The sequence below is a fragment of the candidate division KSB1 bacterium genome (genome assembly GCA_034506255.1).
GTDB classification, from domain to species: domain Bacteria; phylum Zhuqueibacterota; class Zhuqueibacteria; order Zhuqueibacterales; family Zhuqueibacteraceae; genus Coneutiohabitans; species Coneutiohabitans thermophilus.
In genome coordinates this window covers 1-115,343 of the sequence record JAPDPX010000010.1, presented here as the reverse complement: position 1 = coordinate 115,343, position 115,343 = coordinate 1, and the positions used below count along the sequence as shown (strand labels likewise).

Genomic DNA, 115,343 nt, shown 5'->3' with positions numbered 1-115,343 from the left:
CCCGCTGTGCGAGATAAGCCGTGAGCGCGGCGACATTGGGATAATTGAAAGTCAGCGTGCTGGGCAGCGTTTCGCCCAGGCTGCGTTCCAGGCGGCGGCGCAATTCCACCGAAGTGAGCGAATCCATGCCCATTTCGAAAAAGCCGCGCGCCGGGTCGACATTTTGCGCGGCGGCAATTCCCAACACGGCGGCAGCCTGGCTTTGCACGAAATGCAGCAGGACCTCATGGCGATCTTGCGGCGGCGTTTGTTGCAGTTGGGTGCGAATATCGATCCTGCCTTTGGCCGGCTTGCTCTCCGGCGCTGGTGCCGGGTCCGTCACGTCCTGGAGGACGGGCCGGCGCCGTCTGGCCTCATAAATCGACTTGAGTGTGCTCCAGTCGACATCGGCAATCGCGATTTGTGCCAGGGGGAGCGCCAGCACGTGTTCGAGGGTTGCCAGTGCCTGCCCGGCCGGCATGGGCCGCAGGCCGGAGCGCGCCACCCTTTCCTGCTCGGCGGTTGAGAACAGGCGCATTTTCTCCCAGGTGCCCCAATTCACACTGAGCGCGGGCAGGCCCAAACTGCGGCGATAATGTGCGAAGGCATCGAGGAACTGGTTGGCGGCGGCGTAATCCGCCATGGCGCCCGCACCCAGCAGCGCAGTGGTCGAGGAAAACAGCACGAAGAAATCCAGCGGCAGCGCCTGGCTGAGATGATGCAACACCCAGGTGCCGTATAGTTTCGGCCGCAGCGCCGACTGCAAATTTTCGAGACTGGTTTCGCGCAACGGATGCCGATGAATCACGGCAGCCGCGTGCAGAATCCCGCGCAACGGCGGCGCCGCCGTGCCAAAGCGCGCAAACAGGGCGGACATTTGCGCCAGATCGCTGACATCCGCAGCAAGCGGCGTGATCTGCGCACCCAGCGCCTCCAGCTCGCGAATTGCCGCCACCGGTTGCCAGAATTCGCTGTCCTCGCTCAAACCCGGCCAGCTCTCGCGCGGCGGCAGGCCGCGCCGGCCAAGCAGAAACACCTGCCGGCCGCCCTGCTCGACCAGCCATTTCGCCAGCAGCAGACCGAGCCCGCCGAAACCACCGGTGATGAGATAACTGCCGTCACCGCGAATCGGCAGCCCCTCCCGGCCGTTGCCGGCCGCGCCGCGGGAAGGCTCTGCGATCTGCCGGCGGGTGAGACGCGCCACGTAACGCTGCTCGCCGCGCCAGGCAATCTGATCTTCCTCTGATGCCGCTGCCATCTCCTGCCACAGCTTCGGCACCAGCGCAGCGGGATCGGCCTGCGGGTCCACGTCGATCACGCCACCCCAAAATTCGGGATGTTCGAGCGCAATCACCCGGCTCATTCCCCACAACGGCGCCTGCTGGACAGCGAGGCCGGCGCTGCGCTCTCCCGCCGGCTGCGCGCCGGCGGTGATCACCCAGAGCTTCGCCGCGGCCGGCGGTTGTTCCTCCGCCAGCGCCTGCACGAGATGCAGCAGGCCGCCAGTGCTCATGGTTTGCCCGGCCTCCGCCTGTTCGAGCGCGGTCGCAACGAGCGGTGGGGTATTCATCCCCCAGAGATAAACCAGCCGCCGCTGTGCTGCCGGTGCAGCGCGCAGCAGTTGTTGAAAGTCGGCAGGGTTCGCGGGATTGACGCGGAAGCCCGCTCCGCCCGGCGCTTCGAAGGTCGCGCCGGCGGTCACCAGGTGCGCGGCTTGATTGCGGGCGGCGCAATATTCAGCGAGCTGCCGGCCGAGGCCGCTGCTGTCCGCGAAGATCAACCAGTTGGTCTGCGCCTGAACCCGCGGACCACGCGCCAGCAACAGCGCCTGCTTGTGCAAGCCATCGACTTCTGCAAGTGCAACAGGCTCTTCGAAGCCGGCCTGCGCCAGCACCTCCTGCCACTGGAATTCTGAAAGCAGGGGATGCGCCGGTCGCAGATCATGATCGCGGAAACGCCACCAGCCCTCGGTCATCCCGAAAATGAGATCGATCCAGCGCTGCTGCACCGTGCCTTCGAGCAGGAGCAGGAGGCCCTGCGACGCCAGCAGCGTTTTGACATGTTGCAAAGTCCGGCGCAGGTCTGCCGTGGCGTGCAGCACATTGGCCGCGAGGATGATGTCGAACTGCTGTCCGTCAAACCCTTGCGCCACGGGATCCTTTTCGATGTCCAGCAACCGGTAGTGCAGACCGGTGCGGTTGCGGAACTTTTCCGCGGCCGTGCTGAGAAAGAGTGGGGAGACGTCGGTAAACACATACTCCAGACGCTCTGCCGGCAGCGCCTCCAGCACAAAAGCGGTGGTGCCGCCGGTGCCTGCGCCGATCTCCAGCACGCGAATTTTGCGGTCTGCTGGCCATTGCGCCACCACCGCTGCCAGCGTCTGATAGGCCAGCACATTGGCGGTTCTGGCAAAAGCAGAATCACGATAGAGTTTTTCCGCGGAGACTTCCCCGGCTGCGGGAAACAACAGCGTCAACGGATCACACCGGCCGCACAGCACTTCCGCGAGCCGGTCGCCGCACTGGCCCAGCAGCTTCAGTTCCGTGGCGCAGACGGGGCTCTCCTTCAGCAATTCCTGCAGATGCCACTGCGGATCGATGGCCGTGATGGTGGCGGCCGCCTGATACCGGCCGCCGCCCGCCGGCGTGAGCAGGCCGTCTTCGACCAGCATATCCAGCATGCGCTTCGCCAGAGGGTGCTGCGCCGGCACGATTCCCAGTTTCTCGAAAAGGGCAGGTGCCGTGAATTCCTCGCCGGCCCTGCAATCCCAGCCCAACTGATGAAAGGCATGCAGCACATACATCAAGCTCAGGCTTTCGAGATGCGGTGCGAGATCGGCGAACTGCGCCAGGCCGTGTTGCGCCGCCGTTTCCCTTAGCGCCGGCCGCAGCGAAGCCAGGATTTCCGCGGGCGCGATCACCGGCGCCGGAGTCTCCCCGGCGGGCACCGGCGGGGGTGGCGGCGCCGGTTGCCAGCTCATCTCATAGAGCCATTCGGTTTTGCCAGCCGGTGTTTCGCGCTGTAGCAGACCGCGTGGCAGGCGCTTCAGCAGCAGGTTTTCCGCGCTGGCGATCAGCTCACCGGTTTCGTTGTAGAGATGAACGTCGCCGTGAAAAACAGCGGCGGCGTGCCCGCTCTCCGGCTGCAGCCGCGCATGGCTCCACAGCACAGTGCCGGGAGGCCGGTGCATCTGAAAGCGGCCGAGATTGACCATCAACACCGGTTCGGCGTGCGGGCCGGTGTCGGGCAGCAAAGCCGCGAGCATTTGCAAGCCGGCATCCAACAACGCCGGATGAATGAAATAGTCTCCGGTTTCCGATGACAGCGCCTCCGGCACCTCGATGCGGCCCAGCGCCTCCTCTTTTCCCAGCCAAAGCTGGCGCACACCGCGAAAACGCGGGCCGAATTGAAAACCCAGCGCCCCGAGTCTTTCATAAAAGGCATCGCCACTGAGGGTCGCTGCCAGCCGTGCTTGCAGATCGGCCGGGACCAGCGGGGCGGTGCCGGCAGTGGTCGCTTCCGTCACCGGCGCGAGACTGCCCGTCGCATGCAGTTGCCATGCAACCCGCTCCGCTTCCCCGGCAAGACTGAAAATTTGAAAGGCATGCGTCTCTGCCGATTGCGGTGTGAGAATGAGCTGCAGCGTGACCTCGCCGGACGCCGGCACTGCCAGCGCCGCGTGAATGTTCATGTCGGTTATCACATGAGGGCGGTTGCCGAAAATCTCCGCAGCCGCCGCCCGCAGCATTTCCAAATAAACCGCGGCGGGCACAAGACCGGCGTCTGTCACGCGGTGGTCTTCGAGAAAAGGCAGGGTGGTGAAACCGACCGGCACTTCAAAAATGGGAACCGCGGCGAATACACGCTCTGCCAGAAGCGGATGGCCGGGCTGCGCCAGCGGCAACCGGCTGTCGCTCCCCCGCACGGTCTGGCGACGACCGGATGAGCGGCGCGCTTCCAGCCAGTAACGCCGGTGTTGCCAGGGATAGCCGGGCAGGGCCACGACCCTGCCGCCCGCAGGATGCAGCGCCGGCCACTTCACTTCGTAACCGTGTACGTAAAGCGTGCCGAGCGCGGTCAGCAGCATGGCGCGATCATCCTGGCCGCGGCGCAGCGAGCTGACCACGACGGTTTCCTTTTGCTGCTGCTGGGCACATTGGGTGATCGCGCCGGCAATGACCGGATGCGGACTGATTTCCACGAAAGCGCGGAAATCCTCCTGCAGCAGACGGGCAATGCCTTCCGCAAAACGCACCGTGGCGCGCACGTTGCGGCCCCAATAGCCGGCATCAAGATGATCGCCCGCGATGGCTTCGCCGGTCACGGTTGAAATCATCGGCAGCATTGTCGGCCGCGGTTGCAAGCCCTGCAGCAGCCTGGTCAATTCGAAACGGCAGGGCTCCATCTGCGGGCTGTGGGAAGCGAACTTGACGGTGAGCTGGCGGCAGGAGATTTCGCGCTGCTGCAGCAGGTGCGCCACCTCCTCCAGTGCCCCGGCATCGCCGGAAATGACCACGGCGTTGGGACTGTTGATCGAGGCAAGGGCCAGGCGGTCGGCGTAGCCGGCGAGTATTTTCTGCATTTCCTCCGGCGACAACTCCACCGCCGCCATTTTGCCGCGACCGGTTTCGCGCTGCAGCAGCCGGCCGCGATGATACACCACCGTCATCGCTTCTGCGAGGGTGAGGGCGCCGGCCACGTGCGCGGCAGCGATCTCGCCGACGCTGTGACCGATCACCGCTTCAGGAACAATGCCCCAGGATTGCCACAATGCCGCCAGACTGATCTGCATCGCGCAAAAGGCGGGCTGGGCAATCTCCGCCTCCTCGAGCCGGGAATCCGCCTCCGCGCGCTGCAATTCCTCCAGCAGGGACCAGCCGGCGAGCTGGCGCAACAGGGCATCGCAAGCTTCCATACTGGCGCGAAAGACCGGTTCGTGCGCGAGCAATTGCCGGCCCACGCCAAACCAGTTCGGCCCCTGTCCGGAAAACACAAAGGCCAGCGGCGGTTGCCGGTCGCCGGGCTTGCGGCGCGCGGCCAGCACGCCGGTGTCTTCCTCCCCGGCGGCAAAGGCTGCGAGCTTCTGTGCCATTTCGGGCAGGGAACGGCCGACGATCGCCAAACGGTGTTCATGATGCGTGCGCCGCACGCCGGCAGTATAGGCCAAATCAGCGGGCGTGCAGCTTGCCCCGGGTAAAAAGCGGCAATACGATTCCACCACCTGCCGCAAAGCCTCCGGGCTGCGCGCCGACAGCGGCAGCAACTGGCTCACTGCGGCATCGTCCGCGGCCTTTTCATTCTCCGCCTCCGGCTGGCCGCGCCAGGCTTCCAGCACAAGATGGGCATTGGTGCCGCCGAAGCCAAAGGAACTGACGCCTGCGAATCTTCTCTCCGCAGCGGGCCAGGCACAGCCCGCGGGGTGGATTTCGAAGGGCGTGCCGCTCAGCGTGATGTGCGGGTTGAGCTGCTTGAAATGAAGCTGGGGCGGGATTTCGCCGTGCTGCAAACACAGCACGGTTTTGATGAGACCCGCAATGCCGGCGGCGCCTTCGAGATGACCGAGGTTGGCTTTCACCGAGCCGAGCACGCACGGCAGTTGCCCGGGCCGCGGCTGGCCGAGCACCGCGGTGAGCGCTTCCACTTCGATGGGATCGCCGAGAATGGTGCCGGTGCCGTGTGTTTCCACGTAGCTGATTTCCTGCGGCGCCACGCCGGCATTCTGCAAGGCGGCACGAATCACCTCCTGTTGCGACAGGGCATTGGGCGCGGTGATGCCGTTGGTGCTGCCGTCCTGGTTGACCGCACTGCCGCGAATCAACGCCAAAATCGGATCGCCGTCGGCAAGGGCATCGGAAAGCCGTTTGAGCACCACCACGCCGCAGCCTTCGCCGCGCACAAAACCATCGGCGCTGGCATCGAACGTTTTGCAGCGGCCGTCGGCCGCCATCATGTTCATCTGCGACAGCGCGATGGTGAATTCGGGGGCGAGAATCAAATTCACGCCGCCGGCCAGGGCCATGCGGCACTCATGCTGGCGCAAACTCTGGCAGGCGAGATGGGCGGCCACCAGCGAGGAGGAGCAGGCGGTGTCCAGCGCCAGGCTGGGGCCGCGCAAATCGAACCAGTAGGAGATGCGGTTCGCCATCACGCTGTGCGCCGTGCCGGTGCTGGTGTAGGTGCCGGCCGACGCAGGGTCGGCGAGCTGCATCATGGCATATTCACTGCTGTGGCTGTGAATGCCGATGAACACACCGGTGGCGCTGCCGCGCAGGGCTGCCAGCGTTTGGCCGGCTTGCTCCAGCGCCTCCCAGGCCACTTCCAGCAGCAGGCGTTGCTGCGGGTCCATCTGCGCGGCTTCGCGCGGCGAGATGCCGAAGAAGTCGGCGTCGAATTGATCGACCCCGTCGATGAAGCCGCCCCAGCGGGTGTTCATCCTGCCGGGGGTGGCGGGGGTGGGATCGTAGTAGGCCGACACCGGCCAGCGGTCTTGCGGCACCTCCCGAATGGCATCGACACCGTTTTTCAGAAGCTGCCAGAAGGCCGCGCTGCCATTGGCGCCACCGGGAAAACGGCAGCTCATGCCGATCACGGCCAGCGGCTCGGGCGCCGGCGGTTCCTTCCTATCGGACTTTTCCTTCAAGCGCTTTTCCAGCAGGGCGCGTTTTTCGGGCGTCAGGTTGGCAATGCGTGTGGAGAGGTCTTCCATCAACTCGTCCCGTTGCAGTTGTGATGTGGGGGTCGGGCGGTGACCGCGTGCCGGGAGGCCGCCGCCCGGCCGGGCAAGGGTGAATCCCTCAGAGTTCCAAAGAGGTGCCCCGGTCACTTCGTCAAGATTTTGCGGGCTTCTTCTTCCGAGAGCTGTTCCAGCTCGTCCAGAATTCTGCCGATGTCCTGCGTGTCTTCAAACGAAAGCCGGCCAGCGTCGGGGGTGGGAGGCTTGCTGCCGTTTTCCTGCGACAGCAGGTCGGTCTCCAGTGAAATTTCCATTTTCTCCGCAAGATGTTTGGTCAGGGCCGCCAGCGTCGGATAATTGAAAAACGTGGTGGCAGGCAGGGTGAGGCCGAGGCTGCGCTCCAGGCGATTGCGCAGCTCGAGCGCCATCAGCGAATCCATGCCCAGCGTGCGCAGCGGTTTGTTCAAGGTCACCACCGCGGGTTTGAGCTTGAGTACCTGCGCAATTTGCTCCTGCAGATGCGCTTCCAGCAGGGTGCGGCGCTTGCGCCCGGATTCGAGCGCACACAATTGTTCTTTGAGAGCCACCGGCTTGACGCTGGCGCTTGTGGAGGCTGGCGCGGCGGACGGCGCCGGCGCGAACTCTGCCAGGAGAGAGGCATGCTCGGCAGCCGGATGAAACTGCCGCCACAGGGTAAAATCGAACGGCATCACCGCTGCTTGTGCCGGATTCGCGCTGAGCAGGGCCGCCAGGGCTGCCAGTCCCTGCGCCGGTGTGAGGCTGCCAAGGCCACGGCTCTCCAGGCGCTCGCCACGATTCGTTTGCGCCGCGGCCAGGCCAACCTGCGACCACGGCCCCCAGTTGATGCTGAGCGCCGGCAGACCGAGGCGGCGGCGATAATGTGCCAGACTGTCCAGGAAGGCATTGGCCGCGGCGTAGTTGGCCTGCCCGGTGGTGCCCAACAGCGCTGCCACCGAGGAGAACAGCACGAAGTGATCGAGCTTGTCTTCCCTCGTCAAAAGATGCAGATGCCAGGCGCCCTGCACCTTGGGCCGCAGAGCCTGCACAAAACGTTCGGCCGTCATCTGTGCCAGTGTGCTGTCGGCCAGCAGGCCCGCCGCATGAAACACGCCCTTAAGCGGCGGCAGGCTGTGCCGGATCTGCGCGAGCACGCGCTCGACCTCTTCCGCCTGGCTGACATCGGCCTGTGCCACCTGCACGCGCGCGCCGGCCGCCTGCAATGCGGCCAGTGCCGTTTGGGCGGCGGCGGTGGGCGCGCTTCTTCCCACCAGCACCAGCGTGCGGGCGCCCTGTTCCACCAGCCATTGCGCCAGCGTCAGGCCCAGCCCGCCCAGACCGCCGGTGATGAGATAGGTGGCCTGTTCTTCGAACCGGCGCGGCGGGGCGGCGGCCGGCGCAACCGGCACGTTTTGCTCCTCGAATGACAAAACGAGTTTGCCGATGTGCCGGCCCTGTGCCAGCGTGCGAAAGGCAGTGGCGACAGCGCTGATCGGAAAGACCTGCACCGGCAGTGGCTGCAAATCACCGCTCTCGAATTTCCGTCCCAACTCCGCAAGCAGCGTTGCGATCAGCCCGGGCCGGTCGCTGATCACGGCGGCGAGATCGATGGCAAAGTAGGCAAGATTCTTCTTGAACGGCTCGAGTCCAATCCGGCTGTTCTGATAGATGTCACGTTTGCCGATTTCCAAAAAGCGGCCGTAGGCGCGCAGCAGCTCCAGGCTTTTGGGAATGGCGGCGCCAGTGAGCGAGTTCAACACCAGATCGACGCCACTACCGCCCTCCTGCGCCGCCGTGATCTGTTTGATCTCGCCGGCGAAGTCGAGGGTGCGGGAGTCGAACACGTGGTGGACACCGCGACTTTTCAGAAAGGCGCGCTTCTCCGGCGTGCCGGCAGTCGCAAAAATTTCGCAGCCAGCCGCCTGCGCAAGTTGCACAGCCGCCAACCCCACGCCGCCGGCCGCAGAATGAATCAACACGCGCTCGCCGGCGTTCATGCGGCCGAGATGATGCAGGGCGTAATACGCCGTCAGAAAAACTGCCGGCACCGCCGCCGCTTCGGCGAAACGCAACGGCCGCGGCTTCGGCACGGCGAGACGCGCCGGCACCGTCACAAAGGATGCCAGCAGGGAAGTATGATTGAAGGACGGTGTAATCGCCATCACTTCATCGCCGATTGCGAAATTTTCGACACCTTCGCCCACCGCACAGACTATGCCCGCGCATTCACCGCCCAGCGCCACCGGCGCGTTCGCCTCCAGCCCGGGATAGACTCCCAGGGCCTTCATCACATCGAGAAAATTGAGACCGGCGGCCCGCACTTGAATTTCGATTTCACCGGGGCCGGGCGCACGGCGGGGCGCAGCTCGCAGCAGCAGATGATCCAAAATACCGGGCCGGGAGATTTCGACGCGAAAACCCTGATTAGGTTGTGCCGGCACCTTTTCGATTTCTGAAACAGGGTCACTGGCTGAATCCGGCCCGGTTGCCAAATCCCATTTCACCAGCCGCACGGCGTACCGCCTGCCGTTGCGAAATGCGACTTGATCTTCGACCGCCCCGGCGAGCAATTCCTGCAACAGCGGGGTGAGGGCTGTGGCCGAATCAGCAGCCGGAGCCGCCTCGAGATCGAGGCGTGTGCATTTGAATTCCGGATGCTCGTTGGCGATCACCGCGCCCATTCCCCACAGCGGCGATTGTGCAAGGGCTGGTGGCGGATCCGCTTCCGCGACCGCCTGCGCGCCAGCCGTGACCAGCCACAGGCGCGGCGGCTGCTTCAGGCCTGCTTCGCCCAGTGCCTGCACCAAATACATCACACTCAGGCATCCTTTTTCCGGCGCCGCGTTGAGTGCTGCCATTGGCCCGGGTGCTGCCGCGGCATCCAGGCTCCACAGATGCACGATGCCATGCCACTCTGCTGCTTCACCGAGCAGACGCCGATAGTCTTCCTGCGTTTGCAGATCGATTTCGAAGTGATCCGTTTTTCTGCGGCGAAATGCCGTCCCGGCCGTGACCAGCGTGACCGCGGCGCCGTGTTCGCGCAGCCTCTCTGCCAGCCCTTGCGCGACACCGGATTGATCTGCAAAGAGCAGCCAGTGCAAACCCGCAGGCCTGCCGTTGCCGGCGGGCGTCACCGGCGGCGGGAGTTCACGCCAAACCAGGCGGTGGAACCAATCGCGCGGCACGATTTGCGTTTCCCTCTGCAATGCCTGCAAGCGCAGGCCGCGTGCTGCGAGCAAAACGGTGCCGGCTTCATCCAGCAGCAGGACATCACCGGAAATCTCGCCGGCTGTGCCCTCCGACGTGAGAAAGGCATGCGCCCAGAGCGCTTGCGTGCTCTGCGGCGCACGCTGCCAGCACAAACTCGCGAGCTGCACCGGCAGATAGGTTTGGGCCTCATCCCCGGCGGCGGCCAGCAACGTCTGAAAGCAGGCATCCAGCAGCGCGGGATGAATGCGGTATGCCGCCCTCTCCGCGGCTAAATCGGCGGGCAGTTGCAGCCGGCCCAGCGCTTCCCCCGTTGTCCGCCACAATTCACCGAGACCCTGAAAGGAAACGCCGTACTGCAAGCCACGCCGCGCCTGCGTCGCAAAATGCGCGGCGGCGCTCAGGCTTTCGGCCAGGCGGCGGCGTCTGGTTGCGGGCGGCTCCGGTGCAGCGGGCCAAGCCTCCGCATGCAGACTGAGAGTGGCGCTGGCATGCAGCTTCCACGCAGCTTTTTCATGCGCCGCGCGGCTCAACACTTGAACCGAAGCCAGCCCCGGCATGAGGGGTGAGAGAATCGTTTGCACACGCAACGGCGGCGCCTCGGGGACGAACAGCGCCTCGTGAAAGGTGATTTTTTCGAGCACGGCCGGGCTGTCGCCGAAGACGGCGCGCGCCGCCGCGAGCGCCATTTCGACAAAGGCCGCGGCCGGCAGCACCGCCGTGCCGTGCACGCGATGCTCCGCGAGATAGGGCAAATGCTGGGTGCTGATCTCATTCTCCCAAAAGCTGGTGCCGTCCTGTGCCGACTCGAACCGGCGGCCGAGCAGGGGATGCTCGCCGGCAGGTCGTGCCGTGTGGTGGCCGTTCACGGCAGGCTGCTCGTCGAACCAGTGGCGCTCACGCTGCCAGGGATAATTCGGAAAACGCACCACCCGCCGGCCGTGCGGATGCAGGTGGCGCCAGGCAACGGGATGACCGGCCACATAAAGTCCGCCGAGCGATTCCAGCATGACAAGCTGCTCGTCTTCATCGCGCCGCATCGAAGGCAGGGTGAGGGCGCTGGTGTCGAGCGACTGCAGTTCCTGTTGAATGGCGGGCAGCAGCAACGGATGCGCGCTGATTTCGATGAAGGTGTCGTGGCCGCTGGCGCGCAGCCGGCGCACCGCGGCGGAGAACAACACCGGCTGGCGCAGATTGTTGACCCAGTATTGCCGGTCAAGGCGCTCACCGGCGATGAAGTCGCCGGTGACCGTCGAGCAGATGGGAAGGTCGGCGGGCCGCGGCTGCAAACCATGAATGGCCTGCAGCAGCTCCTCGCGCAGCGGATCCATCTGCGGGCTGTGCGAGGCCACGTCCACTTTGATGCGGCGGCAGAAAATTTCGCGCCGTTCCAGTTGTGCGATCACTTCATCGAGTGCGGCGGGATCGCCGGAGAGCACGGTCGAGCGCGAGCTGTTGCTGACCGCGATGGCAAGCCGGTCTTCATAACCGGCGATGGCCTTTTCCGCCTCGGCGATGGTCAATTCCACCACCGCCATCGCGCCCTTGCCGCTGGTGCGGCGCAACAACTGGCTGCGGCGGCAAATGATGCGGCTGGCCTCCTCCAGGGTCAATGCGCCCGCCACATGGGTGGCCGCCACTTCGCCCATGCTGTGTCCCACCACCGCGGCCGGCGTGATGCCCCAGGCACGCCACAGCGCCGCGAGCGAAACCTGAATCGAAAACAGCACGGGTTGAATCACGTCGATTTGATTGAGACGATAGCCGCTGTCGCTCTCCGCCAATTGCAGTTGCTCCAACAGGGACCACTCGACGTACTGCCGCAACGCCGCTTCACAGCGCTGCATGCTGTCACGGAAAGCCGGTTCCTTTTCCAACAGGCGGCGCGCCATGCCCGGCCATTGCGAGCCCTGGCCGGGAAAAACGAAAACGATCCTGCGCTGTTCTTCCGACTCTTTGCCGCCGCTCACCAGCCCCGGCCGTTTTTCCCCCTGCAGAAAGCTTTGCAGCTTGTCGCTCATTGCGTCTTTGCTGTCCGCCACCACCGCGAGACGCTGCTCGAGATGAGCCCGCCGCAGGCAGGCGGTGCTGCAAATCTCCGGCAGCGCGTCCGCGGTGGTCTCGAGATATCTTTTGCAGGCGCGCACCAAATCGGCGAGCGCTTCCGGTGTTTTCGCGGAGAGCGGCAGTAAATAATTGCTGCCTGCCGCTGCGGCACCGTTGCCCGCGCCGGCACTCGAGAACACCACGGTTTTTTGCTGTTCGCCGGGCACGGCGCCCTGCCATTCCTGCAGCACGACATGCGCATTTGTTCCCGAAATGCCAAAAGCGCTGACACCGCCGTAGAGCGGCCCCTCAACCCCGGACAAGTCCTGCACGGTGGTGGGAATGGCGACATTCAGCCGGTCCCAGGGAATGTTGGGATTCGGTTTCTCGAAATGGAGGGAGGGGGGAATGAGACGGTGCTTCAGGCTGAGCGCGACTTTGATCAAGCCCGCCACCCCGGCGGCACCTTCGGTGTGACCGATGTTGGTCTTGACCGATCCCACAAAAACCGGATGGCCGGCGGGACGATCGGCACCCAACACCCTGCCGATGGCTTCCAGCTCCACCGGATCACCGGCGCGCGTGCCGGTGCCGTGGGCTTCGAGGTAATGCACCCGGCCGGGCGCAATGCCGGCGCGGCGATAAGCCTGGCGCAGCATGTCTTCCTGGCCAGCCACGCCCGGCGTGCCGAGCGAGCCGCTGCTGCGGCCATCATTGTTCACCACGCTGCCCACGATCAGTGCAATGATGGGATCATGGTCCGCCAGTGCCTGCGACAAACGTTTGAGCACAACCAGGCCCGCGCCTTCACTGCGCACATAACCATTGGCACGCGCATCGCCAAATTTACAGCGACCGTCGGGGGCAAGCATTTGCGACTGCGAATATGCGATGCTGATGTGCGGCCGCAGAATCGCATTGGCGCCGCCGGCAAGCGCCACCTGACATTCGCCGCTGCGCAGGCTTTGACAGGCGAGATGCACCGCCACCAGCGAAGACGAGCAGGCGGTATCCAGCGTCACGCTCGGGCCGCGCAAACCGAGCAGGTAAGACAACCGCCCGGAAGCGGTGTACCGCCCGCTGCCGGTGGTCATGTAGAAATCGATCTTGTCGGGATCGGCAAAGAGGCGATCCTCGAAATCATTGATCCACATGCCAATGAACACACCGGAGGCGCTTTCCGCCAAATGCTCGGGTGTTTGCCCGGCATTTTCCAAAGCTTCCCAGGCCACTTCCAGCAGCAAACGCTGCTGCGGGTCGAGGCGCTCGGCTTCGCGCGGCGAGATGCCGAAGAAAGTGGCGTCGAACTTGTCCAGGTCCGGCAGAAAACCGCCCCACTTGCTGATGACTTTGCCGGGCGTGGCGGGCCGGCTGTCGTAGAAGCGCGCGATGTCGAAGCGATCGGGCGGGATCTCGGTGATGGCATCCTTGCCGTCCCGGATGAGCTGCCAAAATGTTTCCGGCGAATGGGCGCCACCGGGAAAGCGGCAACCGATGCCGATGAGGGCGATCGCTTCGTCGGCATAGGCGGGCGACAGCGATGCCGCTTCGGCGACAAGGGTGGCACACGACGGCATGTCAATGCGGGTTTTGGTCATGATCATTCTCGCTGCAAACGGCCTCGGTTCCTGACGGGAAAATTGGGTGCGCCCCGCTGCCGGCCGGGCGCAAGGGGCAACCTCACGGGTGATTTTCGCGAATGGGCATGGCGGTATCCATCTGCCGGCGCAGACTGAGCGGCCGCATGTCCTGCCACACCTGCTCGATGTATGCCAGACACTCGGCCTTGCTGCCGGTGCACCCGGCATCGCGCCAGCCCAGGGCATTCTCACGGTCCGCCGGCCAGATGGAATATTGTTCTTCGTGATTGATGACGACTTTATAAAGCATCTCCGCTTCGGAGGAATTGGCGTTCATTCAACACTCCACAGTTCAACGCGGGTTCAGTCCGTTTCATTTTCCTCTTCAGTCTTGGCCTTGGTGCGGCGCAGCGCCAGATTCAAATTCTCGATCAACTCCGAGGCGACCACCAGCACCTGCCTGGGTTCGAAGCCGGCCTTGCGCAAATCGCGATAGAAGGAACGCGCCACAATCACGGCCACTTTTTCCGGATTTTTGACCGCTGCAAGAATGTGCGAGCTGAGCGGCTCCTGGCTGGCGGAATCCTCGCTGCTCCGGCTGAGGGCGAGCATGGTGTACTGTGACGCCAGCATGTGCCGTGTTTTTTGCGCCTCCAGGGCGCGGCCGATTTGTGCGCCCAGAGCCAGAAATGCTTCGCGCTGGCGCGCGGCCTCCCGCGCATTGAGTCTGGCTGCCGGCCAGCCGTCCATCCGGCCGATGATCTCGCCATTGACTTTCAACTCACTGGTCCATGGCAGGTTGTCATCGCCGGTCTCCTCCGGCATGTTCTGGATGCGCACGCCGGGATTCAAGTTTTGCGGAACGCTGCCGGCCGGGCGGCGCAGCAGATGGCTGCCATTGCGACTGACGCTGCCGCGGGTCCCGAGGGTGACATTGTCCCCGGCGAACAACGCGATGCGGCAATGTTCCAGCGGCAGCAGCTCGACCGCGATTTGTGCCGCCTGCTGCAGCAGCGCCTCGACGGTCTCGTGATGCGCGAACAGACGATGCAAGAGGGTGAGCACCCTGGTGAGCGGAACCTCCCCGGCCGCCGTTGCCGGCAGTTTCCCCACGATCATGACTGTTTCTCCTCAAGGGACAACGGTGAGTTGCTTGTGGGAGTGCACGTGAATATTGCTGTCGCAGCGGCTTCGGCCTGCTCAATCAATGCCACAACATTCAGTCGGTCTCCGGCGCAGAAATACATTGCCACCCTGCCCGGCGGCGCATGGCATGAAAGCAAAAGGCAACGCCCTGAAAAACGATCGAGCGCAACCTCTCGCCGCGCCGGCGGGACGGGATTATTCATTCCCTGCCCGGGCGCCATGAAATTACCTTCCCCTCAGGCGGTGTTTGCCGGATTTCATTCCTTCCCGCGATGCCCCCGGCGGGCTGTTGCCTGCGCGCCGCGGGATCACTTCAGCCCTTCTGGAAAAGACGGTGTGAACGCAACGTTGCAGCAAACCAAGCCGGGCTGCCGGCGGGACGCCACCGCGGGGTGCGGGCATCGCTGCCGGAGATTATCTCCCATTCAACCAGGGCTGGAGCTCCTGCACGATCGCGGCGAGCAGGGCACTGCGGATGACATCATCCTGCCAGTAGAAATGGCCGCCGTCAAACAGCCGCAGCGTGCAGGAAGAGCGCGTGTGTTCGCGCCAGCCGGCGAGATGCTCCTGCGTCACGCGTTGATCGGCGCGGCCGCCGAACACCGAAATCGGACACGCCAGCGGCTCCGCCGGCTCATAGACATAGCTTTCGAACACGGCGAAATCCGCGCGCATCACCGGCAGCAGGAGTTGCAGCAACTCGGGACTGTCGTGCACCGCCCGGGGAATGCCGTTGTAACGATTACCCACCTCCGCGACAAATGCGGATGCCGGCAGATGATGAATGGGCGGATCGTTTTCCGGCAGGTGCGGCGCGCGTCGTGAGGAAACAAACAAGTGCAGCGGCTCACAACCGTGCCGGCGCAAAAGCCGCACGACTTCGAACGCCAGCAGGCCGCCGAGGCTGTGGCCAAAGAACGCAAAAGGTTTGTCGAGAAACGGACGCAGCCCCGCCGCCGCAGCTTGCACCAAGGGTGTCAGTTGCTGAAACGGGCTTTCCCGCAAACGCGCGCCCCGTCCCGGCAATTCCACCGCACAAATCTCCACGCCTGCCGGCAAATGTTTGAGCCAGGGGCGGTAGACCGCCGCGCTGCCGCCGGCATAGGGGAAACAAAACAACCGCAGCCGCGCCTGCGGCCGGGCACCAAAAGTATTGATCCAGGAATTTGCAATCGTCGTCATCAATCCAGTGAGATGGTTCACCACACACGCAATCACACCGGCGCGACCATGCCGCCGGCGGGATTCCTTCTCTGCGGCATGCGTTTCGTTGTTCTCCAATCGGAACCTTCCCGCGCCGGCGCTCCCGGGCAGCAATCCATCCGGCTTGTGCCTCTGTGCGAATGAAGCAGGCAGGGTGAAAGTCGATCAACATGCCCGGGGAAACTCACAAAGCCCACGGCGATCCGTTGCCCAGCCCCAACCGTTGCACGATGATTCTTCTATAAAAACAACTTGCCCCAACTGCGGGAATTGTGTGCGCGTTTAAATCCAACCCGCGGGGCGGGGGGCTTGCGTTTTGCCGACTCGATTGCCACGAAAATGCCGTCGCGCTGGTGGCGCAGTCTGCAGGCAGACAGGAGGTCTGCGCTGCGGTATCCGCGTGCTTGGTTGGCAAGCGCACACGACAACTTCGCAGTGTGATCCCGAATAACATCCAGGGGAAGTCCTGGCGAAAGATTCGCCATCACGCTGAAATCTTGACGGCTTCTTGTAGAATGCGGGGATCCTGGCGAGTAAAGTGCCGGTTTGATCGCAATGGGTGAGCGGGAGGACACGGCCACCAATCAGGGGAACAACTCTCACCAGGGGCCTCGCCAGGAAGGGTTGTGCGGGATGCCCGCTGGGTGCCATTGCCAACAGGAGAGTTGCACCTCACCGCCCTCGAGGGCGAGTGCCGCCACGTAACCTTCGTCAACGGCCAGATGGTACAATGACCAGCGCCCTGCTTCGGCGGGGTCCGGACGGGTGGCGAGCAGGGCGGCGGGTTGATCCGGCGCCAGCGAAACATCAAACTGCGCGAGCGGATGCGACAGACCTTCTCCGACGGCCTTGATATAGGCTTCCTTGCGCGTCCAGCAGGTGAAGAAGGCAAGTGGCCTTTGTGCTGCGGGCAAGCAAAACAGCGCCGCGGCCTCGTTGGCGGAGAAAAAGCGCCGGGCGATTTGTTCGAAATCTTGCACCGGCCGCAGGAATTCGATATCGACACCGATGCGGCGGTTCCGCGTGAGGGCGAGCAGTGCCAGGCCGTTGGAATGGGAGAGGTTGAATTGCAGATCACTATGATGCCGGCGTGCCAGCGCGGGCTTGCCGAACTCGCTGTATTCGAAGTGAATGTCACCGGCGGCGGTGTGCAGATAGCGGCTGAGAATGTCGCGCAGCGCCGCCCGCGCCACCAGGAAACGGTGGCAGTCTTTTAAGAAGACGAAACGACCGGCGCGTTCCTGCTCATCCGCGGCAAGCGACTGCTGCAGACCGTCGCGCACGGTTTCCGGCTGATCGAGCGGGATGCGCCAGACATGGAGAGCTTCGGGGCGCAACACCCGCGGCTCAGGCTGAGACCAGCCTGTCGGCAGAGCAGGGGAGCTGACGCTTTCTTGGTTTCGACTCATCGCCGGATTATTACCGGCAAGTCACAATGAGTGGGGAAGGCAATCGCGGCAGGCGTGTAAAAGAACGGCAAAGAAGACCGGCTCAATTGCCGTCGCTTGCCTGCGACACGAGAGCAGCACGCAGGTTGTCGCAATGAACCGCGAAAACTTTATCCGTTCAGAACAAAACAGGCTTGCGTTTGTCATCCGAAGAAACTATAGAATGCGCGTCATCTTGAAAAAGGATTCATCGCAGAAATCACAGAAACCAGACTGAAAAACTTTACAGTTTCTTTGCATCCTTGCTGGTTGGTGTAAATCTCTTTCTCCCGAATTTTGCTCGTCTGGCTCATAAAATTTTACAGAAAAATCATCGTGCTTGGTTTGCGCAAAGACACTTTTAAGGTGTAATTTTAGGCGCATTCAAGTTTCGAATTACTTTGACTACAAGCTGAGTGCTGTATTGGCCGCATGCCAAACAAGCTCTGCACCGCACCAACAGGCGTGACAAAAAATTCGCCAGCGCACGACAACTTCAACTCATCCGCAGGACCACATTGCTGTCTTTCTCCCTTGCCATTCTGCAGTCGCGGCGAGGGACTCAGAAGCAAGTAAATCGTGGTTTTTTGTTTTCATCTCGATTGCGTCACAATGGGCGGCCAACCGCAGGGTGAAAACGATATGACCTCAACTGACACAATCACGGAGATCGCAGAGCCGCCATCTTTACCTGGTGTCTCTGTTTCTCGCAATCAACAAGGTTTTGCCAAGGAGGGCTTCTTAGCAAAGGAATGCCCTCCAGCCGTTAGGAAAGGGCGCTAAAATGTCAGGTGCAGCAGGATCAAAGTATGGTGTCATCTATGATGGCATCCCATTGAAAAAAGGCAAGGACGCCGGCAGCGAGAGCAGGGATGAACTACAGTCGGAACTCAAAGATCTTCGGCCGTTGATCAAGAGCCGCGCGCAACACAAAGCGACCGGCCAGCCGGTGGCTTGGTGAGAACACATGGCAATCTCGACTTTTGCAGTCTGGGATGCGATGCTGGCGCCGGATTCCGCACTGGTGTCGGCGCAGGGCGTTGGGGCACTCCATCGCTTGCTGGTGGAAAACGCACAGTTGACGTGGTTCGACATCGACCTGCACAAAGCGTGCAATCTCACCTGCAATCATTGCTTCTACCACGACAATTATCCCAGGAGCAGCCGGCCGCCGTTGTCTGTCGAATTGCTCGAAGAAGCCATCCGCCAGGCGATGCGCATGCAGGTCCGCGTGTTGACCTTTAGCGGCATGGAACCAACGCTGTCGAAAAACTTCGACTTCGCGGTTGCCACGGCCCATGCCCGCCGCGCCAGTTTCGCTCCCCAAGCCAAAATTGGTTTCATTACCAACGGTCTCACGCTGCCGCATCATCTCGACCGGCTCGTGCAAACGCCGGTTGACTTCATCGACATTTCGATCGACGGCTGGGATGCCCACAACTTCATCCGCTCCGGCACGCGCGATCGTGTCGTCGCCAATTTCAGGCTCGCCAAAGAGCGACTGCCTGCTACCCGGGTCGGCAGCTCGACGGTGCTGCGTAATGACAACATTTTCGACGTGCTCGTGATGATCGAGCATCTCTCCGCGTTCTCGAACTATTTTTACTTCGAGCCGGTCATTGCGGCAGTCGACAAGAATGTCCCTTCGCTGCTGCCGGGCAGTCTCCTGGCCTTCGTCACGCAACTGCGCCGGCTGGCCGAAAAATTCACCGACCGCCAGAAGCGCTTTTCGATCCTGCTCAACGGCGACCAGACCCTGCCTCTCTTCTATGCCGGCATTCTGGAGCCGGAGCAAATCGAAGAGGATGAGTTGCATTCGCTCTACATTCGCCAGTGCTTCGGCAAGACTGAAATCGACTTCATTCTGCGCATCGTGCCGGAATACTACTGGCGCAGCGCGCGCTTGAGCTACGACGGCTACTGGCTCGGCACTTGCGATCTGTTGCAGGCGCCCGATTATCGCGAACTGGCGGGCGGCAGCTTTGTCGAGACCCCCGATCTGCCGCAGCTCATGCAACGCTCGCTCGGCCGCGATTCGCTTTTCCATCAAATGCTCGGGGAACTGCACCAGCATCCCTGCAGCCACACGCCCCGTGAGCAGCAATACTGCCTGGGCTGCTTCAGCAGGCGCTGGGTCGATATGGTGCACCGCCGCTATGGCTGCAAATGGGCAAGAGTGCCGGTTGCCGCCTGAGTTGGCTGTGACCATTACGGCAGACTATTTGTTCCATCCAACATGACAACCATCTCTTCTCCGCAGCCTGCGGGGAAGGCGGGCCTCCCGGGCAACTTCACAGGACCTCTACTGGATTACGCCAGAGATCAAGCATTTTTTACGAGTTTTACCAGACGACCGCGTACCATTGGCCGGCCCTCTGCTCTGCCGCTCTTCCCGCCCCGCCGGCCGGTTGGCAATTCTCCCTGATCATGCCCGATTCTTCCTGCACTGAGGCGCAACACTTGCGCGAGTTCTACGACGCCTTTGCGCCGTTCTACAACGATTTCTATGATCTGATCGACTACCCGGCATGGGCCAGCCTGATTCAGGAGGTACTCGACGAACTGTTGCCGCCGCCGCGTCGCGTGTTGGAGGCAGGCTGCGGCACCGGTGCCATGCTGGCGGAAATCGCCCTCGCGCCGCACCAAACCTGTGTGGGCGTGGACCAGAGCCGGCCAATGCTTGACATTTGCGCAAAAAAATGCTTTGTTAATGCGCGGCCTGCCCTGGTGCAGGGCAATCTTCTGGGCCTCGGTTTTCGTGACGAAAGCTTCGATGCGGTGCTCGGTGTTTTCAGCCTGCTCAATCTCTATGGTGCCGCCGGTCGCCGCGCGCTGCTTGCTGAAGTCCGGCGCGTGCTCAGACCCAACGGCATTTTTCTGACGGATTTTGCCACTATCGGGCGTTATTTTCAGTTGCGCGAGGCCGCCAGCCGCGGCCGGGAAACCTCGCATTGGGAATCAGCGTTCGAAATTCAGCAATCCTTCCCGGCTCAGGCAGTATTGTCTGAAACCGGGGAATGCGTGATTGACCGAATCCTGCGCACCGGCAGCCAGACGGTTCAGCATCGCATGTATTTCTTCGAGACCACCGCACTGCTGGCTGAACTGGCCGCAGCCGGTCTGGAAGCAATAAGAACCGGTCCCCTCGTGCCCGACAGCTCCGCAGCCACAGCCAATCGTCTCATGCTGATTGGACGGAAGCCATGCAACGCTTCTATGCGGACATCATCGACGAATGCATCGAGAAGTTCCGCCTCGACGAGGGCTTGAGCTTCAATTTTTCCCTGCTCGATTTCCGTGACGAAGTTTTCCACAACTACGGCCTCAAACCGCCACTGCCGGAATACGAATTGCGTCAAATTCTGCGCCATGCACAAAAGTATGTCAATGAACAGGGCCGGCACAATCCCGCCTTTGCCCGGCTGAAAAACTTCCTGTGGGATGATTTGCACAACAGCGCTGAGGGGGAAATCAAAGCTTTGTTCGAAGTCATCCTGGAAAACAAACCGGTTTCATCCGTCCCACATGTCGCTTCCAAGCATTTCTCCCGTCTGGTCAGTTATTTACCTACCAAACACTATTGGGATATTTCCGGGCGGCTTTACCGTCGTGTCTGCGAAGAGGCGAGCAGTTTTTCGAAAATCTATCTGAATCATTATCGCTACGATGAGCAGCATCGCCGGCCCGAGGAAGTGTTGTGCCGCGAGATCGACATTCCCAGCAATGCCATTGATTTTTACCGCCTGCGGGACCGGTTCGCAGCCCTGAATCAAAAGCCCTTCAAGCGCAATGACGAGTACTTCGAGTTACAGCCCGGAGACCGCAATCTCTACGAACTCTATGGCCAGCTTTATGACCTGCTGAACTGGGGCACTTCCAATCCCGCGCCCGTCATCAGTTACCTCGACGCCCGCGCTCAAGTTTTAGAATTCTACAACTGCGTCTTTCCCATCGTATTCCACGGTGTCTACTACGGCATCGCCTACTTCGCTTTGCCTGCCGATTATTTCCACCGCACGCGCCAGGTCGCCGAAAAGCTCAGCCGGGTATTGACCAAGGGCTGGACCTACGTCAACCACTATTTCCCAGCGATGATCTTCGATGCCTACAACAGCCGGCTCATCAGCCGCTTCACCCGTGATCATGTCGAATCGGTGGTGGACGTCATCCGTTTGATCAACAGCAAGCTGCCCCTGCATTTTTGCTATGACAGCAAGACCGGAGCCTTCTACACTTTTAAAATTCCAGCAGGTGAAATTGCCAGACAGCTCGAGGTGCAGCAACTGGCACCCGGGCTGGATCCGCTCTCGCCGGCATTTCGCCAGCAGGTGGTGCGGATCGACCCGCAGCTCCATGGCGAAACCATCCACACCATTCCGCAAAGCATCCTCAACCACTCCCTGGTCTTCGGTTTCGACTGGTCGAAATTGCCCGGTCGTGAAAAATGTCTGCCGGTTTTGGAGAGCCATCTCGGCCAGGCAGTGATCGTGTTGGAGACGCTCGAAGAGCAGGCGCGACACAAGCGCGAGGAAGAACAGGCCCGCATGCTCGACATGCTGGCGCATGATGCCAAAGTGACACGCGAAGTGCTGATTGAGGACATGCGGGAGGGGTTGGAGTCGGAGGTGGCGGTGCAGCAATTGATCGAGCAGAACAACAAGGAAAAAATCATCCGCGAGATGCTGTTGCGCCACAGCGGGAGAGCCGCCGGGGAGATGCCGGAACGGCAGCGGAAATCATTGCTGCTGCCGCAGTTTTTCAGTGAAATCTTCTTCAACAACTGGCGCGCCTGGCTGAAGAGCCGGCGTTTCACCGCGAGCTACCGCCGCAATCACCATCCCTCCCTGTGCCTGAACGCCGGCTCATCCCGGCTGGAGGTGATGGACTGGTGGCAGGCTCATGTGCAAGCGCATCCCGGCCGGCCGGAAGCCGCCTGTCTGGCCATCTTGCGTGAGAGCTTTTCCGCTCTCTCGCCGGCCGCCGAAATCACGGTGCAGGCGCCGCCGCTGCTCATGCTCGAAGATGGCCAGCTGCGTCTGGAGGCGATTCTCAACAATTTGCTGAGCAATTTCTTCAACCATGTCGCTGTTTCGCCGCTCACCGGACGCCAGGAGTGTGTCATCCGACTGACGGCGGCGCCGCGGAACGCGGGCGTGTATTTCGTCTTCGACTTCAGCAACAGCAGCGAAATCCGCGAACGCTTTCCCGACGAGGTGAAGGCCTTGCTGCGTTATGGTGCCGAGAACCGGGGCCTGCAAATCCTGCGTTACCTCATCTACTCGAACACGGCGGAGGCACCGGATTTCCGAATCGTTCAGCAGGACTATCTGTGGCACATTTATCTGGGGAGGTTATGCCGTGCGTGCTGCGAAAAGCAACTGGTCTTTTCTGGTCGTTGAAGACAATGCCAGCCTGCGCGAGCTGATCAAAGGCAATTTCGCCGCCCTGCTGGGCGGACAGGTCCGGGTGGACTTTGCGGCGAGCATTTGCCATGCCATCGCCCGGACGAAATGGCAGATGCTACGCGGGGATCCCTATGATGTTTTCTGGATCGATCTTTACCTGGATTATTTTTCCTACGACGACACCCGCGGTGAAATCATCTCCGCCGGCTCGCTCTCGCAGATCATCGACACCAACGCCTTCCTGAAACATTACGGCCTGCGCGAGCTGCGGCTGCCGGCACTCATCGGCCTTCTGCAAATCCCCGTCACCCCTCCTCACAAAAGCGGCACCCACTACACCGATTGGGAAAAATTTCTTGTGCTTCAGAAATTCGCCCCTCATTGTTTGCCAAATGCCCGCGAGAGCTTCCTCGCGCTGCTCGAGCTGGCCGAATTTTATCTCTCCCGCCAGCAAAAAAAGGAAACGGTGCCAGTCGAAAATGTCTATGTGCATCATGCGCTCGACTTCATCTTCCAGCGCCTGCTGCAATGGATGAACAGTTCCAAAGAGCGGGAGGTTGCCATTCGCGAAGCCGAGCTGGACGACTGGCCGCCCCCCAACCAGTGGGATTTTTTACCGGATGCCAAAGCGAAGAGTGACCAGAGCTGGACCCTGTTGCGGGGGTGGATCGAGCATTTTTACCATGCCGTGGCGCTGGGGGCGACGGGATACGAGAAATACCAACAGAGCCATAAACGGCTGCATGCCTTGCAACAACATCGGCCCAGCGGGTATCCGCTTTTTCTGGTGAACACCGCCTATCCCAGCCGCCGGGAAAACCTGTTGCAAACGGCATCTGTGTGGGCGGAAGAAAACCTCCTCATCGCCCCCTCCGATTTCAAAGGCAGCCGGCGCGATCGCGAATTGGTGGAATATCTTGCAGATCTTCTCCAACTATGCCGCCGGCCCTATTTCTTTCTCCGCCGCCATCACCGCAGCGGCGGGATGTTTGTCATCGCTGATGAGATCGCGCCCGCCGCCGCGCTGCTGGCGCAGGGTCAGCACCAACCCGCGGTGAAAATCTCCGATCCTGAGCTCGGCATCGACTTCCAACTGCCGGCTTTTTTCCCGGACCTGGTCGCCGCCTGGGACCAGGTCGAGGGCGCAACGGAAGACTGGCAGAGGAATTTGCGTGAGACCGCGCTGCGTGAGGTTGAGGACAGTTTGCAACAACGCCGGCCCGGCATGATTCATCACTTTCACCTGTATATTCCCCACCATTTCTTCGAGGCCGATTCAAAACACGGGCAATTCCTCCTGCGACTACCGGTTGCCGGCAGCCCGCCGGAACACGTGCCCCTGAGCTTCGACGAGGGCCGCTGGCTGCTGCTGGAGCTGGTCTGCCGGCGCTGGTTCCCCAAGTGTTTCTTCATGCACAGCAGTTGGACCATCCTGCACCATCGTGCCAACCGGTCGGTTTACTTTTATTCCACTACCGAATTGCTCGAACGGGCCCTGAAGCGCGCGGCGCTCGATCAGCCCGACCTCTTTCCGCCGGCGGCGCAGAGCAGGCAACTGGCGTCCTCGCTGCAACCCACAAAAGCATTTTATCAGCCCCACAGCCCGTATGCCGACGCCTTCAATTGGCAGGAACTGGACGAACAAATTCAGCTCACCGCGCGGCCTGCAAGCGCACATCCTCCCGCCCTGGTACGGGCACGGCAGCGACTCACGCTGACGCAGTATCTGTTGCAGGAATTACACATCCGTGCGATCGCGAGCCAACTGCTCAAAACCAGGCCGATCACGGTTACCGCTCTTCCAGACCTGCTGATGAACAGCGCATTTCCACGACTCGAGGAAGAATTGGGCAAATACCAACGCCTGCTTGCGCCCGGCAACGAAAATTCCCGCCGAGTGGCCGGAGAGCTGCTCCCCAAACTCGACAATTTGCTCTCCGTGCTGCTCTGTTTCTACTCCATCCCGGATGCCGATCTGCAGCGCTTTTACCATTTCTGGGAAAGCAAACTGGTTCCCGATGCCAGCACCAGTCCGCGACCCACGGAAAAATTTTCCAACATCAGCCGCAAGCTGCAAAATGCGCAATTCACCCGCAGCGTTCCCCTGCCGGCAAAGGCGGCAGGCAAAAACAAGTATCTCTTCGTCACCGCCACCTTCGAAAGCGGGGAATCACGGCTGCTGCTCACCAATCCGCCGACCGGTCACCATTCCCACCAGCCACCATTTATTGACCTCACTGCCCTCAATTTTCCGGAGCTGCTGCATCACCTTCCGGCGCCGGTATTGTGACAACAGCAAATCCTTGTGACGATTCCCGCCTCACGCCGCCCGGCCAGGCAAGAACTTCAACCCTCCCTCGTACGGTTTAAAGAAGTGAAAAGCCGGTCGCGTGCGACGACAGTTTTTCCCTGATCGGGCCTTGCTGCCACGACCGGCTGCTCATCGGTGCAGCGGTCACAAGCCTTCACTGCACTGCGGGATTTTGCTCATGACCGTTGTCGCAACAACCATCCCGCACGATCCCTTGCTTTCTCCAGACCGCCTCGTTCATTCACACTATTGTTGTGCACAAATTACCGCCAAGGAGGTGCAAAATGCGGGCATCAGACCTGGTGTTGCTGCTCTCACTTCTCGATGGAAGTGAGTCGCCCTCCCTTGACGCCATTGGCAGACGCAGTCCACTCAAGGGGATGTGGCGACTGGTCAAATTCTTTGTGTTCCTCTTCCTGCTGCTCTGGTTTCTCTTCAGCCAGGACTTCTTCACGGTGGAAGTCAAACCGGTTGAGAAGACCAGAAGCAGTGCCGTGCAAACCGCGCACTGAGCCGCGCCGGCTCACCGCACAAACCAATCGCCCAAGGAGAACAACATGTTTCTCGACTTGTTCCCCTCGCACCACAAGCATGAAGTGGTGCCGCTGTTGACCCTTCATGCCGGACTGTATGACGGATCCGAAATCACGGCGCTGGCGGAAAACCGGATGCTGACGTTCGCAACGGCCATGGGCCCCACCAGGATTGGGCTGCGACAGATCGCCTCCATGAAAAACATCTCACACGTCGTGGCGCTGCGGCGGTATCTCTGGGCCAACAAATTCGAGATCGAATTCCGCGACGGCTGCCGCTTGATCGGCACTCCCAGGCACCCGCGCGCGCTGCCACTTTACGACAACGGAGCACCTCATGCGCGCGGCAGGCTGCAACTATGGGAAATCGACTGGCTGCGCATTGAGACCGACGGCGCGCTCGCCTGAGTGATCCCGGAACGCGCCCGTGGCCGGACGACTCCGCACCAGCCGGGCCGGGCTCGGGCAGGATTGGTGAGCTTGCCTCCCGGGTCTCTCACGGCTCGACTCCGCAGGCTCCCGCCGTGGTTCGACGGCGCGGTGCGGTTTTCCAACAAACCCGACTTCGCGACCACCTCATGGATGGCTGCGAATCTCCCATGCCAGGCCGGTGTGGGAGTTCGCGGTTCACTTCTCTCCGCCTTGCGCAAGGCCGGGCAGGCGCTGCTGCAGGTGCAAAACTTGATAGCGCTGCAACAGTGCGAGTGTTTCCGCTATTGGCAGTGCCTCCAGCTTGTGTCCGCCTCTGCCCGCGACGGTTGTCGCCTTGAACAAGGAATTATAGACGGCCTCTTCCGTGGCCTCCACGACCGCGAGAAAAAGCGGCGTCATGGCCTCATTCGCCAGCTCGTTCGCGGGCTGCAGGCGGTCCGGCGGCAGTTGCTGCGCAATGCGATACGCGGTCGAGAACGCGATCACGTAATCGCCGCTGCCGTTGGCCATGAAGCTGCCGGCGCGGGCCAGGCCGAACAACGCCCGCCTGGCGAGACGTTCGAGATTGCGCGGGGAGAGCGGCGCATCCGTGGCAACCACCATCATGCACGAGCCGCCCTCCTGCGCTTTTTGCACCTGCTCGCTCAGATAAAATTTGCCCAACTCCCGTCCCACCGGCGCCCCATTGATGGTGAGAATACCGCCAAAATTCGTTTGCACCAGCACGCCGACGGTGTAGCAGCCCAACCCCGGCGGCAGCCGCCGCGAAGAAGTGCCGATCCCACCCTTGAAGCCCAGACAATGCGTGCCGGTGCCCGCGCCCACACTGCCTTCTTCCACGGCACCGCTTGTGGCAGCCTGCAGCGCCTGCCACACATGTTCCTCCTGCACGTGCATCCCGCGGATGTCATTCAACCAGCCGTCGTTGGTTTCTCCCACCACCGCATTCACCGAAGTCACCATTTCATTGCCGGGCTGCTGCAAAGTGTATTTCACCAGTGCTTGCACCGCCACCGGTACGCTCAGCGTGTTGGTCAGCGCGATCGGCGTTTCGAGCGTGCCCAACTCCACCACCTGCGTGGAACCCGCCAGTTTGCCGAACGCATTGCCGCAGTGAACCGCGGCCGGTACTTTTTCCTGAAAAATGTTGCCGGCGTGCGGCAGAATCACGGTCACCCCGGTGCGCACCGAATCCCCGCGCCACACGGTGCAATGGCCGACTTTAACGCCACGGACATCGGTGATCGCATTCCACGGACCGGGGGGCAGAATGCCGACTTCCACGCCGGCTTCACGGGCGCGCGGCCGGCCCGTGCCGGCTTCCGCCACGGTCGCCCATCCGCCCAGTGCCATGAGCAGCACGATCATCACCAAACCACCTTCGCCCATTTGTGTCATGCTTCATCTCCTTGCTTGTTTGGAATTCCAACTTGCAGGTTGCCCGGCTTTTTCGCATCTTGTCAGCAACAACAAGTGAGAAGGTGACGGCAAAATGATTTATCGCACTCGTCCGGCCTGGCGGCGGCAATGGGGTCTGATGTTTCTGGCGCTCTTTTTCGTGGCCGGCATGCTTGCGGTGCTGTACGAGTCATATGTGACGCCTGACAGCCGCAATCCGGCCGCTTCGCTCTCCCTGTTTGCCGTACCGCTGTTGCTGCTCTGTTTGATCATGGTGTTCCGTCACTACGCCTGGCGCTTCACGGTCGAAGACGGCACCATTGAAAGCCGGCATGGCTACATCGCGCGCGAGATCAAGTCGGTGCGCGTGGAGGACGTGCGCAACATCAACGTGACGCAAACTTTCATCCAGCGGCTGCTCGGCATCGGCAACATCGAATTCAGCAGCTCGGGAACCTCCGGCATCGAAGTGATTTTCGAGAATGTCGCCGATCCCGTCAGTGTCAAAAACAAAATCATGAAAATGATGTGAGGCCACACCCGGCACGGGCGGACATTCCGCGCCGCCGGATGGCAGGGCGACGGTTGAGCGGAAAAACGCGATGAGATACTTTCTCACCGGCGCGACCGGTTTCATCGGCGGCCGTCTGGCAAGGGCGCTGCGTGCGGCCGGCCACGAGGTGGTGGCGCTGGTGCGCAATCCCGGGCGGGCGGCTTCTCTCGCAGAGGCGGGCGTCACACTCGCATCTGGTGACCTCACCGACAAGGCGGGCATGCGGCCGGCCATGGCCGGCGCCGACCGTGTCTTTCATCTGGCGGCGTGGTACAAGATCGGCGCCAAAGATAGCACAATGGCGGAAAGAATCAATGTCGCGGGCACACGCCATGTGCTGGAACTGGTGCGCGAGCTGGGCATCCCCAAGGCCGTGTACACCAGCACACTCGCTGTCTTTTCGGACACGCACGGCCGCATGGTGGATGAACATTATCGCCACGACGGACCGCATCTGAGTGAATATGATCGCACCAAATGGCTCGCCCACCATCAAGTCGCAGTGCCCATGGCCGCCGCCGGGCTGCCCCTGGTGATCGTGCAGCCCGGCTTGGTTTACGGCCCCGGTGATACCAGCGCCGTGGCGCAGACCTTCAAACAGTACTTGCAGCGCCGACTGCCACTGCTGCCCGAGCGCACCGCTTTCTGTTGGGCGCATGTCGATGACGTGGTGCGCGGCCATCTCCTGGCGATGGAAAAAGGCCGGCCCGGTGAAAGCTACATCCTGGCCGGGCCGCCACACACCCTGATCGAGGCCTTTGCCATCGCCGAACGCATCACCGGCATCAAAGCGCCGCGGCTGCGCGCCAAGCCGGGGTTGCTGCGCTTCCTGGCGGCACTCAGCGCTTTCTTCGGCACCTTCCTGACAATCCCGGAAACCTACGCAGCGGAAACCCTGCGTGTCTCGGCGGGTGTGACTTATCTCGGAGACAATGCCAAAGCGAAGCGTGAGTTGGGATACATGGTGCGGCCGCTGGAGCAGGGATTGCGCGAAACCCTGCTGCAAATGATGACGGATTTGGGCCTGCCGACAACCATCACCATCACCCCGCGGACTTCTTAAGGACGGCGCGCCGGCATTTTTCACCGCCTGCTCGAACCACTGCACCAAGCTGCTTGTGATTTATGTCCTTCAAAACTCTCGGCGATTTTGCCCGCCACCTCGAATCTCTCGGCGAATTACATCGCGTCAAAGTCGAAGTCGATCCCGAACTGGAGATCACTGAGATCGCGGTGCGCGCCCTGCGGGAAGAGCGGCCGGCGCTGCTCTTTGAAAACGTCAAAGGTGCGCGCTTCCCGCTTGCCATCAATCTGCTCGCCAGTGCCCGCCGCATCGAGCTGGCACTCGGCAAGCCTCCCGATCAACTCGGTGAAGAGCTGATTCATTTCGTCGAAGCGGCCATGCCTCCCAAGCCCCGGCTGGTCCTGGACCACTGGCCGGTGGTCAAGCGCCTGCTTGCAGCGCGGCCCGGGCGCTGCCGCCACGCGCTCTCCCAACAAGTCGTCAGCGAGCCCAACCTCTCGCACCTGCCGGTGCAAAAATGCTGGCCGGAGGACGGCGGCCGCTTCATCACCCTGGGCCAGGTCTTCACCCACGATCCGCGCGATGGCAGGCGCAATGTCGGCATGTATCGCATGCAGGTTTATGATGATCGCACCACCGGCATGCACTGGCAGATTCAAAAGGGTGGCGGTTTTCATTATTACCAGGCACAAAAGCTCAGCCGGGAATTCGAAATCGCGGTGGCGCTGGGCACCCATCCCGCCCTGCTGCTGGCGACAATTGCCGCCCTGCCCGAGGGCATCGATGAGGTGATGTTGGCGGGCTTTCTGCGGGGCGCGCCCATGCCCATGGTCTGGGGCAAATCCATCGCCCTGCCGGTGCCCGCCGAGGCGGAGTTCATTTTGGAGGGCCGGGTGCCGCTTGCCGAAACCCGGCGCGAGGGCCCGTTCGGCGATCATTTTGGCCATTATTCACACGCGGCTGATTTTCCCGTCTTTCATCTCAGCAAGATCACGCATCGCCGCGGCGCAATTTATCCCTGCACCGTGGTCGGCAAGCCGCCGATGGAAGACAAGTTCCTCGGCGATGCCACGCAGCAGATCCTCGGGCCGCTCGCCCGCCTGCTTCACAAGGAGATCAAAAGCATATGGGCTTATTATGAAGCCGGCTTTCACAACCTGCTCGTGGTGTCTGTGGAGCAGCGCTATCAAAAGGAAGCGATGAAATCCGCGCTGGGGTTGATGGGCACGGATCAGCTTGCGCTCACCAAATGTATCGTGCTGGTGTCCGATCACGTCAACGTGCGCGACTGGCAGGCGGTGCTGGCCGCCCTCCGGGAAAACTTCGATCCGCATTATGATTTCGTGATGATTCCCAAAGTGCCGCTCGACACGCTGGATTTCACCTCCTTCAAAATGAATCTTGGCAGCAAGATGATTTTGGATGCCACGATGAAGCCGGAGCGGCCGGGCAAAGAGACGGGGCCGGCAGCCGGGGAAGAGAGGGCGAGAATGTCAAACGTGATCGCGCGCCTGCCGCAGGATTTCCCCGGCGTGCTGGAGGCCTGCCTTCATGAAGAGGTGCTGCTGCTGGTGAAAACTGCGGGCGAAGGCCGCAGGATCATCGAACCTCTGGTCAAACTCCCGGAACTGCGCCCGCTAAAAATTATTGCTGCAGTGAGTGCGGATGTTGATTTGCATTCCCGGGAAAGCTACATTTGGGGCGTCTTTACGCGCTTCGATGCCGAGCGCGATGTCATCTTCAGCGAGCAGTCGCTGCACGGCATCAGCCCGATTTACCGCGGGGTGATGGGCATCGACGCCACCTGGAAGCCGGGCTATCCCGGGCCGCTGGTGATGACGGAGGAGATCCGGGAGAGGGTGGCGCGGAGATGGGAAGAGTATTGGCGATGACGTTTGGTCGGTTTTACTGCAAACAGAAAAATATTGCATCCAGATAACGAAGGAAGAATCAACCATGGCATTCATGTCTGCAATCCAATTCCACGACCCCAAACTCCTCCCCATTTGGGAAAAAGTCCGGGCGGGCGAACGGCTCGGGCTGGAAGACGGTGTGACCATGCTGCAAACCGACGATCTGCTCGGTCTCGGCAAAATGGCGCATGCGGTGCAGCGCGAAAAAAGCGGCGACGCGGTGTACTTCGTTGTGAACCGCCAGGTCAACCCCACCAACATCTGCGTGCTGTCATGCAAATTCTGCGACTTCGCAGTGAAAGCCGGTGACCCGCGCGCCTACGCCATGACCATCGAGCAAATTCTCGGCAAGCTCAATCACGAGCTGCAGGAGGTGCACATTGTCGGCGGGCTGCACCCGGAGTGGCCGTGGGAATTTTATCTCGACATGATGCGGCAAATCAAGTCGCATTTCCCCCAAATCGACATCAAGGCCTGGACCGCGGTGGAAATCGACTTTTTCTCCAAAAAATTCAAGCTGCCGATTCACGAGGTATTGCGCCAGCTCAAAGAGGCGGGGTTGAGCACGATGCCGGGCGGGGGCGCCGAGGTTTTCTCCGAACGCGTGCGGCGGCGGCTGTTCAACCAGAAAATCGGGGAAAAGCGCTGGCGCGAGGTGCATCGTGCCGCGCACGAACTGGGGATACCCACCAACGCGACCATGCTCTACGGCCACCTCGAGACGCTGGAGGAACGGGTGCAGCACCTGATCAAACTGCGCGAGCAGCAGGAGGAATCACGCGGCTTTCTGACGTTCATCCCACTGGCCTACCAGCCCGGCAACAACGGCGTGGTCGATCGCTACACCTCCGCGGTCGATGATCTCAAAACCATCGCGGTGTCGCGGCTGATGCTCGACAATTTCCCGCACATCAAGGCCTATTGGATCATGCTCACCGCGGAGGTCGCGCCCGTGGCGCTGCATTTCGGCGCGGACGACATGGACGGCACGGTTGGCGAGGAGCGCATCGCGCATGCGGCGCATGCCACCAGCCCCGTGGCCCTGGCCAAAAATCACATCATCCAGCTCATCCGCAGCAGCGGCAAGATTCCGGTGGAGCGTGACATTCTATACAACCCGCTGGCAGTGCACGCGCCGCACGCCCTCGGCAAAATTCCCTATCTCAACTGCGTGCCGTTCTACCGCGAGTTCGCGCCGACACGCGTCAAGCAGGTGCCGATGTCCCCCCAGCAGATGGGGCGGCTCGCCGCACGCCATCAGATCGAGGGCGGCCCCCTGTCCCTGGTGGATTACTTCCGTGTCGAGAAAAATTACGCCATGCTGGATTACGGCATCGCGGTGAAGGACCTGGCGCACAGCGTCATCCTCTATTCCAACTTCACCTGGCACGAACTGGAAGGCAGGCGCATCGGGGTCACCGCCGACACCTCCACCTCGATCGAATTGCTGAAGGTCATTTTGCGGGAGAAATACGGCGTGCGGGCCGAGCTGCAGCGCATGCACACGGTGTTTCAGGCCCAGGAAGCCGGCCGCTTCGATGCGGCACTGGTGATCGGCGATGAAGCCCTGCGTCGCCTGCACGCCGGGCTGGCGGGCTTCCATTATGTTTTCGATCTCGGCCATGAGTGGCATGCCTGGACCGGACTGCCCTTCGTCTTCGCGGTATGGGCGATTCGCCGTGATGTTGCGGCACAAGATCGCGAGCAACTGCTGGCCGACCTCGAACGCGCCGCCAGGAGCGCCGAACAGCGCCAGCCTGACTGGGGGGTGCTGCACGGCAAGCGGCTGGGGTTGACCTCTGCCGAGGTGCAGGCCTACTTCGACGGCTTCATTTACCGTCTGGGAGAACGCGAACACGCAGCGATTCAACGGTTTCGCGAGTATCTGGACCAACTCCAGCCCGCAGGGTGGCCGCTGACCGCCGGCTGAGTATGAAACCGGAGGCGCTTTGTTGTTTTGCTTTGGCCCAGTGCTTCCGGCTGAAAACTGCAGTGCAGACATCGTATCCGATGTCTTTGCCTTGTCAGGCACGGCGAAAGCTCCCCCGCCAGGAGACGCAAAAATTTTTCTGCAGCAATTGCCCAAACAAGCATCAACACCACAAAAACCACAAAGGCCGCCGGGCTTGTCGCGATGTCCCTGCCGGCCTTTGTGGTTTAAAAATCTTTGCGGTCTCGCATCTTTGCCCGAGTGTTTTGGCTGTGTTTGAAAACCGCCTCGTGCACCGCAGTTGGCCCCTCCTCCGTGATGAACGCAGATTTGATCACGAGGCCGATTCAGCCGATGGATGGTGCAGAGAAATCTCACAGGCAAGCGTGCGGTCAACTCCGGCAGGGGTGCATGTCACACCCGCCATTTCTTCCGGAGAACAGCAGGCCAGCATGCAAAATTCAGGCGTAACATTCAGGTGAAAGGTTGGTGACCGTGGGCAGGAGGTCCGCCTCATGTCTTCACACGCCACAACACCAAGCCTCCCGCCAGCAAAAAAATCAGATTGCCCAGCCAGGCGCCGAGCAGCGGCGGAATGGTGCCGTTCTGACCGAGCGACTGCCCGGTCTTGACCATGCCGAAATAAAGAAAAGTGATCACCAGCGTGAGCGCCACTCCCACTGCCCCCCCGGAGCGCACGCGGCCGACCGCCAGCGGCGCGCCAAACAGCAGAATGATGAGATTGGTGAAGGGAAATGAAATCTTGAGATAGAGATCGACCAGCCAGTGTTGCGGATTACCGCCGTTGTTGGCCACCTCGGCAATGAATTGCTCCAGCTCGCGATAGGACATTTCCTGGGGGTCCTTCTGCACTTTCGTCAAAACCTCGGGGGTGAAGGAGAGCTGCGGCACTGACAGCGTGTCGAAGGGGGTGGCGGTTTCGCTGTCGCCGGCGAAGAAGCGTTCATAGCCCTGCAATGCCACCCAGCGGCCGTTGCGCCAGCGCATGGCGGTGGCGTCGATGCGGTGCACGATGAAGACGCCGTCATACTCCTGAATGCTGATTTTGGTGGCGCTGCTGTCGGAGGCATTGTAATAGCCGATGAACACGCGCCGGCTGCGCGGTATTTCCGCCGGCTCGCCGTTGCGGCGCTGGTTGTTATCGGTCAGCCGTTCCTGCAAATAGAGATTGGCATGGCGGGTGGGCAGATTGCGCGGCAGGCGGTCGATGTACTGGCTTTTCAACTCGGCGCGGCGCTGATTGGCCTCCGGCATCACCGTTTCGGCAAACACCAGCATCACCAGGCTGACCAGCAGGCCGAGGACAAACAGCGGCAGGAGGATGCGAGGGATCGAAAGGCCCGAAGCTTTCATCGCCGTGAGCTCGTTGTGCTTGTTGAGCTGCCCGACACTGAACATCGCGGCGAGCAGCATGGCGATGGGCATCATCAGGACGATGATGTAGGGAATGTAGTAAAAATAGTAGCTGAAGATCACCACCACCGGCACCTGCCGGTCGATGTAATCGGAGAGGCTTTCGACCAGGTCGATGATGATGAAAATGCTGATCACCGCCGCCAGCGCGAAGGCGAGAATGAAGAGAAATTTGCGGAGCAGGTAGCGGTCGAGCAGGCGCATGGCGAATCCTGCGAGCGGCGCTCATGGCGCGTTCACGTTGCAGAGTTTGGTCCGGCCGTTGGCGGGCGGCGCGGGAGAAGCTTGATCACCCACGACAAGTCGGTGGAGGGGCGCACGGTGCCGGAACGAATCAGCAAAAACAGGCCGCAGGCCCCGACGAAAAGATTCGCCGACCACATGGCCATGAAGGGGGAGATGATCTGGCGCTTGGCCAGGTCTTCCCCGCCCACCAGAAACGTCCAGTAAATCAGAAAAAAGAGCAGGCTCAAACCGCCGGCAGTGGCCATCCCGCCGCGCCGCGCCATGGTGCCGAGCGGCGCGCCGATCATCACGAACACCAGACATGCCACCGGGATGGAATACTTCTTCTGAATTTCGACGCTCAGCGCTTTGATGCGACGCTGGTTTTGCTGAATCGCCATGAGCTGACGGTTGATCTGGGTCTGCAAATGGCGCTGGTGGTTCAATACTTCAACCAGACTTGCTTTGTGTGAAGAGCCGGCCGGCGGCAACCCGCCTTGCAATGAGGGCCCGGCCGTGGTCGGAACTCGCGAGCGGTGCGGGCCGCTGTCAGGCACACCTGCGAAATTGTCCCAGCGCGCGTTTCCGGCACTGGAATCGGCGGGGATATTCAATAATTGCCGCAGCGAGGCCGGCAGGCCTCCCGCCAAAATGGTGTTGATTTGCTCGCGGCAGCCGGCAATCTCCTGGTGGTTTTGCCGCACTTCGGCGCGCATGTGTGCCGCGCTTTTTTCCCGGTCGCCGCGGTATGCCGATTCGCTGCGGCTGAGGAACATGTCATCCACCGGAATCTTGATGATGTGTTTGGGAAAGGCGATGCGGCGGAATTCCTCGGATTTCTTGAGATCGATTTCCTGCATTTCGCCGTCGAACAGCGTCAGCACCAGCGCGCCCTGGCTGGCGCTGAGTTCGAGCAGGCCGCGCCGCGCGGAAATGGTGCGGTTCAGATCGGTGCTGCTGTAATCGTTGATGAGCAGATTGCGGGCGCGCGTCACCCCGCTGCTGTCTTCCAGGTCTTGCACCAGCAGACCATAGTTGGGAATGCCGTCATACCACACGCCCGGCTCGATGCTGATGCCGGGCCGCTTGCGCGCGATGTCGCTGCCCAGCAGGCGTGTGCGATGGTTGAAATCCGGCAGCACATTGTTGTTGAACCAGACCATGAATACAGCCAGTGCGCCGGCGGCGAGGAAGGCGGGCGCGATGATGCGGTAAATGCTGATGCCGCTCGCCTCCATGGCGGTGATCTCATTGTCGGCAGCCAGGCGGCCGAAAGCCATCAGCGTGGCGGTGAGCACGGCCATGGGCACGGCGAGCGCGACAATCCAGGCCAGATTCAACAGGAAGAATTCCAGCACCACGTGCCAGGGCAGGCCTTTGCTCAGGATGCGGCTCAACTCGCGGAAGAGCAAATTGAGCAGGAACAACAGGGTGATCAGCGAGAAGGCGAAGAAGAACGGGCCGATGTGTTCGCGCAGTATGTAGCGTGCAAGAATGAATCTGGGCATGGTTCACCAGCAATTCACCTGAGTCTGGTGCAGCGGCCCGGCCGGTGGCGCGGGCGTGGCGGCAATATAACCAACCACTGCCTGCTTTGCCATAGAATTTTGCTCCGCGGGCAGCCGCATAAAAATCATCCGCCAAGTTGACTTTGTGCCTCTCGTGGCTTGTTGCTGACGTTGAGAGGCTCGTTTTACCTGAATTTGGCATGCTAGCTTGCTGTTCCCTGGCAGAAATGGCGTGTGCACCAAACTCCGCCAGTTATTCCGCTCGAAATCAAGCAAAACTTTTTTCGAATGTGAAGTCGTACCAGTTTGCCGAAGGCGTCACACGGCTTCTCTCCCGGGAAAATGGAATCCCACGAAATGGCTTTTTCGGTGGGATTTCTGCTTTCGTGGGCGGATTTGGGGATTTGATCTTGACATTGAGGGTTGAATCTCTGCCTTGCGATGACAGGGCGTCCCGGGCGGAACTGCCGGCGGTCATCTCTCTCATCTCAACGCAACGCCAAAAAACAGCGCCAGCGGAGCGAACTGTTTATAGCTGCGCCCCACCCCAAAATGCAAGCTTCGGGGTGGTCGGTAGAATTTACCACGTTTTGTAGTGAACCCTTCAGGGTCCGTGCCTGAAGGCACTATTACGAAAGCTCATTTTCATTCTGACGGATGCCGATACGGGCGTGGAGGTCCCAACGTGACTTTGTGCCATTATTTTTTGCGGAGGCCGTGCCAGCCGGCGGAACTGGCGCACCCATGGTGGCGTTGGGAGGGATGCGGCAGCGCTGGCATCATATTTTCCCTTGCTTCTCAACGGCTGGAATACTACTTTTCGCACACTCGAAATCGCCCGTGGAACAAAAAATGGAGGCTGCTATCGAGCGTATCGCTACGGAACATCAACTTGAGAGTCCAGAGATTCGATCCTTATGACGTTTGAGTCGCGCATCGCACAACAGGCCAAGGCACAGCTTTGCAGTTGCTTTCTGGTCTTTTTTTATTTTTGTCCCGCCGCCGGCCAAGTTTGGGCGCAGACGCCAGCCGACAGCACGCGCCCGGCAGTCTGGAAGCAGTGGCTCCCCGACATTCGCAGCTATGATCCGCGCGTGTCACCGTTCGACGAACCGGTTGCCATCGGCCTGACCCGGTTGCATGGCCGCAACACCTGGTTGCGCTGGCAACCCGCCTCCCTGCAACGCAAAGTCGCCATCGATTCCACCGGCCAGTATATCACCATCCGGGAAGAGCTGTTTGAGCAGCCAATCCGTCCGATTTACAAAGCCCCTGTCTCCGTTTACTATGGCGCGCGCCTGTCGGATAACCAGCACAAGTTGTGGCAGAACGCCCTGGCAAAAAGCCTGACCACCGGCCACGAGCAACGCACCGGCCGCGGCGGCGTGGACATCGATATTCCGGTGCCGATCAAGAGCCGGGCGTTCGCACAAATCTTTGGTGGCAGCAGCGTCGGCTTGAACGTGCAGGGTGACATTCAGATCGACGGTGGCTTTCGCAAGGAGGATCGCAGCGAGCAGCGCACGGCCTACAATCTCGGCTCCAACACCAGTTTCAAGATGTCGCAAAAGCAGCGTTTCACCGTCACCGGCCGCATCGGTGAGAAAGTGACGGTCAACGTCGATCAGGACAGCGAGCGCGCCTTCGATTTCGAAAACAACATCAAGCTCAACTACACCGGCTTCGAGGATGACATTCTCAAGAAAGTCGAGGCCGGCAACATTGCGTTGTCCCTGCCGGGCACGCGCTATGTCACCTTCGGCGGCACCAGCGCCGGGTTGTTCGGCATCAAATCCGAAATGCAGCTCGGCAATCTCTTCCTCACCGCCATAGCCAGCCAGGAGAAGGGCGAAAGCAAGAAGCTCACCGCCAGCGGCGGCGCGCAGGCCAAAAACTACACCGTACGCGACATCAACTACGTGCGCGACACCTACTTTTTCCTGAGCCGCGAGTACCGTGAAAATTTCCGCTACTTCTCCGACAAATGGCGGCACGTCGCGGTGCCTCCCGGCCGTCAAATCAGCCGGCTGGAAGTCTACGTCACCGGGCGCGTCGATGATCCCAAAAATATTCAGGGCACGGCCTACCGCGACATTCAGCTCGATGCCCAGGGCAACCTCATCGGCGTGCCGGATGAGCGTGAGAAAGTTGACGGCAGCTTCCGGCGGTTGCTCATCGATCAGGATTACCGCCTGGAGCCGACGCTGGGCTTCATTCGCCTGACCCAGCGCCTGCAGGAGGGGGAGGCGCTGGCGGTGGCCTATCAAACCAATGACGGCGAGATTCACGGCGACATCAATTACGCCTCCGGAAACATCCGGCTCAAGCTGCTGCGGGAACGCACCGCGCTGCCGGCACCGCGCGATCTCGACGATACCTGGCACCTGGAATGGAAAAACGTCTATGATCTCGGCAGCCGCAACATTCCGGAAGAGGGGTTGGACATTCGCGTGTATTTCCAGCCCGGCTCCGCCGGCACGCCGGAGGAGACCCTGATCCGCAGTGATGGCTCCCAGGTCTCCTATTTGAACATCTTCGGCCTGGATGAAACCAACGTCAATGGCGAGCCGCGGCCCGACAATCAAATCGACCTCGATGGTTTCGTCGTCAATCGCGGCCTGGGCGAGCTCACTTTTCCCTTCCTGCGGCCATTCGACGCCTCGGATGCGGTGTTCGTGTTCGATCGTGCCACCGGCCAGTACAAGACCGTGAAAAACCTGCTGCCTGTCGAGAAGCAGGTCACCGCGATGTATGACACCTCGTCGCAAAGCGAGCAGTTGCGTTTGAGCAAGTTCTTCATCGAGGTCAAATCGCAGAACCGCTCCACCACCTATCAACTCGGTTTCAACGTCATCGAGGGTTCCGAGGAAGTGTTGTTGCGCGGCACCCGGCTGGTGCGCGATCAGGACTACATCATCGACTATTTCTCCGGCACCTTGACGGTCACCAATCCCGAGGCCAACAAGCCCGACGCGCAACTGGAAATCACCTATCAAAACAACCAGCTTTTTCAGCTCGAGAAGAAGTCGATTCTCGGCTCGCGCGCGGAATACCGTTTCAACAAGGATTCCTTCCTGGGCGGCACGTTGTTGTACCTGAGCGAGCGCACGCTCGAACAGCGGGTGCGGCTGAGCGGCAGCGAGGAACGCGGGCCGATGAAGAATCTGGTGTGGGATATCAACACCCGCCTGCAGTTCCGCCCCAATTTTCTCAGCCGCGCGCTCGATGCCCTGCCGCTGCTTTCGACGCAGGAGGTGAGCACGCTCAACTTCGAGGGCGAGGTGGCGCAGATCATCCCCAATCCCAACGCGCTCAACAACAAGAAAACCGGCGACCCCGAGGGCGTGGCCTATGTCGATGACTTCGAGGGCACCAAGCGCACCACGCCGCTGAGCGTGTCGCGCCGGGCCTGGATCGAGGCCTCGATTCCCGTGGAGGTTCTCAACGATGCCACCGCCGTCCGCTATGAGGAGGGCGATGTCCTGACGTTGCGGCGGCGTCAGGCGCTGGCGCGGCGCGGCGATTTCATTTGGTGGAATCCGCTGCAGGGCATCCCGGTCACGGACATCTACACCACGCGTGAGACCAATGCCGGTCTGGGCGGTGCGCCGCAGAACCTGCCGGTGCTGGTGTTTGACTTTATACCCCGGCAGGCCACCACGCCCCAGGGTACGCCGGTCTCCGAGCTGGAGAAATCATGGGCCGGCGTCCTGCGTGCGCTCTCCCCCGGCTACTTCGATCAGACCGAGGCAAAGTTCCTGGAGATTTGGATCAACGGCGACACCGGCCGCGTGCATATCGATCTCGGCTTGATCTCGGAGGATGTCATTCCCAATGACTCGCTCAATTCCGAAGACCTGGTGCGCAGTCGCATCATCAACAACATTCTCGATGAGGGCGAGGACATTGGTATGGACATGATGGCGGGCAATGATCCCGCCGACTTCTGGGATGTCAACCGCAATGGCCGGCAGGATTGGGGCGAGCCCGCCAGCAAGGATGACTGGGTCTCCAACAAAATCTCCTTCATCGGCACCGGCACGTTGAACGGCACCGAGGCCAATGGCAAGGGCGGCAATTTAAGTGACGAAGGCGGCCTGCGGCCCGACACCGAGGATCTCAACAACAACGGTACGCTCGACCGCGAGAACGCCTATTTCAGCTACCTCATCGACTTGAACCATTCGGAGCAATCCGAAAAATACATTTCCGGCCGTGGCAAGAGCGGCTGGACGCTCTATCGCATTCCGCTGGCGGACATCGCGCAAAAGGTGGGCAATCCCTCCCTGGCGCGCGTGGAATACGCCCGCATCTGGATTGACGGCATCACGCAACCCACCCGCCTGCAGTTGGCGGAAATCAGCCTGGTGAGCAATGAGTGGAAGGAAGTCGGCATTACCACGGAGAGCACGGCCCTGGGCAACTTCAAACAGGATGACCGGCTGGAGGTGACGATCACCAACACCGAGGAAAACCCGACCTATCCCTTTCCGCCCGGCGTCGAACGCGAGACCAATCTGATTCAGAAGATCAGGGAGAAAGAACAATCGCAGGTGCTGCGGCTGACGGCATTGCGGCCGGGAGAGACTGCGCTGGCGCAAAAGACACTGCATGCCCTGAATTTCGTGCACTACGACAGCCTGAAAATGTTCGTTTACGGCGGCAAGGACATTCGCGTGAATGCCGACACTTCGACGGTGCGGTTCTTTCTGCGTTTCGGCGCGGATGAGCGCAATTTTTATGAGTTCCGCACAGATGTTTATCCCGATCCCTTCCCCAATTCCGGGCAAAACAGCGCGCGCTGGGACCGGCGCAACGAAATGACGATCTACCTGCCCGCCTTGACCGATTTCAAGCGCCAACTGCAGGATTCCCTGCTGCTGCGCGCCGCCGAAGCCGCAGGCAAGATCAGGCGCATCCGTGCCCTGCCCGCCGATTCGCTGAAGGTGACGGACTATTTCGTTTACATCCCCAATCCCGGGCGGCGGCAGGAGTGGCGCGTGCGCGGCAATCCCTCGCTCACCAACATCCGGCTGCTGGTGGCCGGCGTGCAAAACGTCGATCCCTTCCAGGATTTTACCGGGGAGGTATGGATGGACGAATTGCGCGTGTCCGGCGTGCAGAAGGATAAGGGCATGGCCATGCGCGGCCGGGTCGATCTCAAACTGGCGGATGTGGCCAACCTCAATTTCGAGATCGAGAACCAGGATGCCGACTTTCACAATGTCGCCACACGTTTCGGCAGCGGCGACAACACCCGCCGCCTCTCGCTCAACGGCAATCTCACCCTCGACAAATTTCTGCCGCAAAGCCTGGGCTTGAGCGTGCCGGTGAGCATGAGTTATTCCGAAAGCCGGGCGCGGCCGAAATACATCCCGGGCAGTGACATTCTCCTGACCCCCGACCTGCTCGAGCGTTTTCGCGCCGACAGCCTGGCGGCGATCGATGCCAATTCCAGCCAGCGCGGCATCAACGTTACCATCAGCCGGCGCAGCCGCTCGCGCAATTTCCTCATCAAGAACACGCTCGACAATTTGAGCGCCAGTTACAGCTACAGTTTCAGCGATGCCACCAACAACACGACCCGCCTTTCCGAGCGCACCGTCTACACCGGCAATCTCGATTACCGGCTGAATTTCGGCCGCGACAATTTCATCCAGCCGTTCGGCTGGATCGACAGGAAGACGCCGCTGTTCGGCAAATTGCGCACCACCAAAATGTATTACACGCCGCAGCGTTTTGATGCCAGGCTGCAGGCCAACAACAGCGTGCAGTTGAATCAAACACGGCGCACTCTCAACGGCCGTGAAAGCGCGCGCGGGGACAGCATTCTCACGCAGAACTACGGCGTCAATCACAGCTTCAGCGGGTCGATGAAGATTTTCGAAAACCTCACCACCGACTACTCGCTGTCGTTCAACAATCTGGTCAAGCCCAGGGCGTTGCGCGGCCGGGACTCGCTCAATGCGCTCGTGGCTCCCATGACCTTCATCGAGGGGTTGCGGCGCTTCACCTGGGGCAGGCGCGAGCTGCTCAGCACCGCGCAGACGTTCAATGCCAGCTACAATCCCAATCTCTTCAGTTGGATGACCACCGGCCTGAGCTACAATGCAACGTATCGCCTCAGCAACAGCGTGCAGCAGCGGGTGGGCGGCCTGAGTACCAGCGTCAGCCGCAGCATTTCATTCAATTCCAGTGTGCGTTTTTCCCAGCTTTTCCAGTTTGCCAAACGCAGGGCCGCACCGACACCCGGCGGGCGTGAAGATCGCAGCCGCAGCCGCGCCCGGCCCGGCAGCCGGCCCGAAGAGGAATCCGGCAAGCAGCCGCCGGGCAGCAAGCCGGAAGAGCAGAAGGGCAAAGGCGACACACCGCATGATGCCGACAAGCCCGAAAAGAAGCGGGGCGGCCTGCCCAACCCCATCACCGGACTGATGCGCTGGTTCGCTGACTTCAAGGATGTGTCGGTCACCTATCGCAAAAGTGAAAATGTCAGCCACAATGGCCTGGCAAGCGACAGCATCCGCGTCGGTTACAAATTCGGCTTCGTGTTGGATCCCGGGCCGGGCCAGGAGGGTTCGCTGGCCTCGATTTTCCGCAACTACAACCGCTCGGAAAACCTCTCCGCCTCCAGCGGCTTCGATCTGACGCGCAATGTCAACATCGGACTGCGTTTCGATTATGACCGCCAGCGCACCATCACCTCGCAAATCACGGGCAGCTCATCCCTGTCCTGGTTCAAGATTGGGGATGGTGGCGGCCTGCCCTTCCCGGAGTGGACGCTCAACGTCAGCGGGCTGGAGAAGCTGGCGCTGTTCAAGAGCGTGGCCAGTTCGGTGAGCATGAGTACCAATTTCAGCGGCAAAAAATCCCAGACCTGGCAGAACACGCCGGCGCGCCGCGGCATCACCTCGGAAGATTTTTCCATCAGCTTCCGGCCCCTGCTGCGGCTGAGCATCAGTTGGAAGAACGGCATGATCTCCAGCCTGACCTACAACATCAACAATGGCTACAAGCCGCAATACAACATCAACCAGAGCGGCCCGCTTTCAAACTTGTTGACCGACGAAGAGTTGATGCTTTATTATTTCCAAAGCGCCACTTTCACCAATGGCTCGGATCTTTCCATCACCCACAACTATTCCAAACGCTCGGGCTTCCGCCTGCCCTTCCCCTTTCTGAAAAACAAGGAGCTGAAAAACTCGGTGGATCTGGGCATCACTTTCAACTACAAGACCAGCGCCACCACCTCGCAATTGGCGGAGGGCACCGGCGAGAACAAGCGCAAAACGGAAAAGATTGAAAACAGCAAAACCAAGCTGTGGTCCTTCCGGCCTGATGTGCGCTACTCGTTCAGCAACCGGGTGCAGGGCGGTGCCCACTTTGAAATCGGCAAGAATGAGGACAACCGCAGCGGCAAGGTGAACTTCCGGGAACTCGGCATTAATATCAACATTGCCATCCGTGGGAACTGAGGTGTGGGACTCTCCTGCGGCAGCGGCTGCTGCAAGGCGCCGTTCATTCTCCCGGCTGTGGTGAAAGCCCCGAGCAAGACCCCGCTGGCACGACCTGGCGAACCAATCAGTGCCGCGGCACGGCAAGCCCGCATCATATGACACGCACCGCGAAAAAGAAAAAGAAGCCGGCGCCCTCAGGACGTGCAACTGCACGCCCGGCCTTGACCGGCAAACGACTCCTCGGCCTGGCGCTCGGGCTGGGACTGGTGGCCATCGCACTCACGATGGCCGTTTTCTTTCAGCAGCGTGAACCGGAGCTGATCGTGCCGGCGTTTGACGGCAGCCGCGCCTATGCACTGTTGCGGCAGCAATGCGCGTTTGGCCCGCGGGTGCCCGGCAGTGCTGCGCACGAGCAGACCGCCGCTTTTCTCATTGCCGAATTGCAGAAATATGCCGATCATGTCGTCACCCAATCGTTTGAGCACACCCCGCCCCGTCTCAGACAAACCGTAAAGCTCACCAACATCATCGCCGGCTTTCGTCTCCAGGCCGGACGGCGGGTGTTGTTGTGCGCGCATTGGGATTCACGGCCGTGGGCGGATGAGGAGCCGGATTCGAGCCGGCACCAGGAGCCGGTTTTGGGCGCCAATGACGGCGCCTCCGGGGTGGCAGTGTTGCTGGAAGTCGCACGCGTGCTGAAGGGAAACCCTCCGCCGGTCGGTGTCGACATCGTGTTGTTCGACGGTGAGGATTTCGGCACGCCCGGTGATTCGCGCAGCTATGCCATTGGTGCACAGCATTTTGCCCGCACCAAACTGGCGGGCTACCACCCGCTGTTCGGCATTCTGCTGGACATGGTCGGCGATCGCGAGCTGGAAATTTTTCAAGAAGGCAACTCTGTACGCCATGCCCGCGCCGTGGTTGATCGGGTGTGGAATCTGGCCAGCCGCCTTGGCGTTCGCGAGTTTGTGCCGCGTCTGCGCCACGAAGTTTTCGATGATCACGTGCCCCTGCTGGAAGCCGGCGTCCCGGTGATCAATATCATCGACTTTGATTATCCCCATTGGCACACGCTTGCCGATACGCCCGACAAGTGCAGCGCTGCCAGCCTGGAGAAGGTTGGCAGAGTCGTGTTGGCCGCGGTCTACCATGTCGAGTGAGTTGCATGCTGCCTGGCACTGTTTGTCGCAACCATGACAGGGGGCGAACTTGGCTTCCCTTCGCCACTGCAATCTGCCGTTGCAAACGCCTGCACCACGCGTCTGGCCAACGGCATCGTTCATGAAGCTGCGGGTGGCTCCTCTCGTCTGGGTTGTGCACCTCTGTTTGACTGCGGCCGCCGGTGCACAGGAGCCACGCATCACGATCGACACCGTGCGCGTGGCCTCCGGCAGGCTGGTGGTTGATTTTCATGTGGACAGCCTGCTGACCAGCCGGTTGCTGGCCGGTATGCAGCGCGGCCTCACTTCGGCAGCGCGCTTTCGCGTGCAGCTCTGGCGCAAGTCGGGCTGGTTCTTCAATGCGCTGGTGGCGGAGCGGGAGTTTCAGGTCAAATCGGCGTTCGCGCCCTGGGAGGGCAAATACCTGCTGCAGTCGGCGACGGAGCGGCGTTTGACCAAAGCGCTGGCCGTGGTGCGCGCGGGGTGGGAGGAGCACCGCGGCCTGGTGCTGGCGGATTCCGCGCAACTGCGCAGGGAAGCGCCACATTATCTCGTCATCGAAATCGTTTGCGAGCCGGTGTCCCGGGAATCGTTGCAGGAGATCCGCGGCTGGCTGGCAGGCGAATTCAAGGGGCTGCAACCGGACACCACGGCGGCAGCGGCAGCGCCGCGGGGCGGCTGGCGCTTCCGCTTACTCGACACGGTGGTTGATCTCACCGGCTTCGGCGCACGGGTGACTTCGATGAAATCCCGATCCTTTTGGGTGGCGGAAAACAACCGCATCATTTTCACAGAATGAGGGAGCACACATGACGCCACAGGAAAAAAGGGGCGGCGCGGTGCGAATGGCGAGTATCGACCTCGGCACCAACACTTTTCTTTTATTGGTCGCCGAGCATCAGGACGGCCGTCTCATGCCGGTGTGTGAGCGGGAGACGATTGTTCGCCTCGGCAAAGAGGTGGATGCCGCCGGCAACTTGCAGGCGGGGGCCATACAGCGCGGGCTGGCGTGCCTGCAGGAATATCTGCGCCTGGCGCGCGCACATGGTGCCACGCGCATCATCGCGGTCGGTACCAGCGCCCTGCGTGACGCCGGCAACCGGGCGGAGTTTTTGCAGCGCGTGCAGGCGGAAACCGGTCTGCAGGTGCACATCATCTCCGGGGAAACCGAGGCACGCTTGACTTATCTCGGTGCCCTCTCCAACCAGCGGGGTCTGGCTGAGCCAATCGCAGTCATGGACATCGGCGGTGGCAGCACGGAAATCGTGACCGGCACCCATGAAGTGATTCACAGCGCCCGCAGCGCAGACATTGGCTCGGTGCGGCTCACCGAGCGCTTTCTGCACAGCGATCCGGTGACCGCCGCGGAGGTGGCGGCAGTGCGGCAGCAGGCACGGCAAGCGATGCGCGCCGTGTGGCCGCGCAACGAGTTCGACAAAATTCGCAGCCTGGTTGGCACCGCCGGCACCCTCACCACGCTGGCGGCCATGGCGCAGCAATTGGCGGAATATGATCCGGCCAGGATCGCAGGCTTCGTGTTGAGCAAAAAAACACTGCACAGTATGGTGGCGCAACTCTCGGGACTCACCATTACACAGCGCAAAAAACTCCCGGGGCTCGCCCCCGCCCGTGCCGATGTCATCCTCGCCGGCGCATTGATTTTGGAAACGTTCATGGAGGTTTATGATTTCGATGAGATCCTCGTGAGTGACCGCGGCCTGCGCTACGGTGTGCTGCTGGGATTTGACAAGCAGGAGGGATCCGGCAGGGAGGCAGCCTGAAACGGCGTTTTGGCTGGCAAATGTGATTTTGCTCATTCATGCCGTCGGGGTGGGCCTGACGGTCGCCGGCATGGTTGCGCTCGTGACCGGCCGCTTCCGGGAGCGGCGCCGCCTGGATGTTTTTTTCTGGCTCTTCATGCCCGCGTGTCTCGGTCAAGGCATCTCCCTTCTCCTGACCAGCGGCTGTTTTTTGACCGAGTGGGAGCACGCGCTGCGGATACAGGCCAATGCCGGCACCAACGATGCGGCGACGTTTTTGGAAAAATACCCGCCCTTTTTGCCGGCCGCGCTGATCCGCGCCGTGCCGGTGCTCAGTCTGGCTGCCATGATTGGGGGGATAGTGTAATTGCTGGCCGCAATCCGCCGGCGGAGCAGCTCACGTGACCATCAGCCGGAAAAGCGAGACGCAACAGGCTAAACGCTTTTGTCTGTGATCGACTTCAAAACCGGGAAAAAGTGCGGCCGGAGCAAACCCGCATGGCACAGCAGGAGGGCCGGGCCCGGGAACTCCACGGCGAGATTGCGCTGCCGGGGGGAACAACCCGCCTGACGGTCGCGTCACACCAGCAATTTGCCCTTGAGCTTGTGCTTGAGCATTTCGCGGGCGCGAAAGATGCGCGCTTTTACCGTGCCGAGCGGCACGCCGGTGATCTGGGCGATTTCTTCGTAGGATTTCTCCTCGGTGTGGCGCAGAATGATGGCTTCGCGGTAACGAGGGGGGAGCTCGGCGATGGCCTGCGCGATCAGGGACGATTTCTCGGTGGACAACAGCTCGTTGTCGGTGATGGCGTGCACGTCGGCATACTCGCGCTTCAATTCACCTTCGCTGGACTGGATGGGCTTGTCGAGCGAGTAGGTTTGCAGCTTCTTCTTGCGCAGGTGATCGATGGTGGTGTTGATGGCGATTTTGTAGAGCCAGGTGGAGAAGGCAAATTCCCTGTTGAAGGTGTGCAGTGCGGCGAAGGCCTTCATGAAAGCTTCCTGCAGCAGATCCTCGGCCTCTTCACGATTGTGCACCATATTGTGGAGCAAATTGTAGAGCGGGCCGCGATGCCGCGCCATCAGCTCGGCATAGGCTTTTTGATCGCCGGCCAGGGCTCTTGCAATCAGGGGTGCATCGGATTTTTTGGTCGCCATAATGCTCGCAGGAGAGGCAAAATTTTTGCGCAGAAATCTAAATGAAAATCGCCTGACAAGCAAGCGAAAAGCCGGTGCCATGCGTGCCGGCAGTGACGGAAAACGGTGCACGGCTCGTGCTGGCATACCCGGGCCGCGTTTTTCGCTGCGCGCGAAGCAGGAATACTTTTGGTGCGGGAGGCGGCAACGGTGATTTGCGGTATCGGCATCGACCTGGTTGAAATTCCGCGCTTGGCGGCGCTGTTGCAACGCTGGCCGCAGCGCTTCCCGCACAAGGTTTTCACCCGCGAGGAAATCGCCTATTGTGAGGGCCGCGGCCGGCGAGCTGCCTCCTATGCCGCACGTTTTGCCGCCAAGGAGGCCTTCGCCAAAGCCCTGGGCACCGGCTGGAGCGAACATTTTCTGTGGAAAGAGTTTGCCGTGTGCAATGATGCGGACGGCAGGCCGCGCGCAGTGTTGAGTCCCCGTCTGCAAACACGGCTGCAGGACATCACGGTTCATGTCTCGCTTTCCCATGCCGATTACTTTGCCACCGCCGTGGTAATTTTGGAAAAACCGGACAGACTTGCCTGACACACCCGACCACGAACCACTGCAAGGAGCATGCTTCCCGTGCGCGTCGCTTTTTTCAGCGCCAAGCCTTATGATCGTCAGTTTTTTACCGCCGCCAACCGGAAATATGGCCATGATTTGCAATTTTTCGAATCCCGCCTGACCCCGGAAACCTGCTCTTTGGCGGTTAATGCCCCGGCGGTTTGTGCCTTTGTCAATGATCAACTCGATGCCGCCGTGTTGCCTGTGCTGGCCGGACAGGGTGTGCAGCTGCTGGCGTTGCGCAGTGCCGGTTTCAATCATGTGGATCTGAACCTGGCACAGCAGCTTGGCCTCGTGGTGGCGCGCGTGCCGGCTTATTCGCCCCATGCCGTGGCGGAACACACCGTGGCGTTGATGCTCGTCTTGAATCGCAAGATTCATCGCGCCTACGCCCGCGTGCGCGAAGGCAATTTTGCGCTGGAGGGCCTGCTGGGATTCGATTTGCACAACCGCACGATCGGCATCATCGGCACCGGCAGAATCGGTGCCACCGTGGCACGGATCATGGCGGGTTTTGGCTGCCGCCTGCTGGCACACGATCCCCTTACCAATCCCGCGTGCCTCGCGCTCGGCGCACGCTATGTCGATCTGCCCGAGTTGCTGGGCGCCTCCGACGTGGTTACCCTGCATTGTCCACTCATGCCGGCGACCCGCCACCTCATCAACGCGCAGTCGTTGCAGCATTTCAAGCCGGGTGCCATGCTGATCAACACCAGCCGTGGCGCTCTGATCGATACCCGGGCTGTCATTCAAGCCCTGAAGCGCGGCACCATTGGCGCACTCGGCCTGGATGTCTATGAAGAAGAAGCCGACATGTTTTTCGAAGATCTCTCCAATCAGGTGATTCAGGATGATGTCTTCGCCCGGCTGTTGACTTTTCCCAACGTCATCATCACCGGCCACCAGGCCTTCTTCACCCGGGAGGCGTTGGCCAACATTGCCGACACCACCCTTGCCAATCTCTCGGAATTCGAGAAAACCGGCCAGTGCCGCCATGCGGTGACGCCGTCCCTGGTCAGGAAGTGAACAGCAAAGCCTTGCCGTAAATCGACACATAAAAACTTCTCCCGCGCGACAGAAACCTGCTTGAGAACCACGGCAAGCAGGTTCATGGAGCCATGAAAATTCCGGGAGTTTGCAGGATCATCGCCGTTGCGAACACCACGGCTCAGCCGGGGGTGCAGCATGGCGGGACGGACACGAACCAGGCATCGAGGGGTGTGCGCCATGACTTTTTCCGAACGTCTTTCCACCCTGCCGCCGGTGGTTTCCGCACAGGAAATGCAGGCCGTGGATGCCTACACCATCGGCACGCTTGGCCTGCCCGGCCGGGTGCTGATGGAGAATGCCGGCCGCGCCACGTTTGAAGTGATTCGCCGGCGCTGGCAGCCGCTGGCGGGCAAACACGCCGCCATATTCTGCGGCAAGGGCAACAACGGTGGTGATGGCTTGGTGGTGGCGCGTTTACTCGGTGAAGCCGGCGTAAAGTGCGAGACTTTTTTGTTGGGCGAACCGGAAGATTTGCGCGGTGATGCCGCAGCCAATTACGGGTTGCTCACCACGCTCGGCCACCCAATCCAGGTGTTGCGGACTGGCGACCGGTTGCCCGCGCTCGCCGGCAGTGATTTCGTGATTGACGCACTGCTCGGCACCGGGGTGCGCGGCCCTCTCTCCGGCCTGCTCGCCGACACCGTCGTTCATCTCAATCACAGCGGCCGTCCGATTGTCGCAGTCGATTTGCCCACCGGCATGAATGCCGACACGGGTGCGGTGGCAGGCCCGTGCATTCGCGCCAGCGTCACCGTCACCTTCGGTGCCCGCAAATCCGGGCTGCTGTTTTCCCCCGGCCGTGAACACACCGGCGAGCTGGTGGTTGCAGACATCGGCTTTCCCCGCCGGGCTTATCAGCAAGCACACTGTCGCACCTACTGGCTCGATCCGGACGCCATGCCAGCCTGGTTGCCCCAGCGGTCGCCGGATGCGTTCAAGAATCGCGTGGGCCAGATTCTGGTCATTGCCGGTTCCGCGGGCTTCGGCGGCGCAGCCCGTCTGGCCGCGACCGCTGCTCTCCGCGCCGGTGCCGGCTTGGTGGTACTTGCAGCACCGCTGTCGTTGCTGCCCAGTCTGGAGTCCGCCACGGCCGAGGTGATCAAGCTGCCGCTGCCAGAGCAGGAAGGCAGGATCGCGCCGGGCGCCTTTGAAATGCTGCGCGAGCGTCTGGCGTGGGCCGGGGTGGTGGCACTCGGGCCGGGTTTGGGCATCGCGCCGGCGACCGCCAGTTTGGTCAGGCAGATTCTGGCGAACTACGACAAAACCGTGGTGCTCGATGCCGACGGGTTGAATGTGCTGGCGGACGATCCTGCCGCGCTGCGCAGCAGCCGCGCCACGCTCATTCTCACGCCGCATCCCGGCGAGCTCAGGCGTTTGTGGCCGGCGGCACAGAATGAGCATCCCCTGGTTGCGGCACGGCAGGCGGCAGCGGCGTTCGGGCAGATTGTGGTTCTGAAGGGTGCGCCCACGGTCATCGCGTTGCCGTCGCAGGAGGTCTTGATCAATTCCACCGGCAATGCCGGCATGGCCACCGGTGGCAGCGGCGACGTGCTCACTGGCGTGATCGCCGGCCTCGCCGGTCAAGGCCTGGAACCGGAACGGGCGGCGGCGTTGGGAGTGTTTTTGCATGGCCGCGCCGGTGATCTGGCCTGCGCCAGGCTGGGGATGTGGAGCATGCTGGCCGGTGACATTCTTGCCCATCTCGCGCCGGCCTTCCTGGAGACCAGCAGTCCCCGGCGCGCATGAGCTTTTCTCCAACAAATGACAAAAATTTCTTCAGATTCGCATGAACAACCGTTCCGGATGGTGCAGCTTTTGGCAGAATTACCGGGCGCCGCTGCTGTGGGCAGCCGTCCTGTTTGTCCAATCTTCCATTCCCGATTGGGATCCGCCGGTCCGGCTGACCAGGTGGGACGACAAATGGGCACACGTTCTGCTTTATCTGCCATTGGGTTTTTTACTGCTCGGTGCGCTGGCGCGCGCCCGTGCGGGCCGGAGCCGCGCCACTTTGCTGCTGTTGACCTTCATCCTCGGCACCCTCTATGGCATTTCCGATGAAATGCACCAGCATTTCGTTCCCGGCCGGCACATGGATTGGCGGGATGCCGTCGCTGACAGTCTGGGGGTAATGGCGGGGGGATGGTTGCATCTCAAGCTGAGCAGTGGCCTGATTTCCGGTGGAGCCGGCCATTCCGGCAAGCCGTGGCAGCGCGTGCTGCGCAAACTCATTTTCCCGGAACCGCTTCTGTCAGGGGAGGAGAGCCGGCCGGTGAAGTGAACCGGCTGCGCGGCTCACAGTTTCTCGACCTTTTCCAAATCTTCTTCGCGGCCCACCATCACCAGCACGTCGCTGTCCTTGATGACGTGATCACCACCCGGAATGATGATGACCTTGTCCGACAACACGTCTTTGATGACGATGATCTGCACGTTGTAGCGCCGGCGCACATCGAGCGCGGCCAGCGGCTTGCCGAGCCACTCGGAGGGGGCGCCCATTTCCACAATGCCGTAGCCTTCGCCCAGAGAGACATAGTCGAGCAGGATCGAGCGCCGCAGGGTGTAGGCGAGCCGCTTGGCCATGTCACGCTCGGGGAAGACCACGCTGGAAGCGCCGAGTTTGTCCAGAATCTTGGCGTGATCCTCGGTGATGACTTTGGCAATGATCTCCTTCACACCCAGCTCGCGCAGATAGAGCGTGATCAGGATGCTGGCTTCAATGGGTTCGCCCACCGTCACCACCACCACATCGAAATCCTCCAGACCCAGGCTGCGCAGCACCTCTTTGTCCTTGGCATCGGCCACTACCGCTTTCTGGACAAAAGGCTTGATGTCCTCGATCTTCTCTTCATCGACATCGATCGCCAGCACCGGCGCGCCCAGGTCAGCCAGGTGTTTGCACAAATGATAGCCGAAGCTGCTCAATCCGATGACTGCGAAACTGCGCATAATTCCATCCCGTTGAAAAGCTCATTGCCTTGTCAGGCAGGACGGCCTGCCCGCCACTTGCTCTCATCCCACCAAAACATTCTCCCGGGCATAGGTGAAGCGGGTTTTGGCCTGCGGCCCCACCGCCAGTGCCACCGTCAACGGACCCAGGCGGCCGATGAACATGACCATGATGATCAGAATGCGGCCGAAGGGCGTGAGTTTGGGCGTGATGCCGGTTGACAGGCCGACCGTGCCAAAAGCCGAGGTGGTTTCGAAGAACAGCTCCAGGAAGAGGCCGCGGGTTTGCTGGTGGCCCATGCCGCCGGTCTCCGAAAGCAACAGCAGGAAGGTGAAGAGTGCGATCAGCACGCTGGCAAAGAACACGACGGAGATTGCCCGGGCCAGCACATCATTGGGGATGCGGCGATAGAGCAAATGCACGTTCTCTTCGTTGCCAAAACGCGAACGAATGAGGGCGAGCAGCACCGCGGCCGTGGTGGTTTTGATCCCGCCGCCGCAGGAGCCGGGGGAGGCACCAATGAACATGAGGATGATCAGGATGAACAGCGTCGCATCCGACAGGCTGCCAATATTGAGCGTGTTGAAGCCGGCGGTGCGCGCGGTGACGGACTGGAAATAGCTGGTCAGCAGCCGCGTCTCCCAGGGAAGCCCGGCCATGGTATTGTTCATTTCCAGCAGCAGGATGGCCGCGGCACCGCAAGCAATGAGCCAGGCGGTGGTGCGCAACACCAGGCGGACATGCAGGGAGGGGGTGCGGCTGTCATTGCGCAGCCGGCGGTTGATCTCGAAGATCACCACGAACCCCAATCCACCGATGATGATGAGCGAGGTAATGGTGACATTAACCAGCAAATCACCGCGGTATTTTTCGAGATTGTCGCTGTAGAGGGCGAAACCGGCATTGCAGAAGGCGGAGATTGCATGAAAAATGCCGTGATAAACCGCGGTGCTGCTGGGCAAATCCCTCATAAAACGCAGCGTCAGCAGCATCGCCCCCACCAGCTCGATGGTGAACGTTGCAAGAAAAATCGTTTTCAGCAGCGCCTTGAGATTTTGCACCGGGCCCTGGCTGAAGGTTTCCTGCAAGAGATCCCGGCTGCTGAGCGAGAGCCGGCCGCCACCCAGGAGGTAGAGCAGCAGCGTGGAGAACGTCATCAACCCCAAACCGCCAAGCTGAATCAACACCAAAATGACGATCTGGCCGAAACGCGAAAAAGTTGTGCCGGTATCGACCACGGTCAAGCCGGTGACGCAGGTGGCGGAGGTGGCGGTGAAGAGCGCGTCGACAAACCCCGGGGACTCTCCGGTGGAAGCCGCCGGCAGCGTCAACAAAAATGCGCCAACCAGGATCAATCCGGCAAAACTGGCGACCAGAATGCGTGCCGGTCCGAGGCGGCGTTGCCAACTGCGCCAGCGCAGCAGCCACTCACTCGGGAGCTGCTGACTCAGGCGCAGGAATTCACGCTGCCAGACGCTTGGCGAAGAGTTCATGTCAGGGCTTTCTCGAGATCTTTGTGGCCAGGGCATCTTTTTCTGTCAGGAAGAGCGCAAGCGCGATTCCGTTGGCGAAACCGGTTCACGCGCCTTGTTCCTGGCGCTGCTTGGGCCGCAGAGATTCACTCCAATTCTTCGGCGCGCCATCCCCGGCTTTGGCGCACGCCGAGCACACCCAGCACTTTGTCGACAAAGGCTTGCACATAGGCCTGCACGGTGGTGGGCAGAAAATACAGCGGAGGGGAAATCGGCATGATGATGACACCATCGCGCGACAGCCGCAGACACTGTTCGAGGGCCAGCGAGGACAGGGGCGTCTCCCGCACACACAAAACCATGCGAAAACGTTCTTTGAGTGCAACCTGTGCGGTACGTGTGATCAGCGAATCGCCGATGCCGGAGGCGATTTTGCCGAGCGTGGAGGTGGTGCACGGAATGATGACGAAGGCGTCCAGGGCATTGGAGCCACTGGCCAGCGGCGCGTGCAAGTCATCATTCGAGAAAATCCTTTTGACATGCGGCTGCAGATCGCGCTCGGTCACTCCCATTTCATCCTGCAGCACGACTTTGCCCCACTTGCTGGCGATCAGATACTTGTCGCCCGGGCAGGCTTTGATGAATTCGACGGCATAAACGGCGCCGGAGGAGCCGGTCACGCCTATGGCAATTCTCACGGAAAATGAACTCCTACGAGAACCATCACCAGGATCACGAAGCCCAGCACGGCGTTGATTTTGAAAAAGGCCAGCTCCACATCACTGGCTTTGGCCTGCTCGAGATAAAGCAGGAAGCCGGCAGCGGCCAGAAAGGGAAACGCCGGCCAGGAGCGAAGATAGAGCGCAAAAATCAGGAGTAAAACCACGAACGCCATCGCATGCAGCAGAGCCGAGACGCGCAGGGCGCGCGTGCGGCCCAGTGCCGCCGGCAGCGAATGCAGGCGTGCCCGGCGGTCGAATTCCTCGTCCAGCGTGGCATAGATGATGTCGAAGCCTGCCACCCACAGCAGCGCAAACAGCGCGAACAACAACCCGGGAAAGAGATTGTGCAGTGATTGGGTGACCGCCACCCAGCCTGCCAACGGCGCCATTGCCAGCCCCAGACCCACCCCGAAGTGGGCCAGGGGGGTAAACCGTTTCATGTAGGGATAAAAAAGAAAAATGGCGAGCGGCAGCGGCGACCACTGCAGGCAAAAGCGGCCGATCAAGCCCGCGCTCACGAAATACAGGACCAGCCCGCTGAGCATTACTGCCACAGCCTGCGCCAGCGTCATGCGACCGGACGGCAGCTCACGCCCGGCCGTGCGGGCATTGAGTTTGTCGATTTTGTGGTCGATGATGCGATTCAGCGCCAGGGCAACGGTGCGCGCCCCGACCGCAGCGAGCAACATCAGCAATGCCAGTCGCCCCGAAATCAGACCGTTCGCCGCCAGTATCGCCCCGCTGAAAATCAACGGCAGGGAAAACAATGTATGCTCGAGTTTGACAAAGCGCATCACTGTGGCAAGCTGCACATCCTCGCTCCGGCTTGATAAATGCGCAAAGTACGGTCGGCCGCCTTTTGTGCATGTGGGAAGCGGCCTGTGCAATCCCGTCCCTCCCGCAGTTGGTTCTGCCTTGCCGGCATCCCGATGAAACGGGCAAGCGGGATGACAGCAAATAGAAGCGCTGTAATATAGTCAAATTAGTCTGAGAAACAAGTGGCAGCTCCCGCCGGACGCTGCCGGCACGCGCCGCCCGGGGAGATTTCCCTTGCAAGTTTGAACGAAAACCGATAAAGTGAGCGGTCTGAATATGCGCTGCTGCACCACTTGCCTTCCGGGGGAAGGACGGGACAGCAGTGGTGAATCGTGTGTGTGAGGGACGGGCGAACAAAATTGCAAGGGCCCATGTCCGTGGTGGATCTGCGCAGCGACACAGTAACGCAACCGACGCCGGCGATGCGCCGTGCAATGGCCGAGGCCGAGGTGGGAGATGATGTTTATGGCGAAGATCCCACGGTCAATCGCCTGCAGGAATATGTCGCGCAACTGCTCGGCAAGGAGGCCGCCCTGTTCGTGCCGAGCGGAACCATGGCCAATCAGATCGCCATTCACTGCCACACCCAACCTGGCGATGAGTTGATCTGCGAGGCACAGTCGCACATTCTCGATTATGAGCTGGGTGGCGCCGCGGCGTTGAGCGGCGTGTCGGCGCGCCCCCTCGCCGGTGATGCGGGAGTGATCACCGCCGCGCAGATCGAAGCCGCAATCCGGCCGCCGGTTTACTATTTTCCCCGCACGCGGCTGGTGGTGCTGGAAAACACCCATAACCTCGCGGGCGGTACGATCTGGCCTTTGGCGGAAATGGAGAAGATTCGCGAGCTGGCCGCGCGCAACTCCCTGCGCACGCACCTGGATGGTGCGCGGCTGTGGAATGCGTGTGCCGCCAGCGGTTTGGCCCCCAGCCGGTATGCCGGATTGTGTGATTCAGTTTCGGTTTGTTTCTCCAAGGGATTGGGCGCGCCGGTGGGTTCGGCATTGGCCGGCACTCAGGAGTTTATTGCAGCCGCGCGGCGTTGCCGCAAAAGATTTGGCGGCGGCATGCGGCAGGCGGGAATTCTGGCGGCGGCGGCGTTGTTCGCGCTCGAGCACAATCGTGATCGTCTGGCGGAGGACCACGCACATGCCGCACAACTGGCACGGGCGCTGGCGGACATGCCGGAAGTGCGGGTGGATTTGACGCGGGTGCAAACCAACATCGTCATGATCGACATCAGCGATCCGGCGCACGAGGCTGCGACGCTCAGCGAGGCCCTGAAACACGAAGGAGTTTGGCTTTCACCCGCGGGCAAACGCCGTCTGCGGGCAGTGACACACCTGCAGATCACCGCCGCCGACATCACACGGGTAATCGACGCTTTTCGGCGCGTGCTGCAGAACCGGAAGTAAGGTGGCGGTCGATCGTCTTCTTCCCTGACACGCCGGGCATGCGCCGCACGGGCCACGGGTGACATGCCGGAAGACGGTCGCGGGCTGCCGGGCACCGTCGCCGGTGGTGCCGGCGTGCGCACAGCCTCACGCCGCAGATTGCCGCGATGTTTGCATCACATGGCAGGATCTGGTTGCATCGCATTGCTACCACACTTGCAGAAAAATCCTCCCACCCAAGCGCTAAACCTCCACGAATGACCCCCGGAGCGGAAAGGGCCGGAGCCATCGTGCCCAGTGTGATTTGTCCTGGGTCTGCTGCTGTCTTCCAAAAAATGATGGTGTGCTTGCGCCAAACATACCTTGCCCGCCGCCTGGTGTGTGGCTTGTCTCTGCTCTGGCTGCTCGCCGGTGCCGGGGGAATGCCGGCCACGGCGCAGCCGGGTTTCTTCGCCCCGCGAGCCGTGGTGGTGGGGCTGTTGACTGGCGAGCAGGACGTGCGCCGGCTTGCGCTGCACACCCGCGCCGGTGATTTTTTGGTTGCGGAAACCGGTGATGCCAGCCCCTTTTCCATGGTTGCCGGCAAGACCAACAATCTTTTCCTCACCTTTAAGCCTTCGGCATTCAGCGCACCGCTTTCGCAGGTGCCCAGTGCGCGGCCTCCCACCGGTGTCGAATATCGTTTTTTTACCAGCGAGCGCAGCCTGGTTTCGGAGATCATCCTGGGCAACATCGACTACGCCGTGCTCACCAGCAAGGCTTCCGCCGAGGAGATCCAAAACACCGGTTCCATCTATCAAATCGTGCCGCTGCCGCCCGACCGCAATACCGTTGATCTGATCTGTTACAATTACGCGCACCCGCTGTTGCGTGATTTGGCGGTGCGCCGTGCGCTCGGCCATGCCATTGACCGCAAGAAGTTTCTGCGCCAGGTGCTCTCCGGCGAAGCGGATTTGGCGCGCGGGCCTTTCGAAAAGGAAAGCATCTACTATACCTCGGCGGTACGGGAAGTGAAATATGACCCCCGCCTCGCGATCGCACTGCTGGAGGCCGCGGGCTGGGGCCGGATGAACCGGGAACACATTCGCATCCGCAACAACCGGCCGCTGCGTTTTCGCCTGTTTTTCCAGGAGGGTGTGAAGCTGAAGGAGCAACTCGCCCGCCAAATCAAAATCGACTGGAATCAAATCGGTATCGACGTCATTCCCGAACCGCTCAGTGCCGCGGCGCTGAATGATTCGGTGCAAAGCGGCCGCTTTGATGCCGTGTTGCTGCAGCATCGTTTCGCGGATTCGCCCGCGAGCCTGCTGGAGTTTTTTGGCGATGGTTCCGGCAGCGGCCGGCTGGGCTACCGCAGCGAGCCTTACTGGCACACCCAGACGCTCCTGCGCAACTTCACGCGGCAGGAGGACATTCGGACGGCAACCATGCGACTGCAGTTGATTTTGGCGGAAGATCAGCCCGCCACCTTTCTGTTTCATCCCTGGCTGGTGTGGCATATCATCAACGCCGCGGGTTTTGCCGACTATCTCAACGGCAACGGCAGGCCCAAACCTTTTTTTGAATGGCGGGTGCGCTGACCGCCCGCCTCGCTGTGGCCGGCGAGGAATTCATCGCCGGTGAAACCGCAACGCGCGCTTTACGTGACGGGTCGTTGACATGCAGGTCCCCCCAATCCCCATTCGACATCGGCTCTTCACCCGCCTGCTGATTTCGCATATTTTTTTGGTGACCATTCCCCTGTTGATCACCGGCCAGATTCTCATTCATACGGCGCAACAGGCCATCCGCGAGACCATTCTCGATCGCAACCTGCAGTTTGCCCGCCGCTCCTCCTCCCTGATCAGCGCCACGCTCGGGCGCGCACATGACATTCTGCGCATCAATGCCCAAAGCCCGGCGTTCTCCGGCAACGACCGCATGGGGCAGGAATTGATCATCAACAAGATCGTGCGCGAGTTTCCCATCTTCAAAAAGATTTCGCTGCTCGATACCCTCGGCCGGGTGATCCGCTCGACGGCCTTCGGCGTGCCGCGGGGTCACTCGGTCGATCCGGATCTGCTCACCGCCATCCGCAACAACAAAAGCCACACCTCGCCGGTGTACATCTCCGATGAAAAATTGCCGCTGATGGACATCGCCGAGCCGGTGCTGGTCTTTGATGAGGTCAGCGCCTGCCTGCTCGCCGAAGTCGACCTGAAGGAAATCTGGGCGCTGGTGGACAGCAATCGCGTCGGTCCCAGGAGCGAGGCCTTCATCTTTCGTTCCGACGGCCAGTACATCGCACACACCGACCGCCGGCAGGTGCTGGAGCGCCAGCGCTTCGAGGAAGCTGCCATCGTTGCGGCTGCCATCGCCGGTAAAAGCGGCAGTCACACCTACGTCGATCGTCACGGCGTCGAGATGCTGGCAGCTTATGCCCCCATTGCCGGGCAGCGGTGGGCCACGGTGATCCAACAGCCCACCCGCGAGGCCTTCGCCCCCTCACGCGTCATGGAGATGCAGATTTTTTTGCTGATGGCGGGCAGCGCCCTGGTGGCGGCGCTTATCGCAGCCGTCTACACCAGACAAATCGTCAAGCCGGTGAATGAGCTGATCAACGGCATCACGGAAATCTCCCGGGGCGGCCTGAAACACCAAATTCGGCGCCTCGGCCGGGATGAGATCAGCACTCTGGCGTTGCATTTCAATGCGATGACACGGCGCTTGCGCCGCTTTCAAGACCGCCTGAAGCGGGCCGAACGGCTGGAGACCCTCAACAAGCTCTCTTCGGTGCTGTCGCATGAAATTCGCAATCCGCTTAACGCCATGGTGATCAACCTGCAGTTGATGCGGCGGGAGTTTCACAGACCCGAAATCGATCCGCAAAAGCTCGAACATTATCATCAAATCCTGGCTGCGGAAATCCGGCGGGTCGATGATCTGGTGAGCAATTTCCTGATGATCGCTCGGCCGCCCAAACTCGAAAAATCCGAGCAATGCCTCAACGATCTGCTCGATGAACTGGTCAAAATGGAAACCCCGGCGGCGCTGCAACGAGGCGTGCGCGTGGAGCGTGACTATCGCGTCAGCAATTTGCGCGTACAACTGGACCCCAACCGGATGCATCAGGTCTTCCTCAACATTTTCATCAATGCAGTGCAAGCCATGCCCGGCGGCGGCCGGCTGATCATTGGTCTCGACCTGGTGAACCGCCGGTCGCTTGAGGACACCCGCCGGCCTTATGCTGTGGTTTGGTTTCGTGACACCGGCAAAGGCATTCCCAGGGAAAATCTGAACCGGATTTTTGATTTTTATTTTTCAACCAAAAAAAGAGGCACCGGGATAGGCTTGGCTTTGGCTTTGCAAATCGTGGAGGAGCATGGCGGCACCATTCGGGTGGAGAGCGAAGTGGGGCGGGGCAGCAATTTCATCATCTATCTGCCGGCATGAGCAGAGGACCAATCACTTCTGCCGGAGGCGTGCTATCGCGGTTCCGAACCTGGCGCATCAAGGCAGGAGGGCTGTCAACCCGTTTGCGGGGGCAATAAATATTTGTCACATGCTTGACAATGTGAGATTATTGCTGTATATTCCGCGCTCTCAAAAAAGAACAAACAAGCCTATTCTTTTGGAATTCATCGAAGTTACGTCGGTAAAATTTTTATCGCGCTGGGATTATGAAGAAAGTTTTTCGCTGGCGGCAAAACAAAATGGCCAGATGCAACGTCTTCATGCCAGCATTCTGAGAATTGTCACCCGCGAGAACAGCACTGACAAAAATGTAATTGAACTCAAAATCTTCCAACAGCTTAACCGCCGGATCGTTTGAGACAATGGTGGAACTTTATCTCTCCTCGGGCAGTTAAGATGAATTGCCAGCGGGTTGTTAAGGTCTCTAAATTTCTAACCTTGACGCTCCGCCCGCTACACCCAAGAGAGTTAAAGCGAAAGGGGTTACCAAATATGGTCCGAGTTACTGTTGGCGCAAAAGAGTCGCTTGACCGCGCGATCGTCCGGTTCAAGCGCAAATGTGATCGCGCGGGTGTGTTGCGGGATTTCAGAAAGTCAACCTACTATCTCAAACCCAGCCAGCGCAGGCGCATGCGTCGGGAAAACGCCATTCGCAGAGCAAATCGACTGCGGATGCGCTAATGCCTGGCAGGATTTCTGCATGCTTGCTTTCCGCAATTGCACGCATGAGCGTGTATTAGCTGTCTCATAAGTCTATGCACACTATTGGTTTGATCATGGCAACATGATCGCAATCGGATGAACACATGGCCAAGAAACGCAAAGTAACCGAAAGCCGGACCAAACAGTCGATTGAGAAATATCTCGAAGAGATTGGTGGATATTCCCCACTGGCTCCCGAAGAGGAAGTGGAACTGGCGCGCCAGATCCGCAAGAGCAATGGCAAGGCCCTGGATAAACTGGTGAAAGCCAACCTGCGCTTTGTCATCAGCGTTGCCAAGGAATATCAGGGCCAGGGATTGCCGCTGCAGGATCTGATCAGCGAAGGCAACCTCGGTCTGATCAAAGCCGCGCAGCGCTTCGATGAAACCCGGGGCTTCAAATTCATCTCCTATGCAGTCTGGTGGATTCGCCAATCGATTCTGCAGGCGCTCGCCGAGCAAAGCCGGGTCGTGCGTCTGCCCCTCAACCGCGTGGGTGCCATCAACAAGGTCGGCCGCGCGCTGGAAGAGCTGGAGAAGCGCTTCGGCCGCGAGCCCAGCATGGAGGAGATCGCCGAAAAGATGGAACTGACTGCCTATGAGGTGGCGGACGTGTTGAAAACTTCCGCACGCCATCTTTCGCTCGACGAGCCTTTCAAGGAAGAAGAGGGAAACAGTCTGCTCGATGTCATCGAAAGCGACCGCTATGCTCCGCCGGATGAAGGATTGATGCAGGAGTCCCTGCAGGTGGAAATCGACAAAGTCCTGTCCACCCTCAAGCCGCGCGAAGCCGAAATCATCCGGCTCTACTTCGGTTTGGATGGCGACCGGCCTTTGACCCTGGAGGAGATTGGCGAACACTTCAAGCTGACGCGTGAGCGTGTACGTCAGATCAAAGAAAAGGCCCTGCGCCGGCTGCGGCACCGCTCCCGTCTGGAACCCCTGCGCAAATATTTGGGCTGATCCTCCCTTCCGTATCAACCTGATGATCAAATGCCTCCGGCTTCAGCCGGTGGCATTTTCATTTTCTGTCTTTGCAGGCTGGGCATGCGCCGCTGGGCCACAATTCCCCAAAACAGCAGACCATATGGTGGACCAAATTCCAACCATTTCCACCAGGCCGCCTCGCGCCACAAGCCGCTGACCAAATAATCATGCAGAATCCAATAGGACAGGAAAACGGTGGCCGTCAACAGCCACAAGCCGCCGAGTGCCGGCTTCCCAGCCAAGGCGGGGATCAGGGCCGGCTGCCAGATCGGAGGCGAGCCAGCTTTGCGGACTTCGTGGCTCAGGCAAAGCAGGGGTAAAAGCCACAACAAATACCAAGGCTGCAGAGTCGGGGAGAGCAGAAGCAACGATGCCAAAATCGCCAGTGAGAGCTGCGGCAGGTGAGCCGTCATGCCCACGGCTGGCGTTTGCCAAAAGTGCCGGCCGACCCGCATGGAGATCAGCAGAAACAGCACAGTCACGCCGGCTTTGGCGAGATGCAGCGCCAGGTCGATGCGCCGGGTTTGCAAGACTGTGGGCGTCACCTCCCAATCCGGCGGCACCATCAACAGCACAACCAGGCGATCCGGCAGCAACGCATGCACGGCGTTGAAGAGCATCGCAAAGAAGCTGTCATTGAAGCGCCATTTCGCGGAGTAGACCAGCAATCCCGCAAGAAGCTGTGAGCCGGCCCCTGCAACAGGCGCGTAGCCCAACAGAATCGTGGCGGCAAAAGCAGTGAAGCACCGGACCGCGGCCCGCCGCCCGGCGCTGCGCCACGCCATCATCAGCCAGAAGGGCAGCAATAAAAGTGCGAGAAATTTCACCAGAAATGCCAGGGCCAGAAACAAGCCGGCTCTGGCATGATGATTCTGCCGGCTCGCATGCATTGCCATGACAAGGCACAGCACACCCACCACGTCGCTGTGACCGCTGCCGGCGATTTCGATGACCGGCAGGGGATGCCAAGCATAAAGCAAAACCATGCCGGCGGCCGGGCCAAAATTCGGCAGCATGTGCAGCAACATGCCAATGAGCACGAGATCAAATAAAAGCAGGATGGCCTTCAAGCTGAGCACGGGATTGAAATCCAAGGCCTCGGCCAGCGCCACCCCGGCGGCGAAGAGATACTGCAGCAGCGGTGGATAGACGGTGTTTACTCCGGTGTGACTCATGCGACCGTACACCGCTGCGTCGCGCAAGCCCGCCAGCTCCGGTGCCGCGGGTGGCAGGGAATAGGGATTCAGCCCGTGCGTCACCAGCCGGCCATCCCACACGTAGCGATAAATGTCATTTGACAGCCACGGCGTTTGTGGTAGCAGGCAAAGGCGGAACACCACGGCAAATCCCATGATCAGCCATTTGAATTTGCGCGAAAGAGCGCCATCGCCAGCGTGCCGGCGCAGGGCCCCAAAAGCCGTGAGCAACAAGACAAACTGCGCGCCAACGAGCGCCAGAAACCAGGGCACCCTCGCTTCCGGCAGATGCAGGGCCGCGGGCATGATTTCCCCACCCAGCATGCCATAGCTGAGTGCGGTGGCAATCCCCGCAGTGACGAATATCACGTCCGGGGGCAGCCGTTTGCGCATGATCATGAAATCCTTCCATCTCCGGCTGGCGAACAGATGAAGCGACCAGTGGCGCTTCATACGCTCGGTGGTCAGTGATCCAAGCTGGCGAAAGTCCGGCAATATACCGAAATAGCGGCAAAAGAGGCCACACGAAAATTACGATGCCGGGGTTTGAATGAGGCATATGGTGCGCAGCGAGTTCAAGTTGCTTGAATGGCCTGCCTGCCGCATACGGCCAGCAAGGGCGGATCAACCGCCATGACTGTGGAAAAAACTTGCACTTGCATTTGAGGGGTTTCGTGTATATATTTTTATAATTTTTTTCTCATGCCATCTCCTGCCGCGTTCATCGTAAGGTCTCTGCTCTGTTCTTGCAATCATTTAAAGGAGTGACGGCGAGGTGCCTTTGCTGGTTGGTATCGAGACCATCGTGCCGCCTTTTGTTTACCGTCAGGAAGTCGCAGGTGATTTTGCCCGCCAGCTTTTTGGGGGCTCTGTCCTCAATGTTGCCCGCCTCTTGCCCATTTTTAAACATGCTGAAATCGAACAGCGCCATTTTTGCATGCCGGCGGAATGGTACGGCCAGGATCACCGTTTCAGCGAGAAAAACCGACTGTACACCGAGCAGGCGGTGGCGCTGGCCACTGAAGCCGTGCGCCGGCTGTGTGCGCAACATCGGCTCGCGCCGGAGGAAATCGATCACGTTTTCTTCGTTTCCAGCACCGGCATCGCCACTCCCAGCATTGATGCCCATCTCGTCAACACGCTGCCTTTGCGGTCTTCGGTCAGGCGTTCTCCGCTTTGGGGCCTGGGTTGTGCCGGCGGGGTGGCGGGTTTATCCCGCGCCGCCGACTGGTTGAAAGCCTATCCGGACAGGCGCGCCGTGGTGATCGCGCTGGAATTGTGCAGCCTGACTTTCATCCGCCGGGATCTCTCAAAAAGCAATTTCGTTGCCACCTCGCTGTTTGCAGATGGTGCCGCCGCCGCCTTGTTGCTCGGTGATGCCTGTCCGCATGACCAGACGCCTGCAATCCAGATTCTGGCCTCCAACGCCATCACTTGGCGCAATTCGCTGGAAGTGATGGGCTGGGAAATGCACGATGACGGCTTGAAGGTGCTGTTCTCCAGGGATATTCCAACCATCGTGCGGGAATCGGCGCGGCCCGCCATTGAGCAGTTTCTGGCCGCCCAGGGCATGGCAGTAAAGGACATTTCTGCTTTCCTTTCGCATCCCGGTGGCGCCAAAGTGATCGCGGCTTACGCGGAAGCGCTCGAGATTCCACCGCACAAGACAAAATACATGCGGCAGGTCTTGCGCGACTACGGCAACATGTCAAGCGCGACCGTGCTCTTCGTCTGGCACGAGTATTTGCAATCGTCCGATTACAAAAGCGGAAGCCACATCCTGGCGACCACGCTCGGACCGGGCTTCTCCACGGAAATGATCCTGGGGCGCTGCCTGTGAGCGGACCGCAAACATTCCTGCTTGCGGTGCTTGCGGTGCTGGTGGTGCAGCGGCTGCTCGAGCTGTGGCATGCCCGGCGCAACGAGCAGTGGCTGCGCCAACACGGAGCGGTGGAACTCGGTGCCGATCATTATGGTTTTATTGTAGCGCTGCACACCGCTTTTTTGCCCGGCCTGGCCGTGGAGGGATTCCTGCGCGGACCACAGTTGCATCCCTACTGGCCGGTGATTCTGGCTTTGCTTCTGACGGCCCAGGCACTGCGCTATTGGTGCCTGGCCACACTCGGTCGTTTTTGGAACACGAAGATTCTGGTGATTCCCGCCGCGCCTTTGATCAAGCGCGGGCCATACCGCTGGTGCAAGCATCCCAATTATGGCGTGGTCATTGCTGAGATTTTTTTCATTCCATTGCTTTTTCAGGCGTGGTGGACTTTGATAACTGCTTCATTGATCAATCTTGCGTTGTTGCGAGTGCGCATTGCCGTCGAGAATAAGGCGCTGGCGTGCGCTTTGCAGGATGACGGGAATGCTGCCGGCGCTGTCGTAAGCAAGGGCTGAGCTGAAAGAAAGCGCCTGCGCCATCGTTGCTTCACTCACCGTCTCGAAATCCAAACTGTGAGTTTGCATTGCGCATAGGAATTGACGCAACCTGTCTGCCGCCTTCTCTGGCCGGAGCGGGACGCTACGTACTCGGTCTCATCAGAGGGCTGGCAAGCCTGGAGCGCGATCACGAGTATTACATATTCGTGAAAAAAAAGGATGCACCGCGCTTCACCAATCTGCCAGCCAACATGCACCGGGTGGAACTCCCCAATTACCCCCGCCCGCTGCGATTGGTCTGGCAGCATTTCTGCGCGAGCAGTTCCGCACGGCGACACAAACTGGACATTTGGCATGGCACGCACTACGCCCTGCCACGCCCGCAGCCGGGCGTGCGTTTGGTCTCGACTTTTCACGATTTGGGCGTGTTCCTCCATCCGGAATTTTATCCCGCGGGCAAGCGCCTCTATTTTCAGGCGGCGATCACCCAGGCGGCACGCCGTGCCGATCATATTCTCGCTGTTTCAAAAGCCACGGCGCGCGACTATCGCCGCTTCACCCACCGGCTGTCACTGCCTGACCGCCACGGCGTCGTGACCGTCATTGCCTCGGGCGTACACGAAGAGTTCTTTGTCCCGGTCCCCGAGGAGCACAAGCAGAGCATGCGCCAAAAATACGCCGGCGGCGCGCCTTATTTGCTTTTCGTGGGAACCTGCGAGAAGCGCAAAAACCTCGGCATGTTGATCGAAGCTTTTCGCCGCTTCGCTCTCAACGGCCGGCGGGATCATGTGTTGTTGCTCGCCGGTCAACCGGGCAACGGCTCCCGCGCCCTCGAGCAGGCCCTGGCTGCTTACTGCCTGCACGGCCGCGTCCGGCTGCTGGGGTACGTGCCTGAAATGGATTTGCCCGCACTTTATCAGGCTGCGGCATTGGTAGTTCTGCCCTCCCACTATGAGGGCTTCGGCTTTCCGCTGTTGGAGGCGATGGCCGGTGGCGCCGTTGCCCTGGCTGCGAACAATTCCGCCCTGCGGGAACTGGCAGGCCACCGCGCCATGCTGTGCGACAACGATGCCGGGGCATGGGCTGCCCGCATGGCGGAGTTGGTTGACAACCAGGAATTGCGCCGCGAACTCTGTCACCACGGCCGCCGGCATGCCCGTCGCTTCACCTGGCGCAAAACGGCCGAACAGATGGTTGCGTTTTACGAAAGTTTGTCCAAAGAAAATTCCGTTCGCATGTTTCCCCCGGCAAAGGGCACAGCCATTCCGGCCTGCCGCAATGGCATGGCTGCGTTTGCAATGACTCCGGAGAGAATGCGGGTAGTTGCCGAAGCGGCATTACGCACCCTGGCATATGCGGATTTGTTTGACTATCCCCTGGCGCGCGCGGAGATTCACGAGGGCCTCCCGGGCGTGCGCGCCACCCCGGTCGAAGTCGCTGCTGCCTTGCAGTTTCTGCATCAGCACGGCCTGATCGCAGAGTCCTGCGGCTTTTTCTTTCTGGCTGATCGCCGCCATCTGCCCGAATTGCGCGCGGAACGGCGCGAGCTCAGCCGGCATTTGCTGCAGCGCCATCGCAGAATTTTGGCGCGCATCAGTAAATTCCCGTTCGTGCGCACCGTGGCCCTTTCCGGAGCGCTCGCCTTCGAAAACGGCCGGGCAGACGACGATATTGATCTGTTTCTGATTGTCGACAGCCGGCGTTTGTGGACTGTTTACGCCGGCCTGGTACTGTTTACCAAATTGCTCGGCAAACGCAGGATCATCTGCCTGAACTGTCTGGTCGGTCACCGCCACCTTGCGTGGCCGGAACGCGATTTCTTCATCGCCCATCAAATCGTTCATTTGCTGCCGTTGAGTGGCACCGCCATGTTGCGCCGCTTCATGGCGGCCAACGCCTGGTGTCGGACCTTTCTGCCGCAGGCCGGCGGTCGCCGGCGGCTGGCGCATCCGCTGGCGACCGCCGCTGCATCCGCTCCACCGGCGCGGCTGCAGCGCCTGATGGAGGCGGTGCTGGCGCTCGCTCCATTCGATCAACTCGAGAGACTTGTCTTCATGTTTTATCGCCGCCGGATTCAACGGCGCACGCAAAACCTGCCGGCCGGGGCGGTCACAGCGCAAGCCGGCTGCATCCTGCTGTTTACCAACGATCATCGTTTCCGTCTTCGGACAAAATTGGAGGCGCGCCTGCAGCCCGGGCTCGCCCGGCTGCAGGCGGCGTGGGAAGAGAGGAAAGAAACGCATGCGTGCCCCTAAGCGGTTGGCGGCAGTCTTGCTGCTGGCCGCCCTCGCCTTGCTGCTGGTGCAGTGCGGCCAGCAAAATCCGTTTGAACCGACGCGCGGCGCAAATGAAGTGTGGATTCAAGCAACGCGCTTCGATCCGCCGGAGTTGACCGTTGCCACCGGCACCACCGTGGAATGGACCAACAAGGACAATACCATTCATGACATCACCAGTGGCACGCCCACCCACCCGGCGGGTGATTTTTCCCCCTCGCCACCTTTGAAGACAAATGAAACCTACATGGTGGCGTTTCGCAAAGCCGGACGCTTCCCCTACTACTGCACCGTGCATCCGCAGCAGACCGGGGTCATCATCGTGCAGTAGAGGGAGCCGCCGCGGAGTCGATAAACCCTGACAGCGCAGAGGCAAAACAGCAGCGTCTCTTTCCCGCTGTCTCCCTGCCGCTTTGACCTTCTCATGAACTCAACTTGGAGGAGATCATGATGCAATTGCGCCCTCGCTGGTTGACCGCTTTTCTGAGCGTGCTACTCGCGCTGGCAGGCGCGAATTTCACGCGGGCCGGCGAAACCAGGCCGTTTGCGGCCAGCCCCGTGGAAGAACCGGCCTTTGCCTACCCCGGCCGACCGGATGAGCTGGAAGATCGCGTGCTCGACATCTTCGAGGCCAAATGCGCCTTTGCGGGCTGCCATGCCGGCACCTCTGCCCCGCAGGGTTTGGACTTGACCGAAGAGGGTTTCAAGGCCAGTCTCATCAATGTCAAAAGCTCGGGGCTGCCGAAATACCTGCGCGTCAAACCGGGCGATGCCGGCAACAGTTACTTGATGGGCAAGATCCGCGGTTCGGCCGCCATCAAGGGCGAGCGCATGCCCAAGGGCGCGGCACCGCTTTCGCCGGAAGAGATCAAGACCATTGAAGCCTGGATCAATTCACTCGCTGCCGACCTCAAAGTGGCAGCGCCGCGGCGGCAATATGCCCAAGCCTTTTATGGCTGGTCGCTTGCCAATTTGCCCACCGCCGAGCCGGTGGAAAAAGGCGCCTTCATGTATCGCATCGCCCATCGCTTCAAAGCCCCCGTCGCTCAGGGCTTCGATCAGCTCTTTGGTCTCGATGGCGGCGCCTTCATGATGACACAACTCGCGTTTCCGCTCACCGATGATTTCACCTTCAGCCTCGCGCGCTCGGGCCTGAATGCCACCTTCGAGATCGGCGGCAAATGGCGTTTTCTGCGCCAGAAAAGCGATGGCTCGGTGCCGCTGTCCGCCGCGCTTTATGCCGGCGTGGATTGGGCCACTTTGAAGGGGATTCCGGATCCCGCCAATCCAACCGCCGGCAATCTCAGCCGCACGGATGCGGAGCGCTTTGCGATTTTTGGCCAGGTGCCGATCACCAGGCAGTTGGGCTCGCGGGTTTCCCTGGCAGTGGTGCCGGGCATCCTGCTCAATGGCAACGTGACGGTGGACGGTGAAGATCCGCTGGTCACCATCGGCGTGGGCGGCAAGTTCGCGTTCAACGAGAAATATGCGCTCTTCTCCGAGATCGTGCCAATCGTCTCCGGCGATGAAACTGCGCTCATCGTCGGCGGTCCGCGTGTGGATGGCGGCAGGCAAGTTTTCAATGACACCTTCGTCGCGGGTCTCGAGATCAAAGCTGGCGGCCACGTTTTCCACCTGTTCGTGACCAACTCCGGCGGCAACACCACCAATCAATATTTGAGCGGCGGCAACCTCGATTTTGCCGACGGCGATTTTCGCCTGGGCTTCAATATCTATCGCATTCTCAGCTATCCTTTCTAACAGGAGATGTTCCATGTCTTTCCGATTCCTGCGGTGGTACGGCCTGCGGCTGCTGACGGCCTGCGGAGTTGCGGGTCTTTTGGCAGCCTGCCAGCACGATTTGAGCGCACCGTCCGCCCCGCAAGACCCCACCACCTTCTCCAGCATTCAAGCGAACATCCTGACGCCGCGCTGCGTCAATGCCGGCTGCCATCCGGGCGGCAACGCGCCGATGTCGCTCGCTGCCGGCGCGGCCTACAACAACCTGGTCAATGTCAATTCCGCCACCTACGGCAAACCGCGTGTCTCGCCCGGCAATCCCAACAACAGTGTGCTCTATCTCAAACTGATCGGTGACAACAGCATTGGCGGCAGTGCCGGCCGCATGCCGCCCGGGCAGCCCGCCTTGAGCGTCTCTGCCATTCAAGCCGTGCGCGATTGGATTGCCAAGGGCGCCCCCAACGACTGATCTTGGTCCGCCCAACAACGTTCGCGCTCCGATGCTGCCGGCGCTTTCGCACACCGGGCCCGGAACATCCCGGAGATTCTGCTTTGGCAGCCATGGTCATTGCAGATACATTCCCTCGGAAGATCGTGATTTCAGGCGGTGCAACCATCAACTTTGGAGGAGCAAATCATGCGGAAGTCTTCGGAATTCGCATTCATCATGCTGCTGTTGCTCGGTGGCAATTTGCCGGCACAAGACAAGGCCGCGTCCCCGCCGTTCGACGCCCTCGCCGGCCGCAGCATTTACGCCGCCAAAAAATGCGGTGACTGCCACAATCAGGGCGCGACAAAATTCACCGCCATCAAGAAAAACTATGACGCCGCCGGCCACGCCAAGCATGCCACGGATCTCAACCTGCCCATGGCGCTGGGCGAACCCAAGTCCGAACGCGCCAAAAAGAAGATGCTGGAAAAAGAAAGCGAGGCGCTTGCGGCCTACCTGGACCATCGCAAGGCCGCAGATGCCGCGCCCGAAAACTTCGTGACCGCCGGTTTGATCATGGTGCGGGAATCCTGCCGCAATTGCCACCTGATTCAGGGCACCGGCAGTGACACCGGCCCCGCGCTCGCCGGCGTGGGCGCCAAACGTGATTACAAATGGCTCTACGATCACTTCGTCGACCCGCAAAAGTTCGTGAAAGACTCCACCATGCCCAAGTTCGGCGAAAAGCTCGGCAAAACCGAGCTGGAGGCACTCAGCGCCTATCTCGTGACGTGGAAGTGAGCTGACTTGACGGGATTGCGCCGGCGTGACCCTGCTGGTCGCGCCGGCTTCAAGGTGCCGCCGGCGCCGCTGTTTCTCCGGCCGTGCGGCAGGCGATGTGCATGGTGCACTGCGTGAAAGACCAACACCTGCAGGCCAATTTGATTCGATGCCTGTGATCGAGCGGCAACCAGTCGAAAAGCCTGCCCCCTTCGACGCTCTCGCTGCGAGCTACGACGCCGGGGAGGCCGCCAATCCCATTTTGCAATGGATGCGGCAACGCCTGCAACAAGCCGCGCTGCCCACTTTTGCCGGCGGCCGGCGCTTGTTGGAGATTGGCAGCGGCACCGGCACGGATGCGGTCTTCTTTGCGCGCCAGGGCTTCACCGTGGTGGGTGTGGAACCGGCGGCTGCCATGCTGGCGGTGGCGCAGGCCAAAGTGAACGCCGCCGGCTGTGCGCCGCGTGTCCGCCTGGTTCAGACCGCGGCCGAAGCGCTGGCACCAGTCACAGCGGCGGCACCCTTCGACGGCATGTTCTCCAATTTCGGTGCGCTCAATTGTGTGGCGGATTTGCGCGGCTTTGCCGAACAAGCAGCGCGGGTGCTGCGACCCGGCGCGCCTGTTTTCCTCGTCGTCATGCCGCCGCTGTGCCCGTGGGAAATCACCTGTCATCTGTTGTGCGGCCGGCCGCGCACTGCTTTCCGCCGCTGGCTTGGGCGCCACGGCGTCCTGGTCAATCTCGCGGGCAGCGCGGTGCGCACGTGCTATTTCACGCCGGCGGAGATGCGTGCCTGCTTCGCTCCCTGGTTTGTGTTGGTGCGACAGTTCAGTGTCGGCCTGCTGGTGCCGCCGCCGTATGTCCGCCGGCTGGCGTGCAAACCGGCATGGCTCCGCGCCCTCGCGCACTGTGAGGAAAAAATTGCCGACTGGCCGGTGTTGCGCAATTGGGGCGATCATGTGGCGTTGCTCTTCCGCCGCCGGTGAGTCGCGCGTTTCACACCAAGCTTGCACCCGTGAACACACAACGCCGGAAAATTCTGCTTTACAATCCCCGCGCGGTGTTCTTCACCATGCCGCTCGGCCTGCTGGCCATTGCCTCGAACCTCGACCCGGCGCGCTTTGAGGTGATCATCGTCGACGGCCGCCTCACGGACGATCCCCTGGCCGCGCTGCGGCCGCATCTGCCGGACGCGCTCTGTCTGGGCGTTTCCGTGCTCACCGGTGCGCCAATTCGTGATGCCCTGTGCCTCTCGCGTGCCGTCAAAACACTGCAGCCGGATTTGCCTGTCGTGTGGGGCGGCTGGCATCCCTCGCTTTTTCCCACCGAATGCCTGGCGGAAAAAGCAATCGATATCACTGCGCAGGGACAGGGGGAGGCAACGTTTCGCGAGCTGGTGGAGAGGCTGGCCGCCGGCGAAAGTCTGCAGGGCGTGGCCGGCCTGGCTTATCGTGCGGGCGGGACAATTCAGCAGAATCCGGCCCGACCGCTGTGCGACATGAACACCTTCCCGCCGGCACGCTATGATCTGATTCCGGTGGAGGAATACTTTCGCCGCAAACAGCAGCGCCAGCTCGATTACATCTCCTCGATCGGCTGTCACTTCCGCTGCGCGTTTTGCGCCGATCCCCAGGTCTTCAAACGCAAATGGAACGGAATCGCGCCGGAGCGCATGGGCGAAGAGCTCGAGCAGCTCTGGCATCGTTTCGCTTTCGCGGATCTCAATTTTCAAGACGAGACCTTTTTCACGCATGCCGATCGCGTCGCGGCCATTGCCGAGGAGTTTTTGCGGCGTCATCTGCGATTCACCTGGGCCGGCACGCTGCGCGCCGATCAGGCGGTGCGCATGCCCGATGACCTCTTCGCCCTGTGCCGGCGCGCCGGCTTGCGCCGGGTCATGGTCGGCGTGGAATCGGGGGATCCGCAAACCCTGCGCTGGCTGAAGAAGGATATCACCATCGAACAGGTTTTCGCGACAGCGGAGCGCTGCAAGCGCTTCAATCTCGCCGCGATTTTTCCCTTCATCGTCGGGTTTCCCCAGGAATCGCCCGAGAGTGTTGCCGCGAGCCTGCAGGCCGCCAAACGGCTGCGCGCGATGAGCCCGAAATTCGAAACCGTGATTTTTTTCTATCAGCCCTATCCCGGTTCGCCGCTGGCCGATCTCGTGCGCACCCGCGGCTATCCCATGCCGCAAGCACTCGAAGAGTGGGCGGCATTCGATTACGTGGAATCCCGCGGCGCGTGGGTGTCGCCGGAAAAGTGGGAGTACGTGCAGCGCTTCAAATTCTATCACCGCTTCGCCTGGTCGGAGAATGGCGGTTGGGTGAAATGGCCGGTCAGACAGTTGGCACGATGGCGGTGCCAGCATGATTTTTACGCCTTTCCGATCGAAAAAAAGCTGGCGGAGTGGCTGCGGCCGGCCGCGCCGTTATCGTGAAACGCCGCCCGGCATTTTCCCGAAGTGTCTGCAAAAGGAGAAGAAGCATGGCAATTTCACTGCGCCTGGCAACATTCAACCTGGAGAATTTCGACGACAAGCCCGGCCAATCCCCCACCCTGGCGGACCGCATCGCGGTGATGCGGCCGCAATTGCAGCGTTTGCGCGCCGATGTTCTCTGCCTGCAGGAAGTCAACGGCCAGGAGCAAACCGGCCAGCCGCGGCAATTGCCGGCCCTGCAACGATTGCTGCAAAACACGCCTTACGCGGCTTATCATCTCGCATACACCCGCACCAGCAACAACCAGGCCTATGACGAACGCAACCTGGTCGTCGTCAGCCGCTTCCCGGTGATCGCCCAGCAACAGATTCGCCATGATTATGCGCGCGAACCGCTTTATCGCAAGATGACGGCGATCCCCGCCGAAACCGAAGCGAAAGCCGTAACCTGGGAGCGGCCGATTCTGCACGTCACGCTCGATCTCGGCGGCGGCCGCAAACTGCACGTCATCAATCTGCATTTGAAATCGAAAGTGCCGGGCAATATTCCGGGACAACAGATCACCCAGGACAAATGGCGCACGGTGGCGGGGTGGGCGGAGGGATATTTCATTTCGTCGATGAAACGCGTCGGCCAGGCGCTGGAAACGCGCATGCTGATCGATCAGCTTTTCGATGCAGCCCTGGCCGCCGGCGAAGAAGCCCTGATTGTCGTGGCCGGTGATTTCAACGCCGATCTCGACGACGTGCCAATACATGCCATTCGCGGGCAGGTGGAAGACACCGGCAATCCCGCGCTGCTGGCGCGGGTGCTCGCCCCCTGCGAGCTGTCCGTGCCCGCCTCCGCGCGCTACAGCTTTTTACACCTCGGCCGGGGCATGATGCTCGATCACATTCTCGTCTCGCGGCCGCTGCTGGCGTATTATCGCGGCACCGAAATCCACAACGAAACCCTGCCGGATGAATCCGGTGCCTTCCGCACCGACGTGGAATTTCCCGAATCTGATCATGCGCCGGTGGTGGCGGAATTCGAGCTGCCGTAGTTGTTTGACCACCCGGCCGCAGGGGCATGCCGGCGGATCTTGTGGAGCACCCGGTGTTGTGCACAGTACTCCCGAAAAAAAGCAAAAGCCCGGGCGCATCTTGCGAAGTGACAGGGCCTTCAGCTTTTCCGATACCAACTTCAGCGTTTTATGATCATCCTCTACAATCCTCCCAGCACGCCCTCGAAAAAGCCGCATTTGCCGATGTCGCTGCTCGCGGTCGCCGCGCTGCTGGAGGGCGAATTCGACTATGAAATCGTCGACGGCAATTTGCTGGATGATCCCGTCGCCCGCATCGTTGCCCTCGCCAAGGAAAAGAAGGCCCGGGCCATCGGCTTCACTGTCATGCCCGGCCCGCAGTTGAACCATGCCGTGCCGCACGCGCAGCAGGTGAAGCGCGCCCTGCCGCAGGTTCCGATCATTTGGGGCGGCTATTTCCCCTCGCAACACAGCGACACCTGTTTGCGCGAGGATTATATCGACTTTTGCATTCACAGCCAGGGCGAACAGACACTGCTCGAGCTCATGCGCGTGCTCACCCACGGCGGCGACCTTGCTGCCATTGCAGGCTTAAGCTACAAGGAAAACGGCGGCATCAAACACAATCCCCATCGTCCGCTCATCCCGCTCGACAAACTGCCGGACTGGCCTTATCACAAAGTCGCGATGGCGCGCTATCTCTACGCCGGCTACCTGGGCCGGCGCGTCGGCACGCACAACTCCTCGTTCGGCTGCCCGTTCGCCTGCAACTTTTGTGCGGTGGTGGACATGGTCAAGCAGCGCTGGCTGGCGCAATCCGCCGCCCGGCTGGCGCGCATCGTACAGCAGCAACACCGGCAGTTCGGCATCGACGCCATACAGTTTCATGACATGGATTTTTTCATTTCCGAGCCGCGGGTGGCGGAATTCTGCGAACGCATCACCCCGCTGCGCATCAACTGGTGGGCGCTGGGCCGGGTCGACGAGTTGATGCGCTACGCCGACACCACCTGGCAAAAAATGAAAGCCAGCGGCCTGAAAATGGTGTTCAGTGGTGCCGAAACCGGCTCGGAGGAACTGCTGCAGCGCATGAACAAGGGCGGCCGGTTCAAAGTGGAGCAAACGGTGGCGCTTGCCCGGCGCATGAAATCCTACGGCATCGTGCCGGAGTTTTCCTTCGTGATGGGCAATCCGCCCGAGCCGCTGGCCGACATCGAGAACACGATCGCATTCATCCGCCGCCTCAAACGCGTCAATCCCGCCACCGAAGTGATCCTCTATCTCTACACCCCGGTGCCGCACGACGGCACGCTTTACCAGGAGGCACGCGCCCTGGGCTTCAAATTCCCCGACACGCTCAGCGAGTGGGTGAGCGGCGACTGGCGCCATTTCTCGATCCGCCGCGACCCCAGCCTGCCGTGGCTCAACCCGCGCCTGCGTCAACGGGTGCGTGATTTCGAAAGCGTGCTCAACGCCTACTATCCCACGGTGACCGACAGAAACATGAATCGCTGCAAGCGCATCGTGCTGCGCAGCCTGGGTGGCTGGCGTTATCACCTGAAATTCTATCATTACCCTTTCGAACTGCGCGCCTTTCACAAATTCTTCGGCTATCAGCGGCCGGAGACCACCGGGTTTTGAGACATGTTTGCCCGTTTACATGACTACCTCATGGTGTCATCCCGCAGGCGGCTTGTGAGGTTCGGCCGCGCTGCCGCATCCGCCCAAGATTCCGGCAGCCTGACGAACGGCGCCGAATTGCCGCAAAGCGGCAATCTCCTCGAACCCGCCGCCGCCTATGCGCGCTGGGCGGCAACTTATCCCCCCGCGCCGCACAATCTCTTCATGGAAATGGAGCAGGCGGCGATGCTCGCGCTGCTGCCCGGGGTGCGCAACAAAAACTGCCTCGATCTCGCCTGTGGCAGCGGGCGTTATCTCAACATTCTGCGCCAACGCGGCGCGGCGCAGGTGCTCGGTCTGGATTTTTCACGGGAAATGCTGGCGGCCGCCTCGGCACATCATCATCAACTGCTGCAGGGTGATCTGCGGGCACTGCCGCTGGCCGCAGAGTCGTTCGATCTCGTGGTGTGCGGTTTGGCGGTCGGGCATGTGGAAAATTTGCACGCCGTCCTTGCCGAAATCGCCCGCGTCCTGCGCGCCGGCGGTGAATTGCTCTATTCGGATTTTCATCCATTCGGCGCTCTTGCCGGCTGGCGGCGAACCTTTCATGACCGGGACGGCAGGGAATACACGGTGCGCCACTTCATGCACGGGTTTGCAGATCATGTCGCGGCCTGCCACGCCGCCGGCTTGCAGATTACCGTCGTGCACGAGCCGAAAATCGCCGTCGCGCATCGCTGGCGGGGGTTCCCGGCGGTGCTGGTGATTCGGGCAAATAAAATGCGGGGCGAAAATCGCGGGTGAGATGACATGCCGGGTCGCCCTCTGCTTTCTTTGATCGGCAACCGTGGTCGCGAGGCTTCCCTCACCTTCATCAACGCCGCCCTCCTGGGCGAACAGGGCATCATCGCCACCTCGTTGCGCCTCCGGCATGGCCGCGTGGATGCGATCGACGCCGTGCCCGGCCGCGGCGATCTGATTGTCGATCTCGGCGGCGATCTGCTTGCGCCCGGCCTGATCAACGCCCATGATCATCTCGAATTCAACTGCTTCCAGCGCCTGAAATGGCGCGCGCACCATCGCAATGTCGCGGAGTGGATTGCCGACTTTCAGCCGCGCTTCGCGACGGATCCGGATCTGCGCGGGCCGCTGGCCATTCCGGTCGCGGATCGCTTGTGGATCGGTGGGATCAAGAATTTGCTCAGTGGCGTCACCACGGTGTGCCATCACAATCCCTGGCAGCGCGCGCTCGACCACGGCTTTCCGGTGCGCGTGGTCAAAAAATTTCGCCACAGCCATTCGCTCTTGATTGACGGCGAAAAGGTCGCGGCGGCGTATCGACGCACACCGCGCGGCTGGCCCTGGATCATCCATCTCGCCGAAGGCATTGATGCCGCGGCCGCGGCGGAATTGACGCGCCTGCAGGAACTGGGATGCCTGCAGGCCAACACGGTGCTCGTGCACGGCGTCGGCCTCACCGCTGCCGATCGCGCACGTGTGATCGACCGTGGCGGAGCATTGATTTGGTGTCCGTCCTCCAATCAATTTCTGTTCGGAGAAACCGCGCAGGTGGCGGAACTGGCGGCCGCCGGGCGGGTGGCGCTGGGCAGCGATTCGCGCCTGAGCGGTGAGCAGGATTTGCTGGCGGAATTGCAGATTGCGCATGCCACCCGGCAAGTCGATGCCAGGGCGCTCTTTCGCATGGTGAGCAGTGATGCCGCAAGAATTCTGCGCCTGCCGCGGGCCGGCCGCCTCGCCCCCGGCGGGCCCGCGGATTTGGTGGTTTTTCCCGCGCGCGGCGGCGATCCCTTCGGCGCACTGGTGACCGCCAGACGTGCAGCGCTTCGCCTAGTGATGATTGCCGGGCGGCCTCGTCTCGGGGATGTGGACATGGCCCCGGTTTTTGCTGCCGCGAAAGTGGCCACTGTGCGCGCCAGAGTTGACGGTGTTGAAAAACTGCTGGCGGCCGCCATCGCGCAACGCCTGAAGCGTGCGGCGGTGACCGAACCGGGCTTGGAAATCTTGTGAAGCCGCCTGACGCTCGCGAGTTTTGACGAAGCCGTGCAACAAGGTTTTGCCGTGGCCGGGAGATGGGATGCTGCTGCCCGAGGCCACAGCCGGATCGTGGTGGAGCGTTTTTCAAGCCACGCCGCCCGATGCCAAATCAGCTTTGTTGGTAATGCCTCAGTTACATGCAGGAACGGTGGCGCAGACATCTGGTCTGCAGGCGGGGATGCCCAATGTCACAAACAAAGCAAAAAACTCTCCCGCAAAGGGTTTTTCTGCCGCACTTGCCGTACAACAAGTCTCAGCACCACAAAAACCGCACAGGCCACCAGATTTTGGCTCGTGCTCTTGGTGGGCTGCATGGTTCAAAAATCTTTACGGTGACAGTTGCGTCCCTTTTCGATCTGCCACGGCTTGGCCGTGGCAGATCTGCCGAGAGCCTCCGCATGATCGCAAGATAAAGCCACCGTCAAACCGTGGCGGAACGATTATTCTTTGCGAAACCTCTGCGGCTTCATGTCCCTGCGTGTTTTGGCTTTTGGATTTTATTGCTGGGAAAAAGTCAGCAGCATTGGGCAGGGATGCCTGTGCCGCTCCACACATTCATGCTACCGAGAGATTACCGTCGTTTTGCTTTCGAGGATCGCTTCCCATGTCCCGCAAGAAAAAAGTCGTTTTCTTTTTTCCCTCCTACGGCAGCGACGAAGCCTGCCCGCCGCTGGCACTCATTGCCATCGCCGGACCGCTGGTCACTGCCGGCTTCGAGGTCAAAATCATCGATGCGGCGCTCGAGCCGGATTACGTCAACGCCGTGTTGCGCGAAATGGATGATGCCCTCTGCCTGGGCATGTCCTTCATCACCGGCTCGATGATCGATGGCGCGGTGCAGGTGGGCCGTGCGGTCAAGGAAAAATATCCCGGCGTCCCCATCGTGCTGGGCGGCTGGCATCCTTCGATTCTGCCGGAACAAACCCTGAAGGCTTCCTTCGTCGATGTTGTAGCCTTGCGCCAGGGCGAAATGACCATGCTGGAGCTGGCGCAACATTTTGCCGAAGGCGCCCCCCTGGCGGACGTGACCGGCATTCTCTGGAAGGAGGGCGACCACATCCAGTGGAATCCCGCCCGCCATTATCCGCGCGTCGCCGAGCTGCCCAGCCGCATTCCCGGCTATGAGCTGATTGATTACGATCGCTACCAGGCCCTGCACGGCATGCGCTGGATCATGTATTCCTCCAGCCACGGCTGCCCCTACAACTGCAGCTATTGCTCCAACGCCTCGGTGTACGGCCGCAATCTCGACGTGCTGCCGGTCGAGCAGGTGGTCGACGAAGTTACCTATCTCGTGCGCAAATACCGCCTGGGACTGGTGGGCATCATCGATGATCTTTTTTTCGCCTCGCGCGAGCGCAGCCTGCAGATCGCCGAGGGCTTCGTGCGTGCGGCGGTGCCCTTCCAATGGTACATCCAGGACCGCGCCGATTCCTGGGCGCGGCTGACCACCGCGCAGGCCCGCCTCTACCGCCGTGCCGGGCTCGTGCGCATTCACTTCGGTGCGGAATCCGGCTCCGACGAAGTGCTGAAATCGATCGAGAAAAAATCCAACACCGAGAAGACGCTCGCCGCGGTGCAGCGCTGCAAAGAGGCGGACATCCGCGCCAGCTTCGGCTTCATCTTCGGGCTGCCGGCCGAAACCGAGGCGGATCTGCGTCTCACCCTCGATCTCATTCACCGCATCTATTCCGCCTATGACAAGGCCGATTGCTACACCAACATTTTCACCCCCTATCCCGGCTCGCCGCTGTGGCCGGTGAGTTTGAAGATGGGACTGCAGGCCCCGCAATCGCTGGAAGAATGGGCCAAATTTTACCCGCGTGTCACCTATTTGCCCTGGCTGGGTGAAGCCGGCCATCGCCGCCTGCAGGCCATCCGGCAATACCTTCGCTTTGGCTATCATCAGGTCAAAGTCGGGGAGAAGGCTTTTTCCTGGAAACACACGCTGCTGCTCAACCTGCTCAAGCCCACGGCGCGGCTGCGCGTGCAGCGCCACAAGTTCGGCTTTCCGCTGGAGGTGTATGCCTACTGGGGTTTGCAGCAATTGAAGAAGGGGTTCAGTTTGTACGAGAGATATTGAGGCGGCCGCGGGAAAAAGCCGCAGGCTTGCAAAACATCGGGCAATTGCGCAAGATTCGCAGCGGGTCAGCGCCGGCGCAAGCCATATTCGTCAAAGGACGCCAGGCAGCCTCGCGGCGCGGCAAGCGTCCGGCCAGTGAAGTGGCCTGCCTCGGCCCTGCTGAGGCGGCACGTTGAGACGAAAAACAAGTCGCCCGCCCAACCGGAGCAGAAACTGGCGGTGATGGCCGATTGCTTGCGGTGTCGCGATCGCATGTTGCGGATGACATCAGGATCAATGCCGGGCGGCGAAGCAAACAGGCAATGCAACTGTTGTTGGTTTTGCAGCAGTCGTCACCAACCCAACTCAAGAGGGAGCGCACACCATGTTCGCCGGAAAAACCTGGGACGAATGGATCGGCCAGTATGCGCAGAGCCACCAGCATCCCGTCAATCGTGCGTGTCACACCGTCGGCATTCCGTTGATTGCCCTGTCGGTGCTGCTGTTCATAGTCTCGCCCTTTATTGCGAACCTCTGGCGGCCGGCGCTGACCCTGTTTGTCATCGGCTGGATTTTTCAATTCGTCGGCCATGCTTTCGAAGGCAAACCGCCGGAGTTTTTCCGTGACTGGCGCTTTCTCTTCGTCGGCCTGCGCTGGTGGTTTGCCAAGGTGCGCGGCCGCGTGTGAGGCGAAAAGCGCCATCCGTCACATTGATGCCATCTCCGCCATACTGCGAAAATCCGCCTCCGATCCCTCCAGTCTGACTCTTGACGCGGCTATTGAGCTGCAAACCAATTTGTCACTGCGAGGATGCAAGGGGGCAAAGCGCAATGTTGGTTCTGTTTTTTCTCCTGGCGCACGCCGTTCGAAAAAATTTTCGTGGTGCGATCGACTCTGCGGAGCAATACGCCGCAGAGCCGGCTCCCGGCTGAGCGGCCCTTTCCCATGCCCGCCCTTCTGTCGAAACTGTTCAAGAACGCGGCCTGTCTTCTGATCATGAATCTCGGCACGCTGGCCGCGTTGTTTGCGTTCTCCGTGCTGCTGGCCAGAACGCTGGGGCGGGAGGCGCTCGGGCTTTATACTCTCTTCACGGCCATGCTCATGCCGTTTTCATACGCCGTTGATCTCGGGCAATCGACTTCATTGGTGCAGGAGATGGGACGCGCGCCGGCGGCCGGAAACCGCATTTTAAAAAACACGTTGCTGTTGAAAATCCTCCTGGGCCTGGCGGCAACGGCGGGGTTGCTGCTCTTCTCTTTTTTCTATTTCCAGAAAACGGAGGAACGCAGCCTGTTTCTGATTTTCGGCTTGCTGCTGTTGCCGCGCGGCCTGGGAGCAACGTTTGAGGCCGCGTTTCGCAGCCGGCAGAAAATGGCATTTCCCATGTGGGCCACTGTGGGCCATGGCGCGCTGCTGGTGTTCACCAGCTGGGGTCTGCTGCGCGCGGGTCATGCCCTGCCAACGATTATCGGGCTGCTGGTGTTGCTCGAAATTGCCAGGATGATTTCCCTCTGGTTGAGGTATCGCCGCGAAGAGGGCTTCAGCTTGCTTGCGGCCGGGCCGGGTTTTGACCGGACCATTGCACGCGAATCCTTCGCAACCGCGCTGCCGTTTTTCGTCACGGGCCTGCTCGGCATTCTGCACTATCGCCTGGATGTGATGCTGCTGGCGGCGCTGCGCGGCCATGCCGAAGTCGGCGTGTTTGGCGCAGCCGGCAGCTTTGTCAAAGTGCTGCGGGTCGCGCCCTCCGTCATTGTTGCTTCGTTCTTCCCGGCAATTGCAGGCATGCCGAAAAACTCGGCACAACTGCGCACGCTGGCCGCGAAGACCCTGCGGGTGCAATTGGCGCTCAGTTTGAGCCTCGCGGTGAGCATTTTCCTTTTGGCAGATTGGCTCATCGCCAAAACATATGATTTCCCCGGCACGGCCACCATACTGCGTGTGCAGGTATGGTCGATCATCCCGCTGGCGTTGTATTCGACGCTGGTTTACGTCTTCTTCCAGGCCGGCAAACCGGCGTGGAACATGGGCATCATGGCGGCGGCGGTGGCGTGCAATGCAGTGCTGAACTATTTGCTCATGCCGCGCTGGGGCGCACTCGGCGCCGCGATCAGCAGCGTGGCCAGCGAATCATTGTGTTGTGTTTTGTATTTCGGCTGCTACTTCGCGCTGCAGCGGTCTACTCTGCCGGAGTCTGCGGTGGTGGACCGGGCCGCCGGCAGGGTCAATTCCTCCGCGCCGTGCGACACGGAGTGAGTATGGTGCTCGTGAAGCGAAAACTGAAAACAACGAGGCCACTGCCATGAATGATCTCGCTGCCCGGGTGTTGCAGGCTGCCGGGCGTTTGCAGCCGCATGTGAAGGAGACGCCGCTCGAGTATTCCCTGCCACTGAGCCAGGACACCGGCTGCGAGGTTTATCTGAAGCTGGAGAATTTGCAGCACACCGGTTCTTTCAAAGCCCGCGGCGCCTTGAACAAGATGCTCGCCCTCGATCCGGCGCAGGCCGGCCGCGGGGTGGTCGCGGCCTCCACCGGCAATCACGGCGCGGCCGTCGCTTTCGCCGGCCGCAAGCTGGGCATCAAACCACTGATCTTCGTGCCGGACAATGCTTCGCCCGCGAAGCTGGCGGCCATTCGCCGGCTGGGCGCGGAGATTCGCGTGCATGGCCACGACTCGGTGATCACCGAGATCTTCGCGCGCGAGTATGCCCGCGAAAACAGTCTGATCTACATTTCGCCCTACAATGACGAGCAGGTGATCGCGGGTCAGGGAACGATCGGGGTCGAAATGGCGCGCCAGCACGACCATCTCGAGGCGGTGTTCGTCGCGCTCGGCGGCGGCGGCATGATCGCGGGCATCGCGGCCAGCCTCAAGGCCGTTTGGCCCGGCGTCAGAGTTATCGGTTGCTCGCCGCGCAACTCCTGCGTGATGATCGCATCGGTGAAAGCCGGGCGCATCGTGGAACTGGAATCGCTCCCCACCCTGTCCGACGGCACAGCCGGCGGGGTCGAAGCCGATGCCATCACACTGCCGTTGTGCCGCACTCTCGTGGATGACTATGTGACGGTCACCGAGGAGGAGATTGGCGCGACACTGCTGTGGTTCATCGAAACGCATCATCAGCTCATCGAAGGCGCGGCGGCAGTGGCGCTCGGCGGCTTTCTGCAGCAAGCCCATGCGTATCGCGGCCGGCCCGTCGCAGTGGTGATTTGCGGCGGCAATATCAGTCTGGCGACTTTGCGGCAGCTCCTGTGCGGCGCGGCGCCGGGTGCCCGGCTGCTCGCGCGTTGAGACGAAACCGCGCGGCAAATTTTATCGGACACGGACGAGCACAGATTTGCACGGATTCTCATCCGCGTCCTGCAAGCTTCGCGATGGTGCCAGTTTTCCGGGGTGAGTGCCCTGTCACGCGCAGGCCTCATCAGGATGAAAATATCGCGCAAAGCTGCTGTTTGCAATGCCGGCGGCAAGCCCGGTGCAGCCAACTTTTTCGAAACGGTGGAATTCGAGGACGAAGCAAACGCAAGGCTGCAACAACACAAATTCTTGTTGCCATCTTTCGCCTGAAGGCGGCTGCCCGGCAATCGGGTAACGAGCCGGCCTGGGCCGACTCGAGCTTTGAGCCTGCGATTTCAATCGCAGGCGGTGAGGGCAACACGAGCCCTGCAAAATTCATGGTGCCCCCTCTGCGACTTCGCGTCTTTATCTGAGAATTTTTTTGCCTGCCTTGAAAATTGGCAACAGCGGGCTGGAAGCCAGTGCAAAGCGTTTTCGTGCCAATGTTGGACAACGGCTCTCGCATGCGGTCAACTCTCTCATCATCGCGCCGCCTTGCGTTTGTGCTCGCGGCGACATTCACCGGCTTTGCGCTGCTGATCCTCCGGTTCGGCGTTCTTCCCGCCTTCAACAACACGCGCGGTGATTTCGCCAATTACTACACTGCCGCATGTTTGGTGCGCGAGGGCGCGCCGCTGGCACGCGCGTATCAGGATTTTGTCTGGTTCCAAATGGAGATGGACCGCAAAGGCATTGTGAACCAGGTCGGCGGATTCATCCCGCATCCGCCGCCCACCGCCATCGTGTTTCTGCCCTTGACGTTCCTCCCGGCAATCGCGGCGCGCAACGTGTGGACGGCGGTCAATCTCCTGCTGGTGGGGGTCTGCATTTACGGTTTGAGCCGCCTCACCCGGCTGCCCTGGCTGGCAACCGCGGTGATCTTTCTCGGCACCGGTTTCGGTTTGATCAACAACTTCCTGTTCGGCCAAATGTATCTGCTGCTCACCGCCACGCTCGTGCTGGGCCTGCTTGCGCAGCAGCAGGGTAAAGATTTGCAGGCGGGCATGTGGCTCGGCCTGTTGCTTCCGATGAAGTACATCGGGATTCTTTTTGTGGCTTATTTTGCGTGGCGGCGGCGCTGGCGATTGGTGCTCGCGGCCGGAGCGACGGTTGCCGCCGTCACCGGCGCAGCCGCGCTGCTGGCGGGCGTCGAGCCATTTCGCGTTTTTCTCACCGAAGTCTTTCCGCGTCATTGGCGCGGCGAAATCCAGGATCCCTTTGCCATTCTGTTTCAATCGTGGGCCAGTTTGTTTCGCCGGCTGTTTGTCTACAATGCCACCCTCAATCCCGCGCCGCCGCTGGCCTGCCCGCCGGCCTTTCACTTCCTCAGCGCGGCGGCATTTTGGGGCTTCACCGCGCTGGCCGTGTGGCTGTTCGCCGTGGTGCGCTTCGCGGCGCCGCGCCACCACTTCTTGTTCGAAATCGGCTTGCTGCCGTTGTGGTTTCTGCTGGTCTCGCCGAGCGGCACGACGTATCATTTTCTGCTGCTGACGTTGACCACCACCGCCTTCGCCGCCATCCTGCTCGAGCAGCAACGCGCGCACGCCGCCGCGGCGCTTGCCGTCCTGTTCATCGTGATCAATCTGCCGCATTATGTCAAACTCATGCCGCTGGCGCAGGGCTGGCTCACGCCGCTGGGATATTCCCGCTTGTGGCTGTTGTTGCTCTTCGGCGTGCTGGCCTGGCGCTTTTTCCGGCCGCTGATTTCGCTACGGCCAACGAAAACCAAACTGGGCAGAGTGCTGGCGGTTGCGGTGACTTTGATCGCGAGTCTCTCCGCTTTGGCGGCCAGCCGCGGCCGGCCGGCACCAGCGGAGGACGGCGCCACCTGGCTGGCCCTGGAGGACGCCGAATTCAAACGCCATCAGGGGCTGCTGATCAAACATCCCGATCTTGGCCGCCGGCGTCTGGTCTTCAGCTATTGCGAGTTTTGGAACGAGCAATACACCATTTTTTCCGCGGACTCCGGCCGGTGGACGCCGCTGGCGCGCCGCAACTATTACCATCCGGATCTCGCCGGGGATGATGCCAGTCTGCTGGTGCAAACGATCGTGCACGGTCGTGATGAAATTTGGCTGAGCCGCCGGCAGGGGGAGGAACCGCATTTCGTGGTGGCCGGCAGCCAGCCGAGCTGGCGGGAGGCCGGGAAGAGTTTTGTCTATGTCAACGGCGATGCGTTGTTCCTGGCGGTGCTGGCCGAGGAGCAGTTGCAACTGCGCGTGTTGCGCACCGCCGCTGGTGAGCAGATGCGGTTCTATGATCCCGCCTGTTCGCCGCACGGCAATCTGCTGGCCTATTGCGTCGAAGATGGCAATGCCGCCGCGCCGGAGAACCGCCGGTTTCAATTGCGGCTGCATGATTTTTCCGATGGCCGTGACGAACTGGTGCTGGCCGCGGATGAACCTTTGGAGCAGCCGGCATGGTCGCCGGATGAAAGCGTGTTGCTGTTCGCGCGCAGGCACAACGCCACGCTGACGCTCGCCGCGGTGAAGCTGGCACGCCGCCGCATGCCCGCGGCCGCCGACCGCATTCACTTGCTGACCACGGTTGCCGGTCACAATACTTCGCCCGTTTGGGACGCCGGGCATGACCGCATTCTCTTCACTTCCGACCGCGGCCGCGGCCTGGAATTCAGCGCACTTTTCGCACTGCCCGTGCCGCCGGCTCTGCGCTGAACAGGTCGGCATGACACGCGGCGGGCAAATCACGCTCGCCTGCCGGCTTGACTTCCTGACAAAAGCTCTCTATCTTGCGCCAGTTTTGCGGGCGGGCGAAAGCGATAGCGCAGCAACGTCAACAACGCCCGCAGACCGTGTCGCCAGGTGATCTTCTTGCCTTCGGCGCGCGAGCGGGGATAATAATGCACCGGGACTTCATGAATGGCGCAACCGCAGCGGGCGAGCCGGGCGGTCACTTCCGCACAAAACTCGAAGCCGGCATGTTCCAGCGGCAACACCCGGGCGAGCACGCGGCGGGTGAAGAGTTTGTAGCCGGTGGATTGATCCGTCAGGCGGCTGCCGAACAGCACGTTGGTCAGCCAGCTCAGCAGCCGGCCGCCCCAATAGAAAGGCAGCGAGGAATAATCCCGCGTGCCGAACACGCGCGCTCCCAGAATGCGCGAGCCGTAAACCACTTCGGCGCGGCCGGCGAGAACCGGGGCGAGCAGCGCGGCATAATCGCGAGGATCATATTCCAGGTCGGCATCCTGAATCAAAATGAGCTCGCCGGAGGCCTGCGCCAATCCCGCCTGCACTGCCGCAGCTTTGCCGCGATTGCGGCGCTGATGAACGAGCGTGAAGCTCCCGCTTGCCGCCAGTTGTTCGAGAATCTCTCCCGTGCCATCCTGTGAGCCGTCATTGACCACGATGATTTCGGGTTGGATGCCAAGATGGCGCAATTCGACGCGCTGCACGCGCGCCAAAATCTCGCGAATGGTGTTTGCTTCATTATAAGCCGGCACGATGATGGAAAGCGTTGTCATGGTTGGAAAATGGGGGGCGTGCCACCAGCAAGTCAAGCAAAAATTCGGCGGATGTCCGGTCATGTCTTTCACCCTCACGCCCTCTCCGTCGGCGTTGGCGGGAAAATGGGTGTGGCTCTTCCCGGCCACTTATCTCGTGCATCTCGGCGAGGAATTTTGCGGCGGGGAGGGCTTCTATCGCTGGCTGGTCCAATTCGCCGGGAACGGGCTGACCGCCGGGCAATTTCTCACCATTAATGCCGCCTTCATGAGCATCATGATCGCCAGCATGCTGCTGATCTTGCGCGCGCCAGCCTGGCGGTGGCTGCTTTGCGGATACGGCGCACTGGTGATGATCAATGGCATGCTGCACGGGATCGGCACCCTGATCACCGCCACCTACTCGCCGGGTTTGGTGTCGGGCATGCTGCTGTGGGTTCCGCTGGGCGTCTACACCCTCCGGCGCTGCCGCCGCGCGCTGCCGCCCGAAATGTTCTGGTTTGGCCTCTCCGCCGGCATCGCCATGCACGCCGCCGTCTCTTTAATTGCCCTGACCATCGGATGAAGCGCGTGCCCGGGCCGCAGGACACCATCCGCCGCGACATGCTGCTCATCTTCTCGTTCGGAGTGGCGCTGCGCCTGTTGCTGCTCTGGCTCTTTCCCGCGCCCTACGGCAATGACAGCATCGGCCGGCTTTACTTTCGCGACTCGCTTTTTCTCGCGCACTGGCTGCCGCTCACCCAGGCGCTGGTTTACCTGCCGGCCTTGCTCAGCCGGAGCATCGTACCGATTCGCCTGCTCTTTGCCGTGCTCGGCAGCCTGGCAGCCTGTGGCTTTTATCTCCTGCTGCGGCGGTGCTGCACACCGGCTTTCGCCCGCCTCGGCGGCCTGCTGTTCGCGGCCAATGCGCTCTTTGTCATTCTCTCGCTCATGCCCTATCAGGACGTGCTCTTCCTCGGGCTGTTTTATGCCGCGCTGGCATTGTTGTTTCAGCCGCAGCACATGCTGCGCTCGCGCACCGGTGGTCTGCTCTACGGCCTCGCCTGTCTCACGCGCTATGAAGCCTGGTTTGCGCTGCCCCTGCTTGTCCTGTGGAAAAGCCGGCCCCCCGCCACGGGGGCGCGTGTCGGTGTTGTGAGCAAAAACTTTTTTGCCGCCGCGCTGTTCTTTGGCTGGGCACCGGGGCTGTGGCTGCTGCTCAGCCAAGTCCATTGGGGGGAATGGCACGGCTTTTTGTTTCAAACCGCGGATCGCACCTTTTATGCCTGGCAGCCGCATTTTGAATTGGGCTGGGCGGTCCGCTACGCCGGCCGCATGCTCTACTGGTTGGGACTTTTCGGCTCGCCGCTTTTGCTCTTTGCCCTGCCCGGGATGCGGGCGCTGTGGCAGAAGCCTAAGTTCCGGCCTCCGGTTTTGAAATTGCTCTGCGCCTGGGCGGCACTGGTGTTGATTTTCTTCTTTTTCATCATCGGCAGGGAATTTGAAACGGTGAATCGTTTTGCCGCGATCCCGCTGAGCCTGGCACTCCTGCTCACCGTGATCGGCATGCAGGCCACGGTCGCCAATTTGAGGCAGCGCCGCGACTGCTGGGCACGCGGGCTTACCCCCTGCGGCGCGCATGTTGTGACGGCGTTGCTGCTGGCCGGCTTGACACTTTATGCGGCCATTCCCATGGCGCGGCTGCATGCCAATCCCGAATTTCGCGTGCCGTACGAGATTGCCCGCTTCCTGGATGGCGTGCTGTCCTCCGGCGAAAAGGCGCTGGTGGTGGCGGAACGCTTTCACCATTTGCAGGATGCCGCCCCCATGGCGTATCAGCGCATCGCGGCGCAGTCCCAATATCACCGCGAAAAAATTCTGTGCGCCGGCCTGCTCACCCGCGCGCAGCGCAGGGAATTGCTCGACTACGTGCGGCGGCAGCAGGTGAGATATTTGGTGCTCTTCACGAATTTTCAGCCCTGGCTGCCGGCGGATGTCTTTTTCACGGAATTCGTGCGCGCCGAGCCACAGCGTTGCCGGCCGGTCTTGCGTCTGGCGCAGGCCACGGTTTATGAAGTCACGCACTGGCCGGAATCATGAGGCCGCCTTTTCGCAAGTTTGTCTTCAGCGGTCATGGTACCAGCCTCCTCTCCGGCAGCGGCGTGGTGCCTGTTGCGCAGGAGGGTCGCGGCGGGAGGTCTTCAGCCACGATGAAACGGTCGTTCACAATTGCAACAACGGGAAAGCCGCGATGATCGATGTTTTGCTCGCCCATTCTTTTTTTCTCCGTTTCGATCCCAAACAGTGGCGGGCGATGCAGCCCTATCCCCCGCTGGGAACATTGTATGCCGCCGCCTATTTGCGCGCCCGGGGGTATCGCGTGGCCCTGTTCGACAGCATGCTCGCCGAAAGCCCGGCCGCGCTGCGCCCAATGCTCGAGCGCTATCAGCCGCGCGTGGTGGTGTTCTATGAGGACAGCTTCAACTGGCTGAGCAAGATGTGTCTCACGCGCATGCGCGCCGCCTGTTTTGCGATGATCAAGCTCGCCAAGTCCCTCGGGGTGCCGGTGATCGTCGCCGGCTCCGATGCCACCGATCAGCAACCGCTCTACTTCGAGGCAGGCGCGGATTATGTCCTCCTGGGCGAGGGTGAAATCTCGCTGGCCGAGTTGTTGGATGCGATGCTGCAGCGCCGGCCGCAGCCGCTGGATCAAATCGCAGGCCTCGCCTTCCGGCAAAACGGCGGCATCACAACCACTGCCAGCCGCGGCGTTCTCAAGGAGCTCGATCAACTGCCGTTTCCGGCGTGGGATCTGGTCGACATTGAGGCCTATCGCCATGCCTGGCGCCGCAAGCACGGCTATTTTTCGATGAACATGGTCACCACGCGCGGCTGCCCGTTTCGCTGCAACTGGTGCGCGAAACCGATTTACGGCGATCGCTACAATTCCCGCTCGCCCGAGAATGTCGCACAGGAGATGGCCTGGCTCAAGCGCCAGTACCAGCCGGATCACATTTGGTTCAGCGATGACATCTTCGGCCTCAAGCCGGGCTGGGTCGAGCGCTTCGCGCGTGCGGTGCATGCCGCCGGCGCGGTCATCCCCTTCAAGATTCAGGCGCGCGTCGATTTGCTGCACGAGGAAGTCGTCGTGGCGTTGAAGCAGGCCGGCTGCAAAACCGTGTGGGTGGGCGCGGAATCCGGCTCGCAGAAGATCCTCGAGGCGATGGACAAGGGCACGACCGTGGCGCAGATTTATGCCGCCGCCGAACGGTTGCACCGCCACGGCCTGGAAGTCTGTTTCTTTCTGCAATTCGGCTATCCCGGTGAGAGCGATGCCGACATCGCGAAAACGATTCAGATGGTGCACGATTGCCGGCCCGATGACATCGGCATCTCGGTGTCCTATCCGCTGCCCGGCACACGCTTTTATGAGCGTGTCCAGGGCGAGCTGGGCGGGAAACGCAACTGGGAGCACAGCAACGATCTCGATTTGATGTTCCGCGGCCGGTATCAGCCGGATTTTTACCGCCAGTTGCATCGCGTCGTGCATCAGGAGTTCCGGCTGCGCAAAACGGCGGCTCTGTTCGCGGAGATGCGGCGCCGGCCTGCGCTGCTGACCCCGCGCAATCTGCGGCGGGTGCTGGCTGCCGCCGGCCGCTGGCCGCTGCTGCAGCTTGCGCGGGCGCGCTTGTGGTGGCTGAAGAAACCGAATCGGGTGTTCGAACTGGAAGAGGCAGGGGCCGGCGGGGTGACGCAGGGGAAGCGCAAATACGCCGGCAGGAGTTTGGACAGTTTCTTGTGAAAAGAATTTTCGTGGCAGCCCCTTCAGGATTGCTGCCTGAGGGCATTACGCCGAAACTTGCTTTTCATCATGATCGGGTGGCAACATCGACAGCAACGATTGTTTTGCAACCTGACATTCATGCCGCGATCCGATTTGAACCGCGGGGGAGCCGGGGACGCCCGGTTTGTTTCATTTTGCATTCCTCGCGGCCGGCAATCGTTCAGACATTTTTTCCGGCCGGAACAACCGATGGTGCAACAAGCGAAAGGAGCAAGGCCCGTGCAACGGGTTTGCGTCTATTGCGCCTCCAGCAGCCAGTGTGATCCCTTCTATTTCGAGCAGACCCGCCGGCTGGGCGGGCTGCTGGCGCACCACGGTGTCACCATTGTTTTTGGCGGTGGCAGCACCGGTCTGATGGGGGCACTGGCGGACAGCGCGCTCGCCGCCGGCGGCAAAGTCATCGGCGTGCTGCCGCAGTTCATGCAGGAAGTGGAATGGGGCCACACTGGCCTCACCGAGCTGCATATCACCGACGACATGCATCAGCGCAAGCGCCTGATGATTGAAAAATCCCAGGGCCTGATTGCCCTGCCGGGCGGCAGCGGCACCCTGGAGGAGCTGTTCGAAGCCATCACCTGGAAGCGCCTTGGGCTGCACACGCATCCCATCGTGATCGTGAATCTGCGCGGCTTTTTCGATCCCGCGCTCGAGCTGCTCGAACGCTGCATTCGCGAGCGCTTCATGCGGCCGCAGCATCGCTTGCTGTGGTCGGTGGTGGATTCCGTTGACGGCGTGCTGGCGGCCCTCAACCACGCGGCACCCTGGGATCGCAACGCAATACGGGACGCCCGGGTTTGAGGCGGCGCAGCACGGGCACGGCAAAGCCTCTGCTGTCGGGCAAAGGATCCTGTCCGCCCGCGCCACAGCCTGGCAGTTTGCGCCACGGCATCCTGTTCGTTTCTTTGCGAGACGCAATGTCGGGCCATGGTGCTCTCCGGCAGATGCGGATTGGGGTTGTCGCTGGTGCGCGACCCGCCAGCACAGTGTGAGTCGCAGGCTTTTTTTACTGTTTTCCCGGCTGCTGACCAGCAAGAGAGGAGAGAGAGCATGTACAATCGCCGTTCATTTTTAGGGACTCTGGGTGGCGCCGCCGCCGCCCTGCTGGCTCTGCCCGCCCTGCGGCCGGCACGCTGGCAGGCGGTGTATGATGCATTTGCCGGCGAAACGCGGCCGCCGGCGGAAGTGGCGAGCGATGAAGCGCTCTGGTTCGAAGTGCAGCAGGCTTTCACGGTCGACCGCAGCCTGATCAATCTCAACAACGGCGGTGTCAGCCCCTCGCCCGCCATCGTGCAAGCCGCCGTGAAACGCCATCTCGATTTTTCCAACCAGGCGCCGGTCTACACCATGTGGCAAATTCTCGAGCCGGAGCGAGAGGGTGTGCGGCAGCGGCTGGCACGCACCTTCGGCTGCGACGCGGAGGAAATCGCGGTGACGCGCAATGCCTCCGAGGGCCTGCAGATTTGCCAGTTCGGTTTCGATCTCGCGCCGGGGGACGAGGTGCTCACCACCAACCAGGATTATCCCCGCATGATCACCTCCTGGCAGCAGCGCGAACGGCGCGACCGCATCAAACTGCGTCAGTTTTCACTGCCGGTGCCGTGCGAGGATCCCGCTCTGATCGTTTCTCTTTTTGAAAAGAACATCACGCCACGGACCCGGCTCATTCTCATGTGCCACATGATCAATCTCACCGGCCAGATTCTGCCGGTGAAGGAGGTGGTGCAGATGGCGCGCCGCCGCGGCATTCCGGTGATCGTCGATGGAGCGCATGCCTTCGCCCACTTCGCTTTCACGCAGGCCGATTTGGACTGCGACTATTACGCCACCAGCCTGCACAAATGGCTGTGCGCGCCGCACGGCACCGGCATGCTTTATGTCCGCCGCGACAGAATCAAAAGTCTGTGGCCAATGATGGCCGCGCCCGCCCTCCTGGACGACAACATCCGCAAGTTCGAGGAGATCGGCACGCATCCGGCAGCCAACTTCCTCGCCATCGCCGAGGCGCTCACATTTCATCAGGGCATCGGCGCCCAACGCAAGGAAGCCCGCCTGATTTATTTGCGCGACCGCTGGGCCAAACGGCTGCTGCAGCACGAGCGCGTGCGACTGCACACCAGCCTGAAGCCGGGGTTTGCCGGCGGTCTGGCCACCGTGCAAATCCAGGGCGTCGATTCCGTGGCGCTCACACGCCATTTGTGGGAACAGCACCGCATCATCGTGGTGCCCATCAAGCATGCCGAGTTCGAGGGCATCCGCGTCACCCCCAATGTTTACACCACGCTCGAAGAAATCGACCGTTTCGCGGACGCCATGGAACAGGTGATCAAACACGGACTGCCGAAAACGTGAATCCCGGAACGCTTGACGGCACCTGCAGCCCTCACGCCTGCTTTGCCAGGCCGGTGTCGCGGGCGGACGGCCCTCCGATCCCGCCGGCATGATGAAGAACAGCCACCTCCACACCCAGCCGGCCGCCTTCCGGGAAAGCCGGCGCATGGATCTTGGCCTCGGCTTGCTGCTCGTTGCTTTGGCCGCCGCCCTGCGCTTCTGGCAGCTCACCAGCCTGGGCCTCACCCATTTCGACGAAGGCTCTTACGCCATGACCGGCCGCTGGCTCGCCACCTTCGGCAGAGAGGGCTGGATTTTTCAATCCGGGCACGCGCCCGGTTTGTTTCCCACGCTGGTGGGAATCTGCTTTCTGCTGTTCGGGGTGCACGATTACGCCGCCATCGGCGTCTCCGCCGGCACCGGCAGCCTGACCGCGGGGGTGATCTATGCCATTGGCCGCTGCTGGTTCAACCGCGCCACCGCACTGCTCGCGGCGCTGTTCCTGGCCACCGCCGAGTATCATCTCATCTACTCGCGCCTGGCGCTGACCGATGCCACGTTCACGCTGCTGTTTTGGGCGAGTCTGGGATTTCTGTTCCTTGGCCTCAGGGAAAATCGCCGGCGCTGGTTCATCAGTGGCGGGGTGCTCACCGGGTTGTGCTGGAACACCAAGTATCACGGCTTTTTTCCGCTGCTGCTTGTCGGGGCCTGGCTCGTGGTGCAGGCGTGGTATCGTTTTGTGCGCCGACAACAGCCGGTGATTATCGCGGAACACTGGCGCCACCTCGGTCTGGCCGCGGTGCTTGCCGGCCTGCTGTATTTGCCCTGGTTCCTGTTCGTGCAGTTTTCGGTGGGCTACGGCGCCGTCCTGCAGTCGCAACTGGCGCATTCCTTCGGACAGGCCGCGCTGCTGGTGACGCCACCCCGCACGCTCTATTTTTATCTCAGCCATTGGCTCACCCCGGCATTGTTGCTGGCGGCCGTGGCCGGCGCGCTGGACGTGCTGCTGCGCCGCGATCGCAGCGGCTTGTTTCTCCTGCTGGCGCTGCTGCTGTTCACAGCCGCCACGCTTTTCTACCTGAGTTTTCCACGGCTGTTGTTGCCGGTGGTGCCGGGAGTGTGCCTGCTGGCGGCACTCGGCGTGCAGGCACCGGCACGTCTCCTCCGCCGTCGCAATCATTTGCTCAAGGCTGCGCTCGCCACCATCATGCTGGTGATGAACAGCCGGGCTGCACTGCCGGTGCTGGCATTGCGCACCGACGGATATCGCCGGGCGGCCGATTACCTGGCGGGCGTCCGCCTGCCGGTGCTGACCCAGATGAGCAAAAATTTCTATTTCTATGAGAACCGGCCATCATTCGAGCTGCGCCGCCGGCAACCTGCGGCGCTTGATTCGTTGCTCCGGCAGGCTGGGCATGCGGTGCTTGCGGTGGATCCCATCGTGCAGCGTTTTCCGGAGCTGGTGCAATGGCTGGCAAAGTGGCGTCCGCACCTCTCACGGGTGCACGAGATTCCCCTAATGATGTATGAGCCGGTTTATTATCAGGGCTTCGATCCCACCCGCCTGGCACACCTGCCACCGGTGATTGCACCGTTTCGCCCCGGCGGGGCGAAGATTGAGATTTACGAATGGAAGAATGAACGTTGAGATTCCTGTGCTGCCGCGGCTGCGGTTGAAACGACAATTTGAAGTTGCCTTCCCGGGCGCGGACCAGAGGCCGCGTCGTTCAACGGTATGCCGAACCGCAGGATCCGAGGCCCGGCAAGCACAACCTTTTCCCAATTGACTCATGGACCTTCTTCTCTGTCACGGCTATTTTCTGCAGGACGATGCCCGGGAGCGGGAAATCATGAAACCCTACCCGCCACTGGGGCTGCTCTACCTTTGCGCGTATCTCAAGCAAAGGGATTTTGCCGTGGAAATTTTCGATGGCACTTTCGCAGCCAGGCAGGACTTCGTGCAACTGCTGGCAGCGAAGCAGCCGGCCGTGGTCGGCCTCTATGCCAATCTCATGACAAAAGGCAACGTCCTGGCGATGATCCAGCAGGCGAAGCAGCACCACTGCGCGGTGATCGTTGGCGGACCAGATCCGCCCTGCTATGCCGAGGAATATCTCGACTGCGGCGCGGATATTGTCGTCATCGGCGAGGGCGAGCAAACGCTGGAAGAACTGCTCCCCATTCTGCTGGCGGGGAGCAGGGATCAACTCGTGCGGGTCGCCGGCATCGTCTTCCGCGACGAGCATGGCCGGGTGCAGCGCACACCGGCGCGTCCGCTGCTGCCCGATCTCGATCTTCTGCCCCTGCCCGACCGCGGCGCCATTGCCCTGCACCAATACGTTGATGCCTGGCGCACACATCATGGCACGGGCGCAGTATCGTTGATCACCAGCCGCGGCTGCCCCTACTCCTGCACCTGGTGCAGTCACTCGGTGTTCGGCAAATCGCTGCGCAAGCGCAGCCCGCACTTGTGCGCCGAAGAAGTCGAGCTGTTGCGCGCAACCTATCACCCCGACCTGCTGTGGTATGCCGATGATGTTTTCAACATCAACCACAAATGGCTGTTCGAATATGCCGCGGAATTGCGGCGCCGGGCGATCAAGCTGCCCTTTGAATGCATTTGCCGTGCCGATCGTCTCAATGAAGATATTGTGGCGTTGCTGGCGGCGATGGGCTGTTTTCGGGTGTGGCTGGGCTCGGAAAGCGGCTCGCAGCGGCTGCTGGATCAAATGAAGCGCGGCGTCAAAGCCGAGCAGGTGCAGGCCATGACCCGGCTGGCCCGGCGTTACGGCCTGGAAACCGGCATGTTCCTGATGTGGGGTTTTGAGGACGAAAACGAAGATGACATTGCCGCCACGATCGATCATGTGAAAAAAGCCAGCCCCGATCTCGTGCTGACCACGGTGAGCTATCCCATCAAGGGCACGGAATACTACCAGCGCATGGCCGGGCAAAATCTGATTGTGTCAAACGGCAAATGGCGGGAAAGCAGTGATCGTGATCATCGCATTCGCGGCCGGCACTCGCGGCGCTACTATGATTTTGCCAGTCGCTGGTTGTACGGTGAGCTGGCCATGCAGCGTCTGCGCGAAAATGGCGGCGGCAGTTGGCTGGCGCGGGCGCGCGCGGCGGTGCAGGCCAAAATCGGCAAACTCGGCATGGTCTGGACCGCCCATGAGCGGGAAGCGTGAAGCGATTACGTTACCGACAATGACAGCGCCGCACCGCGCAGAGGCGAAGTTTCCTGCAGCATGGCAGCAGAGCTGAGGACGTTTGCGGCTCGTCCTGCCTGGGCGCCTCCGCGTTCCTGAGGCGGTCAGAAGGGCACACATTCCCAGACCCTGGCGGCCGGCACAACAAGAGACGGCGCGGTCGGCAAAAAACCTCTGTTGACTTTCTGGCTTTTTCTGTGAAGATTGCGCCGCGATGAGCAAGCAAAGGAGCCGCCCGTGATTCCATTTCTCGGCAGCATCGGCTTGGGGCTGGTGTGGGGCTGGCTGCTGGCCTGGCTGACGGCGCGCCGGCCGGCGACCCATCCCTTCCTGAAATTTCTCGCGCTGGCCGCCGCCACCATCCTCACCACTTTCGTTCCACTGGTGTTCGTCAATCTGCGGGCGGTCATCGCCTTCGTGCTGGCGATGGTCCTGGCCTTTCTGATTCACACAGTGTGGCGCGCGGATCTCTCCCGGCGCGCGTCTTCATCATCTTCACGCTCCTGAGGAGGGCTTATGAACGAATCCGCTTCGTTGATCCAACTGCTCGGCGCCGGCGGCCTGGGCGCTGTGATCGGCTGGTATGTTTATTACATCAACCGCTACCGCCAGGGCGATGTGCAGCTCAGCGACATCGTGACCCTGGTGGGCGCCATCGGCGGCAGCGCGGTGCTCGCCATTTTTCCGCAGCGCAGCGACCTCTTCGGTGCCTACGGCATCGGCCTGTTCACCGGCTTCTTCGGATATTTCTTCGTTTTGATCATCATGGTACTGGCCTCCAAAAATTTCAACCGCGACTGGTTTCTCGACGGCCGCCGCAAGAAGCTCGGCCCGGATGAGTTCATCCCCGAGGGCACACGCATGGAGGGCGGCACACCCATGGCCATGCCGGATCAAGAAGGCAAGAAATCGCCGCTCGGCTGAACGCAGCCGCTGGTTCACGCTCTTGATTTCACCGGATTGATTTGCTGCAGAGAGAAAGCGCAGCGCAGGCTGCCCGCCTGCCGGCGAGGACAAGCTGGAAGTCTGCGCAACAAGCTTTTTGTGATCGTTCTGCGAGAGTGAGACGATATGCCTGACGATCCGCACGCCGCCCTGCGCACATTGTTGCTGGGTGAGCCGCCCTATCAGCGGCCGGGTGCGCCCGAGCCGGAGCTGCTGGGTGAACTGGCGCCGGTGTTGCCGCCGGAAGTACTCGCCCAGGCCGTCAACACCATCACCGGCATCGGCTTCATGCCGGAGACCGAGCGGCTGGCGGCATTGGCCGTCTTGTTGCAGCGCGCCTACGAGTTGGGCGATCGTGCGCTGCTGGCCACCGAGCTGGTGCGCTTTCCCCGCGTCGTGCCGCATCTCTCCTCTTCGCTGCTGGAGCCGGCCTTTGCGGCCGTGCGCGAAGCTGACCTCACCAACCTCTATCGCGGTGAAGCGGATCGTGCCCTTGCCCTCGCGTTGCTGGCCGACCGCCTGCCAGGGACACCCTTTCTGCAATCTCTCGCACAAGCAGCTTTGACGCTGGCAAAGCAGACCAATCTCGACAGCGACCGGCAAGAAGCGCTGGTGATCATGCTCAGCCGCGTGCCGGCGCCGCTGCCGCCGGGCGAAGCCAATGCTCTGCTGGCGGTGGCGCGCGCGATGAGCGAGGAACGCTGGCGCAGCCTGGCACTGGCGGCGTTGCTGCCCCATTTCTCCGAACCGGAAAAGAGCAGCCTCGTCAGCGAGAGCCTGCAAGCGGCACGGATGATTTCCTGGAGTCCGGCGCGACATGCCGCTTTGCTTGAACTGGCGCTTCACGCACCCGGCCCGCTGCAAGCGCAAATCGAGCAGGAAGCGCGCAGCCAGGGATCGTCCGAGGAATACTTGCAGGCGCTGGCGCTGATCGCAGAACATGCCGGCCCGACGTTGCACCAGACCCTGCGCCTGCGCGTGCCAGCGGCCGGCCTGCCCGAGGCAGGCACACTGCGCCACTTTCTGCCGTTGCTGCCGTTCTGCGCGACTGCACAGATCACGGCAGCTCTCGGGTGCTTGCGAGATTTGTGGCAATCCGAGCAGGAAGTGATTTTGAGCCGGCTGTTGCCGCATCTCGATGAATCGCAATTGCAGCAGGCACTGGCCTTCGTGCCACACTGGCAGGCACCGGAGGTGACGCGCGCGCGGCTTTTGTTGCGAATGGCGCCCCGGTTTTCGCCGGCGCTCGCAGCCGAATCCCGTGAAATCGCAAACGGCTTCACGACACCATGGTGGCAGTATCGTGTGCTGGCGGCCTTGCGGCCTCATTTGGCGGCGGAGGGGCGCGCAGCCCTTCCGGCAGAAGTGGCGGTGGTTTCGGCAGAACATTGGCACGTTCTGTTTGCGCAGATGCCGGAGGAGCAACGCCGGCAACTCGTGCTTGAGATGATCGCCGCGATTTGGGATCACTATGGCGGGGCTGCCGCTGCCGCACCCCCGCCGAAGAATGGCGGCTCGTCGGATCAAACACCGCTCGAAAAGTCACTGCCCGCGGCACCTCCGGCTGCTGCGCCACCGCGGCATGAACCGCTTCCACCTGACAGCGAGGTTGATCGGGATCATCCTTACGCGCCAATGCCGCCGGCAGAGCCGTCGCGCAAGTCCAAGCGTTCATGGTCATGGCCCGGAGTATTCAAGCCCAAGATCAGCAAAAGGGAAAGTGGCGCGGGCGAGCACCCTCGTGGTGTACCGCCTGCGGAGGATCGCTTCCACCCGGCCCGCGATCGCGGCGTCGGCAGTGGCGATGATCTCGAGGGTGTGGCGCCGGACGACACGCTCTCTTTCGAGCCGGGGGCCGAGTCGGCGCCCTCGCCTCGGCCCACGGTGAATACCGGCTTTGCGGGTTTGGAAAATGCCGCCCTTCCCCTTCCCCCACAGCAGCCCCTGCTGCCGAAACAGTCCTGCTATTTTTGGTTTGAAGTGAGCCGGGAGCGCATCGTGGGCGCGATCGACCTGCAACCCACGGCTCTGCCGGTGGAACATCTGCCCAAAGCAGCGCGCCTCAAAGTCGCCCTGTTCGCCTTTGAAAGCGAAATTGAGTTGACGGCCGGCGGGGACGTCGGTGAACTGCAATTGCAGCAGGATGGAATGGCGGCGGTCACCCGGCCGGCGGCGCAACCCGCCGGCATCCCGGCGGCATGGTTGCAGCGGCGGCTGTTCTTTTTGGTGAAGATGCCTGCGCGCGCCGGCCGCTTTCACCTGCGCTGCAATATTTACTGCGAACAGGTGCTGGTGCAATCGCATCTCGTGACCGTGGAGGTGGCGGCGCGACTGCAACGGCTGCTGCGCCGGCGCATGCCGCCTGCCCTGCAGACCCGCGTGGATTTCACGCTCAGCAGGAACCTCGACGTGGCGCGGCTGGAGCACTTGCAGCCGCATCGCCTGAGTGTGATGCTCAACGACAACGGCAACGGCACGCATGGCTTTCGCTTTTTCGGTGGCGAGGGCAATGTCGCGTTCAAGGGGGACGCCAGCCTCCCCGGCCAGGAGTTGCAAAACCTCATCACCAAAGCGCGCGAAGCGCTGCGCCTGGCGGCTTGGGGTGACAGCGAGCCGTGGCAGTCCGGCAAGCAGTTCAAGTACAACGGCGGCGGCGGGCTCGAACAGCTCAAGGGGGACCTGATCAAATTCGCCAAGCGCGGCTACCGCTTTTATGATGTGGTGATCAATCGTCTCGCCGGCGGCAAAGAGAAAGCGCGGGCGTTGCAGGAACTCATGCGCAAGCCCGGTCTGGTGCAAATCGCCAACAAGGACTCGCTTCGCCATCTCCTGCCGGTGGCAATGCTGTATGATTATGATTTCGACACCACCGCGCCGGTCGATGCCTACCAGCTCTGTCCGGCCTTTCTGCAAGCCCTGTCGCAGGCCGGGCTGCTCTCAGAATGTGATTGCTTCCAGGGCGCGTGTCCCAGCCGCGGCCAGCCGCTGGTGATTTGTCCCAGCGGTTTTTGGGGCTATCGCCACAACCTCGGCATGCCACCTTCGCTCACCGGCACGCCGGTGGACGCCGCCACGGAGATTCGCTACCAACAAGCGCCGACACTGGTGGTCGCGGTTTCGACCGATGTCAACTTTAAGCTGCGGCCGCAGCACGAAGCCCGGCTGCAGACGCTGTATCCGGGCCTGGCGTGGCATCATGCCCTCAGCCGCGAGGAAGCGGTGACGCTGATCCGAGAGGTCGATTCGCAGGTGGTGTATTTTTATTGTCACGGCGGCTTCGATGCCGGGGAAGATGTTCCCTATCTGCAGGTGGGCGATCCCGCGCAGCGGCAATACATCACCCGGGATTATTTGCGCAGCAAGCTTCGCGACCTGCCGGCGGGCAAGCCGCAGCCGCTGGTGTTCCTCAACGGCTGCCATACCACCGCGCTGGAGCCGGAAATCGCGCTGGATTTGGTCAGCGGCTTCGTGGAGAATGCCCGTGCCGCGGGCGTGATCGGCACCGAGATCACGATCTATGAGGCGCTGGCGTGCAGCTTTGCGGAGGAATGCCTGCGCCATTTTCTCGACGGGGTTGCCATTGGCGAGGCGGTGCGCCGCGGCCGGTTGAAGCTGTTGCAGCAAGGCAATCCTCTCGGTCTGGTTTATGTTCCCTACGTGGTCGCCAGCCTGAAGTTGGTCAAAGCGGCATGAGCGCAGCGCGGCCGGGCGGCCCGGAAGTGGTTCGACCATATTGTGTCAGGGCCTCGTGCGCGTTCGTGGGCATGCCGCAAGTATCCAAGTATCCATGAAAGGCCTGCAGTCTCACCTCTGCCGCTGTTGATGCCCGCATTTTGCATGGGTCGTGTTGCCCTCACTGCCTGCGATTGAAAATCGCGGGCAAGCTCGAGTCGGCCAAGACCGGCTTATCACCCGATTGGTGGGCAGCCGCCTTCCGGCAGTTTCAGCTTTGCGCCTGAGAATTTCTTCCCAGGCAAAATTCAGGTGATAACGCAGGCTTTCTGCCTGCCGGGTTGACAAACTGAAATCCCGGAACCGGCACGGTTGCAAACGATGCATGTGAGGAGTCTGCATCGGTGTCACGAATTGTCCATGCATGAACAAATCTATCACTGGCTCGGGGTCTTGCGTTGTTCCGTCTGTCGCGGGCCGCTGGAGTTGGCTGCCGACGGCCCGGCGCGAATCTTGTGCTGCCGGCGATGCGGCAGCAACTTTGACATTCACCACGGCATCCCCCGTCTGCTCGTGCCGGAGCGCAGCGCCGCAGTGGCCTCTTTTTGCGCGCAATACGATGAGTTGCGGCTGCGCGAAGGCTGGGCCAGCACGGTGCCCGGCTACTATCAGCATCTGCCGTTTTGCGATCTCAGCGGAACCCATGTCGCCGAGTGGCGGCGGCGGGCGCAGTCATTTCAATTCCTGCTGCGCTGGCTGCAGCAAAACCACGGCGGCCGCAGCCTGCGCATTTTGGAGCTCGGCGCCGGCAGTGGCTGGCTCAGCCGCCGGCTCGCGGATCAACATGCCGTGCTCGCTCTGGACGTGAACGCGGGGCCGCATGGCCTGGCGGCGTTGCCGGCGGAGCAGCGGCGCTTTCTTGCCGTGCAAGCCGAACTCGAGCAGCCACCGCTCGCTTCCGCCAGTTTTGACCTCGTGATTGCAAACGCCAGCCTGCACTATGCCCGCGATCTGACACAATGCTTCGCGGAAGTGGCGCGTGTGCTGCGGCCCGGCGGGCAATTCCTCGTGATGGATTCACCCGTCTATCCCACCGCCGAAGCGGCGCACGCCGCGGCTGCACGCAGCACCGCCTATTACACCGAACACGGCGTGCCCGAGCTGGCCCGGCATTACGGCGGCCTGACCGAGGCACTTTTCACCACGCAAAAACTGTTTCGCTTCTCGCGTCAGCGCCGTGACTTTGTCACGCGTGAACTGGTGCGGAAATGGGTGCGTGAGAAAACCGGCGGGGCCGTGGCCGCCCGCTTTCCGGTTTGGATCGGCGGGCGTTTGCCGCAACCGCAGGAAAACTGGCAGCCGGGGCGACCGCGCGCCGGCGCCGTGCTGGTGCACAACCGGCACTTGCTCACCTATCATTGCCTCGTCAAAGGCCGTGACGTGTGGCGCATTCCCGGCGGCGGCATCGAACCCAATGAAACGCCGGAGCAGGCGGTGCAGCGGGAATTGCATGAAGAACTCGGCCTCACGATTGCCCTGCAACGCAGGTTCGGGCCCTATCATCAGCCGCACAAAGCGGATTGGTATTTCCTCGCGAGCACGGACAGTGCGGAACTGCCCCGCAATCACGCCCGGCCGCCCGAAGACAACTGCCTGGTGCAGTGGCTGTCGCTGGCCAGGCTCGCGGATTTTGACATTGACCCGTCCGCGTTGAAGTGGGAGCTGGTGGAATATTTCAGTCATCATCTCACTTAAAGCCGCGACGCCCCGCAGCACGGCGCCTCGCGGAGGCGGAGAGCCCTCTTTTCCTCCGGCGTCCGGCACCGACATGGGCAGGATGCCGGCAGCAAGACCAGTATGGAACTCGAGAACCAGCCTTCAGCCTTTGCCGCGATGCGCCGGCACTTCAACCGCGCAGGCAGCAGATTCGCCGCGATCGTCGCATTCCTGTTGATCGGTTGCGAGCAACACAACTTCCCGCCGGGCCATTTCTTTCGCGCCACCTCCGCGGAAACCGTATCCTCGCCCGCGGCCGGAGATTTCAACCGCGACGGCCGTCTGGAGATCGTCATCGCCTCATTCGACGGCTTTTGCTACGTGCTCGATGATTCCCTGCGCGATCTGCCCAACTGGCCGCAGCGTCTTGCCGGCGGTGCGTTTTCCTCGCCGGCATTGTGGGATGTGGACGGCGATCACCAACCGGAGATTTTCATCGGCGGCAATGACGGCCGTTTGCATGGCTGGCAGCGCGACGGGAGGTGCGTTGCCGGCTTCCCGATCGACCTCGGCTATCGCCTCTGGTCTTCGCCGGTGATCATTGCGGATTCCCTGCTCGCGATTGGCGGCCGCGAACAAATGTTCTTGTTTGACCGGCACGGCCGGCCCGCATCCGGCTGGCCGCAGAGCATGCAAGGTTGGGCCATGGCGACTCCCGCCTGGCATGATGATTTGCTGGTGATCACCACCCTGACCCTCGGCGAAGCGAGCCGCGGTTATATTCATGCCTGGCATCTCTCCGGTGCGCCTTATCCCGGTTTCCCGGTTCGCCTGCCGATGGATGCGCCGGCTCCGCCCAGCCTGGCGGATTTGAATGGCGACGGCCGCGTGGAAATCATCGCCGGCGACGAAAGCGGCTTGCTGCATGTGCTGCAACTGGATGGCAGCGCGTTGCCGCCGTTTCCGCGACTGGTGGGCAGGGGCATTCATGCGAACCCGGTGGTGAGTGATCTCGATCAGAACGGCAAACCCGACCTGGTGTTCAGCACCACCGACGGCGCGGTGCATGCCTGGAGCGCCACCGGCGATTGCCTGCTGGGCTGGCCGGTGCGTCTGGGGTACGAAATGAACAGCTCAGCGGCTGTGGTTGCCCTGCCGGCGGGCGAACTGGGCGTGATCATCGGCGGCGGTGATCATCTGCTGCACGGCTTCACGGCCGGCGGCAGGCCGCTGCCCGGTTTTCCGATTGCCTGTGGCGCGGAGGTCCAGGCCTCGCCGCTGGTGGCTGATTTGGACGGCAACGGCCGGCGCGAGATCGTTGCCGGCGCACACAATGGGATTCATCTCCTGCGCGATGTGTTGCCGGCCGGCGGCGCAGCGTTGCAGTCGCAAGAGTGGCCGATGTTCCGGCATGACGGGCAGCGCCGCGGCCGTGGCGGGAGGTGAACCGCGGCCCGGCAGGACGCCGGAGCCGCGCGCGCTGTCTTGCGCAGGAGCCCTCCCGCGCACGGCAATGTCCTCGCATGCGGAAGAGGCCCGGTACGGGCAGGGATTTTTGTCAAATGGGCTGACACGGGATTCGCTTGATCCGGCCGGAGAATGCTGCAACGTTCACAAAGTCCGTGCGGGATGACGGTAGTGCTGTGCGTCGCAGGGCCAGAGCGCAAGCCGGAAGGAAGTATCGCTTGCGAATGAAGCATGTTTTGTTAGATTTTCTGCCGGCCGTCAAAGCGCGGCGTGACCACGACGGCAACTGCCGCCATGCAACGGTGCCCGCTTTGCCGTCCGCGGTGCAAGGCTGAATCGACCATCCGGAGCCCTCATGTCCGCCCTTCTCGATCAAGACCTGCAATCCCTGCAGGAAGTGCGCAGCCTGGTGGCACGCGCGAAAGCGGCGCAGCTCGCCTTCAAGGAATTTTCCCAGGAGCAGGTCGACCGCGTGGTCGCGGCCATGGCCGAGGCCGGCTTTAAAGCCAGCGAGCGGCTGGCGCGGCTGGCGGTGGAGGAAACCAAATACGGCAAGGTCGCCGACAAGACCATCAAGAACCAATTCGCCACCCGCGATCTCTATGCAAGCCTGAAAACGCTGAAAACGGTCGGCATCATTCGCGAGGAAGTGAAGAAAAAAATCATCGAGATTGCCGAACCGATGGGCGTGGTCGCCGCCATTGTGCCCACCACCAATCCCACCTCGACGGCGATGTTCAAATGTCTCATCAGCGTGAAAGCGCGCAACGCGGTGGTGGTTTCGCCGCATCCGCGCGCCCAAGCATGCACGCTGGAAGCCGTGCACGTGATGCGCACAGCCGCGGAAAGCGCGGGCGCGCCGCCGGATTTGTGCCTGTGTCTGTCGCTGCCCACCCAGGAGGGCACCAACGAATTGATGCGCCATCGCGATACCGCCGTGATTCTCGCCACCGGCGGCACCGGACTGGTGCGTGCCGCCTATTCCGCCGGCAAACCGGCTTATGGCGTGGGGCCGGGCAATGTGCCGGTTTACATCGACCGCAGCGCGGACATTCCCAAAGCCGTGGCGGATGCCGTCGCCGGCAAGACTTTCGATTGGGGCACGTTGTGCTCCTCCGAGCAGGCACTGGTGGTCGATGCGCCGGTGGCCGATCGCGTGCTCGAAGAATTGCACCAGCAGAAGGCCTACTTCTTGAACGAGACCGAGGCGGACAAAGTCGCCAAAGCCCTGGTCACGCCGGACTTTCGCATCAACGCCGAGATGGTGGGACAATCCCCGCAGCGTATTGCCGCGGCCGCCGGCTTCAGCGTGCCGGCAGACACGCGCGTGCTGGTGGCACGGCTGGCGGGCGTGGGCCGGCAGTATCCGCTCTCCATGGAAAAGCTTTCGCCGGTGCTCGCGTTATATGTGGAAGACGGCTGGCAAAAGGGCTGCGACCGCTGCATCGAGCTGCTCAACTTCGGCGGCCGCGGCCACACACTCGGCATTCATTGCAACGATCGTGACATCATTCTGCAATTCGGTCTGAAGAAACCCGCCTTTCGCATCATTGTCAACTCGCCCACCGCCCTCGGCGCGGTGGGCTACACCACGGACCTCGATCCCAGCATGACGCTGGGTTGCGGCTCATACGGCGGCAACATCACCAGCGACAACATCGGGCCGGTGCATTTGCTCAATATCAAGCGGGTGGCGTGGGAAACCAGGCCGCTGGCAAAACCGCGCGACACCGGTGCCTGGCGGCCTGCGGTGGCGGTGCAGGCGCGCAGCCGTGCCGAATTCCCCTACCAAAAAGCGCTCTCGTCGCAAGTGTCGCGCAAGGGCACCGCGCATTCTGCCACGCCCCCGGCAGCCGTGCCAAATGTGACGGGGGAAAACTTCCAGGCGGAAGCCTCCGCCGGCGACCGCACCACCCAGGCGCCGGCCATGCCGCTGCCGCAGGAAACAGCCGGAGCCACATCCACCCAGCCCGCGGCGCAAAAATTCGGCACCAGCGGTCTGAGCGCGGAGGAGGTGGACAGGATTGTCGCCGAGTTTTCCAAGCGCAAATGAGAAGTTGTTTCACATACTTCCTGCACAGTCTGCCAGCCAATTCGTCATCCCACCAACAGCGAAGCCCGTTGGGCAACGGGCCTCGCAGTCGAAAACATTGATCTCCTCGGCGCATGAATCCGCGCCGGCAGCAACATCACAGCATGTTGACTGTCATGGCTTGGCCATTCCCCTTTTCGCTTTGCGTTTTCCCAACGCTTCAGCCAGACAGGCAGAGATCAGGGCATTCATGTTTAGACCCTTCCTGCTCGGCGAGCGCGAGCAGGCGGGTGTGCAGGCGCCTGGGAACAAGCGCCGCGAATCTGCCGCGCGGCAAGTACCCTGGTTTGGGGAATGCCATCTCCAAACTCTCGCGCGGTTGCCAGCCATGATTTGGCCGCATCCATGCCGTTTTTCATCGCTTTCTCCGAAGTTCTGCCCTCTGCAATGCATCCGGCCAGATCTGGAAACGTCATCAGATAACCGCCACCCTCTTCCGCGGACGACGGGCTGACCTCAAAGGGATAATTCCTCGGGTTCAGGGTTTGGCCCCCCTATACCTTCGTCAACGAGGTGGACAAACTTCTTGAGGTGAAGTTGTCGATCCGCTGGGTTGTTTCAATCCGTTGGCGATTTCCATTGAGTTGCGGTTTATCCGCCTTAGGTGTCTTGCTGCCACGGCCAAGCTGCTGCAGAAACATTCTCTCAAAAGTTCGCGATGCGGACAGGCATTAACCTTACCACTTCGGCCAGCCGGCCTCCACCCCCACCTGCAAGCCCAAATCCGGTGAGCTGTTGAAATAGGCGTAGTTCTCCGTCAGGGCAATGCTCCATCGCAGGCCGTGGCTGCCGTCGAGTTTCATGCCTGCGGTGATTTCATGCGCCATGCGGCTTATGCCCGCGCGCGTCACAACGGCCAGGGGACTGCTGGTGTGGCGATCTTGAACCAAAAGAGAAAGACGTTCGCCGAATGCATGCTCGTAGATTAAGATGATGGCATAAATTGGAGACAGTTCGAGTTCCGGCAGAATCTGCCAGCGGCCGGGTTTGGTTACGGCAAGGTTCAAATCCAGCCAGTGGCGCGGCCAGGCCCAGGAGGCAGACAGCGCCACGCCGAAATCGATGGCACCATTGCCGCGCAGTTTTTTCGCGCTGCCGGTGGGCAACTCCAGCGCCGCTCTTGCGGCCAGAGCCGGCCGCCACTTCCCGCCGGTGGCAAACTCCCTTTTCACCAGCAGCGACAAATCCCCCACGCCGATGCCCGCCAAATCCGGCCCGTTCCCGAAAAAAAGCTGTTGATCGAAATACAAAAACACGCTTGTATCGTGGCGCAGAAATGCCGGCCGGCCGCCCTGCGGCAGACTGAAGAACTGATGAAAGCCTTCGATCACCGGATCCATGAAGTACCCGCCAACACGCAGCACCGGCAGCTCGGCGGCGAACGAGAGTTGCGCCAGCGGCGCATACTCGGTGCGCAGCGTCCAGCGACTCACTTCGCAATCGAGCAGGAAGGCATCTGCTGCCGGCTGATTATGCACGATGCGCTGCACCGTTGCCGCCGTAAAAGGGTTGCGGCGGCCCGGCGAGTCAAGCTGCTCCACGATGCCGCCGGATTTGACAAAGGTGTTGGCGCGATCATACGTGAGACCAACCCGCAACCGCTGTGGAGGCTGAGTCACCGCCGGCTCCGAGCTGAATAGCAAGAAGGGTAACACTGTGGGAAATTGATTGCGCGCCGGCAGTGGACCGCGACGCATCCCGGTTGCAACGGAGGCCTCAGCCGCGGCGCGGGCGATTGTTGCGTGGTGAATTTGAACCGCCAGGTCGCGAAGAACGCCAGGCTGGTATTGCTTCGCGTGCTGGGCGGCTTGGCGGTTTAAAAAATCCTCGCGCTCGGAATTTTTTCCCGGGTAATAGTCATGCCCGCTTGCCCGCCCATCGCGATGAAAACGCAGCGCAGACCTCTTGTCCACCTGCTGACTGGCAGCCTGCGCAACGGCCTCCTCATGGTGATCGCCATGCTGCGCGCGGCACCCCTCCGAATGAAAATGCGCCTTCATAATAGTGCTTTCAGGCATCGACCCTGAAGCGTCTACTATAAAAGTATTTTCGTGGCAAACTGATGCTGTGCGGATTTTTGCCGCCGGCGGCACCGAAGCCTTGCGGGAGCAATCCTGCGCTGCAAGCCGGCCATGCGCCAGCAGCGTCATCAACAGCATGGCGGTTAGCAGGGAGATCACCAGTTTTCTCGTGTTGCGATTCCCGCACGCCTTCTCCTTTACTGTCGTTTGCAGGACGCCGGCATTGCGGCGGCGCATGCCGGTGCGCGGAACGGAAAAGCAGGAGCGGCTGGTGCGCTTCAGCGAAGCAACCGGCGGTTTGGTATTGGGCACGTGGTTCATCCTTTCTGTGGTTGCAAAATACGGGCATGCGCGCGGGAAAACAAGGGGCAAATCAAAGGGCTTGCCGATTTCGGCAAATCTTGCTACCATCCCGCGCATCATGGCTGCCGGCGCGAGGGCCGCTGCTGCTTTCCCATTTATACCGACAAGAGTCTGGAGGAGGAAATTTGAACAACGGCAGGGAGGAATACGATGTCATCGTGGTGGGCGGCGGTCCGGCGGGTGCAACCGCCACGCTCTATTGCGCCCGCCACGGCTTGCAGACTTTGCTGCTCGACAAAAGCAAATTCCCGCGCGACAAAATCTGCGGTGATGCCATCTCCGGCAAGGGGCTGCGCTTTCTGCGGGAACTGGGCCTGGAGCCGGATCTGCAACTCGTGCCCAAAATCAAAGCCCGCGGCATCATTTTTTCCGCACCCAACGGCAGGACCGCGAGCATCCCTTTCACCCCGCCGAAATCCCAACAACCGGTGCATGGCTACGTCTGCCGGCGGCTGGTGTTCGACAATGTGCTGTTCAGCGCGGCCCGGCGGGAGGCCAGTGGCTGTGCGGAAGGCTTCATCGTTGAACGACTGCTGAAAGAAGGCGAAACCGTGGTGGGCGTGAGCGGCCGTGAGCGTGACAGCGGCAGGCAGCGCGAGTTCCACGCCAAGCTCGTCATGGGTGCGGATGGCTTCGATTCCGTGGTGGCGCGCGGCACGGGCCTTTATGAACACGACAGCCGGCACTGGTGCGTGGCCACGCGCTGCTACTACCGCGGGGTGAGCGGGCTGACCGATTACATCGAGATTCATTTCGTCGAGGACGTGCTGCCGGGCTATTTTTGGATCTTCCCGCTCGAAGACGGCCTGGCCAATGTCGGGATCGGCATGCTGCATTCCGAAATCCGCAGGCGCAAAATCAACCTGCGCGCGGCGCATCTGGCGGCCACGCAATCCCCCCATTTCAAAAAGCGGTTCGAACGGGCGCAGCCGCTGGAGGACATCCGCGGGTGGAATCTGCCGCTGGGCAGCAAGCGCCGGCAGATTCACGGTCCCGGTTTCATGCTGCTGGGCGATGCCGCCGGCCTGATCGATCCCTTCTCCGGCGAGGGCATCAGCAATGCCATCTATTCCGGGCATCTCGCCGCGCAGGTGGCCGCCCGGGCCTGTGCCGAGGGCGATTTTTCCAGCGCCCGTCTGCAGCAGTATCCCGATTCCTTGTGGCAGGCCATCGGCCCCGAGCTGCAAACCAGTTTCATGCTGCAGCGCATCGGCCGCTTTCGGACGCTGCTCAATCTGGTGATCGGCAAAGCGGCGAAAAGCATCGAAGTGGCGCAATGGATTTCGAGCATGATGGCCAACGAAGCGCCCAAAGAGGCGCTGGCCTCACCGCTGACGTATTTGCGGCTGCTGGTCACCTAGGAAGGCCGGGGAGGGGGTGCTGATATTCACTACGTGTGCCCGAACAAATCCGTCTGCGCCTGCGGGCGGCGGAAATGACCGGTGCTCAGCGGCAAGGCGTGTTGGTTGAGCCCGTACTTCCGGCAGCAAACCGCAAACAGCCTGGCGATCGTTTCGGCGTGTTCGCCCTCACCGGTCATGCGTGAGCCGAAGCAGGGATCATTGAGTCTGCCCTGGCGCATCCCGGCCAGCGCATGCAGCACTTTGGCGGCACGCCCAGGATAATGCACGGCCAGCCAATTTTTGAACAGCTCGCTGACCGCGTGCGGGAGTCGCAGCAGAAGGTAGCCGGCATGGGTGGCACCCCGTTCCGCAGCCGCCGCCAGCACCGCCGCCATTTCATGATCGTTGAGTCCCGGAATCACCGGCGCGAAGTTGACGCCCGCCGGAATGCCCGCCGCCGCCAGCCGGGCAATCGCGGCCAGCCGTTTTTCCGGCGCCGAAGTGCGCGGCTCCATTTTGCGGCAAAGCTGATTGTCCAGCGTGGTGATCGAAAGCGTCACCGCCACCAGATCAAGGCGTGCCAGCTCCTGCAACAAATCGAGGTCGCGCAGAATCAGGGCATTCTTGGTGATGATGCCCACGGGGTTGCGATAGCGCAGCAACACTTCCAGGCAGCCGCGCGTCAGGCACAGCCGCCGTTCTGCGATTTGGTAACAGTCGGTGTTGCCGGAGAGCATGATGACCTGCGGCCGCCAGCCGGGCTTGCACAACTCCCTCTCCAAAAGCGCCGGCGCCCGGGGTTTCACCAGAATCCTGGTTTCGAAATCCAGCCCGGAAGACCAGCCGAGATATTCGTGCGTCGGCCGGGCATAGCAATAAATGCAGCCGTGCTCACAACCGCGGTACGGGTTGAGGCTGTAGGTGAAGGGAATATCCGGGCTGTCGTTTTTCGAGAGAATCGAAATGCTGTTGTCGATGAAGTAGGTGGTTGGCGCGGGCGGCAAGCCCTCTTGTTCCAGCCACTCCGGATCGATTTCAACCCTCATCTTTTCAAAACGATTGCCCGGGTTGAGCGAAGTGCCACGACCTTTTATGGAGATTTTGTTCATGCGGCTTTTTTGTTCACCAAAATAAGCCATATAAAAATCAGTCGCAAGCGGAGTTTTGACTTTTTGTTCATCCTTCTGATCATTCAACTTCCCTGCTGTTCCCGGTGAGGGTGAACCGTGAGACGTCATGCCGCAACACCCAAAATTTCCGGACGCTGATCAAGACAAATCACAATGAAAATGCAGCGCATATATCTCTTGTCCAATGCTGCCAACTTTTTCGATGCGATAAAATCCAAAAGCCCAAAAATGGAGGGAAACGAAGCCGCAGGGGTTTGCAAAGAAATAACCGTTCCGCCACGGTTTGACCGTGGCTTTATCTTGCGACCCTGTGAATGCTCTCTGCAGGAATGGCCACGGCCGGGCCGTGGCAGATCAAAAAGAGGAGTGAGCTTTCACAGCGGGGATTTTTCAACCAGACAACCCACCCGGGGCCTGAAGGACAACCTGGTGGCCTGTATGATATTTGTGGTGCCGAGGCTTGTTGTTTGGCAGTCGCTCCAAAAAACTCTTGGCGGCTTTGTCTGAGAGTTTTTTGCTTCCTGAAGTTTGCATGCTGGCCGGCAGTTCCCTGGAAGAAATGGCGTGTTCACAAAACTCCGACAGTGATTCCGTTCGAAGTCGAGCAAGACTTTTTTCGAATGTCAAGCGGTCCTGACTTCGAAAGTCACCCGCTTGCCGAAGGCTTCACGGCTTCTCTCCGACGCAAATGAACGCCCACGAAATGGCTTTTTCCGTGGGATTTCTGTTTTCGTGGGCGGATGGTTTGTATTTGATCCTGACGCCGCGGCTGAATCACTGTTGTGCTGCATGCGGGCGGGCAGCCCGAGTTCAGGCATCCTCACGGCATACGATGAGAAAGCAGGCGGTTGCCTGGTGAGACATTCGTGCAGAGTGCCGGCGGCGGGCGGTTTGCCATTCGTTCCCCACATTTAGCAACACAAGGCCCTTTTCATTTGAGTTGAAAACTGCGGTTGCCAACTGCGTGAAATTTTCCGAGCGCAGGCCCCTCCCGGTGGCGGCAGTTGCTGTGGCGGGGAAAATCACAACGGAAAATTCGAGCTTGAACCATCAGCCTGCAGGCAAATGAGGGCATTGCGGCAGCAGGGAAAAAGCTCCGGAGAATTCCAGCAGCAGACAGGGAGGTTGGGGCTCCCGCGGCAGGCCGAACGGCCGCAATGGCCCTGCCATGCCGGCGAAACTCGGTGAAGCAGCTTGTGCAATCACCGCAATCTGTCGGTAAAGAGATGGCGGAATTTCTCTTCAAAAATGTTTTACTGGTCACCATGAACCCGGCACGCGAAGTTTTTCACGGCGACCTGCTGGTGCGGGACGATCGCATTGCGTGCCTGTTCAAAGCCGGCAAACCGGACAGCATGGTGCCGCCGACCGCGCCCGGCACACGCGTAATCGACGGCACCGGTTGCGCCCTCTTGCCGGGATTCGTGCAAAGTCACATCCATCTGTGTCAGACGTTGTTTCGCAATCATGCCGAGGATTTGCGGCTGCTCGACTGGCTGCAGCAAAAGATCTGGCCGTTCGAGGCGGCGCACACTGCCGGCTCGATGCGCCTGTCGGCGCGCCTGGGCATTGCGGAATTGCTGGCCGGCGGCACGACCACGATCTTGGACATGGGCAGCGTGCACCACTATGATGAAGTTTTTGCCGAGGCCGAACGCTGGGGCCTGCGGTTGGTGGGCGGCAAGTGCATGATGGATCTCGGCGACCAGACGCCGGCGGGCTTGCGCGAAACCACCGCCGCCTCGCTGCAGGAGAGCGAACGGCTGCGGGAACACTGGCACGGCGCTGCCGCCGGCCGCCTGCGTTATGCCTACGCCCCGCGTTTTGCGCTCTCCTGTTCCGAAGCCCTGTTGCGCGCAGTGGCGGAAGCGGCGGGCGCGAATGGCTGCATGGTGCACACCCATGCTGCGGAAACCGTCGAAGAAGAGCGCCTGTTGCAAACGCAAAAACAGCGCCGCAGCGTGGCCTATTTCCATGATCTGGGAATCGCGGGCAGCCATTGCTGCTTTGCCCACGCGGTGCAGGCACAGCCGGAAGACATTCACATGCTGGCACGCGACGGCAGCGCGGTCGCGCATTGCCCGGGATCGAATTTGAAACTGGGCAGCGGGCTCGCGCCGCTGGTGGAGTTGCGGCGTGCGGGCGTCACGGTCGGGTTGGGTGCCGATGGCGCGCCCTGCAACAACCGTCTCGATGTTTTCAAGGAGATGCAACTGGCGGGGCTGATTCAAAAGATTCGTCACGGCCCGCAGGCGCTCTCCGCCGAGGCGCTGGTGGCGATGGCCACGATTGAAGGTGCCGCGTGTTTGGGATTGCGCCATGAGATCGGCAGCCTGGAGGCGGGCAAGAAGGCGGACGTGACACTGCTGCGACTCGACACCGTCCATCAAACGCCGCCCAATGCCGGCGACGTCTATTCACAAATCGTTTATGCCGCCACCGCCGGCGATGTCCGGCTCACCATGGTGGATGGCCGCGTGTGCTATGAAAACGGTGAGATTCCGCAGCTCGACATGGCACAACTCATCGCCCGGGCGCGGGAAGAATGGCGGCAGTTACTGCTGCGAGTGGCTTTATGAACGACGGGGAATTACGGGTGGCGATCGGTTCGCTGCGGCCACCCAAAGTGGAGGCGGTGCGCGAGGTGATGAGCCGGGTCGCACCGCTGCTCGGCTACCGGCCCGGCCAGATCAACTACATCGCGCGCGAGGTGGAAAGCGGCGTGTCGGATGTGCCGCTCTCGATTCATGAAATCCGCCGCGGCGCGCGCAATCGCGCCGAAGCGGTGCGCAAACTGGTCGAGAGCGAATTCGGGCCGGTGGATTATGCCATCGGCCTGGAAGGCGGGCTGTTCATTCTCAGCACCGCGCGTGTCGAGCGGGTGCATTTGCAGAGCTGGGCCTTTGTCGAACGCGGCGGCCTTGGCCACTACGGCAGCTCGATGAGCATGCCGGTGCCGCCCGTCATCTCGCACGCGGTGATCGAGAAGAAGGAAGATCTCAGCGCCGTCATCGACCGCTATGCCGGCCGTGGCGGCGTGCGCAACCAGGACGGCGCTTTTGGCGTGCTCAGCCGCGGCTTTCTCAACCGCCAGCAGGCTTTCGAGCTGGCACTGTTCGCGGCGCTGGCACCCTTCTATCACGAAAAACTCTACAGTCTCCCATGAGCCTGTGGCACATCAAGGCTCCGGTTTACTCCCGCATTCGCCGTCTGCCACCGCTGCACATCATCCTCCGGCATGAAAGCCGGCAGCTCACCGCATTGCTACAGCAAATCACCCTTCCCATTCACCGGCATTTGGATGTGGGTAGCGGCACCGGTGATGCGCTGGCGTTGCTTCCCCCTGCCGGCCTGCGCGTGTGTTTGGACGCCTCCCCGGCGATGCTGGCGCGGTTGCGCGCTGCGCCGAAGCTGGCGGCGCGCGCCGAGCATTTGCCCTTTCGCGGCCAGTCTTTTGATTTCATCACTGCCATCGGAGTGAGCGAGTACGTTGCGGATGTCGCGGCATTTTTCCGCGAAAGCCGGCGCGTGCTCACGCCGGAGGGTTTTTTCCTGTTCACGACGGCGCCGCCCAAGCCCGGCAATTATGCGCGGCAGATTTTGGGTGAGCCGCTTCATTTTTTGCGCAGTGCCGAAGTGGCGGCGCACCTCACGCGCAGCGGCTGGCGCCTGCTGGCGCAACGGCGAAGCTGGCTGCAGGAGCAATGGCTGGTGCAGCCGTTCGCGTGACGGCGCAGCGCGTTTTGCCAGCGCTTTTCCTGCGTTTGACACAAAGAGTGTCCCTCCAGAAATGAAGCAACCGCCCGGGCGCTTGGCCTCGAAGCGTACACCGGTCGAATAAGACGTGTCCTTGTTTATGACGAAGCGCCCGGGCGGTGGTGTTTTCGGACGGTATTCCCGCAATGGCTTGGCGGATGCAGCAAAATTTCGCAGTTTCCCTGCCTTTTGAAGCTTTCGAAACCCCGGCTCAGTCGAGATTGGAACATCTTCGGAGGGACACTACCTCCCCACCGCCAGCTTGCGCGTCGCGCTGAAGCCTTCGCTTTCCAAACGATAGAAATAAATCCCGGAAGCCGGGCCGCGGGCATCGAACTCGACGCGGTGGCTGCCGGCAGGCTGCTCGCCCTCGATCAACACCCGCACCAACTCACCGCGAAGATTGTAAACCGCGAGCTTGACGTTCGTGCGGCGCGGCAGGTCGAAACGAATGGTGGTGGAAGGATTGAAGGGGTTGGGATAATTTTGTGACAGGGAAAATTGGGTTGGGGAAGTTGCAGCAATGGGATCGGCAACTAAGGTCGTAGTGCTGCGACCGGTGGCAAAGGTGGCGACACCGCCCAAATCGGCGACGTAGAGAAAACGGCCATCGGGTGAAAGCGTCAAGTCTGCCGGGTCAAACATGCCATAAACGCCGTTGCGCCAGCTTTGGAAACTCTCCTGTTGCGTGAGCTCGCCGCTAACACTGTCGCGCTCGAAAAAGGCGAGCAAGCTCGCGCTATAGCCGATGCCGCTGACGAGCGCATAGACTTCAAGGCCGTCGGAAGAGATCTCCAAATCGCGAATTTCTGTCCAGGCGCTGATCAGCATGCTCCGCAGTAGAGACAGTTCGCCTGAAATTGAATTCCGCTTGAAGATCGCAATGGCAGGCTCACCATCGAAATCGGCGTCGAAATCGGCGGTGGAGGCATAGACGTATCCATCCGGTGAACCCATCTTGAAGCTTGCCACAGTAAGAGATATTTTTGAACTTTTTTCAGCGCGCGCTTTTGTGGCGACCAGCCGGAAATGGCAAACGAATGGCAATTCAGCCAACAACACTGTGGCCGG

80 protein-coding genes and 1 pseudogene (1 of these 81 running past the window's edge) are annotated in these 115,343 nt (G+C 61.2%); 61 read left to right on the top strand and 20 right to left on the bottom strand.

Translation table 11 applies throughout. From position 1 onward, the window contains the following. The 6 genes from ONB52_19480 to ONB52_19455 form a co-directional block, all read right to left on the bottom strand. On the bottom strand, positions 1–6,685 hold the 5' portion of the coding sequence (locus tag ONB52_19480) for a type I polyketide synthase (GenBank protein ID MDZ7418313.1). Its footprint begins 146 nt before the window's first position; the window shows 6,685 of its 6,831 coding nt (coding positions 1–6,685); it begins with the start codon at positions 6,683–6,685; its stop codon lies off the left edge, out of view. A 113-nt stretch (positions 6,686–6,798) separates the two neighbouring features. Further along, positions 6,799–13,521, bottom strand: coding sequence for a type I polyketide synthase (locus tag ONB52_19475; GenBank protein ID MDZ7418312.1), 6,723 nt, complete (start codon positions 13,519–13,521; stop codon positions 6,799–6,801). A gap of 82 nt (positions 13,522–13,603) precedes the next feature. Beyond that, positions 13,604–13,840, bottom strand: a complete 237-nt coding sequence (locus ONB52_19470) for an MbtH family protein (GenBank protein ID MDZ7418311.1) — start codon at positions 13,838–13,840, stop codon at positions 13,604–13,606. A gap of 26 nt (positions 13,841–13,866) precedes the next feature. After that, positions 13,867–14,622, bottom strand: a complete 756-nt coding sequence (locus ONB52_19465) for a hypothetical protein (protein MDZ7418310.1) — start codon at positions 14,620–14,622, stop codon at positions 13,867–13,869. Between the two features lie 441 nt (positions 14,623–15,063). Further along, entirely contained in the window at positions 15,064–15,930 is an 867-nt protein-coding gene (locus ONB52_19460) for an alpha/beta fold hydrolase (GenBank protein ID MDZ7418309.1), read from the bottom strand. Between the two features lie 521 nt (positions 15,931–16,451). Next, the gene (locus ONB52_19455; GenBank protein MDZ7418308.1) at positions 16,452–17,192 is read right to left on the bottom strand and encodes a 4'-phosphopantetheinyl transferase superfamily protein; all 741 of its coding nucleotides are present in this window, start codon (positions 17,190–17,192) and stop codon (positions 16,452–16,454) included. A gap of 1,054 nt (positions 17,193–18,246) precedes the next feature. On the opposite strand from ONB52_19455, the gene ONB52_19450 reads away from it, so the two are divergent. The 6 genes from ONB52_19450 to ONB52_19425 all read left to right on the top strand — a co-directional run bounded on the left by ONB52_19450 (position 18,247) and on the right by ONB52_19425 (position 25,936). Further along, a complete protein-coding gene (locus ONB52_19450) occupies positions 18,247–19,473 on the top strand; it encodes a radical SAM protein (GenBank protein MDZ7418307.1) in 1,227 nt (408 codons plus the stop codon). Positions 19,474–19,739: 266 nt separating this feature from the next. Continuing rightward, a complete protein-coding gene (locus ONB52_19445) occupies positions 19,740–20,549 on the top strand; it encodes a class I SAM-dependent methyltransferase (GenBank protein ID MDZ7418306.1) in 810 nt (269 codons plus the stop codon). Then, complete coding sequence (locus ONB52_19440) at positions 20,483–22,678, top strand: hypothetical protein (protein ID MDZ7418305.1); 2,196 nt, start codon at positions 20,483–20,485, stop codon at positions 22,676–22,678. The genes ONB52_19445 and ONB52_19440 overlap by 67 nt, the downstream gene beginning before the upstream one ends. Further along, positions 22,638–24,974, top strand: coding sequence for a hypothetical protein (locus tag ONB52_19435; GenBank protein ID MDZ7418304.1), 2,337 nt, complete (start codon positions 22,638–22,640; stop codon positions 24,972–24,974). Before ONB52_19440 ends, ONB52_19435 begins: the two co-directional genes overlap by 41 nt. 305 nt (positions 24,975–25,279) lie before the next feature. After that, positions 25,280–25,507 (top strand): hypothetical protein, encoded by a 228-nt coding sequence (locus ONB52_19430; protein ID MDZ7418303.1) that lies wholly within the window; start codon positions 25,280–25,282, stop codon positions 25,505–25,507. Positions 25,508–25,552: 45 nt separating this feature from the next. Then, a complete protein-coding gene (locus tag ONB52_19425; GenBank protein ID MDZ7418302.1) occupies positions 25,553–25,936 on the top strand; it encodes a hypothetical protein in 384 nt (127 codons plus the stop codon). 219 nt (positions 25,937–26,155) lie between these two features. Here ONB52_19425 and ONB52_19420 read toward each other — a convergent pair whose 3' ends face one another. Next, positions 26,156–27,328, bottom strand: a complete 1,173-nt coding sequence (locus tag ONB52_19420; GenBank protein MDZ7418301.1) for a P1 family peptidase — start codon at positions 27,326–27,328, stop codon at positions 26,156–26,158. Positions 27,329–27,452: 124 nt separating this feature from the next. Between ONB52_19420 and ONB52_19415 the strand changes: the two genes are divergently transcribed. The 5 genes and pseudogenes from ONB52_19415 (at position 27,453) to ONB52_19395 (ending at position 32,778) form a co-directional block, all read left to right on the top strand. Next, a complete protein-coding gene (locus ONB52_19415) occupies positions 27,453–27,890 on the top strand; it encodes a PH domain-containing protein (protein MDZ7418300.1) in 438 nt (145 codons plus the stop codon). Positions 27,891–27,960: 70 nt separating this feature from the next. Then, positions 27,961–28,974 carry an NAD-dependent epimerase/dehydratase family protein gene (locus tag ONB52_19410; GenBank protein ID MDZ7418299.1) on the top strand — a complete coding sequence of 338 codons (1,014 nt, stop codon included), beginning with the start codon at positions 27,961–27,963 and terminating at the stop codon, positions 28,972–28,974. A gap of 62 nt (positions 28,975–29,036) precedes the next feature. Continuing rightward, positions 29,037–30,827 (top strand): UbiD family decarboxylase, encoded by a 1,791-nt coding sequence (locus ONB52_19405; GenBank protein ID MDZ7418298.1) that lies wholly within the window; start codon positions 29,037–29,039, stop codon positions 30,825–30,827. Positions 30,828–30,891: 64 nt separating this feature from the next. After that, positions 30,892–31,980 (top strand): annotated as a pseudogene (mqnE, locus tag ONB52_19400) (aminofutalosine synthase MqnE). Continuing rightward, a complete protein-coding gene (locus ONB52_19395; protein MDZ7418297.1) occupies positions 31,975–32,778 on the top strand; it encodes a menaquinone biosynthesis protein in 804 nt (267 codons plus the stop codon). The pseudogene mqnE and the gene ONB52_19395 overlap by 6 nt, the downstream one beginning before the upstream one ends. Positions 32,779–33,291: 513 nt before the next feature. Here the strand turns inward: ONB52_19395 and lptG are convergent. After that, positions 33,292–34,416, bottom strand: coding sequence for an LPS export ABC transporter permease LptG (lptG, locus tag ONB52_19390; GenBank protein MDZ7418296.1), 1,125 nt, complete (start codon positions 34,414–34,416; stop codon positions 33,292–33,294). Between the two features lie 32 nt (positions 34,417–34,448). After that, positions 34,449–35,945: an LptF/LptG family permease gene (locus ONB52_19385; protein MDZ7418295.1), complete on the bottom strand. Its 1,497-nt coding sequence runs from the start codon at positions 35,943–35,945 to the stop codon at positions 34,449–34,451. A gap of 917 nt (positions 35,946–36,862) precedes the next feature. On the opposite strand from ONB52_19385, the gene sprA reads away from it, so the two are divergent. From sprA to ONB52_19360, 5 genes are all read left to right on the top strand, one after another. Continuing rightward, positions 36,863–43,417 (top strand): cell surface protein SprA, encoded by a 6,555-nt coding sequence (sprA, locus tag ONB52_19380; protein ID MDZ7418294.1) that lies wholly within the window; start codon positions 36,863–36,865, stop codon positions 43,415–43,417. Positions 43,418–43,620: 203 nt separating this feature from the next. Beyond that, positions 43,621–44,559, top strand: a complete 939-nt coding sequence (locus tag ONB52_19375; GenBank protein ID MDZ7418293.1) for a M28 family peptidase — start codon at positions 43,621–43,623, stop codon at positions 44,557–44,559. A 133-nt stretch (positions 44,560–44,692) separates the two neighbouring features. Next, a complete protein-coding gene (locus ONB52_19370) occupies positions 44,693–45,358 on the top strand; it encodes a DUF4390 domain-containing protein (protein ID MDZ7418292.1) in 666 nt (221 codons plus the stop codon). 10 nt (positions 45,359–45,368) lie between these two features. Continuing rightward, positions 45,369–46,340 (top strand): Ppx/GppA family phosphatase, encoded by a 972-nt coding sequence (locus ONB52_19365; protein MDZ7418291.1) that lies wholly within the window; start codon positions 45,369–45,371, stop codon positions 46,338–46,340. Positions 46,341–46,362: 22 nt separating this feature from the next. Continuing rightward, the gene (locus ONB52_19360; GenBank protein MDZ7418290.1) at positions 46,363–46,686 is read left to right on the top strand and encodes a DUF2784 family protein; all 324 of its coding nucleotides are present in this window, start codon (positions 46,363–46,365) and stop codon (positions 46,684–46,686) included. A gap of 212 nt (positions 46,687–46,898) precedes the next feature. Here ONB52_19360 and ONB52_19355 read toward each other — a convergent pair whose 3' ends face one another. Next, on the bottom strand, positions 46,899–47,477 hold the full coding sequence (locus tag ONB52_19355; protein MDZ7418289.1) for a sigma-70 family RNA polymerase sigma factor: 579 nt from the start codon (positions 47,475–47,477) through the stop codon (positions 46,899–46,901). Between the two features lie 189 nt (positions 47,478–47,666). Between ONB52_19355 and acpS the strand changes: the two genes are divergently transcribed. The 4 genes from acpS (at position 47,667) to ONB52_19335 (ending at position 51,399) form a co-directional block, all read left to right on the top strand. After that, complete coding sequence (acpS, locus tag ONB52_19350; GenBank protein ID MDZ7418288.1) at positions 47,667–48,050, top strand: holo-ACP synthase; 384 nt, start codon at positions 47,667–47,669, stop codon at positions 48,048–48,050. Positions 48,051–48,089: 39 nt separating this feature from the next. Further along, positions 48,090–49,097, top strand: coding sequence for a 2-hydroxyacid dehydrogenase (locus ONB52_19345; GenBank protein ID MDZ7418287.1), 1,008 nt, complete (start codon positions 48,090–48,092; stop codon positions 49,095–49,097). 201 nt (positions 49,098–49,298) lie between these two features. After that, positions 49,299–50,867 (top strand): NAD(P)H-hydrate dehydratase, encoded by a 1,569-nt coding sequence (locus ONB52_19340; GenBank protein MDZ7418286.1) that lies wholly within the window; start codon positions 49,299–49,301, stop codon positions 50,865–50,867. 40 nt (positions 50,868–50,907) lie between these two features. Continuing rightward, positions 50,908–51,399 carry a VanZ family protein gene (locus ONB52_19335; protein ID MDZ7418285.1) on the top strand — a complete coding sequence of 164 codons (492 nt, stop codon included), beginning with the start codon at positions 50,908–50,910 and terminating at the stop codon, positions 51,397–51,399. Positions 51,400–51,413: 14 nt separating this feature from the next. Here the strand turns inward: ONB52_19335 and ONB52_19330 are convergent, their stop codons facing one another. The 4 genes from ONB52_19330 to ubiA form a co-directional block, all read right to left on the bottom strand. Then, positions 51,414–52,067 (bottom strand): TrkA family potassium uptake protein, encoded by a 654-nt coding sequence (locus tag ONB52_19330; protein MDZ7418284.1) that lies wholly within the window; start codon positions 52,065–52,067, stop codon positions 51,414–51,416. Between the two features lie 63 nt (positions 52,068–52,130). After that, a complete protein-coding gene (locus tag ONB52_19325; protein ID MDZ7418283.1) occupies positions 52,131–53,561 on the bottom strand; it encodes a TrkH family potassium uptake protein in 1,431 nt (476 codons plus the stop codon). Between the two features lie 125 nt (positions 53,562–53,686). Beyond that, positions 53,687–54,238 (bottom strand): UbiX family flavin prenyltransferase, encoded by a 552-nt coding sequence (locus ONB52_19320; GenBank protein ID MDZ7418282.1) that lies wholly within the window; start codon positions 54,236–54,238, stop codon positions 53,687–53,689. Beyond that, positions 54,235–55,074: a putative 4-hydroxybenzoate polyprenyltransferase gene (gene ubiA / locus ONB52_19315; GenBank protein ID MDZ7418281.1), complete on the bottom strand. Its 840-nt coding sequence runs from the start codon at positions 55,072–55,074 to the stop codon at positions 54,235–54,237. Before ubiA ends, ONB52_19320 begins: the two co-directional genes overlap by 4 nt. 375 nt (positions 55,075–55,449) lie before the next feature. Between ubiA and ltaE the strand changes: the two genes are divergently transcribed. From ltaE to ONB52_19285, 6 genes are all read left to right on the top strand, one after another. Next, complete coding sequence (gene ltaE, locus ONB52_19310; GenBank protein MDZ7418280.1) at positions 55,450–56,490, top strand: low-specificity L-threonine aldolase; 1,041 nt, start codon at positions 55,450–55,452, stop codon at positions 56,488–56,490. A gap of 326 nt (positions 56,491–56,816) precedes the next feature. Beyond that, complete coding sequence (locus tag ONB52_19305) at positions 56,817–58,049, top strand: ABC transporter substrate-binding protein (GenBank protein ID MDZ7418279.1); 1,233 nt, start codon at positions 56,817–56,819, stop codon at positions 58,047–58,049. Positions 58,050–58,128: 79 nt separating this feature from the next. Beyond that, a complete protein-coding gene (locus ONB52_19300) occupies positions 58,129–59,901 on the top strand; it encodes an ATP-binding protein (protein MDZ7418278.1) in 1,773 nt (590 codons plus the stop codon). Beyond that, positions 59,831–60,280: a hypothetical protein gene (locus tag ONB52_19295; protein MDZ7418277.1), complete on the top strand. Its 450-nt coding sequence runs from the start codon at positions 59,831–59,833 to the stop codon at positions 60,278–60,280. The genes ONB52_19300 and ONB52_19295 overlap by 71 nt, the downstream gene beginning before the upstream one ends. Positions 60,281–60,414: 134 nt before the next feature. Then, positions 60,415–60,603 (top strand): 30S ribosomal protein S21, encoded by a 189-nt coding sequence (rpsU, locus tag ONB52_19290; GenBank protein MDZ7418276.1) that lies wholly within the window; start codon positions 60,415–60,417, stop codon positions 60,601–60,603. Positions 60,604–60,728: 125 nt separating this feature from the next. Then, positions 60,729–61,586: an RNA polymerase sigma factor RpoD/SigA gene (locus ONB52_19285; protein MDZ7418275.1), complete on the top strand. Its 858-nt coding sequence runs from the start codon at positions 60,729–60,731 to the stop codon at positions 61,584–61,586. 26 nt (positions 61,587–61,612) lie between these two features. On the opposite strand, the gene ONB52_19280 is transcribed toward ONB52_19285, so the two are convergent. After that, positions 61,613–63,205 carry a hypothetical protein gene (locus ONB52_19280; GenBank protein MDZ7418274.1) on the bottom strand — a complete coding sequence of 531 codons (1,593 nt, stop codon included), beginning with the start codon at positions 63,203–63,205 and terminating at the stop codon, positions 61,613–61,615. Positions 63,206–63,581: 376 nt separating this feature from the next. Between ONB52_19280 and ONB52_19275 the strand changes: the two genes are divergently transcribed. From ONB52_19275 to ONB52_19190, 18 genes are all read left to right on the top strand, one after another. Continuing rightward, positions 63,582–64,646 carry a type III polyketide synthase gene (locus ONB52_19275; GenBank protein MDZ7418273.1) on the top strand — a complete coding sequence of 355 codons (1,065 nt, stop codon included), beginning with the start codon at positions 63,582–63,584 and terminating at the stop codon, positions 64,644–64,646. Continuing rightward, entirely contained in the window at positions 64,643–65,203 is a 561-nt protein-coding gene (locus ONB52_19270) for an isoprenylcysteine carboxyl methyltransferase (GenBank protein ID MDZ7418272.1), read from the top strand. Before ONB52_19275 ends, ONB52_19270 begins: the two co-directional genes overlap by 4 nt. A gap of 68 nt (positions 65,204–65,271) precedes the next feature. Continuing rightward, positions 65,272–67,440 carry a glycosyltransferase family 4 protein gene (locus tag ONB52_19265; protein ID MDZ7418271.1) on the top strand — a complete coding sequence of 723 codons (2,169 nt, stop codon included), beginning with the start codon at positions 65,272–65,274 and terminating at the stop codon, positions 67,438–67,440. Further along, positions 67,427–67,792 (top strand): cupredoxin domain-containing protein, encoded by a 366-nt coding sequence (locus ONB52_19260; protein ID MDZ7418270.1) that lies wholly within the window; start codon positions 67,427–67,429, stop codon positions 67,790–67,792. The genes ONB52_19265 and ONB52_19260 overlap by 14 nt, the downstream gene beginning before the upstream one ends. A 116-nt stretch (positions 67,793–67,908) precedes the next feature. Continuing rightward, complete coding sequence (locus ONB52_19255; GenBank protein ID MDZ7418269.1) at positions 67,909–69,222, top strand: DUF5777 family beta-barrel protein; 1,314 nt, start codon at positions 67,909–67,911, stop codon at positions 69,220–69,222. Between the two features lie 13 nt (positions 69,223–69,235). After that, entirely contained in the window at positions 69,236–69,670 is a 435-nt protein-coding gene (locus ONB52_19250) for a hypothetical protein (protein MDZ7418268.1), read from the top strand. Positions 69,671–69,838: 168 nt separating this feature from the next. Beyond that, positions 69,839–70,432, top strand: a complete 594-nt coding sequence (locus ONB52_19245) for a cbb3-type cytochrome c oxidase subunit II (protein MDZ7418267.1) — start codon at positions 69,839–69,841, stop codon at positions 70,430–70,432. Between the two features lie 148 nt (positions 70,433–70,580). Next, a complete protein-coding gene (locus ONB52_19240) occupies positions 70,581–71,396 on the top strand; it encodes a methyltransferase domain-containing protein (GenBank protein MDZ7418266.1) in 816 nt (271 codons plus the stop codon). Positions 71,397–71,425: 29 nt separating this feature from the next. Then, complete coding sequence (locus ONB52_19235) at positions 71,426–72,847, top strand: B12-binding domain-containing radical SAM protein (GenBank protein MDZ7418265.1); 1,422 nt, start codon at positions 71,426–71,428, stop codon at positions 72,845–72,847. A gap of 47 nt (positions 72,848–72,894) precedes the next feature. After that, entirely contained in the window at positions 72,895–73,890 is a 996-nt protein-coding gene (locus tag ONB52_19230; protein ID MDZ7418264.1) for an endonuclease/exonuclease/phosphatase family protein, read from the top strand. 150 nt (positions 73,891–74,040) lie between these two features. After that, positions 74,041–75,510: a B12-binding domain-containing radical SAM protein gene (locus ONB52_19225; GenBank protein MDZ7418263.1), complete on the top strand. Its 1,470-nt coding sequence runs from the start codon at positions 74,041–74,043 to the stop codon at positions 75,508–75,510. A 54-nt stretch (positions 75,511–75,564) separates the two neighbouring features. After that, a complete protein-coding gene (locus ONB52_19220) occupies positions 75,565–76,293 on the top strand; it encodes a class I SAM-dependent methyltransferase (GenBank protein ID MDZ7418262.1) in 729 nt (242 codons plus the stop codon). A gap of 6 nt (positions 76,294–76,299) precedes the next feature. Then, positions 76,300–77,517, top strand: coding sequence for an amidohydrolase family protein (locus ONB52_19215; GenBank protein MDZ7418261.1), 1,218 nt, complete (start codon positions 76,300–76,302; stop codon positions 77,515–77,517). Between the two features lie 631 nt (positions 77,518–78,148). Next, positions 78,149–79,627, top strand: coding sequence for a B12-binding domain-containing radical SAM protein (locus ONB52_19210; GenBank protein MDZ7418260.1), 1,479 nt, complete (start codon positions 78,149–78,151; stop codon positions 79,625–79,627). A 364-nt stretch (positions 79,628–79,991) separates the two neighbouring features. Then, entirely contained in the window at positions 79,992–80,294 is a 303-nt protein-coding gene (locus ONB52_19205; protein ID MDZ7418259.1) for a DUF962 domain-containing protein, read from the top strand. Positions 80,295–80,552: 258 nt separating this feature from the next. Beyond that, complete coding sequence (locus tag ONB52_19200) at positions 80,553–81,863, top strand: flippase (GenBank protein MDZ7418258.1); 1,311 nt, start codon at positions 80,553–80,555, stop codon at positions 81,861–81,863. Between the two features lie 46 nt (positions 81,864–81,909). Next, entirely contained in the window at positions 81,910–82,899 is a 990-nt protein-coding gene (locus tag ONB52_19195; GenBank protein MDZ7418257.1) for a threonine/serine dehydratase, read from the top strand. A gap of 509 nt (positions 82,900–83,408) precedes the next feature. Next, a complete protein-coding gene (locus ONB52_19190) occupies positions 83,409–85,619 on the top strand; it encodes a glycosyltransferase 87 family protein (GenBank protein MDZ7418256.1) in 2,211 nt (736 codons plus the stop codon). Between the two features lie 29 nt (positions 85,620–85,648). Here the strand turns inward: ONB52_19190 and ONB52_19185 are convergent, their stop codons facing one another. Beyond that, a complete protein-coding gene (locus ONB52_19185; GenBank protein ID MDZ7418255.1) occupies positions 85,649–86,425 on the bottom strand; it encodes a glycosyltransferase family 2 protein in 777 nt (258 codons plus the stop codon). 61 nt (positions 86,426–86,486) lie between these two features. Between ONB52_19185 and ONB52_19180 the strand changes: the two genes are divergently transcribed. The 13 genes from ONB52_19180 (at position 86,487) to ONB52_19120 (ending at position 105,620) form a co-directional block, all read left to right on the top strand. Beyond that, positions 86,487–86,969, top strand: coding sequence for an HXXEE domain-containing protein (locus tag ONB52_19180; GenBank protein MDZ7418254.1), 483 nt, complete (start codon positions 86,487–86,489; stop codon positions 86,967–86,969). Then, positions 86,966–88,483, top strand: a complete 1,518-nt coding sequence (locus ONB52_19175) for a hypothetical protein (GenBank protein ID MDZ7418253.1) — start codon at positions 86,966–86,968, stop codon at positions 88,481–88,483. The genes ONB52_19180 and ONB52_19175 overlap by 4 nt, the downstream gene beginning before the upstream one ends. A 151-nt stretch (positions 88,484–88,634) precedes the next feature. After that, entirely contained in the window at positions 88,635–90,185 is a 1,551-nt protein-coding gene (locus tag ONB52_19170; GenBank protein ID MDZ7418252.1) for a B12-binding domain-containing radical SAM protein, read from the top strand. A gap of 261 nt (positions 90,186–90,446) precedes the next feature. Beyond that, complete coding sequence (locus ONB52_19165; GenBank protein ID MDZ7418251.1) at positions 90,447–91,025, top strand: TIGR00730 family Rossman fold protein; 579 nt, start codon at positions 90,447–90,449, stop codon at positions 91,023–91,025. Positions 91,026–91,274: 249 nt separating this feature from the next. Continuing rightward, positions 91,275–92,576 (top strand): aminotransferase class V-fold PLP-dependent enzyme, encoded by a 1,302-nt coding sequence (locus ONB52_19160; protein ID MDZ7418250.1) that lies wholly within the window; start codon positions 91,275–91,277, stop codon positions 92,574–92,576. A gap of 88 nt (positions 92,577–92,664) precedes the next feature. After that, positions 92,665–94,203 (top strand): phospholipid carrier-dependent glycosyltransferase, encoded by a 1,539-nt coding sequence (locus ONB52_19155; protein MDZ7418249.1) that lies wholly within the window; start codon positions 92,665–92,667, stop codon positions 94,201–94,203. Between the two features lie 142 nt (positions 94,204–94,345). Next, entirely contained in the window at positions 94,346–95,746 is a 1,401-nt protein-coding gene (locus ONB52_19150; GenBank protein MDZ7418248.1) for a B12-binding domain-containing radical SAM protein, read from the top strand. A gap of 258 nt (positions 95,747–96,004) precedes the next feature. Next, on the top strand, positions 96,005–96,274 hold the full coding sequence (locus tag ONB52_19145; protein ID MDZ7418247.1) for a hypothetical protein: 270 nt from the start codon (positions 96,005–96,007) through the stop codon (positions 96,272–96,274). A 9-nt stretch (positions 96,275–96,283) separates the two neighbouring features. After that, on the top strand, positions 96,284–96,691 hold the full coding sequence (locus ONB52_19140) for a hypothetical protein (protein MDZ7418246.1): 408 nt from the start codon (positions 96,284–96,286) through the stop codon (positions 96,689–96,691). A 147-nt stretch (positions 96,692–96,838) separates the two neighbouring features. Beyond that, on the top strand, positions 96,839–100,405 hold the full coding sequence (locus ONB52_19135; GenBank protein ID MDZ7418245.1) for a CHAT domain-containing protein: 3,567 nt from the start codon (positions 96,839–96,841) through the stop codon (positions 100,403–100,405). A gap of 399 nt (positions 100,406–100,804) precedes the next feature. Continuing rightward, entirely contained in the window at positions 100,805–102,139 is a 1,335-nt protein-coding gene (locus ONB52_19130) for a methyltransferase domain-containing protein (protein ID MDZ7418244.1), read from the top strand. A gap of 102 nt (positions 102,140–102,241) precedes the next feature. Beyond that, positions 102,242–103,546 carry a VCBS repeat-containing protein gene (locus tag ONB52_19125; protein MDZ7418243.1) on the top strand — a complete coding sequence of 435 codons (1,305 nt, stop codon included), beginning with the start codon at positions 102,242–102,244 and terminating at the stop codon, positions 103,544–103,546. A gap of 376 nt (positions 103,547–103,922) precedes the next feature. Next, complete coding sequence (locus ONB52_19120; protein MDZ7418242.1) at positions 103,923–105,620, top strand: aldehyde dehydrogenase family protein; 1,698 nt, start codon at positions 103,923–103,925, stop codon at positions 105,618–105,620. A 233-nt stretch (positions 105,621–105,853) separates the two neighbouring features. On the opposite strand, the gene ONB52_19115 is transcribed toward ONB52_19120, so the two are convergent. Both ONB52_19115 and ONB52_19110 read right to left on the bottom strand, forming a co-directional pair. Next, positions 105,854–106,075, bottom strand: a complete 222-nt coding sequence (locus ONB52_19115) for a type II toxin-antitoxin system HicB family antitoxin (protein ID MDZ7418241.1) — start codon at positions 106,073–106,075, stop codon at positions 105,854–105,856. A gap of 261 nt (positions 106,076–106,336) precedes the next feature. Beyond that, positions 106,337–107,659 carry a DUF3187 family protein gene (locus ONB52_19110; protein MDZ7418240.1) on the bottom strand — a complete coding sequence of 441 codons (1,323 nt, stop codon included), beginning with the start codon at positions 107,657–107,659 and terminating at the stop codon, positions 106,337–106,339. 509 nt (positions 107,660–108,168) lie between these two features. Here ONB52_19110 and ONB52_19105 point away from each other — a divergent pair. Then, positions 108,169–109,404 (top strand): geranylgeranyl reductase family protein, encoded by a 1,236-nt coding sequence (locus ONB52_19105; GenBank protein MDZ7418239.1) that lies wholly within the window; start codon positions 108,169–108,171, stop codon positions 109,402–109,404. Between the two features lie 29 nt (positions 109,405–109,433). On the opposite strand, the gene ONB52_19100 is transcribed toward ONB52_19105, so the two are convergent. Continuing rightward, positions 109,434–110,495 (bottom strand): PA0069 family radical SAM protein, encoded by a 1,062-nt coding sequence (locus tag ONB52_19100; GenBank protein MDZ7418238.1) that lies wholly within the window; start codon positions 110,493–110,495, stop codon positions 109,434–109,436. A 1,247-nt stretch (positions 110,496–111,742) separates the two neighbouring features. Here ONB52_19100 and ONB52_19095 point away from each other — a divergent pair. Genes ONB52_19095 through ONB52_19085 form a run of 3 tightly spaced genes read left to right on the top strand, consistent with a single transcriptional unit; the run spans position 111,743 to position 114,245 of the window. Further along, a complete protein-coding gene (locus tag ONB52_19095; protein ID MDZ7418237.1) occupies positions 111,743–113,095 on the top strand; it encodes a 5'-deoxyadenosine deaminase in 1,353 nt (450 codons plus the stop codon). Then, a complete protein-coding gene (locus ONB52_19090) occupies positions 113,092–113,682 on the top strand; it encodes an inosine/xanthosine triphosphatase (protein ID MDZ7418236.1) in 591 nt (196 codons plus the stop codon). Before ONB52_19095 ends, ONB52_19090 begins: the two co-directional genes overlap by 4 nt. Then, positions 113,679–114,245: a class I SAM-dependent methyltransferase gene (locus ONB52_19085; GenBank protein MDZ7418235.1), complete on the top strand. Its 567-nt coding sequence runs from the start codon at positions 113,679–113,681 to the stop codon at positions 114,243–114,245. The genes ONB52_19090 and ONB52_19085 overlap by 4 nt, the downstream gene beginning before the upstream one ends. Before the next feature lie 270 nt (positions 114,246–114,515). On the opposite strand, the gene ONB52_19080 is transcribed toward ONB52_19085, so the two are convergent. Next, positions 114,516–115,229, bottom strand: coding sequence for a T9SS type A sorting domain-containing protein (locus ONB52_19080; protein MDZ7418234.1), 714 nt, complete (start codon positions 115,227–115,229; stop codon positions 114,516–114,518). Positions 115,230–115,343 lie beyond the last annotated feature (114 nt).

Coding starts and splice junctions, on each gene's coding strand:
- ONB52_19475 (MDZ7418312.1), bottom strand. CDS start 13,521: ATGACCAAAACCCGCATTGACATGCCGTCGTGTGCCACCCTTGTCGCC.
- ONB52_19470 (MDZ7418311.1), bottom strand. CDS start 13,840: ATGAACGCCAATTCCTCCGAAGCGGAGATGCTTTATAAAGTCGTCATC.
- ONB52_19465 (MDZ7418310.1), bottom strand. CDS start 14,622: ATGATCGTGGGGAAACTGCCGGCAACGGCGGCCGGGGAGGTTCCGCTC.
- ONB52_19450 (MDZ7418307.1), top strand. CDS start 18,247: ATGGCAATCTCGACTTTTGCAGTCTGGGATGCGATGCTGGCGCCGGAT.
- ONB52_19440 (MDZ7418305.1), top strand. CDS start 20,483: ATGCAACGCTTCTATGCGGACATCATCGACGAATGCATCGAGAAGTTC.
- ONB52_19430 (MDZ7418303.1), top strand. CDS start 25,280: ATGCGGGCATCAGACCTGGTGTTGCTGCTCTCACTTCTCGATGGAAGT.
- ONB52_19425 (MDZ7418302.1), top strand. CDS start 25,553: ATGTTTCTCGACTTGTTCCCCTCGCACCACAAGCATGAAGTGGTGCCG.
- ONB52_19420 (MDZ7418301.1), bottom strand. CDS start 27,328: ATGATCGTGCTGCTCATGGCACTGGGCGGATGGGCGACCGTGGCGGAA.
- ONB52_19415 (MDZ7418300.1), top strand. CDS start 27,453: ATGATTTATCGCACTCGTCCGGCCTGGCGGCGGCAATGGGGTCTGATG.
- ONB52_19410 (MDZ7418299.1), top strand. CDS start 27,961: ATGAGATACTTTCTCACCGGCGCGACCGGTTTCATCGGCGGCCGTCTG.
- ONB52_19405 (MDZ7418298.1), top strand. CDS start 29,037: ATGTCCTTCAAAACTCTCGGCGATTTTGCCCGCCACCTCGAATCTCTC.
- lptG (MDZ7418296.1), bottom strand. CDS start 34,416: ATGCGCCTGCTCGACCGCTACCTGCTCCGCAAATTTCTCTTCATTCTC.
- ONB52_19385 (MDZ7418295.1), bottom strand. CDS start 35,945: ATGCCCAGATTCATTCTTGCACGCTACATACTGCGCGAACACATCGGC.
- sprA (MDZ7418294.1), top strand. CDS start 36,863: ATGACGTTTGAGTCGCGCATCGCACAACAGGCCAAGGCACAGCTTTGC.
- ONB52_19365 (MDZ7418291.1), top strand. CDS start 45,369: ATGACGCCACAGGAAAAAAGGGGCGGCGCGGTGCGAATGGCGAGTATC.
- ONB52_19355 (MDZ7418289.1), bottom strand. CDS start 47,477: ATGGCGACCAAAAAATCCGATGCACCCCTGATTGCAAGAGCCCTGGCC.
- ONB52_19340 (MDZ7418286.1), top strand. CDS start 49,299: ATGACTTTTTCCGAACGTCTTTCCACCCTGCCGCCGGTGGTTTCCGCA.
- ONB52_19335 (MDZ7418285.1), top strand. CDS start 50,908: ATGAACAACCGTTCCGGATGGTGCAGCTTTTGGCAGAATTACCGGGCG.
- ONB52_19330 (MDZ7418284.1), bottom strand. CDS start 52,067: ATGCGCAGTTTCGCAGTCATCGGATTGAGCAGCTTCGGCTATCATTTG.
- ONB52_19325 (MDZ7418283.1), bottom strand. CDS start 53,561: ATGAACTCTTCGCCAAGCGTCTGGCAGCGTGAATTCCTGCGCCTGAGT.
- ltaE (MDZ7418280.1), top strand. CDS start 55,450: ATGTCCGTGGTGGATCTGCGCAGCGACACAGTAACGCAACCGACGCCG.
- ONB52_19300 (MDZ7418278.1), top strand. CDS start 58,129: ATGCAGGTCCCCCCAATCCCCATTCGACATCGGCTCTTCACCCGCCTG.
- ONB52_19295 (MDZ7418277.1), top strand. CDS start 59,831: ATGGCGGCACCATTCGGGTGGAGAGCGAAGTGGGGCGGGGCAGCAATT.
- rpsU (MDZ7418276.1), top strand. CDS start 60,415: ATGGTCCGAGTTACTGTTGGCGCAAAAGAGTCGCTTGACCGCGCGATC.
- ONB52_19285 (MDZ7418275.1), top strand. CDS start 60,729: ATGGCCAAGAAACGCAAAGTAACCGAAAGCCGGACCAAACAGTCGATT.
- ONB52_19280 (MDZ7418274.1), bottom strand. CDS start 63,205: ATGATCATGCGCAAACGGCTGCCCCCGGACGTGATATTCGTCACTGCG.
- ONB52_19260 (MDZ7418270.1), top strand. CDS start 67,427: ATGCGTGCCCCTAAGCGGTTGGCGGCAGTCTTGCTGCTGGCCGCCCTC.
- ONB52_19255 (MDZ7418269.1), top strand. CDS start 67,909: ATGATGCAATTGCGCCCTCGCTGGTTGACCGCTTTTCTGAGCGTGCTA.
- ONB52_19250 (MDZ7418268.1), top strand. CDS start 69,236: ATGTCTTTCCGATTCCTGCGGTGGTACGGCCTGCGGCTGCTGACGGCC.
- ONB52_19245 (MDZ7418267.1), top strand. CDS start 69,839: ATGCGGAAGTCTTCGGAATTCGCATTCATCATGCTGCTGTTGCTCGGT.
- ONB52_19240 (MDZ7418266.1), top strand. CDS start 70,581: ATGCCTGTGATCGAGCGGCAACCAGTCGAAAAGCCTGCCCCCTTCGAC.
- ONB52_19230 (MDZ7418264.1), top strand. CDS start 72,895: ATGGCAATTTCACTGCGCCTGGCAACATTCAACCTGGAGAATTTCGAC.
- ONB52_19225 (MDZ7418263.1), top strand. CDS start 74,041: ATGATCATCCTCTACAATCCTCCCAGCACGCCCTCGAAAAAGCCGCAT.
- ONB52_19215 (MDZ7418261.1), top strand. CDS start 76,300: ATGCCGGGTCGCCCTCTGCTTTCTTTGATCGGCAACCGTGGTCGCGAG.
- ONB52_19210 (MDZ7418260.1), top strand. CDS start 78,149: ATGTCCCGCAAGAAAAAAGTCGTTTTCTTTTTTCCCTCCTACGGCAGC.
- ONB52_19205 (MDZ7418259.1), top strand. CDS start 79,992: ATGTTCGCCGGAAAAACCTGGGACGAATGGATCGGCCAGTATGCGCAG.
- ONB52_19200 (MDZ7418258.1), top strand. CDS start 80,553: ATGCCCGCCCTTCTGTCGAAACTGTTCAAGAACGCGGCCTGTCTTCTG.
- ONB52_19195 (MDZ7418257.1), top strand. CDS start 81,910: ATGAATGATCTCGCTGCCCGGGTGTTGCAGGCTGCCGGGCGTTTGCAG.
- ONB52_19190 (MDZ7418256.1), top strand. CDS start 83,409: ATGCGGTCAACTCTCTCATCATCGCGCCGCCTTGCGTTTGTGCTCGCG.
- ONB52_19185 (MDZ7418255.1), bottom strand. CDS start 86,425: ATGACAACGCTTTCCATCATCGTGCCGGCTTATAATGAAGCAAACACC.
- ONB52_19180 (MDZ7418254.1), top strand. CDS start 86,487: ATGTCTTTCACCCTCACGCCCTCTCCGTCGGCGTTGGCGGGAAAATGG.
- ONB52_19175 (MDZ7418253.1), top strand. CDS start 86,966: ATGAAGCGCGTGCCCGGGCCGCAGGACACCATCCGCCGCGACATGCTG.
- ONB52_19170 (MDZ7418252.1), top strand. CDS start 88,635: ATGATCGATGTTTTGCTCGCCCATTCTTTTTTTCTCCGTTTCGATCCC.
- ONB52_19160 (MDZ7418250.1), top strand. CDS start 91,275: ATGTACAATCGCCGTTCATTTTTAGGGACTCTGGGTGGCGCCGCCGCC.
- ONB52_19155 (MDZ7418249.1), top strand. CDS start 92,665: ATGATGAAGAACAGCCACCTCCACACCCAGCCGGCCGCCTTCCGGGAA.
- ONB52_19150 (MDZ7418248.1), top strand. CDS start 94,346: ATGGACCTTCTTCTCTGTCACGGCTATTTTCTGCAGGACGATGCCCGG.
- ONB52_19140 (MDZ7418246.1), top strand. CDS start 96,284: ATGAACGAATCCGCTTCGTTGATCCAACTGCTCGGCGCCGGCGGCCTG.
- ONB52_19135 (MDZ7418245.1), top strand. CDS start 96,839: ATGCCTGACGATCCGCACGCCGCCCTGCGCACATTGTTGCTGGGTGAG.
- ONB52_19130 (MDZ7418244.1), top strand. CDS start 100,805: ATGCATGAACAAATCTATCACTGGCTCGGGGTCTTGCGTTGTTCCGTC.
- ONB52_19125 (MDZ7418243.1), top strand. CDS start 102,242: ATGGAACTCGAGAACCAGCCTTCAGCCTTTGCCGCGATGCGCCGGCAC.
- ONB52_19120 (MDZ7418242.1), top strand. CDS start 103,923: ATGTCCGCCCTTCTCGATCAAGACCTGCAATCCCTGCAGGAAGTGCGC.
- ONB52_19115 (MDZ7418241.1), bottom strand. CDS start 106,075: ATGACGTTTCCAGATCTGGCCGGATGCATTGCAGAGGGCAGAACTTCG.
- ONB52_19110 (MDZ7418240.1), bottom strand. CDS start 107,659: ATGAAGGCGCATTTTCATTCGGAGGGGTGCCGCGCGCAGCATGGCGAT.
- ONB52_19100 (MDZ7418238.1), bottom strand. CDS start 110,495: ATGAACAAAATCTCCATAAAAGGTCGTGGCACTTCGCTCAACCCGGGC.
- ONB52_19095 (MDZ7418237.1), top strand. CDS start 111,743: ATGGCGGAATTTCTCTTCAAAAATGTTTTACTGGTCACCATGAACCCG.
- ONB52_19090 (MDZ7418236.1), top strand. CDS start 113,092: ATGAACGACGGGGAATTACGGGTGGCGATCGGTTCGCTGCGGCCACCC.
- ONB52_19085 (MDZ7418235.1), top strand. CDS start 113,679: ATGAGCCTGTGGCACATCAAGGCTCCGGTTTACTCCCGCATTCGCCGT.
- ONB52_19080 (MDZ7418234.1), bottom strand. CDS start 115,229: ATGGGTTCACCGGATGGATACGTCTATGCCTCCACCGCCGATTTCGAC.